This window comes from Massilia putida (assembly GCF_001941825.1).
Classification (GTDB): Bacteria; Pseudomonadota; Gammaproteobacteria; order Burkholderiales; family Burkholderiaceae_D; genus Telluria; species Telluria putida.
In genome coordinates, this window is sequence record NZ_CP019038.1 from 57,672 (window position 1) to 173,014 (window position 115,343).

The window sequence follows — 115,343 nt, forward strand, 5'->3', positions numbered from 1 at the left end:
GCTGGTCAGCGCCGGCACGTTGAAGGCGACGCGCGACAACGCACTTTTGCAGATCGGTTTTTTCGGCGGATTGCGGCGCAGCGAGCTGGTCGCCATCGAGGTCGGACATATTGGCTGGACACCCGAGGGCATCGAAATCATGCTGCCGCGCTCGAAGACTGACCAACTGGGCGAAGGGATCATCAAGGCGATCCCGTACAGCGACGGCCCTTGCTGCCCGGCGGCGGCGTTGCGCGCCTGGCTCGACGCCGCCGACATCATGGCCGGACCGGTGTTTCGGTCTATCAGCAAGTGGGGGACGGTGGCCAGCGCCGCTCTGGGCGTGGGCAGCGTGAATACGATCCTGGAGGATTGCGCGACACTGGTCAAACTCGACTACGTGCTAGACCTGTCTAGTCACAGTCTGCGGCGTGGCATGGCCACCAGCGCGCACCGCGCCGGCGCCGACTTCCGCGACATCAAGAAGCAAGGAGGCTGGCGCCACGACGGCACGGTCCATGGCTACATTGAGGAGGCCAGCCGGTTCGAGGATAACGCGGCCGGCAGTCTGTTGCGTAAGCGGGTCAAACCGGCCTGATTTGTCTCAGCGCCCGCTTGCCCGTTGTTGAAAAGCAGCACCGGCCGGCCCCCGGCTGTGCCGGGGCGAGCGACGGCATGGCGCGAAGCACGTCCCCGGCGGGCATGCTCAGTAAAGGCGTCTACAGGAAGGGGATGGCATCAAATTCATTGCGCCAGGACATAATGCGCCAAGGCCATCGCTTCGCCCTCGCTCAGTTGGGAGAAAGCTGGCATCGGTACAGGCCCCCATTTGCCAGCGCCGCCCGCTCGAATATTCCTCGCCACCAGTGATACCGCGTCTGCCTTGCCCTTGTACTTTGCCACCACTTCCTTGAATGCCGGCCCGACGACCTTTTTGTCGATCGAATGACATCCCATGCAAGCATTTGCGGCAAGCAACGCTTTCGTATCGATTGCTGCGGTGGCGCCGGCCTTCGGTGCAACTGCAGCTGGCTTTATCGCCGCGTTCGCAATCGGCACTGCGTTACTGCGTTCGGCACCGTAGGTCTTGACCAGGTAATCGACCATGTCCGGGATATCCGCGTCTGAGAATTGCGCACCGAACGGTTTCTTCATCTTTCTCACGGTGGCATCCCAGTAGCCGCGCGGCGATGTCGTGGGCTGCGACTGGATGTAATGGACCGAGTGACATGTCATGCAGTTGCGCTGGGCCAGCGCATATCCCGGCAACTCGCTGGGTTTGAAGACAGCAGTTTCAGGCGGAAGCTGAATGTCGAGGGCGAAAGCTGGGGCCGCAGCCATCAGACTGATGGTGAACAGAGAGCAAATCAGTGGATGTTTCAATGTGGTTCCCCTTATACCGCGACGACGCGCGTCGATTCGACCACATTGCGCATGTAGCCGGCAGGGTTCCACAGGGCGCTCGCGGGTTGGCCTTGACCGATCCGGTTGCCCGCCCGAACCAGCAGTTCGTGGTTTCCTTTTTGTTTCGGCGTGAACGCCGCGCTCCACTCTCGAAAAGAGTAGCGCCCCAGGTCCTTGCCCAGTTGTGCGGCTTGCCAGTTCTTGCCACCGTCGGATGAAAACGCCACCTCATTCACGCCGTAGCCGCCGTCGAACGCAATCCCGCGCACCACCGTCTGGCGCCCGACCTTGACGTGCATGCCGTCGGTCAGGCTGGTCACGAACGAGCGCACGTTGAGGCGATTGATCGGGACGGTCTTGGTCGGCGCCTTTCCCGGCTCGGTACAGGCGCACTGATTGTCGGGGATGCGATAGGCCGTGCTCATCCAAAATCCGTCGAATACCTTGTCGGTCACGGTAATGTCGGACAGATGCTTGACCCAATAGGTGCCGTAGTAGCCGGGCACCACCAGGCGCAGTGGGTAGCCATTCAACATCGGCAGATCGGCACCGTTCATTTGCCAGGCCAACATGACTTCGCCGTCGAGCGCATGGTCGATATTGAGCGCCTTCATGAAATCGGGCCCGTCGCCAACGGGCGGCGTGTCAAGGCCGTTGAACGAGACCTGTACCGACCCGGCCTTGACGCCGGCCTTTTCCAGCACCTTGCGTAGCGGCACGCCAGTCCAGCGTGCGTTGCCCATGGCACCATTCGATAGCTGGCCGCCGTTGGCGCGCGGCGACAGGTGGCCGCGGCTGTTACCGGAACACTGGTTCACGGCAACCAGTTCGGTGGCGTCAGCCATTTGCTTGAGGTCGGCGAGCGAGAGCTCCAGCGGCGTATTAACATTGCCGCCGACTTTGAGACGGTATGTTTGCGCATCGATCGCGGTGGGAATGCCGCTCCAGTGATATCGGACGAAAAACGCATCGTTCGGCGTAATCACCGATTCGTTGAACACACTGAACGGAGTTTCCAGCTGCGGCGGACGGGCGGTCAGCAGGATCAGCGGCCGCTTTTGAGGATACACGACCAGTTCGCGCTCGCCGTTTTCAAACGGCAGCGTGACGTGGCCTGCCTCCGCCGCGAGCGCGCTCAATACCGGACTGCCGAACACGCCGGCGGCACCGAGCGTGCCGGCCTGCCTCATAAAGGAACGGCGCCGCAACGCCTCCGCCGTCAATATCAACGAGTTCTTCGCCATACTGGTCTCCGTTATTATTGTGAAATCGGTTAGCTCGATACTGCCACAGTATTGTCGTGATTTGCTTACTGCACGCTACTCAATACGGCTTTTTGTGGATCGACGGCCACGTCCCCTTCCATCACCAGGATGCGACTCGCCGTCGCGGCCTTGTCGTTGAGGCCGTTGCTCACGGCGCGCATCGGTCCGATCGCAGTGCCGTTCGCCATCCCCATCGGATTCGTCTTGAAACTGGCCACCGGCGCGGCCTGGCCGGTGACGTACACGCTGTACGCGGTCTGCGGCTTGAGTTTGAACAGCGACACTTCCAGCGCGTCCACCACGCCCAGGTTACGGGCCACAACGAATCCCTTGGCCTCGCCGGCAGCGGGTTTAAGCGCAATGTTGATTGGCTCGCTGTTGGCGCGCGGGACCAGGTTGGTCATGCCGTCGCCGTGCGGCACGGCGTTCGAAACGTACACCAGTGCCTGCGGCGCCTGGCCGACCGGTGCGCGCGCAATCACCTTGTTGGTGGCGCTGTCGATGACATCGACCGCGTCGCCGTTTTCAAGTCCCACATACAGACGTGTGCCGTCGTCGGAGGTCCAGATGCCGTGGGGCAACGCGCCGGTAGGGATCGTCGCAACCAGCGTCGGCGTGGCGTCGGTGGTGTACACCTTGACGACATTCTCACCGCCGATCGTTACGTAAGCACGGGTGCCAGCCGCAGTCTTCGCGAACGCCAAGTGGTTGGTAATGAAGCCGGTATCGATGACGCCCTTTACTTCCAGGCTGGCAGTATCGATGCGCGTCACTTTGCCGGCATCCTTGTGCGTCATCCACATTTCCTTGAAATCAGGGGTGAACTGAAGGAACGGCGAGAACGGGCTGACGACCTTAATGTGCTTGATGACCTTGTGCGACTTCATGTCGATCACGTCGACCACGGGATTGAAGCTGGAGACGACGAACGCCAGCTTGCCGTTCGGCAGGAACTGCACCATGCCGGGGCCGGCGGTCGTCTCGATCCGCTTTTTCTCCTTGAAGGTGACCGGGTCGATCACCGAGATGTAGTCTTCGCCGCGCACCACCGCCCAGACTTCGCGGCCGTCGGCAGTGAAAAACCCTTCATGGGGCGAGCGACCGATATAGGTGATTCCTTTGACCTTGTTGGTCGCCGTGTCGATGAATGCCACCGAGTTAGAGCCGTTTGAAATGGCAATCAGGGTCTTGTGGTCGGGCGAAAAGCCCAGGCCGTGCACATTGATCTCGCCCTTGTATAGCGGCGACAACACGTCGGGACGCTGGTTGCCCAGTTTGATCTGGCCGAGCAGCAAATTGGTCGCCGGGTTGATCACTGAAACGGTATTGGTATTCTGGTCAGCGGTGTAGACGCGGTCTTGCGCGCCAGGAGCGGCAAACGCGGAGGCGGTGAGCAGGCTGCTGACGGTCAACGAGAAAACGCAGTGACGGAGTTGCATGATTTATTCTTTCTTGGTGATCGAAGTGGGAGCAACTTTTGCCTGAGCCGATTGGTAGCGCTGCAACCAGGCCTGCATAATGTTGATTTCGTTTTGCTGTTCCGTGATGATGCCTTGGGCGACGTTGCGCAATTCAGGATCCTTGGTGGTGAGCAGGAGCGCTTTCGCCATGTCGATGGCGCCCTGGTGGTGCGGAATCATCATCGTCACGAAATCATGTTCCGCAACGCCATTCATTGGCGCGCGCTTCATGCCGTCATCCATGACGGCCATGGCATCGTCCGTCAGCGCGGCAAACGGCTTGGCCGTGCTGGCGATAAATACGGGGGGCTTTGCCGCTGGCGACTGGCCATGATGGTGGGCCATGGCCTGTCCGAGAGCACTAGCGCCAATCAGGGCGGCAACGGCGAACGTGGCCAAGCGTCGAAGGTACAAGGGACGGTTCATTAAGGTCATGACGGTTTCTCCAGTTGGTCGTACACGGCGGTGGCAACGCGCGCCAGTTCGGCCTTGTTAATTCCAGCCGACAGCGCATAGCCGAATTTGCCGTCGATCCAATAAAACACATTCACCGGTCCCTCCTGGGCGAAGCGAAAACCTGTGTCCTTGTTGTGCGCCTGGTCGGTCGACACGTACAAGGTGAGGCGCTGCCCGGTCGCGTCGTGGTACATGAACTGCGCCACCGCGCCTTGGGCGCCAGGGAGCAGGCGACCACCGATCAGCTCGTAGCCGAGTTTGCCCAGCCGGGGTGGCCGAATTGCCGTGCCGAGGCGTTTGGACAGCCATGCCACTAGCTGCTCTTCCTGGTCAGCCCCGATTTCCACCGGCCGCTTGACATCCGGGCTATAGACAACGTGGGCGATTGCGGCCTGATGGGCCAAGCCGGCAACGTACAGCGCCGGCCTGGCCTGCATGGAATCACCTTGGGCGTACTGAATCTCGCCTGCCTGCTGGCCATGCAGCAGCCACCCTGTCGTGCCGCTGAACAGGGCGATGGCAAGACCGGCTACCAGCCGCTGCCATTGCCACTGGCGCGGTCGCGCTGCGCTTAAGCGCTCCGGCACCGCTTCGTCGAGCACGGGATTGAAAAGCGCGCGCAGTTCATCGTTTTGCGCTGTATAGGCGCGCAGTCGCTCCGCCTCTTCCGGGCGCTGCGCCAGATAGGCGTCGACCTCGAGTCGGCGCGCGGCAGGCAGCTTGCCGTCGACGAAGGCGTGCAAGTCGGCTTCCGTGATGGGTAGGGTATTCATTTGACCACCTTCAAGGGTGCGATGTACGCTCTCCCTTCCATATTCGCGCGCATTTTTTCACGCGCGCGCGACAGGCGCGACATGACCGTACCGATGGGAATCTTGAGCGTTTGCGCGACGTCGTCGTAACTCATTTCTTCCAAGGCCACCAGCAGCAGGATTTCACGCTGTTCCTCTGGCAGCGCACGCAAGGCCGTTTCCATGTCGCGCAGTTCGAGTCCGCTTGAAGGACTGCCAGGTGCTAGTGCCATCGATGTCTCCTCGTTGAGCGCTTCCGTCGGCACTGAAGGCCGCCGCGCCTGGTCGATACGCAGGTTGTGCATGATGCTGAACAACCATGCGCGCATATCGCTACCACCCTCCCATGACGCCAGTCTCCCCCATCCGCGCTCGACCGTGTCCTGCACCAGGTCGTCGGCGCCGGCCCGATCGCCGACCAATGCCCGCGCATAGCGGCGCAGACGGGGAATGCAGGCCAGCAGCTGGTCGCGCGAATTGGGCATGGATGTCACTGGAGTATCGGTCGATTAATCAATAAGCTGCTGCGGTCAGTTTCGGATCGATCTGCCAGGTTTCGTTGACCAGCTTGCCATCGCGGTAGGTCAGCACATAGCGCACATTGACCTGTGCCTTGCCTTCGAACTGCACCTTGGCGACGATCGTCGCACCCTTTGGGTTCGCCGATTCCTCCAGAGCAAGCACAGTCACGCGCGCCGGCCCGACAGCCTTGCCGAACTTTTCCCAGGTGGCGCGAATGGCATCGGAACCGGCGTACATGCCGTCAAGCGGCCCGCCGACCCATGTCAGCTGGGCGTTGTCGGCATAGCCACGCATGATGACGGACGTGTCACCGGCGCCAATGGCGCTAAAGTGAATCTGCGCGGCATCGCTCATCGGGCTGGCGACAGCGCTGCCGATCGAAGCAATAGCGAGGATGACGGCGAAGATCGCTTGTTTCATGAAATTCTCCCTGGTTGGGTCAGTCGGACGGAAAAAACCGGTGTTATCGAGGTGAACGGATCTGCGGATGATTTATTCCATCTATTTCAAATTAATTTTCGCAGGCGTTTCGTCGCGCGCTATTTGGGAGAGGCGGATCATCGCTTCCAGCGCCAGAGATGCCTTTGTCTTGTACCGTTCGGGATGGCGCAACATGTAGAACGCGCGCTCCGGCAAGTCGATGTTTGCTTTCGCCAGCAAACCTGCCCGCAGATGCGAGGCTACTACCAGTTCCGACATGGCGGTGGCGAACTTGCCGGCCATCACAGCGGAGCGGACCGCTTCGTTGGACGGCAATGTGAGTGCGATATCGAGTGCATCGAAGTCGACATGCATCGCCTGAAGTGCGCACTCGAGCGCCGAGCGCGTGCCGGACCCCTTTTCGCGCAAGATCCACTGTGCCTCAAGAAGATCCGCGTGCAGCAGCCTCCTCCCTGAAGCCCATGGATGGTGCGCTGCGACTACAGCGACGATCTGGTCGGATGCGATGGCATCGACCGATAGTGTCGGCTCGTCGATGGCGCCCTCGACAAAGCCAAGGTCGGCGCCCCCCTGAAGCACTGCTTGGGCGACATTATGGGTGTTATCGATGGTCACGCTCAGTGCGATCGCCGGATGCGCTTGGCGAAATTGCACGAGGTACTCGGGTAGCCAATAGCTGGCGATAGTCTGACTCGCATGAATGGTCAGCGTGCCACGTTTCATTCCACCCAGCTCGGCCAATGTCAGTTCGGCGGCGCGCGCGCTGGCGATCGTGCGGCGTGCTTCTATCAGGAAAATACGGCCCGCTTCGCTGATCTCGATGCCGCGGCCGACGCGATTGAATAGGGCAGTACCATAGCGTTCTTCCAGCACCTTGATCGAAGCACTTACCGCTGAAGGGGTGAGCGCCAACACTGCGGCGGCCTGGGTCAAATGCTGTCGCTCGGCGACTTCAACAAAAATCCGCAATTGTTCTAGTGTCATCTGATTGTTCAATTCTATTGAACGATATATTCGATATTGTAAGATGGACATAACAATCTGTCGACTTGATAATCGTTCTATTGAGTTCGAGAATCAGGAGCGGCAAATGGTCAAGCAACCACTAAAACTCGTTCGCAACGCGCTGCCAGGCTTGGCACTTTGCGCTGTGGTTACTGCGATAGCTTACGCAATGGAAAACATCGAAAGCGCTTTATTTGGCCACGCATGGCTCGAAAGCCTGGTGCTGGCCATTCTTCTAGGCACCGCCGTGCGGACGGTGCATCGGCTCGATACTCGCTTCGAAGACGGCATCCAAGTCGGTGCGAAATTATTGCTGGAAATCGCGGTCGTGCTGCTGGGCGCTTCGGTCAGCGCCGGTGCGCTGCTCGAAAACGGCATCGGTCTGATGAGCGGCATCGCGGCAGTGGTCGCCATCGCGATTGCGCTCAGCTTTGCCCTTGGCCGTGCTTTTGGTCTGCCGCGCAAGATGGCCATCTTGATTGCCTGCGGCAATTCGATTTGCGGTAACTCTGCCATTGCCGCGGTGGCCCCGGTTATCGATGCGGATGGAAAGGACGTCGCTGCGGCGATCGCCTTCACTGCCGTGCTTGGCGTTGTCGTGGTGCTGGTGCTGCCGCTAATGGTGTCACTGTTGTCGTTTTCACCAACGCAGTTCGGTGTCTTTGCCGGGCTGACCGTCTACGCGGTGCCCCAGGTGCTGGCCGCGACCTCATCGATATCGCTTAGCAGCGTCCACATCGGCACCCTGGTGAAACTGGTGCGGGTGCTGATGCTGGGCCCAGTCGTGCTGGTACTGTCGCTGATTGGTCGGCGCGAAGGTGGTCGTCGTCCTGCGCTGTCGCATATGGTCCCGTGGTTCATCGTCGGCTTTTTGCTACTGCTGACCTTGCGCTCGTTCGGCGCCATTCCAGAGGCGGCAATTGCGCCGATGCACGTGACGGCGAATTTCCTCACCATTATGTCGATGGCCGCACTCGGACTCGGCGTCGATGCGCGCTCAGTCATGCGGGCCGGTTGCCGGGTCGCCGCAGTTGTCGTGTTGTCGCTGCTGGCGTTGGCAGTCATCAGTTTTTTCCTGATAAAAATGCTCGGCATCGTTTGAAGCACTGCCCGATTAGCGGCTACCGTTAGAAATCGAGGATCTGTATTTTTTAATACGAGAAACTTGGTGGTATTGCAGAAAGTTACAGTCTGATACGCTTGGCAAGCAGTCGCGCAATGCGCTTGCCAGAGCGGTCTTGATTCATCGCTTAGGTGATATGTGCGACCGCGGCTTAAACCTGGTGACGGGCGCCATCGTTCTTTGCATGCGGTGTTTCTGGAGCGGGCGACACAGGTTGCGCGCGGTCCTGGCAGCTCCCCGACGCCAGTATGCTGCAGTTTCGTGTCCTCGTTGGCCTGGGAGCACATCTACGGGACCGGATATTACATTTGAAGGAAGAGCAAGAAGGTTGATGAGAAAAATATCGGCCGCTGCGGACTTCAAGAATCGGTAACAGGGCTTAGCGCCCGATTTTTTCCGTTTTCCCTATTCTCCCCATCCAGGCCGAGCTCCAGGAATGGCGTGCCTTTCTCGCGTACGGCGCCGCGAACCTGCAGGCCTGCGCGCTGAATCAGGTTGACCAGTGTTGCGCGGTCGGGCGGGTTCTTAAGGTATTCGATCACGGTCGGCTCGATGCCGGCATTCCGGATGAGGCCCAGCGTGTTGCGGGAGGTGCCGCAATCGGGGTTGTGATAGATCGTGACGTCCAGTGCCTTGTTCATGTTCGGTCCTTTCTCAGCTCAAGCGCAGGGCAAGCGCGCTCAGGGTCACCAGCAGGATCGGCAGGGTCAGGAGAATACCGATCCGGAAGTAGTAGCCCCAAGAGATCTGGATATTCTTCGCCGAAAGCACGTGCAGCCACAACAGCGTGGCGAGGCTGCCAATCGGCGTGATCTTCGGGCCGAGGTCAGCACCAATCACGTTCGCGTACACCATCGCTTCGCGCACAACACCCTGTGCCGTGGTGGCGTCGATTGCCAGCGCGCCCACGAGTACGGTCGGCATATTATTCATGATCGACGACAGGATGGCAGTGATGAAGCCGGTGCCGAGCGCTGCGCCCCACACGCCATGCTCGGCGCACCGGTTGAGCAGGGCAGTGAGGTAGTCCGTCAACCCGGCATTGCGCAGGCCATAGACCACCAGGTACATCCCCAGCGAGAATACGACCACCTGCCATGGGGCGCCGCGCAGCACCTCGCGGGTCGAGATCCGGTGCCCGCGCGCAGCGACAGCCAGCAGCAGCACTGCGCCAACCGCGGCCACGGCACTGATCGGGATGCCGGCAGCGTCGAGCCAGAAGAAGCCGACCAGCAGCATGCCCAGCACCCACCAGCCGGTGACGAAGGTGGCGCGGTCATGGATGGCCTCCTCGGGGCGTTTCAGTTGTGTCACGTCGTAGTTGGCCGGGATGTCCTTGCGGAAAAACCAGACCAGCGCGGCAAGCGTCGCGGCCACCGACACCAGGTTCACCGGCACCATCACTGCGGCGTAGCGCGCAAAGCCGATATTGAAATAGTCGGCCGAGACGATATTCACGAGGTTCGACACGACCAGCGGCAGGCTGGCAGTGTCGGCGATGAAACCGGCCGCCATTACGAAGGCCAGCGTGGCTTTCGGCGAAAATCGCAAGGCGACCAGCATGGCGATGACGATGGGCGTCAGGATCAGCGCCGCGCCATCGTTGGCGAACAGCGCGGCCACGGCCGCACCCAGCAAGACAAGAAGCACAAACAGGCGCCGGCCGCTGCCGCCGCCCCAACGCGCCACGTGCAACGCAGCCCACTCGAAGAAGCCGGCCTTGTCGAGCAGGAGGCTGATGATGATGACGGCCACGAACGCACCGGTGGCATTCCAGACGATATGCCAGACGGTGGGAATGTCACTGACGTGGATGACGCCCGCGAGCAAGGCCACGGCGGCGCCCGCGGCGGCGCTCCAGCCGATACCGAGGCCGCGAGGCTGCCAGATGACGAAGGTGAGGGTTATCAGGAAGATGAGAAATGCGATCAGCACGGAAGTCTTTCAGGGAGCTACGGGCACATGGACAAGCCGGGCAATGGCCCGGCTGACGTAACGGAAGGTGGCGTTCAGGCGCCGATATGGCCGATGCGGTCGAGTTCGGTCTTGAACTTCGCGCGGTCGGATTTCAACTTCTCGAGCGGCAGGGCGAGGAAGGCTTCGATACGTGCGCGGAGGATGGCGTAGGCCTTTTCGAAGGCGGCGTCGATTTCCTCTTCGGTACCGACGACGTGGCTTGGGTCTTCGACACCCCAATGCGTACGAAGCACCGGACCGAGGTAGGCCGGGCAGGTTTCACCGGCAGCGCTGGCACACACCGTTACCACGAGGTCAGGGGTGACGGGCAAATTGTCCCAGGACTTGCTGTAGTAGCCCTCGGTGGAAATGCCTTTGCTGGCGAGCAGGGCGAGCGCCTTGTCGTTCAACTTGCCGGTCGGTTGGCTGCCTGCGCTGATGGCGTGCCAGCCAGTTGGAGCCAGATGATTGAAGACGGCTTCACTGATGAGCGAGCGGCACGAATTGCCGGTGCAAAGAAAAAGTACGTTCACGGTAGACCTTAGGTTGAGAGGAAATAAGCGCAGAAATTAGCTTGTTTGGCTGGAAGCGATGGGCTCACATCCCGAGCCATTCGTTGGCGAACAAGGATTGCCGCCACAGCAGTTCTCGGTCAGGAAGCCCAGCAGCTGATTCATCGTGTCGAAGTTCGCTGCGTAAATGATGAAACGGCCTTCCTGGCGCGGAATCACCAGGTTGGCGTGGGTAAGTTCTTTCAGATGAAAGGACAGCGATGAGGGAGGCGTGCCGAGTGCCTCGGCAATCTTGGTTGCGGAAAGTCCTGCAGGGCCAGCCTGCACGAGCAAGCGAAAGGTTGCCAGCCTTGATTCCTGGGCGAGGGCGGCAAGCGCGGCAAGTGCGGGTTTCGTGTCCATGATCTCGTCCAAATATTCGATAGTTCCAGTATAGTGGAAGTGACGCCTGTGCGGCAAGCCCTCACAGGAGCGGCACGTCCGAACGGCCGATGGCGGCCAGTTCCTTTTGGATAGCCAGGCGCGACAGCGTCGCAAACGGAAGCATGGAAAAGATGTCGAGGCGATTCTTGATCTCGCGGCATGTGCGGGCAAAGACCTGGCGATGCTCCCGGTCGCTGCCCACGAATGCTGCTGGATCTTCGAAGCTCCAATGCGCCGTGATCGGGTGCCCTGGCCAGCGGGGACACGCCTCGCCAGCGGCCTTGTCGCATACCGTGATCACGAAGTCCATGTGCGGAGCATCGGCAACTGCGTACTCATCCCAGCTTTTGCTGCGCAGGCCCTGGACGGGGAAGCCGAGCCGTTCGATCTGTTCGATCGCAAAGGGATGCACCGAGCTGCCTGGATGGCTTCCTGCGCTGTAGGCGCGAAACCGGCCAGCGCTGGTGGCGTTGAGGATGGCCTCGGCAATAATGCTGCGCGAGGAGTTGCCGGTGCAAAGAAATAGTACGTTGAAAATCCTGTTGTCAGTCATGGCGGTCTCGACCTGTTCGGTTGGTTGATACGACACTTCCAAATATATCGAAACATCTTGACCGTTTGATGACAACGACGATATTCTATATTCGTCGATTAACGAATAACCGGTTCAGGCGCGCGTCCGGGTCTATCGCTGCGCCCATGCATTCGTAATTCGACGAAATAGGAAATGCCGAGGTTTGGCTGCGGACCAACAGAACTTTGCCTGACTAGACGAGGAGAGCAAGAATGAATAGCAACAAAAAACTGCCGGTGGCGGTGCTTGGAGCTGGGCCTGTAGGCCTTGCGGCGGCTGCGCACCTGATCGAGCGGGGCCTAACGCCGCTCATTCTCGAAGCTGGCCCCAAGGTAGGCGCCAACCTGGCCACCTACCGCCACGTGCGCCTGTTCTCGCCCTGGCAATACAACGTCGACAAGGCGGCCCGCCGCCTCCTGCAGCAGCACGGTTGGACTTCGCCGCCGGACGACGGGCTGCCGACCGCGGGCGAACTACTCGACGCTTACCTTACTCCGCTCGCAGCGACGCCTGCAATTGCGGCCAACCTGCTGCTCGGGCAGCGGGTCATTGCCATCACGCGCGTCGGTTTCGACAAGGTAAAGACCATGGGCCGCGAGGCCGCACCCTTCCTGATCCGCACCGAAACGGCGGAAGGGACTCGGCAGTACCTGGCCAGTGACGTGATTGACGCTACCGGCACCTGGTCGCATCAGAATCCGTTGGGTGCCGATGGCATCCCTGCGCTTGGCGAAGTGGTACTGGCGGCGCGCATCGACTATGGCATGCCTGATGTCCTTGGAAGCGCGCGTGAACGCTTTGCGGGCCGGCGAGTGCTGGTCGTGGGAGCAGGGCACTCCGCAGCCGGAAGCCTGCTCGCGCTCGCGCAACTAGCCGAGGCATATCCGAAGACCAGCATCGTCTGGGCAACCCGCGGCAGCAACCTGACCCGGGTGTTCGGCGGCGGCGAAGCCGATGGCCTGCAGGCACGCGGCCAGCTCGGAATACGCCTGAAGGCCCTGCGTGACTCTGGTGGACTGGAATTGCGCCAGAACTTCCGGATCGAGCAACTGGAAGAAGTCGACGGCCGGATCCGCGTGACCGGAGAGCCGATCAGCGGCGCCACGCCGGTGATCGACGGGATCGACCGTATTATTTGCGCGGCCGGGGCGCGGCCCGACCTTGCGCTGACGCGCGAACTGCGCGTGCGCCATGACCCGTGGCTCGAGAGCACCGACGCGCTGGCGCCCCTGATCGATCCGAACGAGCACAGCTGCGGCACCGTCCGTCCGCACGGACATAACGAGCTGGCCCACCCTGAAGCCGGCTACTACGCCGTGGGCGCAAAGAGCTATGGCCGCGCACCTAATTTCTTGATGGCGACAGGGTACGAGCAGGTGCGCTCAGTGGTCGCAGCTCTTGTGGGCGATATGGCTGCGGCCGACGACGTGCAGCTCGACCTGCCGAAAACGGGCGTGTGCAATACTCGGCTGGCTTACGACGATGCTGCATCCGAGCCGGTGGTTTCCTGTTGCGGAGTCCCGGCGGCCCAGGCTGCGAGCTGCTGCGTTCCAGCACCGTCTCCGTTCGGCGCTTGCGGCTGCAGTGCGCCGGCCAAGACCAGCTGCTGCGCCTGATTGAATGAACTGCCGTCGGCGCGAGCCGGCGGTGCCAACCTGGAGCCTCGCGTGCAACGGCCATCGAAGACCATTGGCATCCTCGCCGTCACCCAGATCCTGTCCTGGGGATCGCTTTACTATGCCTTCACCATCGTGGCCCCCGATATCGAGCGTGATCTGGCGCTCGCGCCGGAACTGGTGTTCGGCGCCTTTTCATGGGCCTTGCTCGTTGCAGGATTGGCTTCTACGCCAACGGGCATCCTGCTGGACCGCTACGGCGGGCGCTACGTGATGGCGACAGGTTCGTTGCTATGTACTCTTGGGCTGGTTTGGCTCAGCCGCTGCACCAGCGTCGCATCCTATTATTTTGCCTGGACGCTCATTGGCGTTGCGATGGCACTCACGCTGTACGAGGCCGCTTTCGCAACCATCAACCGCAAGCTCGAGATTGGCTCCAGAAAAGCGATTTCGACCTTGACGCTGTTCGGCGGTTTTGCCAGCACGGTGTTCTGGCCATTGACCGCCAAATTGCATACGATGCTAGGCTGGCGCGACACCTACCTTTTGTACGGGCTCATACAGCTTCTGATCTGTGTGCCGCTACATCTCTGGCTAGGCACCGATCCGGCCGGCAGCAAGTTGAGGGATCCAGCCGGTGCGCCCCGGAGCCACACCCTGGCGGAAGCTTTGCGGCACCAGGCGTTCTGGATGCTGGCACTGGCATTCTCGGCCAATGCATTCATTTTCTCGGCGATGTCGGTCCACCTGATCCCGTTGCTCGGGCACTTGGGCGCATCCGCGACGCTGGCGGTCATGCTGGCCACGTTGATCGGCCCAATGCAGGTTGCGGGGCGTATTGGAGAGATGACGCTCGGGCGGAATACGCCGCCGCAAACGGTCGGCAAGCTGACGTTCTCGATGCTCCCGGCAGCCTTGCTCGTCCTTGTACTATTTGGTTCGCAGGCTTGGGCGGCGGCTTCTTTCTGCGTGCTTTACGGGTTGAGTAACGGCATCTTGACTATCGTGCGTGGTTCGGTCCCTCAGGCGCTGTTCGGCCGCGAAAACTATGGCGCAATCTCCGGTGCGATGGCAGGCCCGTCGCTCCTTTCGAAGGCGGCCGGGCCGCTGGCAGCGGCAGCAATCCTGCGATACGACAGAGGTCCTTTGGTATTGCTGTTCGTGCTGCTCGCCATGTCTGTCGCTTCGCTTGCCTTCTACCTTCGAGCGGTCGCCGCTGAACCATCGCGGCAGTACGTCAAAGCTTTTGACAAGAGTGTCTCCTGAGGCCTATTCTGCGTTCGCCAAACAACGAACAAACCTATGTCCAAATCCTGCTGTCCTCCAACTACGCCTCGCATGCGTGATACGGAAATCGATGCCGATGACCTGGCACGCATGTGCAAGGCACTCGCGCATCCTGCACGTATCCAGCTGCTCCGTCACCTGATCGATTATGGCGAGTGCTACTTCGGGAAGCTAACGGATGTCTTGCCGCTGGCGCCGTCGACGATTTCGCAGCATGTCTCGATCCTGAAGGAAGCAGGACTGATCGAGGGGTCGTCGGATGTGCAGCGGGTCTGCTACTGCGTCAACCAGGAGCGGCTGCGAGAGTTGAAGCAGGCGATTGGAGCGCTTTAGCGTTCGTGCAATCCGACGCCGGCTTCTTTCGCCAAAACGATCCCGCCAATGACGAGGTGCAGCTCACGTTTTCGCAGCTCGTCCCGCAGAGTCTAGTTTCCTGTCCCTAGCTTGCGCTGTATGTTCTGCGCCGTTCTCATGACAGCAGCAATCCGCGATTTTGCCTCTGGCTTGCGGCCGGCATCGACTTCGAGACAAGTTAGGTTGGCCTCGAATGGCGTTCAGACACTGTCCCTTATGGAGAGCCGGAATCCGATCCACGGTCTTTGATAATCTCCTATTATCAAAGACCGTATTCTTTGTACCGAAGATGCGCTATCCCCCATCCCAACAGATTTGCCTAAGCGTAGCAAGTAGCGTCAAGCGACCTTGAGTGGACACCGTCCCGGACCGTCGGCGGCGCCCAACGTCGAGGAGTTCAAGGAGGTGTGAACCGGGGGAAGGCTGTCGATCACCTCGGCAAACATTGACGACTTTACCCCTCAAGGACGACGTCAGTTCCAAGTGTCTGCTGAAAGGATCCTGCCTCCGACCGCGATTGTGTCGAGGTAGACCTTATGGCTTCCGGGCGATGATCATCTGGGAGCGACTCGTTGCTAACCGTAATCCACTGCCATTTTTAGATTTCCTGAGTCTCAGAAGCATGGGGAGGGACGGAATAAAAACGCCGGGCTTCGCCTTATTCGTTGTATGATTTATCTCGTACTACTATCAGTTTTTGCCCCCAATTTTGTTAGCGCCTCAAGTTCTGTTTTCCCTTTCGAAATCCGGTGTTCAACCAATGCGAGTTCTTGCTTCTTTGCCTTCAGCATCTGATCGATCGTTACCAAATCGTCATGTCCGGAAAGTCTTTGATATCTTTTCTTTAGGATGGTGACGTAGTCTCTTATACTATCCACGTTCCGATGTCCCGCACGTTCTGCGACTTTTCTTATAATAAGTTCCCAATCAATATCTTTAAACGTTCCGCCGTTTGAAATCAAAAGAGCTGTCGCAGCGTCTATTTCGGAGTGGAGGAGATTGGTGAGGTAGTGAGCGCGAATCCGATGCCCATGTCCCTCGACTTTAGCTTTTCCGAAAAATGCAGTAAATAGGTTGCTCATGGTTGTCAACGTCAAGGCTGCACCGGTCTTTGCCGAAATAAAAATTTCTTTTGGCTCCTTATAGGTCGAGATTTTTCTCCTGAATCGCTCGACGATATCTGCTCGTGGGCCCTCTATCCACTCCCGAGTTCGTTCCAGTAAGCTTGGTAGCACGCCTATATGTCTTGGCCTACCACCCTTGGTCTTAACGATACGCAATTCGCAGATATACCCGTCTCGGCGTAGATCATCAATTACAGACCACTCTGGAATTTGATCGACAGTCAAATTCTGCGCCTCGATCCGACGAACGCCCGTTTGGCCATACCAATCGATAAGCAGATGGTTGCGGTCCGTCAGGCTTGGGTTCTTCGGATTATCGGCTGCAATATACAATTTTGTCAGGTCTTCATTGGTGGGAGTAGGCTGAACACTATTGGCGTCATTCGCCCTCGGACGCACACCTGAAACCACCCCAAATCGTGAAGGACGAAATTTGCCAGGACGAGCACGCTTACTGGATAGCAGCGGCTCGAAATTTTGCCCATCGTTATGTCCGGGTATGCGTACGATGTCTTTTACATACCCGTTTACTTCAAGCCAACAGTACATGTCGAAAATTGCGTCGCATCGAGCTGTGGCCACATAAATTTTATTATCGCGATTTCTCTGTTGGTTCAACCATGTAAGAAGTTGCTTATCTGTTACCTCAGCGTAGTTCGCTCCTTCTCCTTCCAAGTAGTTCCAGAAAAGCTGAATATATTGGGCGTAGGTCTTGACTGAGCTGGTCTCAAGTTGTTCGTGTATAACGAGGTTACGTAAGTAGTCACACACCGGCGCCACGAAATGAAACAGAGAGTCCACGAGCAGGGGTATGCCAGGATAGGGTCTGTCAGCATAGACAAACCGATCGCTAGTGTATTCGAGATGACATTCCATAGTTAATGTCGATCGCTATCGTCGTGTGAACGTCGAACGGACCGGAGTGGTGTCACCTTTTGGTCGTAGTCCTTCATCCTATTAAGTTGAAGCAGAAGACGAGCTATTTCCTTATCCTTCTCCTGTAGCTCAGCTCTCGCGGCAGTATAATCATCCACATAGGATTGAATCCTCCTTTCTGCCGTTTTGAGTTGTTCACGCAAATTGCTGATCTCGCTTTCTTTTTTAGATTTACTTTGCCTTTTCTTTGCCAATCGTTCGAGAAGATGTTCCATTTTCTCGTGAAGTGCAGTGTATTCCACATCTGTTTCGTAGAGGGCGTTTCTGGAAAACCTTTCGATGCCAAGTGTCTCGTCTATCCATGCGACAAACGTCGCGGGGCGCATATTCTTTGGAATCGACTCAATAGCATTGGTCTCCAGTAGTTCCTCTAATTTCTTAAGCTTGAAAACATACTTCTTGATTGCGTCGTTCCGCCGCTTCAACGCAATAGCTGGTTTATTTGCTCGCGGTGTACCGGCATCGTTCATATTAGTCATCAGGGTCTCCCTGTGGTAAAGGGCATTGCGTTTCCGCCAAGGCAGCAATAAGCTTCTGATGAATCGCCCGGCTGGCTTCGCGGAGGATTGCCGGAGAGTCTTCAGATTCGGCAGTCTCTTGATGAAACTTGATGGCGTTAATCAAGGAGCTCTGCGCAGATGGCGTTACCATGCTAAACGCGCAGCCGGTGCAGGTAATTTCGCTGGCTTGACCGTGATCCGGTTCCGAGGAACTCGTGCAGTTACAGGGACGCTTCTTGTGTGCCTTTCGAAGCACACAGTATCCCCAAGGGAATCCTGTCAATGAGACGCCCGTACGCTCGACTAGTCGCTCAAGTTTCTGCTTGTACTTGCGAGGCGAAACAACATCTGTATGTTTTGCCATCTGAGCATGAAGTCGTTGCGCAACTTGTTTTAATCGCGTGCCTTCCGAACCGCCGATATAAGTCAATCCTAGGGCCGCGCTGGCAAGAATGTTTGCGGTGTGCTCCTTGTCGACTTGAGCGATGATTTGCCCGATTTCGTTCTCCGAGGCGTAGCGACGGGTCATTTCACTGGTGAAGTGTCTCAGATGATACTGCAATGCGCCCCAATCGCCCTTATCGTAAATCCAGATATAAAGAATCGCGAAGAATCGCCGGAACTGATGCGGCTTGAACGTCCATGGTGTGCCATCTTCCAGTCGAGGAACGTCTACGAAATATCCAAATTTGCGCAAATTTTCGGCTAGGCGAAAAACCGGAAAATTCATCTCGCTTATTCCGTAGGTTCTATCAGATCCTGGGACATTGTACTGGAAGACATAGGGTTCATCAGTGAGCCGCCTGGCTCGCTCGCTCAATTTTTCAAGAACGTTTACCGCGGCCACCACTACCTCTGGAACTGGAATGCGTGATTCGGTCTTCAAAGTCTTATGGATGAAGCATTCAAGCCAAGGTTGACCAGAGTCATCAATATGAACACAACCTGCTTTGAGACCTATAATCTCCGAGGCGCGCCTGGCACTAAAGGCAGCGATAACCACGGCGCAGGCAGTCATTAAAAATAGAATGGCAGAGTGGAGACTCATCCCATCACGCAGCGATTCGGCACGGGATTGTTCGTTCGAGGATTCTCCGGTGTCGCTAATCCGAGTCGGTACTATAGGAAACGGACTGGCGGGACCCGTCGGCCAAGTTCGAAACGAGTCTAGATGCTCAGCATATTTAACGGCGGCGCGACCCGGGTCCGCCTCATATACGATCTCAGCGTGGCTGTATAACGCTAGCAGGGTCGGAGCATAGTCGAGAACCCACCGTACAGAGCGCTCAATAAGACATGTTGCTTGCGCGACTGGAATAGTTCCGGTACGACCGACTTCCCGGCCGAGTTTCTGTGCTTCGGCTCGCGCAGATGTCGAAAAGAACGGAGCGCTAGTTAATGCATCTTCCAGATACCGTCGGTGATCGTAAAGGTATTGGAACGACATGAGAAATCGACGGAGGTGTTCTTCGGATACGGGCTTGTCGTCATAATCGTCCTTCGATTGCGCTAGCGCCGCCTCTGTTTGATCCGGTTGCTTTATTTCACTTAAGGTATTGGCCTTACCCTGACGTGGTACTCTCCGATTGTCCGTTTTAGTTGCTCCGGCTTGGTCAATGTATTGGTTGCTGGAAGTGTCCCGATCGATGATGACTGAATCGACGCTGTTATTCGCGTTTCCCTGCCCTAAAAATTCGGGTTCCGGGTTATTATTCACTTCTTTGCTCTGCGATTTCTTTGTTCTTGCTTTTATGAAGCCTGGCTGGTATAGCATGCACAGTGCTTCGGTTTCGTCTAAAAGCGTTATCAGGACACCAGACCGGCCGTTTGCTGCAAATGTGCCGAGCCCTGCATCGCTGAGAATAGCCATCCTGTCGAGAACTGCAGAGTTGATACTTTGGTTTGCTTTTTTTCGTACGGGGAAAACACGCATTGCTTTCCACCGACGCGTTTCAAGATCGTCATCAGCATGAAAGTTTGCTTCTGCAATTAGATTCTCAAGGTGTCGTTCCAAAATCGATTCAGTATTTAAGACGTTGTGGACACCATAGACCGCAGCACAGGCGTATTCCTCGCGGTCAGCCTTAGTGAGATCGGAGAAACGCTTTATGCCGCGGCTTATCATCCAACACGCGAGTGTGGTCAGGTTGCTTACGATTGTTGCTTGAACATCTGCACTTTCGACTTCGGCGAGGGGGCCAGTGCGGACGCCGTACGCGATGCGTTTAACCGATTCGTAGAGATTGGGGTAGTCAGAAAGAACTCCTCCATTAGGTATCTTCACGTTGAATGTCAGCACCCTGGGAGGCTTATTGCCAATATTCCGAACTGTCCAATCATGGGCGCTGTAAGGGCCAATCAACATCCATTCTGGTGAATAGCCCTTATCGCTGTGGAGAATAGGCGGTATAGTGCTGTCAACCGCTCTTGATTGAACCAACTGTGCATGCACCATGGCTAGAATAACTTGAATGGTCTATAAGTAGGACGACGAGCGTTTGCCTTTTCTGTCGCCTGTAAAAATGCAGACGCAGTGTCGCCTAGTGCGAACTTAGCAAGCGCTACTTCTGCCAATGCAAGCCACGGAAGCCACCGTGTCTCCCAGGCTTCTGGATGCGCTTTCGTAGCCTCGGCTTCCTGGGACTTCAGATATTCCTCGAAAAGGATCAAATCGGTTATGTTATCTACAGTCCCAACAAGGTAGCGCATTTCGCAGTTTGGGCACGCGTCGAGTCTCGTGCAACTCTCTCCTCTACGTGTGCCAGGTTGGACACCCGCCTTTGGATTCAAACATGCTATCCCGAGGCCTGATCTCGCAGCGTCTGAAAATAGCGCTTCCGCCTCCTCTGGGGAAATACCAAGTTTCTCCGCGGCACCTTCGATCGAAGCAATAATTACAGATTGAAATAGTCGGGTGAATTCGCGTACTTTCTGAACATAAACGAGCTTCGTATGCGTTCGATGCGTGTAGTTATTACCTGTTGTTGAAGATAACACGTGGTCCGCAATCGCCTGAGCGGACTCTGTACTTACTGCTGGATCTTCATGCTGCACCTTTAGCAAATACGATGGTCTTATGAACGATGGGCGTATAGGAAGATCTCTTAGCTCAGCATGATCTTGTAGGAATTCTTTAAAATCGTCCCGAGCCCGAAATTCTGTAATCCCAATAATATCGTTCTGGCGTGTGTCAAGGAATAGTAGCTCTGCTACTTCCCCATTCGCAATCTTGCGGTTGCGGGAAGACATGATTTCGTAATGCTGAATAGCCTGTACGGCCGAGAGCTCGTGGCCAGGCTGAGGTTGAATCGGAAGACAGTCATTAATGCGCTTATATCCGGCCCGCGCTTTCAATCCGAAAGACACGATCATGTGGTTGGGATCTTCCGATTTTCGAAGACACGCAAGCGGCATCTCACGCACCACCTCACAGTTCGCTCCCGTATCTATGAGAATGATGGTCCACAACGCGACCGTTGCTCGCTTATGAGGATGAAGATATGCATGTAGGGCTTCGTTGCCACCCCACTGTCGTTTAATATGATGGTATCGGCCACTGATACCATTGGCATTGCCGCCTAGTGCTCCGATTAAGAGATTCAGAGCGTTGCCTAAATGGCAATCCGTCTTGCCTGATATGAGCCTCGTCCTATTGCGACTGCGCTCTGAAACTGATCGCTCCGGTCGGTCCAGCAAATCTACCATTTCTTCTGGCGAATGTGACGCATTCGCCAGTGCATGCTGTCCCTTATTCCAATGTTCGAACCAATGAAGAAAGTCTTTCTCTGCGCAACGACGAATCGCCTCCAGGCGGTTTGCGTTAAGCCGCGCAATCTCCACAACCAAGGCGTCTAAAGTTAACGCTCGTACTTTGGCGGGAGGTAAATTTGCGCAAAGAGCATTGATGAATTCACGCGCTTCTTCCTTATCGCTCTCGTCGAAATATTGGCTGATCTTATGTGTTGCGGCATGTAGTTCTATGGCGCTTTCGTCTAACAGTGCAGTTTTCGCGGAGCTGAGTTGCGCGAGCGAGGGTCGATTCTTCGTTTTTAATGTCGACTTTGCGCCTTTTATTCCCTTTAGTTTCACGGCAGGCACCAGTAGGCTATCGGCAAGTGCAGCCCATAGCCGATTCATTGCCTGTATCTTCATGTGCTTTGTGATGTCTAGTACGTGCTTCGCCGGGCTAGAATTAATAAGGTGGTCCCGCCACTCATAAAGCATCTTTTCCCACCGCGTGGAATCTAGACTTGCGTATTCATGTGTTGCAAGAGTTGAGAAAAATTCCGCTTCGAAGCCGCTCTGTTTATGTTGCTCAAGGAAGAGCAGAAGCGAGGTGAAGACGTGGTGGTAGTCTTTCGCTTGCGTTTCTGAGCCGGCCCCATAAAACCTATAGAGTATAGGTATTGCCCTTAGTAAAAATATCGAGCTAGAGGTTGGAATGTCCTGTAGTCATACGGCATTTTCCTTTTGTGTTTTTCAATCAAAAAAGCGAAAGGAGATAAGGGCACCGCCTCCGCTCCTTCATCGGGATCGGCTTTCCGGGTGACGTTTGCGGTTCCTGAGGCAGCTCGCTTTCGTCCCTTGGGAGAAACTATTTCGAATTTCTTCGGGAGTAAGCCTGCAACTGCCATATGCGCCATCAGATTGTTCGTACATAGACGATGTCGATCCTTCGTCTTCGGCGAGAGTAAGTCTCCTGTCCGATCCGAAACTTGATCCGCAAGAATTAGATTCCCTAGTCGCTCCACAAATTGCCGCCAGTCTTCTTCACTGAGCGCTTGAGCCGACACATAGCCTTCTTCGACAAAAAAAGCATAGAGGCTTCGGATAAAATGATCAAAGCGACTAGCATAATTGGCGAGCCAAGTTCTTTCTTCTACGCCTGCCGTTTGTCGCAAATTCTTTACAAGAGTACAAGCGGATTCCAAAAAATCCCTTCCGATTATGTCTGCGATATCGGTGTAGTCGTACGTGACCGCATTTCCCCCCTTCCAAGGGGTAGTCTGCAAAACATGGTACGGCCCATCTTTCGACAGAACCTTTGGATCAAAACGCATGGGGATCAAGCCCGCCTTAGCATATCGTGTTAGCGTTCCAAGGTAGCGACTCTTGAGCTGTTTTTTTCTTACGTCGGATTTTTTTTGGTCGCTTTCGATACGGCTAATTAACCGAGTGGTGAATTCGTTCCAGTCGGCTATCTCCATAGCGTTGGCAGTGGCAATGTTCTTTTTATTCAGAACAGACTCTATGGTGGTGAAGACTAACTGCAGATGTGAAACATACGCCTCTACGCAATACTCGGTCGTGTAGCCCTTTGACTGCGCCATGGCGAACTCGTGCTTGGCCAGGGCGCAAATCTTCTCAACGAAGTTGGGCCCGAGTCGGTTCGCAAACGAAGAATATTCATGCGAAACAGGTTTGTCTCGTACCTTCGTCTGCACGACTAAGTAAGGGTGGGTCAGGTCAGGGTCTGCAGGTTTCATTCCAGTGTCGCCGCTAACGAATCAGTAATATTGCCCAGCGAGAACAATCGGCCTGAGTCAACGCATTATAGCGAGCCCATTCAAACTTTACTTGTGCGTCGACGTTTCGCTAAGTTCCTGCGAAGTCGAATTCAGATGCGAATCACTTAGCGATCGGAGCAGGAATGTGCGGATGCGGGTCGTAATTTATAACTTCGAAATCCTCGAACTTGTAATCGAAAATTGAGGCTGGCTTGCGCTTGATTACTAGTTTTGGCAATGGTCGTGGCTCGCGGGTAAGTTGTAGGCGTGCCTGCTCTAAGTGATTGGAATAGAGATGCAAATCTCCGATCGAATGGATAATTTCTCCCACTTCAAGGTCGCACTGTTGTGCAATCATATGAGTAAGGAATGATACGCTCGTACAGTTGAACGGGATGCCCAAGTACAAATCACCTGAGCGTTGCGTTAGATGCGTCGAAAGGCGCCCGTTAGCAACGTAGAACTGATACATGATGTGGCAGGGCGGCAAAGCCATTTTGCCTTCAAGCGCATTGAGTTCAGGTGCTTTTGACTCGTCAGGCAAATATGCGACATTCCAAGCATTGATAATATGACGCCGACTGTCAGGGCGCTTTTTTATGCCATCGATCAAGGCTGCAATCTGGTCGTAGGTTTCTCCGTTCGGGCCTTTCCAAAACCGCCATTGTGCACCGTAGACTGGACCGAGTTCGCCTTCCGGAGTTGCCCACTCATTCCAGATTGAAACGCCATTATCGTTTAGGTACTTGATGTTTGTATCGCCCCGTAGGAACCACAGGAGTTCGTGCAGGATGGACTTAATATGAAGTTTCTTGGTCGTGAGCAACGGAAAGCCGTCGCTCAGATCGTGTCGATACATGCGACCGAAGACCGACAGGGTGCCGGTGCCCGTTCGATCGCCTTTATGGACCCCGTTGTCAAGTACGTCACGCAGCAGGCTAAGGTATTGCTTGTCCATCGTATGTGGTCTTTCATGGCTTGTTGAGATGCCTGCCTCGCTATGCCGGCGGGGCGCCCAGATTCATCCGGATTATCCGAACTCGAACGTTGTATAGCGTAACACAAATTCTGACGCTAGTATAGGTACTGTACCTATAGATGGAGGGTGCGTAAGTACTTGATTATAAATGGTTTTATCTATGGGTACAGTCGGGGCATGTGGCAAAGGAACGGGACGCCGAGGAAGATGTCGGCGCTGCGCTGGTACAGCTGGCACGAGAGCTTGCCGTCCGCGACGTAGAACTGGAACAGCGCATGGCACGGCGGCAGCTTCATCTTCGGGATGTCGGCGACGTTCCACGCCGAGACGATCATGCGGCGTGAGTCCGGGTTGTTCTTGATCTGGTCCATGACTTGCGTGATCTGGTCGATGTGCTCGCCGGATGGCGTCGGCCAGCTGCGCCACTGGTAACCGTAGATCGGACCGAGGTCACCGTTCGCGTCGGCCCACTCGTCCCAGATCGAGACGCCGTTGTCCTTGAGGTATGCGATGTTCGTGGAGCCGGCCAGGAACCAGATCAGTTCATGGATGATCGACTTCAGGTGCAGCTTCTTCGTGGTCACCAGCGGGAAGCCCTGCTGCAGGTCGAAGCGCATCTGGTGGCCGAACACGGAGCGGGTGCCGGTGCCGGTGCGGTCGGTTTTGACCGTGCCATGGTCCAGCACATGGCGCATCAGGTCGAGATATGGACGCATCGGTGTGGCTCGCATTGAAAGGTTGAAAACCCGCGCATTTTAACCGATGCCGCGCTCCACCGCCGCCGCCAGCAGCGCGACGGCTTCGCGCACGCGGCCGTCCGGCGTGTCCAGCAGATTGTCGCCGACGTAGATCTCGAAGAACGAGGTCTCCGGCAGCATGCCGTGGTTGACGCGGTTGAATGGCCAGATGCCGTGGTCGCGCGCCAGTTCGCGGCGGATTTCCAGTGCGCGCTCGCGGCCGACGGGCAGGTGGAGGTGCAGCATGTTCGCCTGCGGTTCGGCCGGGTTCACGCGCAGCACCGGGTGGTCGCGCAGGACGTCGAACAGGAACCGCGTGCGCTCGAAACAGGCGGGCATGGCGGCAAGGCGCTGTTCGAACTGCATTGCGGCCGCGACCACGTAAGGCGAGCGGTGGATCACGTTGCCGCCCTGGCGCTTGAACCATTCGGCGGCCTGCGCGACGAATTCGTGGCTGCCGGCCAGCATCGCGCCACCGAGGCCGCCGATGCCCTTGTACAGGGAGGTGTAGACGGTGTCGAAGCCGGCCGCGATCTCGGCCACGGAGCGGCCATAACCGGCCGCCGCTTCCCACAGGCGCGCGCCGTCCATGTGCAGGTGGATGCCGTCCGCGCGGCAGTGCGCCTTGATGGTCCGCAGGTCGTCCCAGGAAGGCAGCTGGCCGCCGATCTCGCGCATGGGAATCTCCAGCGCGACGGCGGACAGGCGGTCGGGGACGTTCACGATGTCGGCGGCCGACCACGGACGATACGGGTCGCCGACGCGCAGCGCGTCGAAATGCCCCAGCAGCTGGTAGTTCGAACGTTCGTGGACGAAGATGTGCGCGGTCGGATGCAGTGCGACCGGGGCGCGGCCGCGGGCGTCGGCCGCGAGGCGCAGCGCGGTCACCTGTGCGAGCGTACCGCTGATGCAGAACACGGCCGCTTCGAAACCGAGCAGTTCGGCCACGCGCCGCTCGAAACCCTGGATCAGGGCGCCGTCGCCGTATGTGTCGTGGGCGATGCCGTTGGCGTCGCACCACGCGGACATCGCGGCGAACATTTCCGCCGGCGTGCGGGCGCGGTGGCCGGGGAGGACGGTGGTGCAGCGGGCGAGCAGTTCGGTGTCGGTCAAGGGTAGCTCCAGTGCGGGGTCGAGCTACTCTACACCGAAGCAGGCGGAGGAGGAAGGGTGCCCAGCAAGCCGTCGTTCGCGCGCAGGCGGGAACCCGTTCCGAGTGTCCTGTTCGGCTCAGTATGGATCCCCGCCTGCGCGGGGATGACGGATCAATATTGCGCAAGCGCCGGCCGTGCGTCGGCCAGCTGTTGGTCCAGCTTGAACAATCGGACGGAACGCGCCAGCTGGTCGGCCTGTTCCTGCATGGCCTGGGCGGCGGCGCTGGCTTCCTCGACGAGGGCGGCGTTCTGCTGGGTGACCTGGTCCATCTCGCCGATCGAGCGGTTGATATGCTCGATGCCGGCGCTCTGCGCCGCGTTCGCGGTGCTGATGCGGGCCATGATCGCGGTGACCTTTTCGGCGCTGGCCAGCACGTCGTTCATCGTCACGCCCGCGTCCTGCACGATGCGGCTGCCGGCATCCACTTCGGCCGTCGACGCGACGATCAGGCCCTTGATCTCCTTCGCGGCGGCCGCGCTGCGCTGTGCAAGGTTGCGCACCTCGGTCGCGACGACGGCGAAGCCGCGGCCTTGTTCGCCCGCACGGGCCGCCTCGACGGCCGCGTTCAGCGCGAGGATGTTGGTCTGGAAGGCGATGCCGTCGATGACGCCGATGATGTCGCCGATCTTGCCGGACGACGCCTTGATCGTGTCCATCGTCGCGATCACTTCGCGCACCATGCGGCCGCCTTCCTGCGCGACCAGCGACGTGTTCAAGGCCAGCTGGTTCGCTTCTTGCGCGTCGCCCGCGTTGCGGCGCACGGTCTCGGTCAGGTCCTGCATCGAATTCACGGTCGACGCGAGGTTGGCGGCCTGCTGTTCGGTGCGCGAGCACAGGTCCAGGTTGCCGCTCGAGATCTCGCCGGACGCGCCCGCGATCTGCTCGGCGCCGTTCCGCACCTGGCCCACCACGTTCGAGAGGCTGCTGCTGATATTGTTCATGGCCTCGGCCAGCAGGCCGATCTCGTCGTTGCGGTCGACGGGCATGCGCACGGTCAGGTCGCCCTCGGCGATGCGGACGGCGGCGTCGCGCGCCCGCACGAGCGGCCGGGTGACGGTGCGCTTCATGACGGTGTGCAGGATGGCGGCGAAGATCGCCAGCGCGACGAGGCCGATGACGATGTAGCGGTTGCGCAGGCTGGCCGCTTCCTTGGTGATCTCGTCTTCGTACGTGCCGCCGGCGATCAGCCAGTTCCAGTCCTTGAACAGCGTATAGGCGGCGACCTTCATGCGCGGCGCCTTCTCGCCGGCTTCGGCGTTCTGCCACGGATACGTCATCAGGCCGTGCTGCGTCTCGAGCATCTCCTTGATGAATTCGCGGCCGCCGGCGTCGCGGCTGCCCAGGATGTTCTTGCCTTCCTTGACCGGGTGGACGATCAGGTCGCCGTAGGTCTTGCCCTGGTTCGCGTCCAGCACGAAGTAATAGCCCGTCTCGCCGACCTTCATCTTCTTGATGCGCTCGCGCAGGGCGCCGATATTGCCCTCGACGTCGAGGCCGATGTAGAGGATGCCGATCACCTTGCCGGATGCGTCGCGGATCGGTTCGTAGTCGGTGATGAACTGCTTGCCGAACAGCTTGACGATGCCGATATAAGGCTTGCCGTCGCGGACGGCGGCATACGCGGGGCTGGCGTGGTCGAGGATCGTGCCCACGGCGCGGTCGCCGTTTTCCTTCTTGACCGAGGTGCTGACGCGGACGAAGTCGTCGCCACTGGCGGCGAAGATCGTCGCATTGCCGCCCGTCTGGCGCGTGAAGCGGTCGGGCGGCGTGAAGTCGAGGTTCAGGGGCTTGCCGGCGATTTTCAACGTCGGCACCTGCTTGTCGCCGACGGCGACCATGGCGCTCGTGTCGAGCGTGAATTCGCCCTCGAACTGGGTGGCGAAGATGCGGCCGAAGCTCATGGCCTGGCTCTTCATCACCTTGTCGAACATCTCGACCGCGTTGACGACGCTCTGCAATTCCGACTCGACGTTGGAGATGGCGCGCGCATGCAGCATCGACGACGTGGTCCAGGTGATGGTGAACACGAGACCGGCGAGAATGGCGCTGACGAGAGCGAACGTGAATGCCGTGATCTTGGACCCGACGGTCCAGTTGGCGACGCGGAACGATTGTGTGTTCATGGCGGATCCGTGGAGGCTGGCGTTGCTCCATGGTACGCCAGCTATCCTCATGGCAACAAAAGCATGTCCCTTTTCGACGCGTTCATGCAACAAATGCTTGCCGTTCGGGCACGATTTGTGACTGAACCGCCGCCGGCTTATCTGGCCGCCAACTCAATGCTCGACGTGCACGTTATGGAACTGTAAAGCCGCCAGGTTGGCGTAGATGCCACCCAGGGCCACGAGCGACGCGTGCGTGCCCGTCTCCACGATGCGCCCGTCCTCCATCACGATGATGCGGTCGGCCCGCTGCACGGTGGCCAGGCGGTGCGCGATGATCAGCGTCGTACGGCCCTCCATCGCCGCTTCCAGTGCGCGTTGCACCAGGCGCTCCGATTCCGCGTCCAGCGCGCTGGTCGCCTCGTCCAGCAGGAGCAGCGGCGGATTCTTGAGCAGGGCGCGCGCGATCGCGATGCGCTGGCGCTGTCCGCCCGACAGGCGCACGCCGCGCTCGCCCAGGTACGATTGATAGCCTTGCGGCAGGCGCTCGATGAATTCGTGGGCGGCGGCCAGCTTCGCCGCCGCGATCACTTCCTCATCGGTCGCGTCGGCCCGGCCGTAGCGGATGTTTTCCAGCGCGTTGGCCGAGAAGATCACGGTGTCCTGCGGGACGATGCCGATCGCGCCGCGCAGCACGTGCAGGTCGAGGTCGCGGATGTCGATGCCGTCGAGCCGGATCGCGCCCGACTGCGGGTCGTAGAAGCGCAGCAGCAGCTGGAACAGGGTCGTCTTGCCGGCGCCGGACGGGCCGACGACGGCCACGGTCTCGCCGGGCTTGACGTCCAGGCTCACGTGGTCCAGCGCAGCGGTCTCCGGGCGCGACGGATACGAGAACTGCAGCTGCGCCAGGGAGAGCGCGGCGCCGCCGGCCGTGCGCGCGGGCAGCGGCGTCGGGTGGGACGGACTGCGGATGCTTGACCTGACGGCCAGCAATTCCAGCAGGCGTTCGGCGGCGCCGGCCGCGCGCTGGGCCTCGCCCATCACTTCCGACAGCGCGCCGATCGCGCCGGAGACGATGGACGCGTACAGGATGAACTGACCGAGGTCGCCGCCGGTCATGCTGCCTTCCAGCACGGCGTGCGCGCCCAGCCACAGCACGAACACGATCGCGCCGAACACGAGCGCGATCGCGAGCATCGTGAGGATGGCGCGGGCGCGGATGCGCCGCATCGCGGTCGTGAACGCGCCCTCGACAGATGTGCCGAAGCGCTGCGCCTCGATCCGTTCGTACGTGAACGCCTGCACCGTCGGCATGGCGTTGAGGATCTCGCCGGCCAGGGCCGACGCGTCGGCGATGCGGTCCTGCGAATCGCGCGACAGCTTGCGTACGCGCCGACCGAACAGCACGATCGGCACGACGACCAGCACCAGCAGGCCGAGGATGATGGACGTGAGCTTCGCGCTCGTCACGAACAGCATCACGAGGCCGCCCGCGAACAGCAGCGTGTTGCGCAGCGCGAGCGAGATGCTGGTGCCGACGACGGTCTGGATCAGGGTCGTGTCCGTCGTCAGGCGCGACAGCACTTCGCCGGTGCGCGTCGTCTCGAAGAACTCCGGACTCTGTTCCACGACGTGGCGGTAGACGGCGCTGCGGATGTCCGCCGTCACACGCTCGCCCAGCCACGACACCGTGTAATAGCGCGCGGCCGTCGCGACCGCGAGCACCGCGGCCACGCCGAACAGCGCGAGGAAGGTGTTATTGACGCTCGCGGCGCTGGCCATGCCGCCTTTGGCGCCGAAGCCGTGGTCGATCATCTGCTTGAAGGCGTACGGGATCGCGAGCGTGGCGCCGGCCGCGACGAGCAGGGCGATGCCGGCGAACAGGAACTGGCGGCGGTACGGGCGCAGGAAGGGCAGCAGGCCTTTCAAGGCGACGAGGGTGCCCTTGCGCGTTGCGGGGGCGGGTGCGGTAGCGTATGTGTCGGTGGTGGAACCGTTGCTCATGTCGTTCTTCGTTATTCGTGGTGGTGCGGATGCTTGCGTGTTCATAGCTTCATGGCGGATACATAGCCCGTCAGTTCGAGATAGCCGCGCCCGGCGGGCCGGCCGTCGCGCTGCACGGTGACGGCGCCTTCCCAGTACACGGCCCCGGTCGACCGGCGCGAATCGAGTTCCTGGTCCGGCTGCAAAGGCTCGATGCGCCATGCGGTCGCGCCCGTCGTCAACAGCGTCGCGACCGGGTAGGCGGCGTTCGTGCGGGGCGAGGTCCAGGTCCGTTGCGGCGCGAAGCGCACCTGGTCCGGGCCGTACTGCGTCACACGGCCGGCGCCGTCGCGCCAGGTCGCGTGGGCCCACAGTGTACTCCCATCCCTGGCGCGGATCCGGAAGGCCATCAGGGCGCCGCCGTCATCCAGGTTGATGCCGGTCCAGTCCCAGCCGGCGGCGTTCACGTCCAGCACCTGGCTGGACCATTCGTGGTCGAGCCACGCGGTGCCCGTCACGGCCTGCTTGCGGCCCCCACGTACGATCTCGCCGTCCACCTGGAGGTGCGGCTCGCTGTAGTAATAACTGGCGTGGCCGGCCTGCGGGCCCTTTTGCGAATAACCGGACTCGCCCTGCAGCAGCATGGGTTGCGTGGGCGCGAGACGCAAGGTGAACGACAGCTCGCCGGCGCGCACGACGACCCGGTAGCGGCCGTCGGGGTCGCGGCGCATGCTCCAGTCGTCCAGCTTGACGTCCGTCGTGCCGGTATACGCATAGGCGAGGCCGAAGCCGGCGCGTGCGCTTCTCTGGTCGTGCACGAGGTGTCCCAGGGCCGGGTCGGACAGCGCGGCGTGGCCGATGATCAGCTGCTTGGGCGCGAACGCGCTCGGGTTGGCGGGATCCGTCTCCGTGCGGCTGCGGAAGAACGTGACCTGGAAGCCGAGTGGCTTGCCGTCCGGCGTGTTCAGCCAGCCGGTCGCGTACCACCATTCCGTACGGTAGTCCGGATGGGCGCCATAGTCGGCCGGGAACGTCAAGGCGCGGCTGGGGGCGACCGTCGCGAAGACGGGCGGCGCGGCATGGACGCACGCGGCGGCGAGCCACAGGAGCAGCATGCGAACGAACGACATCACCAGTCCTCCCGCACGGCGCGCACCGGCCCGCCGGACAGCGCGTAGCGGCCCGACACGAGCGCCGTCGCGACGGATGCCGCCACCAGCACGGCCGCGACGCCGCCCAGCAAAGGCCACGGCAGGTGCAGCTGCATCGTCCAGTGGAACGATTGCGGGTTGACGACGTAGACGAGAATCAGGCTGATGACGAGGCCCAGCACGAACCCGGTCAGGACGCCCAGCGCCGTGAGCGCGCCGCCTTCGACCGCGAGGATGCCCAGCACCTGCCCGCGCGTGACGCCGACGTGGCGCAGCATGCCGAATTCCTTCGCGCGCGCCAGGGTCTGCGCGGAGAACGTGGCCGCCACGTCGGAGAGGCCGATGGCGATCGCGATCGCTTCCAGCAGATAGGTCACGGCGAAGCTGCGGTCGAAGATTCTCAGGCTCATGGCGCGGATGTCGCCGGGGCGCGCCATCTGCAGCGCGGCGCCGAACGGCAGCCGCCGCAACGCGCCCTCGATGTGCGCGACGTCCGCGCCGGGTGCGGCCCACAGCGCCGCGTCCGTGACCGTCGTGTCGCCCGTCAGTGCGCGGTAGTCGGCCAGGCGCACGACGGCGGAACCGGTCTGGTTGGCGTAGTCGCGCCACACGCCGGCGATGAAGAACGGTTGCGGGCGGCCGCCCAGCGGCAGGGTCAATGTCTGGCCGACTTTCAATCGGTACAGGTCCGTCATCGCTTCCGAGATCCACACGGGGCGGCGGCCGGCAGGCACCGGCGCCGCGTCGCCGACGAGGGCAAGCAGGCGGCCCGGATCGCCGGCGTCGATGTCGCGCGCGACGAGCACGATGTTCGGGCGCGCCGGATCGAGAGACAAGGGCCGCGTGCGCAGGAAAGCGCTGCGCGCGACACCCGGCACGGCGGCCATCGCGGCCTGTTCCTGCGGCCCGAAGCCGCCCGTGTTGCCGCCGGCGCTGCTGCGCACGTACAGGTCGGCGGGCAGGATGTGCAGTATCCAGTCGTCGACGGAGACGCGGAAGCTGGCGACCATGATGCCCATCGCGACCATCAGGCTGAAGCTCGCCAGCACGCCGCCCAGCGCGATCGATGCCTGGCCGGGCGCGTTCGCGAGGCGCGCCAGTGTCAGCGCCAGCACGGGAGAATGGTTTTCGCGCCGCAGCAACAGGTGGTCCAGCAGGCGGAACGCGGAGGCGGCGAGCCGCGGCATCAGGCCGATGCCGCCCACCAGCAGCAGCGCGACGGCGAAATAGCCGAACAGCGGCAGCCCGAACACGGGCGGCGCGAACGCGCACGCGGCGGCCAGCAGCAGGCAGACAAGCGCGGGCCAGATACGGTTCAGGCGCTCCAGTGCCGTCTCGTCGTTGCCCGATTTGAGCGCGATGGCGGGCCGGGCGCGCGCCGCTTCCAGGGCCGGTGCCGCGCAGCCGAGCAGCGCGACGCCGAGGCCCAGGCCGAAGTAGACGATGGCGGCGCCGGGCGCGAATTGCACGTGCGGCTTCACGCCGGGGAAGTAGCCGGCGCCGAGGTCGCCGCCGAACAGCGCCAACGCGGCCGCCGCGAGGCCGTAGCCTGCGGCGATGCCGAGCAGGGCGCCGAGCACGCCGAGCGTCCCACCTTCCAGCAGCACTTGCCGCAGCAGGGCGCGCCGCGGGAGGCCGAGCACGCGCAGCAGCGCGAACTGGCCGCGCCGGCGCAGCACCGACAGCGCCTGCGTGGAAAACACGAGGAAGGCGCCGGTGAACAGCGCGACGAGCGCCAGCACCGTGAGGTTCACGCGGTAGGCGCGGCTCAGGTTATTGCTGCGGCTTTCCTGGTTGGCGTCGCCGGGCCGGCCGACCGTGAAGCGGCCGGGATAGTCGCGGTCCAGCTCCGCCGCCAGCGCGCGTTCGAACGTGGCGCGGTCGACGCCGTCGCGCAGCTTCAGGTCGACGCGCGACAGTTTGCCCGTGAGCTGAAACCGCCACTGCAGCGCGCCGATGTCCATCACGCCGAGCCGCTGCCCGCTGCGCGCACGCAAGATCGGACCCGCCACGCGCAAGTGGAGGTCGCGCGTGCCGGCGCGTACGGCGACGACGTCGCCGCGCGCCTTGCCGAGCCAGGCCTGCGCCGCCGGGGAGAGAAACACGGCATCGTCGGCGAGGACGTCGTACGGGTGGGACGCATCCGGCACGCCCATCAGGTCGGGCGCGATGTAGCCGGCGCGGAAGGCGTCGAGGCCGACGATCTTCAGCGAACCCTGTCCGTCCGCGCGGGCCGCGTCCACTTCCAGCACGGGCGACGCGATGGCGACGCCCGCATGCGTGGCCAGGCGCGGATAGATGCCTTCGTCGAACAGGGCTTCGCGTCCCGCCACCTGGATGTCGGCCTGGCCGGACAGGCTTTGCACGGCCGCGTTGAATTCGTTGAAGGCGGCCGCGTTGATCAGGTGGATGGCGAAACCCATCGCGACGCCGACGGCGATGGCGACGACGGCCAGCACGGCGCGCATCGGGTGCGCGCGCCATTCGCCGAACAGCAGCCAGCGCGACAGCTGGCTCACGCCGGACATTCCACCGCCAGCGCTTCCCGCGCCCGCGTCGACCTGCGCTGCGCCGCGATGCGGGCGCGGCCCGCCAGCCGCGCGGCGTCTTCGTCGGCCCAGCGCTTGCGCAGGTGCAGGCGTTCGCACTGCTTGCGGCGCGCGGCGGCGGCGCGGGCCGTGCGCGCGTCGGCCTTGTCGACGCGCTGCTGTTCCTTCTCGCGTGCGATGCGCAGCTTTTCCAGTTCGACGAGCGTGCGCGCGTCGCGCGTGGCGACCGTCTCCGCGCCTTCGGGCCGTATGCCGGCCGGTGGCGGCAGCTCGACCGATCGGCCGGCGGCGCAAGGCCGGTCCGCGTAAACCGTCTTGCCGTCCTGCGTGCACTTGTAGACGGGTTGGGCGAGGGCGCCGGACACCATGCAGGCCGCCAGCAGGGGAAATAAGCGCGTCATCGAGAGCTCCCGGTCAAAGGATTTTACCGGGGTTCATGATGCCGAGCGGGTCCAGGGCGGCCTTGATGGCACGCATGAGGTTCAGTTCGATCGGTGATTTGTAGCGCGGCAGCTCGTCCCGCTTCAGCGCGCCGACGCCGTGCTCCGCCGAGATCGAGCCGCCGTGCGCCATCACGCTGTCGTGCACGATGCGGTTGATGGGCCCTTGCTGCGCGAGGAAGTCGTCGTGATGGATGCCGTCCGGCGGCGCGATGTTGTAGTGCAGGTTGCCGTCGCCCAGGTGGCCGAAGCAGACGACCTGCACGCCCGGATAATCCGCTTCCAGCTGGGCGTCCGTCGTCTCGATGAAGTCGGCGATGCGCGAGATGGGCACGGAGATGTCGTGCTTGATGTTCTTGCCGGCCGCCGCCTGGGCGAGCGGGATGTGCTCGCGGATGGCCCACAGCGCGCGCGACTGGGCGATCGACGTCGCGACGACGGCGTCCCGCGCGAGGCCGTCTTCCAGCGCCCGTTCGATGGCGCGCTCCAGCAGCGCGACGCCGTGCTCCTCCGATTCGTGGCTGGACAATTCCAGCAACGCGTATTGCGGATAGCGTTCCGGGAACGGCTTCGGCAGGTCGGGAAAGTGGCTGGCGACGAGGCGCAGGCTGACGTCGCTCATCAATTCATAGCCCGTCAGCGTCGGGCCGCACTCCGCTTCGACGAGCTTCAGGAGCGCCAGCGCATCGCGCGGACTGGCCAGCGCGACAAGGGCCGTGATCGCCGCCTTCGGTTGCGGAAACAGCTTCAGTACGGCCGCCGTGATGATGCCCAGCGTGCCTTCCGCGCCGATGTACAGGTCGCGCAGGTCGTAGCCCGTGTTGTCCTTGCGCAGGCCGCGCAGCGCGTCCCACACTTCGCCTTGCGCCGTGACCACTTCCAGGCCGAGGCACAACTCCCGTGTGTTCCCGTAGCGCAGGACGCCCGTGCCGCCCGCATTGGTCGACAGGTTGCCGCCGATCGTGCAGCTGCCTTCGGCCGCGAGCGACAGCGGGAACAGCATGCCGTGTTCGCTCGCCGCCTGCTGGATGTCCTGCAGGATGCAGCCGGCGTCCACCGTCATCGTGCGGTTGAACGTGTCGACGGACCGGATGCGGTTCAGGCGCCGCAGCGACAGCACGACGGCGTCGCCCGTCGCATCCGGCACGCTGCCCAGCACCAGGCCCGTGCGGCCGCCCTGCGGGACGATCGGCACGCGCAGATCTAAGCACAGGCGCACGACGGCGGCCACTTCCGCCGTGCCCGCGGGACGGACGACGGCGCGGGCCCGTCCGGTGAAGCGGCCGCGCCAGTCGGTCAGGTACGGGGCGGTGTCTTGGTCGTCGACGAGGACATTGGACGCGCCGACGATGGCGCTGCAGCGCGCAAGAAAACCATCAGTCATGCGGCACTTTGACCTTGTCGAGCAATTCCTTGGCGAGCTTCTGCGCCTGCTTCTTGTACGGCCGCAGGTACAGCAGCGCGAACAGGAAGTACGAGACCACGAGCAGGGCCTCGCCGAGGGCCATCATGCGCGAGATGTCCGTGCGGTCGCTCCAGGCGCGCACGATGCCTTCGACCAGGTAGATCAGGATCACCATCGACGACCATTGCAGCGTGTACAGGTCGCGTTTGAGGACGCCGCGCAGCGGCAGCAGCAGCGGCAGGGCCTTGAGCGCCAGCAGCGAGCCGCCCGGATGGAGCGGCGCGACGACGATCTCCCAGGCCAGCAGCCAGGCGAACAGCAGGACCAGGCTGGTCACCGCGCCCGTATGAAACACCCTTAGCACTTGCATTACTTAATCCGTCCCCTGCAGTTTGCGGCTTGCTTGTGCGAGGCGCCGGCCGAGCGCGATCGCAAGCCGCTTCTCGTCTTCGGTCACCGGGCGGTTGCCGTCCACGCCCGACCAGTGGGTCGCGCCGTAGGGACTGCCGCCGCTGGCGGTGGTCATCAGTTCCGGCTCGGTGTAGGGCAGGCCCATCACCATCATGCCGTGGTGCAGCAGCGGGATCATCATCGACAGCAGCGTCGATTCCTGGCCGCCGTGCAGGCTGCCCGTCGACGTGAACACCGCGGCGGGCTTGCCGGCCAGGGTGCCGGACAGCCATTGCGCGGAGGTGCCGTCGAGGAAATATTTCATGGGTGCCGCCATATTGCCGAACCGCGTGGGCGAGCCCAGGGCCAGCCCGGCGCATTCGGCCAGATCCTCGAGCTCGACGTAGGGCGCGCCGGCACGCGGGATGTCGGGTTCGGTCGCTTCGGCCACCGTCGATACCGCGGGGACAGTCCGCAGCCGGGCTTCCATGCCCGGCACGCTGTCGATGCCCTGGCCGATCAGTTCGGCCAGCCGGCGGGTTTTGCCATGACGCGAGTAGTACAACACGAGGATAATCTGATTGGTTGGGTTCATCGTTGGTATTATAGGGCGCTTTACAAGATGACACGCTCGCCATCGGCGCTTTTTCGATGCTTTCCAAGACCGTCACCAATCTTTCCCGCAGCACGACCGAGATGATCAATACGGGCGTCGACCGGGTGCGCGGGCTGACGTGGGACGAGGCGCGCGACCTCGTGCGCTTCGCGCGTCGCCGCCTGACCGAGGAAAAACTCCCCCAGGTGGCGGGCAGCCTCACGTTCACGACGACCCTGGCCATCGTGCCTTTGCTGACCATCGTGCTGGCCATCTTCACGACGTTCCCGATGTTCGGCAAGCTGCGCACGGCGCTCGACAATTATTTTGTCCAGATGCTGATGCCCAAGGCGATCGCGAACACGATCACGTCGAACCTGACGCAGTTCGCCAGCAAGGCGACGGGATTGTCGGCCGTGGGCGGTATCGCGCTCGTGTTCACGTCCGTCGCGTTGATCAGCACGATCGAGCGGGCCTTCAACCAGATCTGGAAAGTCCGCCGGCCGCGGCCCCTCGTGCAGCGGGTGCTCGTGTACTGGGCGCTCGTCACCCTGGGGCCGCTCGCGTTCGGTATCTCGCTCACCCTCACGTCGCAGCTGTTTTCCGCCACCAATGGCCTGATGAGCCTCGTGCCGTTCCTCGGTGCCGTGTTTTACACGGTGGTGTCGGTCGCGCTGACGACGGCCGCGTACGTCCTGCTGTACATGACGGTGCCGAACCGCGACGTCGACTGGCGCGACGCCGTCTGGGGCGGCCTCGTCGCCGCCATCGCGTTCGAGGTGGCGAAACGCGTGTTCGCGATCTTCATCCGCCAGTTCCCGACCTACGCCATCATCTACGGCGCGCTGGCGGCGTTGCCGCTGTTCCTCGTCTGGATGTACCTGTCGTGGATGATCACGCTCGTGGGCGCGCTGCTGACGGCCGCGCTGCCGATCGTCAAGTACGAGCGCTGGTGGTACGAACCGGTGCCGGGCGGCGCGTTCGTCGACGCGATGGCCGTCCTGAAGGTGCTGCAGGGCGGTGCGCGGTTGACGGGGACGGCGATGGTGTCGAACGCCCAGATCCGCGCCTGCACGCGCATCGGCTACGACGAGATGACGTCGCTGCTGGAACAGATGGTGGCGGCCGGCTGGGTCGGCCGGGTGCAGGCCGAGACCCAGGTGCCGCTGCGCTGGAGTATGGGAAAAAGCGGAGGAGCACGCGCCGGCACCCAGTGCTGGGTGCTGCTCGTCGATCCGCGCCTCATCCGCCTGGCGGACGTCTACCGGCTGTTCGTGTTCGGCGGCGTCAAGAGCGAGGCCGGGCCGGCGGGCGATGCGGCGACGTCGCCGCTGGCGTTGGACACGGCCGCGCTGGCGCGCCAGGTCGAAGCCGCCGTCGAACGGGGCCTGGACGAGACGCTGGCCGAGCATTTCGAGCGCACGGGCCCGGCTTCCGTTACCAGCTGAGCTTGCCCGTCAGCATCTGCCAGTACATCACCCAGTCGGCGCGGAACGAATACCAGGGGTGGTCGAACGTGGCCGGCCGGTTCTTCTCGAAAAAGAAGTGGCCGATCCACGCGCCGCCGTAGCCCGTCACGACCGCGACGAGCAACCACCACGGATTCAGGCTGTCGATGTATTGCGCGATGCCCGCGATGGCCGACGACGTCCCGAGGAAGTGGGCGCGCCGGCACAGCTGGTTCTCGTGCTGGGCCAGGTAATAGGGATAGAACTGCGCGAAGCTGTCGTAGCGGACGGCGGCCATGCCTGTTCTCCTGATCGTTGCCCCACTGCCCAGTGTAGATCAATTCAGGCCGCGCACGAAGTCCGCCAGCGTGTTTGTCACGGCTTCCGGCTGTTCCGTCATCAGGGAATGCCCGCAATCGAGGGCGACCACGCGCGCGTGCGGGATCGCGGCCACGAGCGCCTGCGCGGAGCGGGGCGGCGTCATGACGTCGCGCCGGCCCTGCACGAACAAGGTCGGACACGCGACGGCCCGCGCCGCCGCGTCGCCGTTGGCGTACGTATTGCACGCGACGAAGTCCGTATGAAACAGCTGCGCGGGGTTCAGTTGCGACAGGCGCTGCATCAGCCGGCGCGAGGCGCCCGGCACCCAGAAGCCTTGCGGGCTGCCTGCCGCCGCCGGTGCGATGCTCGCGTGCGACCACAGGTTCACCATGTCGATGGCGGTGGCTTCGTCCGTGCGCGCGGTTTCCAGCAGGGCGTCCGACACCTTCATCGGCCACGTGCTGCCGGCGAGGGCAAGCGCGCGCACGCGGGCCGGAGCCTGGAATGCGGCCTCCAGCGCGATCAGCGATCCCATGCTGTGGCCGGCCAGCACGGCGTGGGTTATGCCGGCCGCGTCCAGCAGGGCGAGCAGCCAGGTTGCCATCGCTTCCACCGTCGCCAGCGCGGGACCGGCGCTGCGGCCGTGGCCGGGCAGGTCGACGGCCAGCACGGGGTGGCCCTGCCGCGCCAGGGCGCGGGCCTGGGCCGTCCAGACGGAATGGTCGTTCTGGGCGCCGTGGACGAATACGATGGCGGGGCGGTCCGGCACGGGGGCGGTGCCGGCGGTATAGGCGTAGGCGGTGTCGCCGTTCACGTCGATCAGCATGTCAGGCTCCTTTTTGCGCCAGTTTGAGGGCGCGGGCGATGTCGTCGAGCAGGTCATCCGCGTCTTCCAGGCCGATCGCGAGGCGGACCGTGCCCGCGGCGGCCGATGCGGCATGCGAGCGGGCGCCGCCGCTGGCGCCCTCCCGGCCGACCAGTTTCAATCCGTCGAGGAAGCGCGCGGCGGCGGCGGGACCGCCCAGCAGCGCGAACGGGACGATGGCGCCGCAGCCGCGCGGCAGCAGGCGGCGGGCAATGGCGTGGTCCGGGTGGCTGTCCAGGTCCGGATACGCGACACTCGCGACGGCCGGGTGGGCCGCGAGGGCTTCGGCGACCCGGCGCGCGCCCGCGACGTGGCGCTCCATGCGCACGCCCAGCGTCTCGAGGCCGTTCAACATGACGGCCGCATCGTATGCGCCGGGCGTGGCGCCGAAATCGCGCAGGCCCGCATGGCGCGCGCGCAGGGCGAAGGCGCCCACCGTCGACTCCTCCGCGAACACGCGGCCGTCGCAGCCCGGGTCCGGCTCGCACAGTCCGGCGAAACGGCCCGTGCGCGCATGGGCCGCGTGCCAGTCGAACGTACCGCCGTCGACGAGCAGGCCCCCCGTGGCGCCGGCTTTGCCGGACAGGAAGGCCGCGTCATGGATGACGAGGTCGGCGCCGTGGTCGAACGGCATCAGGAGCCACGGCGTCGCGAGCGACGCGTCGACCAGCAGCGGCAGGTCGTGCTCGTGCGCGATGGCGGCCACCTGCGGGATGTCGAGCACGTCCAGGTCGGCGTGGCCGAGGGCGGCGCCGGCCAGCAGCCGCGTTTCGGGCCGGATGGCACTGCGCCAGGCGTGCGGGTCGCGCGGGTCGACGAAGGTCGTGGCCACGCCGAAGCGCGCGAGGCCGTGCGCCAGCAGCGCCGCGTGTTCCCCGCGCAGGTTGTGCGCGGCGACGACGTGGTCGCCGGCGCCCGCAAGCGTGGCCAGCGCGAGGTGCAGCGCGGCCTGGCTGCTCGCCGTGGCGAGGCCGGCCACGCCCCCTTCGAGGGCGGCGATGCGTTCTTCCAACGTGGCGACGGCCGTGGGCGCCGCTTGCGGGCTTGTGGCCGTGTGCAGCGCGAGGGTGGTGAAACCGGGATACCTGGGTCCGCTCATGGCGTGCTATTCCTGAATGACGAAGACGGCGCATGCTAGCATTCGATAGCGCTAACCGTTACATTTAATCATCAAGATGGTGCGTCTTGCACGGTTGCAGGGCATAAAGCTGGATTTTTCGAGGAGCTTAGGCTAGAGTCAATTTATGAGTTATACAACGCAGCAAGCATCTCCAATCAAGGGGGTCCAAATGAAGGTATCGGAAATCCTGCAGGTCAAGGGCGACATCCTGTACACGGTCTCGCCCGACACCGACCTGGCCAACGCCGCCGCCACCATGGCCGAGCGCGACATCGGTTCGCTCGTCGTGATGGAATACGGCGACCTGGTCGGCATGCTGACCTTCCGCGAGGTCATCAAGGCCTTGCATGCGCATGGCGGCTCGCTCGAGCACGCGGGCACCGTGCGCAAGCACATGGACGACAGCCCGATCACCGTCACACCGGACACCGAAGTCAACGAAGTGCGCCGCATCATGCTGGAAAAGCACGCGCGCTACCTGCCCGTCATGAACGCGCGCACGCTGCTGGGCGTGATCTCGTTCTACGACGTCGCGAAGGCCGTGCTGGAAGCGCAGAGCTTCGAGAACCGCATGCTCAAGGCCTATATCCGCGACTGGCCGGCGGAGCAGATGGCCGAGGACTGATCGCGGATCACGCGGCGCGTGTCAGCGCGTCGCTCCCGAGCCACTCGATGAGTGCCTCGGGCGCCAGCGGCCGCGCGAACAGGTAGCCCTGCGCCAGCGGGCACCCGAGGGTCTGCAGGATCTGCGCCTGGCGCTCGTCTTCGACGCCCTCGGCGATGATCGACAGGCCCAGGTTGCGCCCCAGCTCGATGATCATCTCGGCGATGCTGCTGCCGCGCGCCGCGTCCGTGATTTCCGTCACGAACGCGCGGTCGATCTTCAGGCGGTCCACGCGCAGCCGCTGCAGGTAGGACAGCGACGAGAAACCCGTGCCGAAATCGTCGATGGCGATGGACACGCCCGTGCGCTTGATCTCGGCCAGGCGTTCGATCAGCAGGTCGGGCTCCTCCATCGCCATCGATTCCGTGATTTCCAGTTCGACGCGCTCCGGCGGCGCGCCCGTGTCGGACAGCGCCTGGCGCAGCATGTCGATGAAATGCGGATGGCGGAACTGCACCTGCGAAACATTGATCGACATCGTGAAGTCGAGGTGGCCGGCCGCGCGCACGCGCATGAGTTCCGCGCAGGCTTCGCGCAGCACCCACGCACCGATGTCGATGATCAGGCCCGAGTATTCCGCGATGGGGATGAAGCGGTCGGGCGGCACGAAGCGGCCGTCCTCCGTGCGCCAGCGCAGCAGGGCTTCGGCGCCGAACGCGCGCCGCGCGGCCAGTTCGACCTGGGGCTGGTAGGCGAGGAACAGTTCGCCGCGCGCGAAGCCGCCGCGCAGGTCGTGCATGAGGCGCACGCGTTCGCGGATCTCCACGCCCATGCCGCGCGAAAAATAGAAATGGCCGCCGCGCCGCAGGCTCTTGGCGCGCTTGAGGGCGATGTCGGCATCCTTGAGCGCGTCGGCCGCGTTGGCGTCGTGTTCGCGCAGGCGCACGAGGCCCAGCGTGGCCGACACCTGCACGTCCTGGCCTTCGATCGAGAACGGTGCCGCGAACAGGCCCTGGATGGCGGCCGGTTCGATCAGGTCGGCCTGGCCCAGCAGGCAGAAGGTGTCGCCGCCGATGCGGGCCAGTGCCAGGCGGCCGTCCAGTTGGAGGCGCAGGCGTTGCGCCACCGCGCCGAGCAGCGCGTCGCCGAACTGGTGGCCGAGGGCGTCGTTCGTTTCGGCGAACTGGTCGATGTCGACGAGGCACAAGGTGGCATCGGCGCCGGTCTGCAGGCTGTCGTCGACGAGTTCGATCAGGCGCGTGCGGTTCGGCAGGCCCGTCAACGCGTCGTAGAACGCGGCGCGGTGCAGGTCGGTCATCAGCGCGACGTTGTCCAGGCCGACGGCGATGCTGCTCGTGAAGACGTCGATGAGGCCGCGGCGCAGTTCGTCCAGCGGGCGCGCAAGGCGCACCCAGGCGGCGAAGTCGCAATGCGCCTTGCCGCTGAAGTAGAGGGCGAGGTGGTCGTCGCGGTACAGGTTGCGGCGCTCGGCCAGTGCTGCCGCGATGGCCGCTGCCGGTCCGTGCGCGCCCGCCGCGAGCATGCCGTCGCGCGCGAAGTCCGCGGCGGGGCCGCAGCTGGCCAGCACCTGCCAGCCGCTGGCGGCGGTGCCCGGCGGGCAGCCGCACAACAGGCCGTCGGCCGGCTGGCCGGCGAGGGCGGCCACTTCACGCAGGATGCCCAGGGTCATCTCGGCGACCGAATGCAGCGCCATCAGCTCGGTGTTCGCCCGCACGACTTCGGCCAGGCCCGTGCGGCTGTCTTCCAGCGCGTGGATCTGCTGGTAGGCGCGGATCGCCGCCGCCACGCTCGTGTAGAGCTTTGTGCGGGTGAGTTCGGACTTGGTGCGGTAATCGTTGATGTCGTAGCCGCGGATGGCATCCATCTCGGGCGCATAGCCGGGCTGGCCCGTGCGCAGGATGATGCGCACGTCGTGGCGGCCCAGCGTGTCGCGCACGTGGCGCACGAGGTGCAGGCCGGCGTCGGCCTGTTCCATCACCACGTCGAGCAGGATCACGGCGATGTCGTGCTCGCGCTCCAGCACCGCCATGCCCTGGGCGGCGGAATAGGCATGCAGGAATGTCAGCGGCCGGCCATGCATCTCGAGACTGCCCAGCGCGAACGTCGTCGTCGAGTGGACGTCGGCATCGTCGTCGACGATCAGCACGCGCCACGCGCCGCCGCCATGGGGGGCGACTACCGGCGTCTCGTCTGCGAACACCAGGTCGTCGTCCTGCGCGTCGCCCGAGGGCGTGTGCGGTGCGGGCATCTGCTACGTCTCCAGGTTGGGCTCGGTGATTGCAAGCTAGTATATATGGGATGGTATCAATTCAGGCAAGAAAATTCCGCACGGAAACATTTTTGTTGATCTGAATAGCATTCCCCCGCCCGCATGTCCGTGCTGGTAAAATCTTTCATTCCATTCGCACAACCCAACGAGAATCCATGTCCGGCAACACATTTGGCAAGCTGTTTTCCGTAACCACTTTCGGCGAGTCGCACGGTCCCGCGATCGGCTGCGTGATCGATGGCTGTCCGCCGGGGCTGGCGCTGTCCGAGGCCGACATCCAGCCGGAGCTGGACCGGCGCAAGCCGGGCACGTCGCGTCACGTGACGCAGCGCCAGGAAGCCGACCAGGTCAAGATCCTGTCCGGCGTCTACGAGGGCGTCACGACGGGCACCCCGATCGCGCTGCTGATCGAAAACACGGACCAGCGCAGCAAGGACTACGGCAATATCGTCGAGATGTTCCGCCCGGGTCACGCGGACTACACTTACTGGCACAAATACGGCGTGCGCGATCCGCGCGGCGGCGGCCGCTCGTCCGCGCGCCTGACCGCGCCCGTCGTCGGCGCCGGCGCCATCGCCAAGAAATGGCTGCGCGAAAAATACGGCACCGAATTCATGGGCTGCATGAGCCAGCTCGGCGACATCGCCGTGCCGTTCCAGGATTTCAAGCACGTGCACGACAATCCATTCTTCGCTGCGACGTCGGACGCCGATCTGATCGCGCGCATGGAGGCGGCGATGGATGACCTGCGCCGCGCCGGCGACTCGATCGGCGCCCGCATCGACGTGGTGGCGAAGAATGTGCCTGTCGGCCTCGGCCAGCCGATCTACGACAAGCTCGACGCGGATATCGCGTATGCCATGATGGGCATCAATGCCGTCAAGGGCGTGGAGATCGGCGCCGGTTTCGACTCGGTGGCGCAGAAGGGTTCCGAGCACGGCGACGAGCTGACCCCCGAGGGCTTCGTCGGCAATAACGCCGGCGGTGTGCTGGGCGGTATTTCGACGGGCCAGGACATCATGGTGTCCATCGCCATCAAGCCGACGTCGTCGATCCGCACGCCGCGCCGCTCGATCGACAAGCAGGGCAATCCGGTGACCGTCGAGACCTTCGGCCGCCACGATCCGTGCGTGGGCATCCGCGCGACGCCGATCGCGGAAGCGATGCTGGCGCTGGTGCTGATCGACCACGCGCTGATGAACCGCGCGCAGTGCGGCGACGTGCACGTGGATACGCCGCGGCTGCGTTAACGCCGTCGTCCCCGCGAAAGCGGGGAGCCGTACCGCGTGTTCGAAGGCGGGTATTTATAGAGCTGAAGTGTGGCAGGCATACGGAATCCCGGCGCTCGGCATGGCGGGAATAATGCCGGGGGCATTATTCCCGCTTGCGCGGGCATGACGTCAGGCCCGGCTTGCCGCCGCTTCCACCGGCTGGCGCCGCTCGACGCTCTTCACCACGAGGCCGCGCAACTCGTTCAGCAACGAGAATTCCGTCTGGCTCAGGTAGACGGACGGGAAGCGGTCGTCCCAGTCGCCGTAGATGAAGCCGACCGGCTCGCCGTGCGTGCATAACGGGATGATCACGAAGCAGCGCGCTTCCTGCAGCGTGTCTTTCCACCACGTCGGCAGTTTGCTCGAGAATTTCGGGTCGCGTGCGTTCTCGATGAAGATCACGCGGTCGCTGCCGAGGGCGGCGAAGAACACGTTCGGTTCGTAGCTGTCGTCGAAGGCGAGCTTGGGGACGAGCGTCTTGGCGTTGTCGCCCAGGCCGATCTTGGCCGTGTAGCGGCCGTCGCGGCGGTTGCGCAGGAAGCCGAAGGCGCGTGTGAACGACAGGCCATGGTAGGCGGTCTCGATCGCCATCGACACCATCTGGCCAGGCGTTGCCTGGGCAGCGGCGTCGCGCATGTCGGCCACGCCGTTCAGGAGGATCTTGTTGCCGGCCTCGCGCATGCGCGTGACGGCGGCGGCGCGGGCGCGCTTCTCCGGCGGATTCGCGAGCGGCGCGATCGACAGGTCGGCGGCCGCTTCGACCTTGGCTTTTTCGATGGCGCCGACGATGTTGTCCGGCTCGATGCCGATCAGCGGCGCAAAGCCGGCCGCCAGCAGTTTGACCTGCTCGGCGCCCGCTTCGTCGCCATGCCACAGGCTCTCGGCGCACTGGCTCGACATGGTGCCGAGGGCGGCGAGCCAGTCGTCGTGGTTGAAGTCGGCGGCGCGCTCGCCCGGCTCGACGCGGCGCATGCCGGCGATCAGGTTGTGGGGCAGGCCCCAGTGCTCGGCGGTCGCGCGGCCGATCTGTTCGAGCGAGAGACCCAGCTGGGCGATGGACGCCGCGTCGATGTCCCCGGCACCCGCGGCCTGCTGCATCATCATCCAGTGTTCGGGCAGGTAGAACGTGACCATCATCCGGCCCAACGAGTGCAGGATCGAGCACACGACGGCTTCTTCGGGATCGCGCGTGGCCGCTTCGCTCGCGACCTGATGCGCCACCATCCCTGCCAGCACGGCCTTTTCCATCTCGATGTGGGCCTGCAGCGAATCGGGCGTGGACTTGGAGAGTTCCTCGATGAGTTTCAGGCCCAGCGCCAGGTGGCCGATGGCTTCCGTGCCCAGCACGAGGATCGCTTTCGAGACAGTGTTGACACGCTGGCCGAAGGCCGAGTACATGCCGCTGTTCGCGAGGCGCAGCACTTTCTGGGTGAGCACGGGATCGGACAGCACCGTCTGGGTCATGGAAAAGTCGCGCTCGTCCTCGCCGCGCATGGACGCGAGGATGGCGTTGATGGCCTTCGTGAAGCCCGGCATGTCGCCGCGCCGGCGGATCCGCTCCCACAGCAGGGAAAGGGTCGCGTCGGCTTTCGGCGATCGTTCGATGGTAGCAGTCTGGTTCATGTGAGGCCCGCCCGTAATTCGCCCGGCAGCAGTTCCGTGTACAGGTTTTCCTTGAGCGCGGCCATGGCCACGTGGGCTGGCATCGGCTTGCCGGTGAGGTAGCCTTGTACGTAGTCGCATCCGCGCGACTCGACGTAGGTCAGTTGTTCTTCGGTCTCGACGCCTTCGGCCACGACCGACAGATCGAGGTGTTGGGCCAGCGAGAGTACGGCGTTGCAGATCGCCGCGTCCTTGGTCGAGGCGGGCAAGTCCTTGATGAAGGCGCGGTCGATCTTGAGCACCGAGATCGGGAAACGCTTCAGGTAGGCCAGGCTCGAATAGCCCGTGCCGAAGTCGTCGATCGCGATGCGCGCATTGCGTTCGGCCATCTTGGTGAGGATGGCCTCCGCATGGACCGGGTCGATCATCAGCGTGCCCTCGGTGATCTCGAGGACCAGCTTGTCGCCCGGCGTGCCCGAAAAGGCGAGGGCGTCGTCCAGCACGCCCAGGAAGCGGTCGTTGCGGAACTGGCGCGGGCTGATGTTGACCGAGATGTACAGGTCGCGCTTGGCCACGTCTTCGAACTGGCGCAGCTGCACCAGGGCCGCCTTGAGCGCCCAGGCGCCCAGCAGGTTGATGAGGCCATTGGTCTCGGCGATCGGGATGAAGCGCACGGGCGGCACCATGCCGAGGGTCGGGTGCTTCCAGCGCATCAGCGTCTCGAAGCCTTCGATTTGGCGCGTGCGGCTGGAGACGATCGGCTGGTAGTACAGCAGGAATTCGCCTTCGCGCACGGCCTGGAACATCGCGGCTTCGAGCGAGATGTCGTGCTGCGGCGGTCCGCTTTCGCGCACGCTGTAGACGACCGTGCGGCCCTTGCCCGTTTCCTTGGCGCGGCCCATGGCGGCATCGGCAAGGGCGATCAGCCGGATCTCGTCCTCGGCGTGGTCGGGGTAGATCGACACGCCGACGGACGCGCCCAGGTACACCGTATGCCCGTCGACTTCGAACGCCGATTGCAGCGCCGCGAGCAGGCGGCCGCTGACCAGCTTGATCTGGTCCGGCGTGAAGGTGCCCGGCAGGACCGCGACGAATTCGTCGCCGCCGACGCGGGCCAGCGTATCGCTGTCGCGCAGCGTCTTGCGCAGGCGGCCCGCGGCTTGGCGCAGCACGGCGTCGCCGACCGGGTGGCCGAGGCCGTCGTTGACTTTCTTGAAGCCGTCCAGGCCGATCGTGGCGATGCAGAAGCCCTGGCCGGAACGGCGCGCGTTGGCGATCACCATGCGGATGCGGTCGGACAGCAGCAGCCGGTTCGGGAGTTCCGTCAGGGCGTCGTGCGTCGCCATATGGCGCAGACGCTGCTCGGTGGCACGCTGGGCCGACATGTCGCGGCCGACGGCCAGCAATTCATGCCCGCCGGGGAGAACCGCAATGCGCAGTTCGTACCAATTTTCCTTGCCGGCGCAGCGCATCCGCACTTCAACGAGCACCGGGTCGCTGGCCGTGCCGGCATCGACGAGGGCATTGCGCAGGGCCGCTTGGTCGGCGTCGACGGCGAGGGACGTCAATAGGGTGCCGGCGAGGGGTTGCGTGCCGAACGCACGCTGGGCGCGCTGGCTCGCGTGACGGATCAGGCCGGAAGGATCGAGGCGGAACGCGACGTCGCCCACCGCTTCCATGTAGCCGTCCGGGCTCGCCGGGGCCGCATGGCGCGGATCGTTCGGTACGGCGGGTGAACTGGCGCGCATTGTCGAAATTTCTGCTTTCTAATCTTGGCAGCAAGGCCGGGGTAATGCTGGAGTGTACCAAATCAACAAGCAATGTATCACCGAAAGATGCCAGCGAGCACTAAAAAGCACAATGCCCCGCGTCTTTCTGTCTTTGCTTGATGCGTCGCAGTTCCTGGATCGGATGGGTCGCGCTTGCCCGGCACAAGGCTTTACGCTAGCCTTGTTGCTTAACCGATAACCCGGAGCTGCAATGCCAGGGAATATTGTCGCCGATATAGTGCAAATAGGAAACTTTTACTCCAAAAATATGATGCTCAACTGCAACAGCTGAGCGTGCGGACCACGCCGGAGGAGGCGCCATGAACCGTTTCGATACCCACGAGGTTTTCAACCAGGCGCCGCCGTTCGGCGACGTCAACCTGTTCCACTGCGATGCCGCGCTGCGGGAAGGCGTGACCCGCGAGGGCGCCGAGTGGGCGGACGCCGGCCTGGAGCGGCTGGGCGCGGAACTGGGCCGCGCCGGCGTGCTCGACCTGGGCCGTCTGGCCAACGAGTTCCCGCCGCGCCTCGTGAATTTCGACCGGGGCGGCCACCGCGTGGACGAGGTCGAGTTCCATCCGGCGTGGCATGAATTGATGCGTCTCCTGATCGAGAACGGCGCGCATTCCCTGCCATGGGAAGCGCCCCGGCCCGGCGCCCAGGTCGCGCGCGCGGCCGCCTACCTCATGTTCGGCCAGGTCGAGAACGGTTCGCAATGCCCGGTGACGATGACGTACGCGGCGGTGCCGGCGCTGCGCCAGCACGCGGGCATCGCGGCGCGCTGGCTGCCGACGATTCTGTCGCGCGCTTACGATCCCCGTTCGCTGCCCATCGAGCAAAAGCGGGGCGCCCTGATCGGCATGGGCATGACGGAAAAGCAGGGCGGCACGGACGTGCGCGCCAACACGACACGGGCCACGCGCATGAGCCCGGCCGTTGCCGAAAGCCGTTTCGGCGCGGATTGGAAAGAGGCATGGAGCCTCGTCGGCCACAAGTGGTTCTTTTCGGCCCCGCAATCGGACGCCCACCTCGTCCTGGCTCAGGCCGACGAGGGCGGCAGCGCCGGCGAAGCGTCGCCCGGACTCTCCTGCTTCTTCGTGCCCCGCTACCTGCCGGACGGGACCCGCAACGCGATCCGCGTGCAGCGCCTGAAGAACAAACTGGGGAACAAGTCGAACGCCTCGTCCGAAGTTGAGTTCTGCGATGCGGTCGGCTGGATGATCGGGAAGGAGGGGCGGGGCATCCCGACGATCCTCGAGATGGGCAGCCACACCCGGCTCGATTGCGTGACGGGTTCGGCCGGCATCATGCGCGCCGCCCTGTGCCATGCGCTGCATCACGCGCGCGCGCGCAGCGCGTTCGGCCGCCGGCTGGCCGAGCAGCCCCTGATGCAAAACGTATTGGCCGACCTGGCGCTGGAATCGGAAGCGGCCACCGCGTTCGCGTTGCGGCTCGCACGCTGCTTCGACGTCGGTGCGGACGGCGCCGTCGACCCGCGCGAGGCGCTGCTGGGCCGCCTCCTGACGCCGGCCGGCAAGTACTGGCTGTGCAAGCGCGGACCCGCGTTCGGCGCCGAGGCGATGGAAGTCATGGGCGGCAACGGATATGTGGAGGACGGCCCGCTGGCGCGCCTGTACCGCGAATTTCCCGTCAACTCGATCTGGGAAGGGTCCGGCAACGTGATGTGCCTGGACGTGTTGCGCGCGTTCGCCAAAGGACCGGAAACGCGCGACGCCCTGGCCGCGGAGCTGGCGCTGGGAGCCGGCCGCGATGCCCGTTTCGACGCGTGTTGCGCACGTCTGCTGGATGACCTGGGCACCCTGGCGGCCGACGAATTCGGCGCGCGCCGCCTCGCCGAACGACTCGTCGTGGCCGTGCAGGCCGGCCTGTTGCTGCGCCATGCGCCGCCTTTCGTGGCCGAGGCCTTCGTGGCGTCGCGCATCGCGGTGGACGTCGGCGGCGCGTTCGGCCGGCTGCCGGACGGCGTCGATTGCGCGGCGATCCTGGACCGGGCCCTCGTTGAATGAAGGTCGCCATAAAACTTCGACAAAGGACGGGACAAACGGGCGCGCGGCTGGGATAATGTTTGCCATTTACCAAAACACCACGCCGTTGCCACAAGCGACGGCTTTCGTATCGATTCCCGCTCATGAAACAAGACCCGCGCTTCCCGAACCTGTTCATCCTGAACCATCCCCTGATCCAGCATAAGCTGTCCCACATGCGCGACCGCGGCACGTCCACGCGCACGTTCCGCGAACTGCTGCGCGAAATCACGCTGTTGATGGGTTACGAGATCACGCGCGACCTGCCGCTGACGACGCGCACCATCGACACGCCGCTGATGACCATCGACGCCCCCGTCATCGCCGGCAAGAAACTGGCCATCGTGCCGATCCTGCGTGCCGGCGTCGGCATGAGCGACGGCCTGCTGGAACTGGTGCCGTCGGCGCGCGTGGGCCACATCGGCGTGTTCCGCGACCCGGACACGCATCTGCCCGTCGAATACCTCGTGCGCCTGCCGGACACGACCGACCGCACGTTCATCCTGTGCGATCCGATGGTGGCGACGGGCAACTCGGCCGTGTACGCTGTCGACGTGCTGAAAAAGCGCGGCGTGCCGGACGACCAGATCCTGTTCCTGGCCCTCGTCGCGGCGCCGGAAGGCGTCGAGGTGTTCCACCAGGCCCATCCGGACGTGAAACTGTACGTCGCGTCGCTCGACGACAACTTGAATGACCACGCCTACATCGTGCCGGGACTGGGCGATGCGGGCGACCGCATCTTCGGCACCAAATGAGCAACAGCGCGGATGCCGAGTTCTTCGCGCGTCTCGGCGAACTGAACGATAAATTCGCGGCGAGCCTGCCGCAGACGCTCGGCCGCCTGTCGGCCGCGCGCAACGAGTTCGACACGCAGCATCCGCCGCTGGCGCTGATCGAGCAAATGCATGCCGTTCTGCATACGTTGGCGGGCTCGTCCGCCACATTCGGTTTCCGCATCCTCGGTCAACAGGCGCGCATGCTGGAACAGCGCCTGCGCGTGCTGATGACGTTCGACGGCGTCGCGCCGCAGGAATGGGAAGCGTGGCTGGCCGAGCTGGACGTGTTCGTGGCCTGGGGCACCATCGACCCGAAAGCCGCTTATCCCAACGACGACTCAGCCGTTTAACCTTACAGCAAAGCACCTGTCAGGAAATCGTTTGATTTAGGACAAACTTTATCTGCTTCCATGCCCTATATTTTGCGTAGTGCCGACGCATACGGGATCGGTAAAGGTTGGCGATAGGAATTGTTACGGATCCCGGTTTTATTTTGCGAAAACCGTGTACATGCGGGTTTATTCGGTATAATTAGGGATCGTTGGATTCGCGGTAGCAGTGCAGTTAGTCTGTCATTTGTTTCTTGCTTCTTCAAACGATCGTAAACGGACTTCGGTCCACTTCAACTGAAATAGGAAATTGTAATGGCAACTGGCATCGTAAAATGGTTCAATGACTCCAAAGGCTTCGGGTTCATCACCCCGGACGAAGGCGGCGAAGACCTGTTCGCGCACTTCTCGGCGATCCAAACTCAAGGCTTCAAGTCGCTGCAAGAGAACCAGCGCGTTTCTTTCGACGTGACCTCTGGTCCGAAAGGCAAACAAGCATCGAACATCCAGCCGCTGTAATTCGCTGAATGTCTGATAAAAAATCCTCGGAATCTCCGGGGATTTTTTTTGCCAAGCCGCAAGGCGTTGCGGCCTGGCTGTTATCAGCCCGTCATATTCCGGCGCCAGTACTCCGGCTGAGAATAGGCGTGGCGCAGGAAATCGACGAATACGCGGATGCGCAGCGGCAAGTGGCGGCGTTGCGCGAATACGGCATAGATATCGCTGCCGGGCGCCGCGTACTGCTCCAATACCGGCACCAGCAGGCCCGCCTCGATTTCCGAACTCACTTCCCACATCGACCGCCACGCCAGGCCGCGTCCGGCCATCGCCCAGTCGTGCAGCACGGCGCCGTCGTTGCATACCATATTGCCGCCCACTTTCACTGTGACGATCTTGCCGTGGTCGCGGAAGGTCCAGCCCCGCTGGCTGCCCTGGCTGCTGATCGCCAGGCAGTTGTGCTTGCCGAGGTCGTCGAGGGTTTGCGGCGTGCCATAACGTTTCAGATAGCCCGGCGTGGCGACGACCACCCGGTGATTGTCGGCCAGTTTCACGCCGACCAGATTCGAGTCCGTCAGGCTGGCGATGCGGATCGCGATATCGACGCCTTCGCCGATGACGTCGACCACGCGGTCGGAGAGGTTCAGGTTGACGCTCACCTCGCGGTGCTCGGCGAGGAAGGAGGGCACCAGCGGCGCCACGTGCTGGCGGCCGAAGCCGGCCGGCGCGGAGACGACGAGGTGTCCCGTCGCGCGCGCACTCCGTTCGGACACGGCCGCTTCCGCCTCTTCCAGCTCGGCCAGGATCCGCTGGCAATCATCGAGGAACGCCGCCCCTTCGTCCGTCAACGCCAGCTTGCGCGTGGTACGCTGTAACAGCTTGACGCCCAGGCGCGCTTCGAGCGCGTCCAAGCGGCGGCCGATCATGGCCGGCGCGATGCCTTCGGCACGTGCCGCGGCCGACAGGCTGCCGCGGGCGATCACTTCGACGAAGGTCGATATCTGACGAAAATGGTCCAAAGAATCCTCGATGCTTGCTTTGATCTGTGACAAAAACGCACAAATGAATATATTTTTTGTCTCGTTTAGGCGAGTAATAGTGAATATACTTGAAGCAATATCAAACGCCAAGCCGGCTTGTGCCAGGACGTGCGGCACAAACCGAATTTCATACCAGAACAGGAGAACGCAATGACCATCGCCACCCCAGCCGGAATGGAAATCCGGGCCGAGATCAAACCCGGCTACGAACAGATCCTGACGCCGGAAGCACTCGCGCTGGTCGCGAAACTGAGCCGCGAATTCGAACCGCGCCGTCAGCAACTGCTGGCCGCCCGCGTGGAGCGCGCCAAGCGCCTGGACGCCGGCGAGCGCCCGGACTTCCTGGCCGAGACGGCCCACATCCGCAACGGCGACTGGAAGATCGCGCCGATTCCGAAGGCGCTCGAATGCCGCCGCGTGGAAATCACGGGCCCGGTCGAGCGCAAGATGGTCATCAACGCGCTGAACTCCGGTGCGGACAGCTATATGACCGACTTCGAGGATTCGAATACGCCGAACTGGGACAACCAGATCACCGGCCAGATCAATATGCGCGACGCCGTGCGTAAAACGATCTCGCTGGAACAGAACGGCAAGCAATACAAGCTGAACGACAAGGTCGCGACCCTGGTCGTCCGTCCGCGCGGCTGGCACCTGGACGAGAAGCACGTTCTCGTCGACGGCAAGCGCATCTCGGGCGGCATCTTCGACTTCGCCTTGTTCATGGTCCACAACGCCAAGGAACAGCTGGCCCGTGGCGCCGGCCCGTATTTCTATCTGCCGAAGATGGAATCGCACCTGGAAGCGCGCCTGTGGAACGACATCTTCGTCATGACGCAGAACGAACTGGGCCTGCCGCAGGGCACCATCAAGGCGACCGTGCTGATCGAGACGATCGTCGCCGCCTTCGAGATGGACGAGATCCTGTACGAACTGCGCGAGCACAGCGCGGGCCTGAACGCCGGCCGTTGGGACTACATCTTCTCCTGCATCAAGAAGTTCAAGCTGGACAAGGACTTCTGCCTGGCCGACCGTCCGAAGGTCACGATGACGGCGCCGTTCATGCGCGCCTATGCGCTGCTGCTGCTGAAGACCTGTCACAAGCGGAATGCCCCGGCGATCGGCGGCATGTCGGCTCTGATTCCGATCAAGAACGATCCGGAAAAGAACGAAATCGCGATGGGCGGCGTGCGCAGCGACAAGGCGCGCGACGCGACCGACGGCTACGACGGCGGCTGGGTCGCGCACCCGGGCCTCGTCGACCTGGCGATGACGGAATTCAAGAAGGTGCTGGGCGACCGTCCGAACCAGATCGACAAGCAGCGTCCGGACGTCGAAGTGACGGCCAAGGACCTGCTGGACTTCCGTCCGGAGACCCCGATCACGGAGGCGGGCCTGCGCTACAACATCAACGTCGGTATCCACTACCTGGGTGCCTGGCTGGCCGGCAACGGCTGCGTGCCGATCCACAACCTGATGGAAGACGCCGCCACCGCCGAGATCAGCCGTTCGCAGGTGTGGCAGTGGATCCGTTCGCCGAAGGGTGTGCTGGAAGATGGCCGCAAGGTTACGGCCGAGATGGTGCGTGCGATGATTCCGGAAGAGCTGGCCAACGCGAAAGCGGCCGCCCCGAACGGCGACAGCCCGACCTATGACCGCGCCGCCCAGATCTTCGAGCAGATGTCGACCTCGGAAGACTTCGCCGAGTTCCTGACGCTGCCGCTGTACGAAGAAATCTAAGTTGGACCTCGACGCAGCCGCCATCGACCGGCGGTTGCGTCGTTACCACTGCCGTTGCGCCGCCGGCTATCCGCCGGGAAGCGCGCAACCCGTCTTCATCGATCCCGTTGCCCTGCAACCGCCAGGGCAAGGCATCGATCCGGGCCTCGCCTCTTCCCGCCTCACGTTCAGAACACGTTCTTCCATTCGCGCAGCGCCGCGAACACGGCCACCGGGTCCGCACCGGACGGCAGGCGGCCGGCCGCCGCCAGGCTCTCGATGATCGTCGGCTCGCGCGTACGCAGGAAGGGGTTCGTCGCTTTTTCGATGGCGATCGTCGATGGAATCGTCGGCAGGTGCGTGCCGCGCAGTTGGCTGTCGTTGGCGATGCGCATATGCAGCGCCCGGTTGCCCGGCTCCAGTGCTTCGGCAAAGCGCAGGTTCGCTAGCGTATATTCGTGGGCGCAATAGACCAGCGTATCGTCGGGAAGGGCGGCCAGTTTCGCGAGCGATGCCGCCATCTGTGCGGGCGTGCCTTCGAACAGGCGGCCGCAGCCGCCGCCGAACAGCGTGTCGCCGCAGAACAGCCAGTGGCCGCCGTCGTCTTCGCGCACGTACGCGATGTGGCCGTTCGTGTGACCGGGCACGTCCAGCACGGCGAGTTCGAGGGCCAGCCCCGGCACCCGGACGCGGTCGCCTTCGCCCAGCGGATGGTTGACCGTGACGATGCCGTCGTTGCGCGGTCCATACACGGGCACGTTGCTGTGTTCCAGCAGGGGCATCACGCCGCCAATGTGGTCAGCATGGTGATGGGTGAGTAGAATGGCGGTCAGGGTGAGACCATTCGCCTGCAGGGCCGCGAGGATCGGTTCGGCGTCCCCCGGGTCGACCACTGCCGCATGGACGCCGTCATGGATGAGCCACAGGTAATTATCCTTGAACGCGGGCACGGTCAGTACGGTCGGTTCAGTGGGCGCAGGAGTCATTGGGGTTTGAATAAAGGTTGGGCATGGACAGCGCGGCATCCGAAAAATCCATTATAGCGCTCGACCGCTGGCTGCAATCGCCGGCGGGCGCGTACGTGCGCGCCTGGGAGCAGGCATGCCTGGACGAGTTGACGGTCGATATCTTCGGCTTCAACGCGATCCAGATCGGCGTGCCCCAGATCGACGCGCTGGCCGCGAACCGCATGCCTAATAAATGGCAGGCGGCCACGCGCACCTCCACGGCCGACGAGCTGGCCTTCGCGGCGAAGAGCAAGCAGATCGCGGTGGCGCTCGACTTCGCCGAGCTGCCGTTCGCGTCGCAAAGCCTGGACCTCGTCGTGCTGCCGCACGTGCTCGAGTTCGCGGCCGAGCCGCACCAGGTGCTGCGCGAGGTGGAGCGCGTGCTGATCCCCGAAGGCCAGGTGATCATCTGCGGCTTCAACCCGGCGAGCCTGTGGGGCGTGCGCCAGGGCATGGGACGCATCACGAGCAGCGACTACCTGCCGGCCGCGGGCGAGTTCATCTCTATGCCCCGTTTGAAAGACTGGTTAAAATTGTTGAATCTCGGCGTCACGCGCAGCCATTTCGGCTGTTACGCGCCGCCGTTCCGGACCGCGCAGTGGCTCAACCGCTTCGCCTTCGTCGAAGGCGCGGGGCGCCGCTGGTGGCCTTATCTCGGCGCCGTGTACATGGTGCACGCGATCAAGCGGGTGAAGGGCATGCACATCATCGGCCCGGCCTGGAACAAGAAGACGGCCAAGGCGCCGCAGGCGGTGCCGGCGACGAACCGCAACGAACATCACAAGTAATACGCACAAAGGAAGAAAACGCAGCATGACCAAAGTTGAGATTTTTACCGACGGTGCCTGCAAGGGAAATCCGGGCACCGGCGGCTGGGGCGCGCTGCTCGTGGCCGATGGCGGCCACGAAAAGGAAATCTTCGGCGGCGAGCCGAACACGACCAACAACCGGATGGAACTCCGCGCCGTGATCGAGGCACTGACCACGCTCAACCGCCCATGCCAGGTCGTGCTGCACACGGACAGCCAATATGTGCAGAAGGGGATTTCGGAATGGATCCACGGCTGGAAGGCGCGCGGCTGGAAGACGTCGACCAAGGAACCCGTCAAGAACGACGACCTGTGGAAAGCGCTGGACGCCGCCCAGCAGCAGCACGCCGTCGAATGGCGCTGGGTGCGCGGCCATAACGGCCACCCGGGCAACGAACGCGCCGACGCGCTGGCGAATCTGGGTGCGGCTTCGGTAAAGCGCTGATTTTGCTATACTAATTGGTTTTCCCTAACGCTTTTTGAGTCTTCACGCGCATGCGCCAAATCGTGATCTTCTATATAGGAAGCAGGAGTGTAAACGGTCAGTGAGTGACCCCATTCTCTTCTGTGATGCAGCTCTTCTAAAACCTCTTGTTGGTCAAATGTCGAGTAAAGTGTAAACCTAGAGCCGTTTTGCCCCCTCTCTGTTTACACTTCATGATGCCGTCCTGTTTGCAGTGGGTACTCAGCAATAACCGGTGAACGTTCGTCCTGATGCACGACCCAGTCTCTTCCTACACTTGCAAACGGTAACCCACGCGATCCAGCCCGTCTCGCTTGGGATGCCGTAATGCACGACAAGGCTTCTTCTCGCACGTCGTTCTAATACGATGCTTCTGCTTTTCTGTCTCTGCTTCGCAGCCTGATCTGAAATGAGGATCGCTTCAGGATCTGGGTGGGCTAGGAAGAAGTAAATTTTTGCAGCTAAAATAGTGGCAAATATTCATCGCACAAATATTATGAAAAGCGGTCGAGCATGCGACAGTTGTGCCGCTCACGTCCAGTTTGGCGTTGAAGGATCTTGTAACTCCTGCGAACAGGTCAGATGCAGGTAACGGGGACATGCTTTAGGGCCTAGATCGGTCGCGAATAGCGAAGTCGTTAATTCCTGTCACGAGTACGGTAACAAATTCAGAGGCATTCCGACTGCTTCACAAACGGTTGACGTCAGCGTCGAGGACGAAAGCATAGCTATGAATCAAGACTGGATCCTTCAACAAAGAGAAACTCGACGAGCGTTCTCAAACTCAACTTGGGTGCCCTTGAGGGAAAGCAGCACGGATGAGCAGGGTAATGTTCGTGCTGTGGGTTATGTCAGCGAAGTATTCGCATGCGGATCTGTTGCCTTTCCGCCGGAGCATCGCGGCTTTGCGGAAGGACTTAGCTGGAGTGAAATCGGGATTGGACGCAGTGCGCAACCATATGCCTACGAGGACGGCTATTATTCATCTATCGAGCAGTATCAATATCACGATAAAGAACCAATAGGAGTCAATCTAGTCTTTGAACACCCCCAGCCTGTTGTAGGCGGAAAGCTGTGGATTTTAAATCCTGATCTAGTTGTCGCGCTGCATCTAATAAAGGAGGGGGGCGAGTGGGTCAGGCCAGAAGAAAACTTCGCGGTAGTGGCACGCGAAGTTGTTGACGAAAAAGGGAATTATCGTCGCATTGAAATTAAGCGAGAGTTCCTGATGGATTACTTGGCCGCAAGGAATCTGTCGCTCCGACTGTCCTATTACCGTCAACGAGTAGAGAATGTGGCTACTTTGGAAAACAGTCCGTACTCGAATCTGGTAGACCTACAGGAACAGCGGGACGGGGGGCGATTTGAGCTTCGAGTTCGCACTTTGGATACTATTTTTGGGGGGAGTTGGGCTTCGTTTCGCATGTGGCGAACGGACGTCGATGAAGATGATGACGCGCCGGTAATGGGGCCAGAGAACAATGATAACGTCGAGACCGAGAGCTCCGAAGGATATCGTGGTGGTTACAAAGGCGTGCGCGTAGAAGGGGAGTTTTGGCGAGACGAATGGATCGAGCACCAAGGGCTGAGTGTGCGTGTGCGAGGAGATGCCGACAAGAATCTTCCTCAATTCATTGTGGAGACCGATGGGGCACGAATTGCATCTGTAGATTTAGATAATGAAGATATTGGCCGATGGCTTTGGTTCCGCCCAAGCATAGTCAACGAGCTTCTTAAGTATCGTGGTTTTTCATTAGATTGGTATACCGCAGAAACCGGCGCTATACACTCAACATCCGGTTACGTAACTCCTTTCGGTGTCAACGGTTCTGACCTTGTAACCGTCTATGCTTATGATATCGCGCGTCTAGACGGCTGGGAACAGCACATTTGGGCTGCACATAATGTTGTCCCCGATGGAAAAGTCTCTAGCGAATTATTAGCTGCACAGGTAAGAGCTGAACCAGCCGGCACTTATGCTGTTGAGTTTTTGCTCTTCCAAACTATGCGCCAATTAGAGCAAGGCTTCCGTGATAGATTCGGCGTATCGTTATATACCCATGACATTGACGATGCAGCAGTTATGCAGCATATGTCTCGTTTTGCAAGTACAGATCAGGCCTCATTGTTGAGACTGGCGAAAGAACTCGTGCGCGTGTTTTCGGATCGACTTAATGTCACTGTACTTCGTAAGCTTGCGGCTCATGCGGAAAAGGAAAAGCTAGGCTCGAACAAACTTCTACAGGATATTTTGGCACAGAAGGTGGGTGCTGATAGAGCACGCCAAGTGCTTAGTGTCATTGCTGGTGCATACGATATGCGAGTAGGTGACGCACATCCGACAGGTTCTAAAATCCGTGATGCTATAAAACTCGCAGGAGTTGATGAAAGCTTGTCGTATCTGCAGCAGGGCGAGCAACTAATTTCGAATTTTGGAGAGGCAGTCTGGTGGATCGGAAGATTGCTTTTCGGGCCGCCTGAAGGCGATGGGTCAAAAACCATTGGCTGACTATGATTTTTTCGTAGTGAGCCGACGCGTGTCCACCCTACCGAGGTTACACTTGGGATCAGTTCGATTTTGTGACGTACCGGCGGTGCCAGGCTTGGCGCCTGAAGTGAAAGACGTCGCGCGAAGCCGATAGACGGTCGTACGTGAGATTGTCCTCTTTTTTGATTTATTGATCGCCTTCTGTCGACGGCTATTGCTTGTGTTCTCCCAAAAAATATGAAAAATCGAAGAAAAATAGGCGAAGTCAAACGAGAGATTCTCGATGGATGTGAATACGGGTTACTCAGAGCGGAACGAGTCTCCTCCATTAGATATATTGCTAGGTATCCCGATTTGTTCATGTACAACGGAGGTGCCATAGCTCATTATACCGATTTGGCTGGCTTTATTGGAATCTTGTCCAATAAAGGCTTTTGGCTATCGGATGCTCGATATCTGAATGATGAAGAAGAGTTGCACAACGGGCTGAACCTTGCACAAAGTTTGCTGCAAAGGCTTATCGCGAAAAATAGATGCACATTCTTTACGGATGTGCTCGATGGGGTGGCTAGAAAACTGTCAATCGATCCGCTCCGCGATACATACGTGTGTTCGTTTTCAACAAACTCCGACATGCTAGAGCAGTGGCGAGCATATGCTAGAAATGGGACAGGCATTTCTATTGAGTTCGATCTTGCAAGAACGACTCATTACCCACACTTCGGTTTGCCTCCACAATACTTTACTATGAAGGTGGTCTACGACGACGAGGTAAAGATCTGGATTTTGCTTTCTGTTATATCGACGTATCGACAGGGTTTCTTGTTTGACTTGGCGCGGCATCCGAATGAATGCAAAGATTATATCGATGACTATATTCGAAGCTTGGCATTTCGCCTATCGTCGCTATTTGTGAACTTCAAACACTCGTCGTTTCGCTCGGAGCAGGAGGTGCGGCTTGTTGATGCGTCTCGAAAATTTGATTTTTACAATGGGAAGCGCTATAGAGCATCCAATGGCATCATTGTGCCTTACGTTTGCACATATGACACGAAACTAAAAAACGATAATGGTGAACCTATGGAGCTCGATAATCTGCCAGTTCGTAAAGTCATGGTGGGACCTGCGGCTCATCAAAAGGCAATGATAAGTAGTATAAAAAATTTTCTCGAAGATTTTGGATACGGTGGCGCTATCCCGGTAGCGAAGTCATGTATTCCTTACAGGGGTTGATCCGCATTAGTGGGAAGGGCCCTGTAGAAGGACTTGCCGGCCTATCTGCGGCGCCCCCAAACAATGCGTTACTCATCCACCACAGAAGGTGACAATCACGGCAGAATTACCACACCGTATGGGTTAATCGCGCTGGCCGGGTTTTCGGGCGAGTTTGGCGTAATCATGCTGCTGTACCTAAAGCATGCTTGGGAACCCCAGTTCGCTGCCGGCGAATCCGGCGAGGTCGACCTGTCAATGCGATCTGCGAGGGTGCCGTCCTGCGTGTGCGGCCGAAGGCGATGACGATGGCCGTGATCATCGCCGGTCTTCTGCCAGCCATTGCGGTTTCCGGGACGGGGTCGGAGATCATGCAGAGATCGCGGCGCCGATGGTGCATCGGATGATCACGGCGCTGCTGCTTTCAATGTTCGTGGTGCCGGTGGTACCTCTTGTTGCGGCGTTGGCGGTTGAGGACGCAGCCGCCTACCACCAATACGATTTCGAAATCGGCCTGAAGTGGGACACTACCAGGTGAGCAGTGCTATCGTTTGGTGTACGTGCGATCGGCGATGCCATCAAGACCAGTAGAACATCACTACTCAAAACGCTCATCGCTGATTCGATCGCGCGCGGTTTCGAATTCTCGCTCTCTGGCCACTTCTTGCGCGCACTGGGCCTTGGCCGCCATTGCGAGCGGGCCAAGGGGTGGGATCAAAGGCGCGATGCTGTCCAATAGCCGAGCGTTTGCCTCCATGAGTGCGGCGCGCGACCCGCTCCAACTCATGGGCCGGAACCGTGCAATGAATGTTGCGAGCACTGCCTCGGGATTAGGAGCACCCATAAGTAGTGCCACAGCTTGTTCGGACCATGCGTGCGCTACATTTGCTTCCGCGGGCCGATCAAACGTTATGATCGCAGCCGCAAGTGGGTAGCGAACCTCAGCGTCTAAGTTGCACCAAGCGATGAGTGTAGCGGGGGGAATCGAATCCATCGGGTTAGCTCGATGGTCTCCCGAATCGTCAAATACCCGCACACCAACCCGACGGTCTTCTTCGTCACCCGAGAATAGAGCATTTAATACTGGAACAGGTTGTACTTGTAATAGGGCTGTAAGCAGTTCCTGATTCTCGAACGAGTGAGCCTCGTAGTTCGCTATGGCCTGCCGTAGTTGAATGGCAACTTCAGCTGCAATCGGGCCTGCGGCGCTTGCAGTCAGGCACGCCTTCGCAACCTCCGCAAGATGGTATGTTTTGCTCGAATCGATGGTCCGGAAGTCGATACGACGTAACAGCTCTTGCCCTGCCAAAACAAGCTCTGGCTCATGGTCCCGCTTGTCGGAACGGTCCGAGTAGAAACGCATGTCTAGGATTTCCAGCGCAACATCAAACCCGTCGGGCTGGCCGGCAATCAACAAGAGCAGCTTTTTGAAGGGACCGGGGGGCATATGATCCGTGACGCGGCCGAACGTAAGGTATCGGAACGCCAGGATCGGGACTTGGGCGTGCAGTGCGCGCTCAAGTCTGGCTACGCCGCGCGCATCGATCTCTACGGCTGTTTGTAATAACGGCGAAAGCTGGAGCAAGCTTGGGGTTTCGAGCGCGGCATCAAGTAGGTCTTGTGCGAGGGGTCTGTCTCGCTCCCAGACAGCTGCCAGAAAGCCCCTGAGAACTTGAACATCATGGTGCTCCGACGGTACTTGCCCAAGACCGTCGGCGAGTTTTTCCCAAGTGGCGAGAGCCTGGGGTAACGCTGTCGCCAACCCCTGACCAAACGCCCATGTTCGGGCCCCACTGAACCGCCCCGGGTTTTGTAGAGGCTCCATTGTTTGAGAAAATGGAGCTATGAAGAAGCAACCCAAGTATTCCCCAGAAGTCATCGAGCGCGCCGTGCGCATGGTCAGCGAGGCCGCCAGCGAGTACAACTCGCAGTGGGCAGCCATCGAATCGATCGCAGCCAAGATCGGCTGCACACCTGAAACCCTACGTCGCTGGGTACGCCAGCAGGAGCGCGATACCGGCCAGCGTCCAGGGCCGACCACCGCCGAGGAGGAGCGCATCAAGGCGCTGGAGCGTGAAGTGCGCGAGCTGCGCAAGGCAAACGAGATCCTGCGTCTGGCGAGTGCGTTTTTCGCCCAGGCGGAGCTCGACCGCCGCTTCAAATCGTGAGGGCATTCATCGACCAGTACCGCCATGCTTACGGTGTCGAGCCGATCTGCCGGGTGATGCAGGTCGCGCCGTCGGGCTACTGGCGACACGCGGCGCAGCAGCGCAATCCGGCACTGCGCTGTTCACGAGTCCAGCGCGACGACGTGCTGAGCGTCGAGATCGAACGGGTCTGGCAGGCGAACCTGCAGGTCTACGGGGCCGACAAAGTGTGGCGCCAACTGCGGCGTGAGGGAACCGATGTGGCCCGCTGTACGGTGGAGCGCTTGATGCGCAAGGCCGGCCTGCGAGGCGTCATGCGCGGCAAGGTCGTGCGCACCACGGTAGCGGATGCGAAGGCGCCATGCCCGCTCGACCGGGTCAACCGCCAATTCAAGGCGCAGCGGCCGAACCAGCTGTGGGTCAGCGATTTCACTTATGTCTCGACCTGGCAGGGCTTCGTCTACGTAGCTTTCGTCATCGACGTCTTTGCCCGGCGCATCGTCGGCTGGCGTGTCAGCAGCTCGATGCGGACAGACTTCGTCCTCGACGCCTTGGAGCAGGCCTTGTACGCGCGTCAGCCGGAACGAAACGCGTTGGTACACCATAGCGACCGCGGCTCGCAATACGTGTCGATTCGGTACAGCGAGCGTCTGGCAGAAGCCGGCATTGAGCCGTCTGTGGGCAGCAAGGGCGACAGCTACGACAACGCTTTGGCCGAGACCATCAACGGACTCTACAAGGCTGAGTTGATCCACCGCCGCGCTCCTTGGAAGACGCGTGAGGCCGTCGAACTGGCCACGCTGGAATGGGTGTCCTGGTTTAACCACCACCGCCTGCTTGAGCCACTCGGCTATATACCGCCGGCCGAAGCTGAGGCAAACTATTACAAGCAACTGAGCAGTCAAGCCATCCCGGCCTGACTCACACTAACCGGCCTCCACGAAAGCCGGGGCGGTTCACTATGGAGGTAGTGAAATGGACAACAAACCGCACTTAGCATCTGAACCAATTTGCGAAGAGCAGTATGCGCAAGTTCCGGCGGACTTCCCGCGCCCAGTACACCTCAGTGCAGTTTCAGGCGCGCAGCCAAAGCTCTTGATGACGGAGTACAAAGGACGCTTTTACAGTCCAGGCTGCACACCGCCGGAAATTTTCGCCAAATGGGATATGTGCGAGGACCTTGCTAGACAGATGTCAGCGAAATCTCTTGAGTCGAAAGCCGGGAAGCGCTCTCACATGTCCGAGCTTGAGATTCTCGACCAGTACCTTGCCCGACTGATTGCCACGCGGTGGACTTCCGAAGACGAGGCGCGGTGGGTAATCCGTCGTGTAGCCGCGATGCTCGATTGGCCCGTACCACCTACGGCGGAAGGGCATGGCGGGCCTGATTCTTCGCTTAGCGCTAAAGCTTAATCGTGTTGCCCCCCGGGAGCGTACATGCACTTCAAGAACAACGGGAGCGTGAATGTGCCGCGGCCTACTTTGTATCCATGAACACGACGATACAAAATACTGCGACTCGCCATTGGCGTTTTTCTGTGGCGTCGCACCATTTTTATCCCGCTCAGTGCCATTTCAGAGGTTCTTGGGCCACCTGTTCACGCCTATAAAGCCTGCGACCAGTGTAAGCGCTGCCGTGCGGTCACCTGCCAGTCTTGTGCTTGGCTTCGGTTTCGGCCTGGCACACGTCGTCTGACGACTGCAAGCAGGTGCTGGTTGTGCTGCTCGACTCATGCTTGAGCTTATGGCGCGCATGACGCAGCTCGATAGAAAGTAGTTCAGCAGAATCTAGTGTCTTGCAGGAAATTATTCGACTTTATTTAGCCTTCAATAAAACCTAATAAAGACCGCACTTCCCCTAGAGCATAGGCCGTAAACGCGATCGAACTTGCCAATCCTAGCGTGACTGTAGAAAAAGGCACATGAGCAATAAAGCCTCTCACCAGGGCTAGGGGCGGCTGTTCGATCACCAGCCAATCCTATGCTTGACTTCAATTCCGGCGTGGCGGGCATCGTCTAACGAAAGTAAGCGGCCTGTCGCCGACCGTACACTGAACAGCCAAGTGCCGCCGAAAGTAGATAATGATGGGATAGACGCCCCACCCATAACGGCATCGATGTGCCAAAGTGGAAGTATCGAGCAGCCACTTGAACCAAGGGGGCAGCATCATGTAGATCACGACAGTTGGTATCGACCTGTCAAAGAACTACGTGGTGCGGTGGTGCACGATGGAGCCGCCGCGTGCGGTTAGAGACACCGACGGGGCATACGGCAAATCTCTCAGTCGTGCACAGAACGTATAAATCCGGGACTTTATCCTTTTTCCTTTTTCGGGAGGGGCGCCATAAGCCTTTCACGTGAAAGGCCAGCAGCAGAGGCGTTGTGAATAAAGCGATTCGCGATTTCCGCCAGCTTCTGCATCTCTGCTTTCAGCAGGTCATTCTCCTCCTGCAGCTTAGCGATCCGTTCGATTGCGTCGAGCATGCTTTGTGGGCGAGCGACTTTTTTCAACGTCGCTACTGCAGTCCGCAACTGCTGGCGCTTTGATTCGTAGGCGGACATGAGCACCGGCTTCTTGTGGAGGGCCTGCCGGGTTGGTTCATAACCCAATATGCTCTTTGCGCCCAAACAAATTGTCTCCCATTTGAAGGGCTGGCCCTTTGGCCATTCCCGGATCATCTCTGCGATTAACTTAACGTCGCTTGGCGTGATTGCCTTAGGCATTCCGTTCCCCCCTTAGTTCATCTAGACATGCAAGCAGATCACTACCATACTCGAGGACCAGTTCTTTTCGTGGCACGATTTTGATATTGGCGTGCTCAGCCTTCTCGTTAATCAGCGTCTGTTCGTGGTTAAAGTCAGTGCCGGCGAGCTCGATCGGACTGCCGTCTTCGATCGTTGGATCGTTTAGGATGGCCAGTAGTTGGTTCAAGCGGAGAATTTGCGGCCTCGCCACCCTTAGCCAACGGCTCGCTGACCTCTCTCCACGTACAATGGCTTCCTGGGCGGCTTTGTACGTTTTCACCAAATTTTCCCGGTCTAAAGCAACAATCTGGGCTGCGACCTTATCGCCTTTGCACATCAGGAGTTCTGAACAGTTTAAGCAGTCGCCAAACTTGTTGCATGCACCAGCTCGCCAACTGCGACGACATAGACCGTACCGGCTACGGTGAATGGGTCCTTGTCCGTAGATTTCTGCCTCTTCGCTGGTGACCGGATCCTTCGCGCTTTGGTCACTACTCATGCCCATCAACTTGGAGGCAGTTGTAGCAGCTTCACCTTGATCGTTTTCGAGGTAGGTAAGCGTTTGACGATAAGACGAACGGCTACTCCAGGCTGTAATCGTCTCTATCGAGACTCCACTTTGTTTTGCCAATCTGTTCAGCATATGACGGATGCCGTGAGACTTAAGCTTGATTGACTCGAAACCGTGACGATCAAAGAAACACATCACAAGTCGATTCCTGTGACTCTGTCCTAAAGGAGCACCTAACCGCTTAGCGTAATAGTCTCGATGGAATGGTGCCAGGAGAACCGGACTAGCGCTCCAGTCGCTCGAGAATTGATAGCGACGAGTGCACAGTAAAGACTCCGACATTTTTGGTGGCAGCACGGCCGTGCCCTCAATGGACTCTTGATATGGAAAGTACGGATTTGACTGCTGATGATCCTTAAGTACAATTGCCCACAGAGAATTCAATGTGAAGCCAGTAAGTTTTCGTGCCCCCGTCCATTTCTTAATGTAGTCTTCGACAGACTTTCGACTTGCGAAACCTAGCGCGCGAGCTACTTCTTCGCGCGTCAGGATTTGGTCGTCTGGGACACGCGGACAGTCCGCGTGGCGGTAGAAGGTTGTGGGATTGGTCTCGAAATAGCGAGCGAGACGTCGTCCTTCTTCGGTGATTTGCTTCAGCCGTTTGATGGCTTCTAGCGCGCTTTCGGCCATCACTTTGGGGATTGGCTTCCTCACATATTCTTTAATTTTCGGGACCCAGTATCTCAGGTAATACTGAACATCGCCGTCTTTGTCCTGGTCGCTACTCAAGCACTCAGTTCTAAACCTGATCACTTCGCCGACACGGCTCGGAGCGCTTAACAGAACGGCGGTGAGACTAGTAATGAGATGATCTTGGTCGCTTAGTGGCTCAATGTATCCGCGGCTAAAAACGTCGCCGATTGCTAGTAAGGCATCCTGATCCGCAACTTTGTTATCTTTTATGATCTTCGGGGCTTGCGATCCGTTTGTTCTGTCCCAGCTTAACTTCCCAACGTAGGGATGCGTCCAGTATTGAGCGGTGTTCGTGACGATACCGTACGCCGCCAGATTCCTCAAAATCCGCAAGAGCTCAGCTGCAAGGAATGGAGCTGCTTTCAAGCGACCGAGAACTGCAATCGCCTCGTCGAAATGTCTCAGTTTGACTTTGGTAATATCTGGCACCTCCATGTTTTTTCGAAGAACAAATTCCAAGGCGCGAAATGCAGTCATTTCGCGGGCGATGTTTTTGTGTGGCGCTTCGTGATGGCGATAGCGTATATAAGCCTTTGCCACCTCCACAAATCGTGGATGCATTAGTTGATCAACTCGCGGTTCGATGGTGTGATGTAGCGAGCAACTTTCCTCGTTCACAAATCTAACCGAACGGTAAGTTGTCTTCCACTCGGACGCTTCCCAAACAAACCCTTCAATTGCGGACCAAGTCGTCAAAATATCCCTGGAGAGGGTAATAAAGGCTTCCAGATTGCGCTGGGCAGAAAGCTCTTTGCGTGGCGTAAACTGAATGATATCGACCATATTAATTTTCGAGTTCTTGCTTTCGAGCGTTGCAGCGCTCGATGCAAGCACGTACAGCCCTGATATCTGCTGACAGGTCAATTGGAGTGAGCAACTTCCGGTTTCCGCCAATCCTGATCATCGCTCTTTCTTCGTCTTGCCTCTTCAACAGAGCTTGCAGAACCTCGTCATGGGGTGCATAAACTAACGGCTCGAAATGCTTACACCGGTAGCATGGCACAGGCACAGATGTCGTTGCGCAAAAGGAGTATTTGCCGCAGTTTCCTACGGTCTCTAAACGCCCTTCGTTAGCAAACTCCAGTCTGCTTTCAGGAACGTCGGCCCGCGATGCTTGTGACTCGTCATCGATCAGGTTCCCTGTGAATGCCAGCGCCAGGGGAACTAGGGCAGAACCCATTGACTCGTTAATTTTCCTCGCTTCTTCCGCGGGATCGTTGTAGTAAGCATCAAGGGAGCAGTCTTTTGTGTGTCCCAACCAGAACGAAAGCACATGTTTCGGTACTCCTAGACGAGCAAGCTGTCGAGCACGGGTATGGCGCAAACGAGTAGCGGTCACCGAGATAGGATTGCCTGTACGATGACTAATCGGAGGCGTTATCGATAGTCGCGAATTGCCTCGCCCCGCCTGATGACTACTCCAATCGAGAATATGATAGGTAGCGGAGCGACTCAGATGAAATAAGCGATGATCCAAATGATCTTTCCAGTCCAAACCATAGTGAACGGTGAGGACACTCACAGCTTTTTCAATCTGGTAGGCAGCAGAAAACAGTGGCAACCTAACAGTGTCGGCCTCAGATAGCTTGATTTCAAGACGATTTTCAAAAAGCTCCTTAATTTCGTTCTTCTGAAGCTCGAACAGGTTCCACAAATGATCGGCGACTGGATGCACTTCGACCTTGCTGTCGCGGAAATGGTGCTCGGCATTTATATCCTTTGCTCCCGGAAACAGTATCCTTCGTCCGCTATCCACCGTCCCGTCAACCCCGTCTTCCACAAAATCAGAGATCTTAAGTCCTGCGATTTGGATGGGCCGGCGAGCGTATTGCATCGATAGCAGTCTTAAAAGAGTAGACTGCGTGCTGAGGTTGCCCTCATCGTAATTCATCCAAATGCATCTCAACAACGCCTCGTATTCATCCTCAGTGAGCCAGCTCTTTTCGGGGTCGTCTGACAGTACATTTCGATTATGGACGAGCGGTCGCCTAGTCTTTGCTATGATTTGCAGCGCTTCTGGTTTTATGGCTTTTCTGAAACGTTCGATCCAATAAAGGAAAAATAATTCAGATATTGCTCTCACCTTAGCGAAGGTGTCATTGGTCAGTGCCTTACGTACCCACGTCTCATCAAACTCTTTAGTAGGATAGGTTGCGAGCATATGACGAAGAGATTCTATCCACTGCACAAACGTATTATTTGATATCTGCTTCTGTTCGTTTGCGAATTGCAATATATGTTTTCGCAGTGACTGGGCAATTTCGTTATCTAAACATTTGAACGCGGAACAGTTGGTCCTGCGCATTCCGACAAAATCAAACCATATCCCGTCCCAGCGGAAATCACCGTTTCGTGAGTAAGGACGGGCTGTTTGCTCTAGATTAGAGGAAAGGTCGCTGTCAATTGACGGAGCGGCCAAGGCGGTGCTTCTCATCGCGTCTTTCTAGTATTTAAAATCTTCGTTGCGGTCGGCGAGTCCAATTCACATGAATTTCTCACGAGGTTTCAACTTGGGGAGGGAGGTCTCTTTTCGTATCGCTTGCTACTATCAGACCTAACTCCAAAGATTCTTCCTGAGTATGACGCATATTGTAGAGCAACGCCATTTCAGAGTTCTCAGTCCAGCCCATTAAAATCGAGCGAAGCTCCCGTTCTTTGTGCGGATCCAGTCCCTTTTTATCGGCTTCGGATGAAAACCGGTAATTCCAATCGTGCCTGAGGAGGTGGGGGTGAACGTGACGTATGGCTGGGAAAGCCTTTTTCAAGCTTTGAAGGGCTTGATCAAAGGTGGCGATCTGGATCGGGGCCCCTTGTTCGCGACCGGCACGGTGCGTCACAAAGATAAAATCGTCATCGGAAAAACCGACGCCAGGAACCTCGGCGCGATGGCTAACTATATACTCTAGTAGTTGCTCCTCTAATTCGTCGGTGATCGGCACAATCCGGCCTCTCGTTTTCGCTACCGGCTGATGCACCCGCGTATCGTATTCGTCGTGGTGATTTCTCTCTATCACCAATTGTGCCGTTTCGCCTCCTGTCGCGTGCGCAAATTGCCCTAGCTTAAGACTCAACAGTTCGCCCCGCCGCATGCCGGTTTCGTAGAGTACTCGAAGCATGACTACGTTTCGTATCCTAGGTCCGGTATCTGCAGGGCGATAAAGCTTATCCAGAGGGTTTTCCCATAAATGAAATAAATGTGTTCTTGCTTCTTCAGACAATCGCTTGCCTAAGATTCTCTGCATTTTTGCCGAATTCGAGCCGGCTTTTTTGCTATCTGTCCTTTGAGCTTCCTGTCCTGGTGAATAATTGCTTCCCTAACTGCGGTATCATACGAGTCAGTAATGACCTCGTCAGCAAGCCATTGGATGTAGTGCGCCACATAATTGATATAGGTGTTCGCTTTGGCCGTACTGATTGTTTCACCAGGCTTTCCTCGGCGTGCAGATCGCATCCACGTTGCTAACTCATGAATTTCATGGGGAAGTAGGAACTCTCTTTTTGAAAGCGAACCGTTAGGCTAACTCCTTTCTGGACTTCCCACTCGCAGAGCCGTTTGATAGCTGCCAGATAAACTTTTTGGGTTTCATGTTCGGTCTCGAGGCGCTTGGATCGGGCGATATACGCGGTGGGGTAAAAAAGTGGAAAACCACCTTCGTCATCGTAGATTTGTGAGAAGCGCTCGCCATCCGATGCGATGAAGGATTTGATCTGAAAGGCCATTGTTGTACGCTGTTTACACTGTGCATTACTTGTTCGGTAGAGTAAGCGCTGTTTACACTGTGAGCAAGTGTTGTTTAGAAAAATTTGCTTTTTTTAGTGTGGTATCATCACTTTCCCGCTACGTAGCCGCTTCCGCACAATAAAATGAGTTTACAAACACGCACTAACCGTATGGTAGTCCTCGATACCGAAACCACAGGCCTGAATCCGCGCACCGGCGACCGCATCATCGAAGTCGGTTGCGTCGAAATCTTCAACCGCAAGCTGACCGGCAATAATTTTCACCGCTACATCAATCCCGAGCGCGACTCGGACGAAGCGGCACTGGCGGTCCACGGCCTGACGACCGAGTTCCTCAGCGATAAACCGAAGTTCCACGAGATCGCCCACGAGCTGCGCGAATTCGTGCAGGGCGCCGAGATCATCATCCACAACGCGCCGTTCGACCTCGCATTCCTGAACCATGAATTCGAACGCATTGGTTTGCCGCCATTCGTCGAACATTGCTCCAACGTGATCGACACCCTCGTGCACGCGAAGGAATTGCACCCCGGCAAGCGCAACTCCCTGGATGCGTTGTGCGACCGCTACGGCATCTCGAACGCGCACCGCAAGCTGCACGGCGCGTTGCTCGACTCGGAGCTGCTGGCCGACGTTTACCTGGCCATGACGCGCGGCCAGAACACGCTGTCGATGGACGTCGAGGTCGAGTCGGGCGGCGGCGGCCTCGTGCTGGAAGCGGGTCCGCTGGGCGATATCCTCGTGCTGCCGGCCAGCGCCGACGAGCTGGCCGAGCACGAGAACGTCCTCGGCGCGCTCGACAAGGGCGTGAAGGGAGAATGTGTTTGGAGAAAATATTCTCTGCAGGGGTGACAAAACGCAAAACGCCCCCTATAATGCTCGTCATTGCAGCGACGCAATCGCAGCAAAGCAGTAAAAAGTAGGGCGGTTAGCTCAGGGGTAGAGCACAGCATTCACACTGCTGGGGTCGCAAGTTCGAAACTTGCACCGCCCACCAGAATTCAGCAAAAAGGCCAGCGCAAAGCTGGCCTTTTTGTTTTGGTTTCACGGAATCGCCGCGATCACCTGGCGGCAGCCCCCGTCCGGTCTCTTAGCACTTTTGCCGGCATCAATGGAAATTTCTGCATTCTGATAGAAATGCTGGCTTTGGCATTAGGTGCTGTCCACGACGACACGTGAATCTTTGCTGTCATGACTTCCTGGGCCGCCGGAGATCGGTGTGCGGTGCCGTCCCGGTTAATTAATATGCAAGATTTCTACAGGAAGGCGCTGCTCGCGCTCATTCTCCTTCTCGTTGCGGATGCGCTGATCGCCTGTTTTTGCATCTATCGAAGCTACCCGTCCTTGCCGCTCTTTGCGCCTGGGAGAGGCGGTGTGCGCTGGCACCTTGCGACCTCCACGGACGCCACCTACGGCGGCACGTCGACGATTCGTGTTCGGGATGCGCGCCAGCGATCGCTCAGCTTTGATTTCAAGCTCACGAGGGCGGTGACCTATCCAGGCGTGTCGGTCGCATTGGTGATGGAGGACGGGGATGGGAAGCCGGCACAGGTGGATTTGTCGAGGTACACCACCGTCACCTTCCTGGCCAAGTGCGCGCCTGCCGATTCGCTGATATTCACGCTGTCCACATTCGACGAGAGTATCTCGAAGGCGGGCGACGGTATGACTTACCCGTCACCCATGACGTTTTTTTCCTGCAATGAGAAGGGCGTGTCCGTCTCGCTGGATCTCACGCGTCTCACCATTCCACAATGGTGGTTCGACGCCGTCAACGTCGACCTGTCGCGACAGTCCTATAAGTTGGACCATGTCGCGTCCTTCGAATTCAGAGCGAGCCAGCGAAGCCGGTTCGACGTTGTATCCCATGTCGAGATCGGTGAGCTCATGCTGCACGGCCGCGATTATCGGTATATCGCCGGACTGGCGGCCATCCTGGCGATTGGCTGGAGCGCATTCGGCATCTGGTTCTTCCGGGCTTATTCCCGCGCACTGACCGCGAGCCTGGGCTCCCGGCTAAGAAAAGACTTGCCCTTCGTGGCATACCGGCAACTGACCCTGGAGCCGTTCAAGGACAAGGAAAAGGCTGCCATCCTGCGGTTCATCGCCTCCAATTACACAAACCCGGAACTCGACCTGGAGGGCGTCGTCGCAGGGACGGCGGCGAACCGCCGTAAGATCAATGAGGTGTTGAAAACGGAACTCGGCATGACGTTCATCAGTTACCTCAATAAATTAAGGCTGACGGAAGCCGCCAGATTGCTCACCGATAAAGCCGGCGCGACCATGGCGGAAATCGCCTATTCGGTCGGCTACGCCAACCCCTCGTACTTCAATAAGCTGTTCAAGGAAGAATACGGCTGCACGCCCAAGGCATTCAGAAGCCTGGCAACCCAACGAGCCGTGCCCTCCGAGTGCGATCCTGCCGCACCGGCGACACAACCGGTCGACGCAATCTGCTAGCCAAGTCGTTTCAACACGCGCCAGACGGGCTGGATATCCCGGCCCTCGCCCTCTGCGAAGTTTCTTCGTCTCATTCCCCCTCGACGAGCCGGTGGCCCGCGATGCACCCCGGATGTCTGCGCGCGCGTTCAGCCGGCACCGCTCAACAAAACGGACAATTTATAGCAATTTCTGTTCGCTGATAGGAATTTTCCCATTGGCGTTAACGCGGACCAAGGCCTAGCCCGTACTGTAGTGCTGAAAAGAGCGACCTCGGCCGAAAGCACTTCAAGTTCCGATCATTCACATATCACGACGAACGGATCTATGTCTCCAGTCCCGGCTGCAGCCTGCTCTACAGCAACCGGCCAGCGCCCCCCGAGAGGAAACGCGCTGCTTTCTTTTCACTGGGCCGGACGACGTCCGGCACGGCGGCCGGGCCAGCGCCGCGGCGCTGGTCGTCCTAGCTGCACATGCAAACCACGATCCATTAGAGGAGGAGATAATCTTGAACAGGAAGCACAACAGTCATGTCGTCGTCCCGGCCCTGCTGGCCGCGCTTCTGGCCGGCTGCGGAGGCAGTGGCACGGACAACGGCGCGACGACCGTCAGCCTCGCCCCGCGTCAGCTCGCCGACATCCGCGTGGTGTCGTCCACGACGGCCGCCACCTGGAACAGCGTGAAGTTCGGCGGCGGCGGTTACGTCACCGGCCTTGTTTTCCATCCCACGTCGCCGCACGTCCTGTACGCGCGCACCGACATTGGCGGCGCATACCGCTGGGACCAGAAGACGTCGTCGTGGACGGCCATTACCGACGGCCTGGGCTTCGGTGCGGCCGAGAGCAGATTCCATGGCGTCGAAAGCCTCGCCGTCGATCCGACCAACGACCAGGTCGTCTACATGGCCACGGGCATGTACACGTTCGAAGGCAACGGCCGCCTGTATATCTCCAGCGACCGTGGTACCACGTGGACGCACGTCGACCTGCCGTTCCCGGTGGGCGGCAACAATGCCGGCCGCGCGATGGGCGAACGCCTGATGGTCGACCCGAATCTGCCGTCGACGCTGTTCTACGGTTCGCGCACGGCCGGCCTGTGGAAGAGCACGGACTCGGGTCAAACGTGGGCCCAGGTCACGTCGCTGTCGACCGCCACGATGAGCCAGGAACAGGTCAATGCCGTGGGCGGCAGCGCCATGGGCGTCGAGCTGGTCGTGTACGACGCCGACATCAGGGGCCCGCACAAGGAAAAGAAGCACCCGAAGGATGCGGGGACCGCAACCCAGACCATCTACGCCGCCATCGCCCCGGACTACGTGGCCGCGGCAGGCCTGGCGTCGAACATGGTCAAGTCCACCGACGGCGGCGCCACGTGGGCCCCGGTTGCGACCCCTGTGTCCGGCTACCACATCCCGCACATGGTGCGCGCCGACGACGGCATGTTCTACGTGGTGTTCACCAAGGGCGCCGGTCCAGGTGCCGGCGGACCGGCCCGGCTCTACAAGTTCGACGGCACCAACTGGACCCTGCTCAAGAGCGAAGAGCCGGCCCAGTGGTTGAACTTCGGCATGGGCGGACTGTCCGTCTCCGGCACCGGCGCGACCACCCGCATCGCATTGGGCGTGTCCAACTCCTGGGGCAACTTCAGCGGCCAGCAGATCGTTCAGTTGTCCGACGACGACGGCCAGACCTGGCGCGAAATCGAAGCGATGACGCCAGGCGAAGTCGCTCCAGGCTGGGTCGACGACGTCGAGATCGATCCGTCCAACCCCGACCACATCATGCACATCCACGGCGGCGGCATCGTCGAGACCTGGAACGCCTCCGCCGCCACGCCGACCTGGAACAGCACGCTCAACGGCATCGAGGAAACCGCCGCCATCGCCATCGCCACGCCGCCGGCCGGAGCGCCCTACAAGTTCATCAACAGCTCCGGCGACGTCGGCGCCTGGGTGGATACCGACCTGGCAACGAAGCCGACACTGGGTCCCGGCCTGGGTTGGAGCAGCGGCAACGCCGCCGACATGGCGTGGTCCGATCCGCTCTACATCGCCAGCGTCGGCGTCGTCAACTCGAGCGGCGCCGCCTATGGTGACTGGTCGGGCGACGGCGGCAAGAGCTGGACGTCGTTCGCCAGCCTGCCGCAAGGCGCGCAAAACACGAGCGGCGAATCGAATATCGTGGTCAGCGCGCGCAACAAGGCGGTCTGGGCACCGGCCAACTCGGTGTCGTCCTATACCACCGATAACGGCGCGACATGGATCCGGACCAATCTGCCCGCGCTTTCCAGCGTCGGCATCAATCGCGGCTACCGCCTGGCCGCGGACCGCAGGAACCCGAACAAGGTCTACGCATACGATTCGGGCGGCGCATGGTGGAACCAGTGGTCGGATACGGCGCACTTCTGGTACTCGACGGACGGCGGCCACACGTTTACGGAGAGCACCGCGTTCAAGGGCACCAGCCCGATGGTGACCGCCTTCGGCAATACGTCCGTCGCGGTGAACCCGAACGTGGAAGGCGATATCTGGCTGGCCGACGGCAACGCGATGTACCACTCGACGGATTCGGGCGCGACCTGGACGAAGCTCACCAACTTCACCTCGTTCTGGGGCACCCACGGTACGTGGTCCTGGCCTGAAATGCAGGGCGCCACCTTGGTAGCGCTGGGCAAGGCGGCTCCCGGCGCCTCGTACCCGGCCGCGGTCTACGTGGTGGGCGTGATGAACGGGCAGTGGGGCGTGTACCGCTCCGATGACGGCGGCGCCACCTGGACGCGCTTCAACGACGATGCGCACCAGTTCGGCGGTATCGGCGTGATGGCGGCAGACCAGAACATCTACGGACGGATCTACGTCTCCGGCACCGGACGCGGCTTGTTGTACAGCAACTGATCGGCATGAAGAGCACGGCGGGCCAGCCCCCCGAAGACGGCCCCCGTGCTCCGCCGAACACCCCGGCGAAGATCCACTGCGTTTGCGGATCCGGGTTGTCTATGCAAGCCGAGTTGCGCGCCGATTTACTTTAGGTTTAAAGTATCTCCCGGTAAGCACCGACTGACCTTTTCTCCGGGGGCGCTTCATGACGAGCTGGTCCGCTGCAGAGTCAAGTTCCTCGGCCCACGTCGACACATTCGCGCGGGATCACCTCCCGCCCGCCGACTTGTGGCCGGACCTCGTGTTCGACCTGCCGGAGCTCCGCTATCCGGCGCGCCTGAATTGCGTGGCCGAACTGCTCGACCGCCACGTCGACGCCGGGCGCGGCGCGCGCACCGCCGTCCTCGGCGAGAAGGTGACGTGGACGTATGCCCAGCTGCGCGACCAGGTCGACCGCATCGCCCACGTGCTGTGCGCCGACATGGGTCTCGTGCCGGGCAACCGCGTGCTGCTGCGCGGCGCGAACTGCCCGATGATGGCGGCCGCGATCCTCGCCGTGTTCAAGGCCGGCCTCGTCGCCGTGCCGACCATGCCGCTGCTGCGGGCGCGTGAACTGTCCGTCATCCTCGACAAGGCGCGGGTCAACGCGGTGCTGTGCGCCCGGTCGCTGGCGGACGAACTCGAACAGGCCGATGTCCATCCGCCCGTCTACTATTTCCAGGGCGGCGGACAACCGGACGGGCTGGAAACGCGCATGGCGCGCCACGCTGCGCCTTTCGAAGCGGTCGACACCGCGGCCGACGACGTCTGCCTCATCAGCTTCACGTCCGGCACGACCGGCGTCCCCAAGGGCACGATGCACTTCCACCGCGACATCCTGGCGATCTGCGACTGCTTCCCGCGCCACACGCTCGGCGCGCGCGCGGACGACGTCTTCATCGGCACGCCGCCGCTGGCCTTCACGTTCGGCCTGGGCGGACTGCTGCTGTTCCCCATGCGCGTGGGCGCGGCCGGCGTGCTGCTCGAAAAGCTCACGCCGGAGGGCTTGTTGGCGGCGATCGAGCGCTTCAAGGCCACCGTCTGCTTCACGGCGCCGACGTTCTATCGCCAGATGACGCCCCTCGTCCCGCATTACGATCTGCGCTCGCTGCAGAAATGCGTGTCCGCCGGCGAAGCGCTGCCGCTCGCGACGCGCGAAGGCTGGCAGGCGGCCACCGGCATCGCCATGATCGACGGGATCGGCGCCACCGAGATCCTGCACATCTTCATTTCCGCCAGCGGCGCGGACATCCGTCCCGGCGCGACCGGCAAGCCGGTCCCCGGCTACCGCGCTTGCGTGCTCGACGACGACGGCCATCCCGTGGGCCCCGGCGTGATCGGGCGCCTTGCCGTCAAAGGCCCGACGGGATGCCGCTACCTCGCCGACGAGCGCCAGCGCGACTATGTGCTGGACGGCTGGAACCTGACGGGCGACAGCTACGAGACGGACGCGGACGGCTATTTCTACTACCGCTCCCGCACGGACGACATGATCATCTCGGCCGGTTACAACATCGCCGGCGCCGAGGTGGAAGAGGCGCTGCTGCGGCATCCGGCGGTGGCGGAGTGCGGCGTCGTCGGGCGGGCGGACGAGGAGCGCAGCCAGATCGTGGAAGCGCACGTCGTGCTCAAGCCCGGCCACGAACCGACGCCCGGGATGGCCCATGCGCTGCAGGATTTCGTCAAGGCGCAGATCGCCCCGTACAAATACCCGCGCGCCGTGCGCTTCACCGACAAGCTGCCGCGCACGGAGACGGGCAAGCTGCAGCGCTTCAAACTGCGACAATCATGAACATCGTCTGCATCGGCGGCGGACCCGCCGGCCTGTACGCCGCCCTGCTGATGAAGAAGCGGGACCCAGGGCACCGCATCGTCGTCGTCGAACGCAACCGGCCGTACGACACGTTCGGCTGGGGCGTCGTGTTCTCGGACCAGACGCTGGGCAACCTCGTCGCGGCCGACGAGCCGACGGCGCGCAGCATCCTGCAGGCGTTCAACCACTGGGACGACATCGACGTCTTCTTCAAGGGCGAGCGGATCACGTCGGGCGGCCACGGCTTCTGCGGCATCGGCCGCAAGCGGCTGCTGAACATCCTGCAGCGGCGCTGCGAGGAACTCGGCGTAACGCTCGTGTTCGAGACGGACGTGCAGGACGACCAGGCCGTCGCCCGGCGCTACGGCGCCGATCTCGTGATCGCCGCCGATGGCCTGAACAGCCGCATCCGGACCCGTTACGCGCACACGTTCCAGCCGTCGATCGAGACGCGCCGCTGCCGCTTCGTGTGGCTGGGCACGAAGAAAAAATTCGATGCCTTCACGTTCATCTTCAAGGAGACCGCGTTCGGCTGGTTCCAGGCCCACGTCTACCAGTTCGACGGCGACACCTCGACGTTCATCGTCGAGACGCTTGACGATGTCTGGCGCCGCGCCGGCCTGGCGGACATGCCGCAGGAAGCGGGCATCGCGTTCTGCGAGCGCCTGTTCGCGGACCACCTGGACGGACATCCGCTGCTGTCGAACGCCGCCCACCTGAGGGGCGCCGCCATCTGGATCGCGTTCCCGCGCATCGTCTGCGGGCGGTGGGTCCATTGGAATGGCGACGTGCCCGTGGTGCTGATGGGCGACGCTGCGCATACGGCCCACTTCTCGATCGGTTCCGGCACCAAGCTGGCGCTGGAAGATGCGATCGAGCTGGCCCGCGCTATCGGCACACACGACGGCGATCTGCGCGCCGCGCTCGACGCCTACCAGGCCAGCCGTTCGGTGGAAGTGCTCAAGATCCAGTCGGCGGCCCGCAATTCGATGGAATGGTTCGAGAACGTGGAGCGCTACACGGCGCTCGACGCCGAGCAGTTCGCGTACTCGATGCTCACGCGCAGCCAGCGCATCTCGCACGAGAATCTGCGCCTGCGCGACCCGGGCTATGTCGCGCACTTCGAGGACTGGTTCGCGCGGCGCGCGTGTGCGCTGGCGGGCGTGGATCTGCCCGCGAACACGCACGTACCGCCGATGTTCACGCCGCTGCGCGTGCGCGACGTGTTCCTCAAGAACCGCATCGTCGTCTCGCCGATGGCGCAGTATTCGGCCGTCGACGGCGTGCCGGGCGACTATCACCTTGTCCACCTCGGCGCGCGGGCGCAGGGCGGGGCGGCGCTCGTGATGGCGGAGATGACCTGCGTCTCGGCCGACGCGCGCATCACGCCGGCCTGTCCGGGCATGTATGCGCCGGCGCACACGGCCGCGTGGAAGCGCATCGTCGACTTCGTGCACGGCCACACAGATGCGCGCATCGGCCTCCAGCTCGGCCACGCCGGCCCGAAAGGCTCGACGCGCCCCATGTGGGACGGCATCGACCAGCCGCTCCCGGACCACAACTGGCCACTGATCGCCGCCTCGGAACAGCAGTACCTGCCGGGCATCTCGCAAGTCGCGCGGGCCGCGACCGACGACGATCTCGCGCGCATCGAAGCCGACTTCGTGCGCGCGGCGCTGGCGGCCGACGCCGCCGGCTTCGACTGGCTCGAACTGCACTGCGCGCACGGCTACCTGCTGTCGTCGTTCATCTCGCCGCTGACCAACCGCCGCACGGACGATTACGGCGGCAGCCTGGAAAACCGCTGCCGCTATCCGCTGCGTGTGTTCCGCGCGATGCGCGCGGTCTGGCCGGCGGGAAAACCGGTGAGCGTGCGCATCTCGGCCCACGACTGGGTCGACGGCGGCATCACGCCCGCAGACGCGGTGCACATCGCGCGGCTGTTCAAGGAGGCCGGAGCGGACATGATCGATTGCTCGTCCGGCCAGGTGAGCAAGGCGGAACAGCCGCAGTTCGGGCGCATGTACCAGACACCGTTCGCGGACCGCATCCGCAACGAGGCCGGCATCCCGACGATCGCCGTGGGCGCCATCTTCGAGGCGGATCACGCCAACAGCATCATCGCGGCGGGCCGCGCGGACCTGTGCGCGGTGGGCCGGCCGCATCTGGCGAATCCCGCCTGGACGCTGGCGGAAGCCGCAAGGATCGGCTACACGGCCGTCGCGTGGCCGAAGCAGTACCTCGCCGGCAAGGCCCAGCTGGAGCGCAACCTGGAACGCGAGCGCCAGCTGGCGGCGGCAAACACGGGCCTCACGCCGCAGCAGATCGCGGCGCGGCTGCTGGAGGGTTGATGGACACATTGAGCGGAAAGCATGCCGTGGTGACGGGCGCCAGCCGGGGCATCGGCCTGGCCATCGCACGCGCATTGCGCGACCACGGCGCGCGCGTGACCCTGATGGCACGCGATGCGGCCGCACTGGCAGCGGCGGCGGCCGACCTGGGCGGCGGCACGGCATGGCAGACGGCGGACGTCACCGATGCCGCGAGCGTGGACGACGCGTTCGCGCGTGCCGGCGCGGTGGACATCCTCGTCAACAATGCGGGCCAGGCCGCATCGGCACCGTTCAGCCGCACCGACGCCGCGCTGTGGCAGCGCATGCTGGACGCGAACCTGAGCGGCGCCTACCACTGCATCCAGGCGGCCCTGCCGGGCATGCTCGACGCGGGCTGGGGACGCATCGTCAACGTCGCGTCCACGGCCGGGCTCACGGGCTACCGCTATGTGGCGGCGTATTGCGCGGCCAAGCACGGCCTCGTCGGGCTCACGCGCGCGCTGGCGCTGGAGGTGGCCGTGAAAGGCGTCACCGTGAATGCCGTGTGTCCGGGATTTACCGAGACGGATATCGTCCTGGATGCCGTCGCCACCATCGTGCGCAAGACGGGCCGCTCGGAGGAGCAGGCACGCACGGAACTGGCCGCCGCCAATCCACAGGGACGGCTCGTGCGGCCGGACGAGGTGGCGCACGCCGTGGCGTGGCTGTGCATGCCGGCTGCTTCGGCCATGAACGGCCAGGCGGTCGCCGTCGCGGGCGGGGAGGTGATGTGAAGCCCGACCTGACGGCGCGCCTGACGGGCGAGCATCACCAGGCGCTCAAGCTGTGGCTGCGCATGCTGGCCTGCACGACGCGCGTCGAGAACACGATCCGCGGCCGCCTGCGCGCCGCCTTCGGCATCACGTTGCCGCGCTTCGACCTGATGGCCCAGCTGGAGCGCCATCCGGAGGGCTTACGGATGGGCGAGCTGTCGCAGCGGATGATGGTCACGGGCGGCAACGTCACGGGCATCGCGGACCAGCTCGAGCGCGAACGGCTGGTCGTGCGCGTGCCCGATCCGCAGGACGGGCGCGCATTCATGGTCAAGCTCACGCCCCTCGGCCGCACGACCTTCGCCGAGATGGCGGCCGTGCACGAAGGCTGGGTGGCGGACCTGTTCCGCGACATTCCCGCCGCCGACAAGGCGCACATGATCGCGCTGCTCGACACGATGAAACGGCACTTGAACGACAACGACGACCAGGACTAGGACTAGGAGCACACCATGCGTTACCTGCAGGGCGAACCGCATGCGCTGCCGCGCAGCCGCACCACGCTGTCCGACTACCGCGCGGAGCACTTCCTCTACGAGGCGCGCGACGGCGTCGCCACTATCACGTTGAACCGCCCGGAGCGCAAGAACCCGCTGACGTTCGACGCCTACGCCGAGCTGCGCGACCTGTTCCGCGCGCTGGCCTACGCCGACGACGTGAAGGCCGTCGTCCTCGCGGGCGCGGGCGGCAATTTCTGCTCCGGCGGCGACGTCCATGAGATCATCGGGCCGCTCACGCGGCTGGACATGCCCGGCCTGCTGGCTTTTACGCGCATGACGGGCGACCTGGTGAAGGCGATGCTGGCCTGTCCGCAGCCCATCGTGGCGGCCGTCGACGGCGTGTGCGCGGGGGCGGGTGCGATCCTGGCGATGGCGTCCGACCTGCGGCTGGGCAGCACGCGGGCGCGGACGGCGTTCCTGTTCGCGAAGGTCGGCCTGGCCGGCTGCGACATGGGGGCGTGCGCCATCCTGCCGCGCCTGATCGGCCAGGGGCGGGCCGCCGAGCTGCTGTACACGGGTCGCGCGATGTCGGCCGAGGAGGGCGAACGCTGGGGCTTCTTCAACCGCCTGTGCGCCCCCGACGAGGTCCTGGGCGAGGCCTTGCTGCTGGCACGCAGCCTGGCGGAGGGCCCGACCTTCGCGCACGGCATGACGAAAAAAATGCTGCAACAGGCGTGGAGCATGGGTATCCATGAAGCCCTCGAGGCCGAAGCCCAGGCGCAGGCGATCTGCATGGCGACGAACGACTTCCACCGCGCCTATCACGCCTTCGCGGCGAAGACGACGCCCGGTTTCGAAGGAGACTGACATGGCGGACAAGCGTTATCTCGCGTGGCCGTTCTTCGAAGCCCGGCACGCCGAGCTGGAAGCGACGCTCGATGCGTGGGCCAGGGAACACGTGCGCGGCGGGCACGGCGCCGATGTCGACGGCGCGTGCCGGCACCTCGTCCGCCTGCTGGGGCAGGGTGGCTGGCTGCAGCATGCGATCGGTGCGGAAGGCGCGGCTATCGACACCCGCACCATCTGCCTGATCCGCGAGACGCTGGCGCGCCACGACGGCCTCGCCGATTTCGCCTTCGCCATGCAGGGCCTCGGCGCCGGCGCGATCAGCCTGTTCGGAACGACGACGCAACGCGAGCGCTACCTGCCGCGCGTGGCGCGCGGGGAGGCCATCGCGGCGTTCGCGCTGTCGGAGCCGGACGCCGGGTCGGACGTCGCCGCCATGCGCTGCGCCGCGCGCGCGGACGGCGAGGCGTACGTCCTCGATGGCGAGAAGACGTGGATCTCGAACGGCGGCATCGCGGATTTCTACGTCGTCTTCGCGCGCACGGGCGAGGCGCCGGGCGCGCGCGGCATCAGCGCGTTCGTCGTCGATGCCGACACGCCGGGCTTCGCCGTCGCCGAGCGCATCGACGTGATCGCCCCGCACCCGCTGGCGCGCATCCGCTTCGACGCATGCCGGGTGCCGGCCGCGCAGCGCATCGGCGCGGCCGGGCAGGGCTTCAAGGTGGCGATGGCGACGCTCGACGTGTTCCGCACCTCGGTCGCGGCGGCGGCGCTCGGCTTTGCGCGCCGTGCCTTCGACGAGGCGCTGGCGCATGCGACGCGCCGGCAGATGTTCGGCCAGACGCTGGCCGACTTCCAGCTGACGCAGGCGAGGCTCGCGCAGATGGCCACCGCCATCGACGCCAGCGCACTGCTGACGTACCGCGCGGCGTGGCAGCGCGACCAGGGCGGCAGCGTGACGAAGGAAGCGGCGATGGCCAAGATGACGGCGACGGAATCCGCGCAGCAGGTGATCGACGCGGCGGTGCAGATGTTCGGCGGGCTGGGCGTCACCAGCGGCCATCCGGCCGAGCGGCTGTATCGCGAGATCCGCGCCCTGCGCATCTACGAGGGCGCCACCGAAGTGCAGCAACTGATCATCGCGCGCGAACTGCTGCGCGCGGCGAAGGAAGGAACGTGATGGAGATCCTGCAGCCACCGGGCTGGCCGCGCCCGCGCGGATACGCGAACGGTATCGCGGCGCGCGGCCGTTTCGTGTTCGTGAGCGGCATGATCGGCTGGGATGCGGAAGGGCGCTTCCCAAGCGACGACTTCGCGGCCCAGGCGCGCCAGGCCTTGTCCAACGCGGTCGCCGTGCTGCGCGAGGCCGGGGCGCGCCCCGAACACATCGTGCGCATGACCTGGTACGTGGTCGACAAGCGCGAGTACCTGGCCGCGTCCGGCGCGCTGGGCGCGGCCTACCGCGAGATCATCGGCGCGCACTATCCGGCGATGACGGCCGTCGCGGTGAGCGCCCTCATCGAAGACCGCGCGCGGGTCGAGATCGAAGTGACGGCGGTCGTGCCGGAGGAATGACCGGGCGCCGGCCGGGCCGCCCGTCCCGCGATCAGCTGGATGCGATCAGCGCCGCGATGTCCGTCGCGCCGAGGGCGCCGCGATAGATGCGGAACTCGTCGATCTTCCCGTTGAAGTAGGGGTCGCCCGAGTACTGCGAGCGGCCGATCCAGTTCTGGCTCGTCCCGCCCAGCTGCCACGGCGGCAGGAACTCCGCGCTGTTGGTGCCGACCGCCGTGCCGTTCACGTACAAGGTGGCGTTCTGTCCCGACAGCGTGACGGCCACGTGCACCCATTGCGCCGTCGGCAGGGCGGCCGTTCCGGTGACGGCCTGCTCGCCATGGCCGCCGTCGACCGTGATGGCGAAGCGCACGACGCCGCTGCCGGAGCGCGGCGTCAGGAACATGTAGCGGCCCGTGCCCGATCCGAAATCGAAGATCCGTTCCCAGTTGCGCGACGCGTTCCAATACACCCAGCAGGCCACCGTGAAGTCCGTCAGGTCCGTCACCAGGTTGGCCGGCAGGCTCACATAATCGGTGCTGCCGTTCAGCGCGAGGGCGCTGCCCGACTTGCCCGCACCCCACGCGGCGCTGCCCGTCAGCGTACCGGCGTGGCCCTGGCCGCTGGCGTCGGACACCACCGTGCCCGTGCCCTCGTCGCAGGCGAGGTAGGTGTGCAAGACCTTGCCCACCTTGGCCGTGGCCCGGTTCGAATCGGCCGTCTCGCCGGCCGGCGTGATGGCGGAGACGACGTAGTACCACGTGCCCGCGCCCGGATTGTCGGTGTACGTCAGCAGATCGCTGATGCCGCTCGCGATGACGGTCCATGGGCCGCTGGTGGACGTCGCGCGCTTGACGTTGTAGCTGGTGGCGTAGGCGCTGCCCCACCACGACAGCTCCACCTGCCCGGCCGGCGTGCGCGCCTTGAGGCCGCTGGGCGAAACGCCGGCGGCGATCGGATCGCGCGTGCAGGTGAGGGTGCCGTAGCCCAGCTGGTCGTAGCCGCCGCTCGTCGAGCCGTAGTTGCCGCCGCCGCCTTCCGGCTGGATCTGCAGCGCGAACATCTTCGAATACGGCGCCGCGAGGCCCTTGCGGTTCACGTAATGGTTGTACACCAGTGCCCAGCATGGGCGGACATTGCCCTGGCTACTGGTCGAGAAGACCGTCTGGTTGACGTTGTCGACGTTGTTGTACGGAACGTAGGGCACCGTGTAATACGTCGTGCCGGATTGGATCAGGTTGGCCTTGGCCACGTATTCCGCGCCCATCAGGAAGCGGTTGTTGTCGTAGCCGTACAGGTCCACGCCCTGGTTCCAGGCCATCTCGCACATCGCGCCCATCAGTGCGATGCCGAGCGTGTTGTGGCCCTGGTCGCGGCCCGATTCCTGCCATTGGCCCAGGAAGCCCGGGTGGATGTAGTACACGGCCTGCGCCACCGCGCGGTTGCCGGCGCCCGACTGGAAGTAGGTGACGGCTTCGTCGAACAGGGACTGGTCGTCGCACAGGACGCCGATGGCGAGGATGGACGCCATATTGCACAGGTCCCAGTTGGCCCAGTAATGCGTGACGTCGGTGTTGTTGTGGCGGATGAGGAAGTCGTGGTTGATGGGATAGAACACGTTCTTCATCATGTTCTGAAAGCTCGTGAAATCCGCCGTGGCCCAGCCGCTGTACGTGCGCATGATCTCGCCGGCGTTGGCGAACTCGTAGCCGTAGATGCCGGCGGCCAGGTCGGCGTCCGTCGTGCCCGAGATGCCGGTGAGCGTGGAGGACCACGCATTCATGATCTGGACGGCCTTGTCGGCGTAGGCCGTGTCGCCCGAAATCTTCCAGCGCAGGGCGCAGGCGTAGGCGGCGGCGACGTCGTTGAACAGGGTGCTGTAGTTCTCCGGATGGACGCCGTCGTAGCCGCGGTACACGATGGTCTGCGGATGCGGCGTGTACGTCAGGCTCGCATGCGAATTATTGATCAAGAGGTTCCAGCTGCCGGACCACGGGGACGTCGTGTATTTCGCCTTCATGCGGTCGAAATCGGCCTGCGTGTGCAGCAGGCCCGGGTGGACGAAGGCGGCGGTCGCGGCGGCGGTCGCGCTCATCGTGCCGGTGGAAAGCAGGCGGGTGGCGGGGCTGTCGCCGCCGCCCGCGCCGCAGCCGGCGAGCGCGAGGGCGCCCAGGCTCAGCAGGAAGCTGCGGCGTCCCAGTTCGGCACGCGACACGTCGTCTGGAGCTTCCGCGGAGCTCAAGGCGGGGCGGGCGGCGGTGTCGTTACGGTCGTTCGGTTCCATTCGTTTCATTGGCGTCTCCATGCCGTGCAGGCGTGAGTTGGACTGCGATCGAAGGGTGCTGCCGTACTGCCGCGGCGATGCTAGCACGGATCATCTATCTTTTGTTATCGTTAACGAAAGCGTGCGCCGAAGCGCTCTGCCATGTGCAAAACATATCCATTTCGATAAAAAACATATGGCTCGCGGTCGTCGCGCCACGCTATGATTAGCAATGAGCATCAGCCCGACCTGTCCGGATGCGGGCGAAGGCTGTGACTTCCGCATTTGCTGCGATATAACGATAACGATTGCTGTTATCGATACCAACAAGGCTGGGCGTTTCCCGATCCAGCTACGACTACACAAGAGCCCGGCGGCGGCGCAATCCGCACGCAAGGGCGGAGGAGACGATGTTCTTGTCCACGTTACGCACGTTCGTGCGCCGATGTGCCGCGCCGCTGGCCATCCTTGGCGCCTGCTTGTCCGCATCCGGTGCACATGCCGCCGAAAACCGGTTGCAGGTGCACCCGTTCCCGAACCCCATCCGCTATTCGCATCACAACGACGACTACACGGTGCGCGTGCGCGTTCCCGGCGGCGCCTGGCAAGACCTGTACGAATACAACGTCAAGGTGGACCTCGACAAGCCCCAGGACGCCTCGATGGTCTACTTCAATTTCGACGGCACCGTCGAGGTGGCGGTCCAGAAGAACAACGGCATGTTTTCCAAGGTGACCGTACGGCCGGACGCGAAGGGCGTCAAGCCCGCGGTCCGCGACGGCATCGTCTATCTCACCTTGCGCCGTCCGGAGAACCTCAGCGTCGAATTCGACGACGACCACCTGCACAACCTGCACGTGTTCACCCATGCGATCCGGGCCGACATGCCGGCCGTGCCCGCGAACCTGTCTTCCTATGACGTGGGCACCGGCACCACGCCCGACCTGACGCGGCCCGTCGTGTTCTTCGGGCCCGGCATCCACAGCGGCGACTTCCGCCTGCGCTCGCACACCAAGGTCTATATCCACGGCGCCGCCATGCTGAAAAGCCCGCTCGTCATCGATGGCGTCGAGGACGTCAAGGTGATCAGCGACGGCCTGTTCGACGGCGCCGACGTGGCGACCATCCGGAATTCGCGCAACATCGAGATCGACGGCCCGATCGCCATCAACCAGCCGCACGGCACGATGCGCTGCATCTTGTCGCAGGACCTCGTGGAAAAGAGCATCCGCACGATCGGCGCCGGCCAGTGGTCGGACGGCCTCGGACACTTCGCCTGCGAACGCGTGGCGATCGCGGACAGTTTTGTCCGCACGTCGGACGACTGCCTCACGTTCTACAACCACCGCTGGGACATCTGGGGCAACACGCGCGACGTCGTGGTGAAGGACACGACCCTGTGGGCCGACATCGCGCATGCCGTGCTGATCGGCATCCACGGCAACACGCCGACCCCGGCCCATCCGCAAAGCGAGGTGCTGGAACGGCTGCGCTTTTCCAATATCGACATCCTCGACCACGACGAGGACGAGCCGGAGTACGAGGGAGCGCTCGGCATCATGGCCGGCGACGACAACCTGGTGCGTGACGTCGTGTTCGAGGACATCCGCGTCGACCGCATCGAAGAGGGCAAGCTCTTCAACCTCAAGATCGCGTACACGGCCAAGTACAACACGAGCCCGGGCCTCGGCATCGAGAACGTCACCCTCCGCAACATCCATTACACGGGCAAGGGATCGCCGAGTGCGTCGGCCATCACGGGCCGCGATGCCGCGCGCAAGGTCAGGAACGTCACGATCGAGAACGTGACGGTGGGCGGCAAGCGCCTGACGGGACCGGAGGCGGGACTGCTCGAGGTGAACGAATTCGTCGACGGCCTGCGCTTCCGCTAAAGGACCCGACCGACATGCACGTACAACGAGACAAGGGCAGGCGGTTCATGCGGACGTGCGCTGGTTCCGCTCGACGGGCGCCGACGGCGCCGGCATCCGCGTGGGCGCCGACACGCCGTTCGCGTTCAACGCGCCGGCATTCCCGTGCGAAGACCTCCTGTATCTGCGGTCGCGCGGCACGTGGAAGAGTTCCGAGATCGCGCCGCACGGCGACGGCACGGTGCTCGTCGACATGGCGCAGGCGGGCGTGGGCGGCGACACCGGCTGGAGCCTGGCCGGCCGCACGTGAAGTACCGCATCCCGCTCGCACCCGCCAGCTATCGCTTCGTGCTCGCCCCCGTGCGTGCGGAGCGGGTGGCGGAGAAGTGATCGATACCCAGCGGCATGCGCACCCCGGCGTCGCGTAAACACCACGTGGAACATGTTATTTCATGAAGGCATTAATACAAGGAAGGATGGCACCCATAACTCAAGGCTGCGTTGTTATCGATACCTAAAACGCCGGACATCGAAGCCGGCACACCCATGCCAGATGGACTACAGAGGAGAAGCACATGAAGCAGAATCGCAACATCGGACCCAGGATGTCGGTCGTCGCCTTGGCGCTGGCGCAAGCCTTCGCGGTCACCGCGTACGCGCAGCAGGCTGACAGCAACACCGTCGTCGTGACGGGTATCCGCGCCAGCGCGCAGTCGGCCGCCACCATCAAGCGCGACGCCATGGAAGTCGTGGATTCGATCACGGCCGACGACATCGGCAAGCTGCCCGACCCGAACGTCACCGAAACGATGACCCGCATCCCCGGCGTACAGGGCTACCGCTACGGCGGCCAGGGCGCATCGCCCGTGGGGCAGGGCTCCGGCGTGACGATCCGCGGCTTGTCCAACCTGACCGCGTCCACGGTCAACGGCCGCTCGTACTTCACGGCCGGCAGCCGCGAGTTCAACCTGGAAGGCGCCATCCCCAGCATGATCGCCGGCATCGACGTGTACAAGAATCCGTCGGCCGAGCACGTCGAGGGCGCCATCGGCGGCCTGGTGAATCTCCGCACCCGCAACCCGAGCGACTTCAAGGGCTTCACGGGCGCGCTGAACATCGGGGCGAAATACGATGACCTGGACAAGAAGTCGACGCCGGACGTCTTCGGCATGCTGGCCAACCGCTCGAACCTGTCCGGCGGCGGCCGCATCGGCGTGCTGGCGGCGGCGACCTTCTCGTCGGGCATCGGCCGTTCGGACAACAACCCGGCCAACGGCGGCGCCAACTACAAGCGCGCGATACGCGCCGACAGCGCCGAATACGCGGCGATGGCCAATGCCAACGCGTCGAACAGCCCCTTGCAGCCGATGTCGCAATATATCGGCCGCACCGATGTCTCGTACCTGGCCAACGTGGCCACGCTGCCGGCGTCGGCGACCGTCGGCCCCAATACGCCCAATCTGGCGGGCCTCACGCCCGACCAGATCAGGAACATCATAGCGGCGCCCACGGTTTCCAACAACGTGTTCGAGGAAACGATCAAGTTCCAGCGCCGCGGCTTCAACCTCGCGGCCGACTGGCGCGTCGACAACACGCTGCGCTTCTACGTCGACGGCAACTACACGTACTACTTGTACCACCAAAATTATCGCGGCCTGAACTCGGTGGATGGCGGCAACGTGCAGAACCTGCAGACGACGCCGTTCAACCTGACGGAGGGCCTGGCGAACCGCAACAAGAACGGCGGCAGCGACGACGTCCTGACGACCCGGCGCCTGCTCGGCGGCTCCTTCCTGAATTCGCGCACGACCACCCTGGGCGGCGACGAGCACCGTCCGTACACGACGTGGATCGCGGCCGGTGGCGTCGAATGGAACCCGACGCCGGCCCTGTACTTCAAGGCCGACCTGTCCTACCTGAAGGCGAACCAGTCGCAGGACAACCGCTCGGTGCAACTGTATTCGAAGCCTGGCCTGTTCTGGACGACCAATCGCCTGCTCGACGGCGCCCCGCACCAGACCACCTTCACGGGCCCGAGCCTGAGCGACCCGTCCAACTACTTGGTGCAGAACTATAACAACGGCACGAACCAGACCTTTCACGACACCGGCAGCGCGCTGGCGCTGGACGGGCGCTTCGTGCCTGACGAGGGCTGGTTCTTCAGCAGCATCAAGTTCGGCACGCGCTTCACGAAGAAGACCGATCGCTACAAGGACTATCGTTTCGGGGTCAACCTGACCACGGACGGCAAGGGCCTGGACACGGCCACGGGCGCCAACGGCATCTCGGCCGCGACCGGCCACTACACGGAATCGGCGCCGGACAACTTCATGTACGGCCGCGCGGGCTATTCCGGCGGTTACGTGGTGTACGCGCCGGACAACCTGCTGGGCAATCAGGTGCGCACCGCGTTCCCGAACCTGGGCATCCTGCCGGACAACGCACTGGCCGAGAACATCAACAACCGCCACAGCATCGACGAAAAGACCCAGGCCGGGTACCTGATGGGCGAGTTCTCGCTGCTGGACGACCGTCTCAAGGGCAGCGCCGGCGTGCGCCTCGTGCATACCCAAGGTACGTCGAGTTTCCGTGCGATCGATACCAGCAGCGGCACCCCCACCCCGCGCGACGTGACGCAGAGCATGTCGTACACCAATGCGCTGCCGTCGCTCAACGCAACCTATGAGTTGAGCAAGGACTTCCTGGCCCGCTTCGGCTACGGCCGCGGCATGACGCGTCCGGACCTGGGCGACCTGAACCCGGTCGTCAGCGTGAACCCCAACGACGGCACCGGCGGCGCGGGCAACGCGCAGCTGCATGCGCTGACGGCCCACAGCTACGACATCTCGCTGGAACGCTATTTCAGCAAGACCAACTACGTGGCCGCCGCGCTGTTCGACAAGGAGATCAACGGCTTCATCAACACCCTGGCCCAGTGCGCGACCGTGCCGACGGCGCCCCTCTACAAGGGCGTGGTCCCGAACGGCTGCCCGAACGGCCAGTGGATGATCGGGCGCAAGTTGAACGCCGAGAAGGGTTATGCCCGCGGCGTCGAGTTGTCGGGCCAGTACTTCTTCGGCAGCGAGGCCGGCTGGCTGAAGAACTTCGGTGTGTCGGGTTCCTACACCTACGTCAAGACGGCAAACCCGGTCAACATGGGTACGGCCGCGGCGCCGAACGTCGTCCAGACCCAGCAGCCGATGCAGTCGAAGAACAGCTACAGCCTGAGCGGCCTGTACGAGGACAACAAGCTGTCCGCGCGCGTGGTCTATACGTGGCGTTCGCCGGCGATCTTCAATTCCTTGCAGGTCAATCCGATCGACGGCCGCTACATTGTCGCCTACGGCATCCTGGACGCGTCCGTCAACTACCAGCTCACCGACCAGCTGACCCTGTCGATCAACGGTTCGAACCTGACCAACAAGACGCTCAACCGCAACGTGGGCGAGCCGGGCGCGTACGAGACCAGCCTGGAACGCCAGCACTACGAGAACGGCCGCTTCTACGGGGTCGGCCTGCGCTACAAGTTCGGCAATATCTGATCGCGTTGCGATCAATGCGGGACGCTGTCCCGCTTTGAACCCACCGCCGGCAAGCACCGGCGGTGGCTTTTTCATGGTGGCTGTGTTCGGGCTGATCCGGTACATGGCCGCCTGGCTGAGTTGGACCGCAGCGGGCCTCGTTGCCTGCGCCACGATAGTCTCATGCGGGAAACTCTCGTAACGATTCTGCTTTCAGAGAAGAGGCGCATCACTATAATGCAAGGACATCGTGGCAATCACCCTTGTGTGCCCCGACGTGTCGCCTTACGACCATAGATTGATGGGGGGCTATATGCAGCGAGCTGACCTCACGCCGCAAAGGCATACGGTAAGGGAGGGCCTGGAAGAAAATTCCCTGGGCTTTGGCGAGTCGGTCGTGATGGAGGGTGTAAATAATATTGTGTAAACGGTCATTTGGCAGGACACTGCCGCCATTAGGAGAAACGATGACCGTTGTAAAGCGTAACAAGCGGGCCAAGCCCGATCCGGAACTGCTCAAACTTGCCGACGGCCTGCTGGCAAACTACCAGAAGCCCGAGGACCTGATCGGCGAAAATGGGCTGCTCAAGCAGCTCACCAAGATGCTGGTCGAGCGCGCGCTGGAAGTCGAGATGACCGACCACCTGGGCCACGACAAAAGCGGCGAGGTGACCAACAGCACTGCCAACACCCGCAACGGCCATAGCATCAAGACGCTCAAGGGCGATTTCGGCGCGCTGCCGCTTGACGTTCCTCGCGACCGCCAGGGCACGTTCGAGCCGCAGATCGTCGTCAAGCATCAGACACGCTGGACCGGCTTCGACGACAAAATCATCTCGCTCTACGCGCGTGGCCTGAGCGTGCGGGAGATCCAAAGCCATCTGGAAGAGATGTACGGCACCGAGGTGTCACCGACCCTCATTTCCAACGTCACGGACGCTGTCAGCGAGGATGTGAAGCTCTGGCAGGCCCGCCCGCTCGACGCCGTGTACCCGATCCTCTATCTCGACTGCATTCACGTCAAGGTGCGCGACAACGGCGCGGTGCGTACCAAGGCGGTCTACCTGGCCATCGGCGTCAACATGGATGGCCACAAGGAGGTGCTGGGCCTGTGGATCTCCCAAACTGAAGGCGCGAAGTTCTGGCTGCAGGTCGTGACCGAGCTAAAAAATCGTGGCGTGCAGGACATATTCATCGCCTGCGTCGACGGCCTGAAAGGCTTCCCGGACGCCATCGAGGCGGTCTACCCGCAGACCTCGGTTCAGCTGTGCATCGTTCACATGGTGCGCAACAGCCTGAATTTCGTGCCCTGGAAAGCGCAGAAGGAAGTCGCCGCCGATCTGAAGTTGATTTACAGTGCAGCCACTACCGACGAGGCTGAACTCAGGCTTGCCGAATTCGAAGATAAATGGGATAAACAGTATAAACCGATAAGTCAGTCCTGGCGCCGTAACTGGGCGCGCGTCATACCGTTCTTCGACTACCCGCCGGAAATCCGAAAGGTGATATACACCACGAACGCTATTGAATCGATTAACATGAGCCTGCGAAAAGTGACCAAGGCCCGCAGTTCCTTTCCGACCGATGAAGCTGTCAGCAAGCTGTTTTATCTTGCCCTGAACAACATCAGCAAGAAGTGGACGATGCCGATACGGGACTGGAAAGCTGCGTTAAACCGCTTCGCCATCCAGTTTGAAGACCGGGTGCCGCAGACTTAAACGAAGAATCGTTTACACAGAATCTGGTACACCCCCTCGTGATGGGCGTGGCGGGTACGGCGCCGGCATACAGTATCGAGATCACCACGTCGACGATCATCGCAACAGCAGGAGTCTTCTCGCCTGCGAGCATTCTGACGTGCGGACTGATCATGTTCGGCATTACGTTCGCATTCATCAACCTCAACAAAGCGATCGCCAGTGCGGGAACCTCCTATGCTTGGGTGAGCCTCGTCTTTGGAAAAACCTTGGGATTCTTCGCGGGATGGGCGCTGCTCGTTCTTTGCTGCGTCTTCATGGTATCCGCGATGATCCCGGTCGCAAACGCCACGCTCCTCATCTTCAAGCCGGAGCTCATGAATAATGTGCACTTCGTGACCATTATTGCGGCGCTATGGCTCACCGTGATCAGTGCGGTCATCGTCAGGGGCATCAAGCTCACCAGCTACGTGCAGGTGTTCATGACGATCATCGAAGGGATTATTCTTCTCGCGATCATCGTGATGAGTTTCATCGTCTTCCCGCGCGCACCGGAGCATGCCTTTTCGTGGAGTTGGTTCTCTCCGTTCAATTTCTCTCCGCGGCTCTTTGCCAATGGCGCTTTAGTGGCAATATTTTTCTACTACGGATGGGACGTCACGATGAACTTGAGTGAAGAAACGAAGGATCCGAACCGCACTCCCGGTCGAGCGGCGTTCTGGGCGATGATCTTTCTTATGGCTTTTTTTGTCATCTTCATTGTCATCACGCTACTTGGACTCTCTGATGCAGAGATCCGACATTACAACACGAATGTTATCTTTGCGATCGCGGAGAAACTTTTCGGAGCAACGTGGGGGTATATCGCGATCATCGCAGTGCTGCTCAGTACGGTGGGGACGGTGGAGACGCAGATGCTCCAATTTACGCGCACACTTTTCGCCAAGGCACGTGACGCAGCGATTCATCCGCGGTATTCCAAGCTCCACCCGAAGTGGCGAACCCCTTACATCGCCATCTTCTTTATTTGGATCGCGGGGCTGATGCTTCTTATTGCTTCGTCATTTCTCCCGACGATCAACGTTATCCTGCGAGACTCGATCACCGCGATTGGTTTTCAGATCTGCTTCTACCTCGGGCTTACCGGACTTGCCTGCGCATGGTACTACCGCACCATGATCGCAAGCGGGACGTGGTCATCGCTTACCCACGTAATCTGGCCCGCGTTGAGCGGACTCTTCCTCTTTTTCATTGCACTCTACAGCATTCCGACATTTGACCTGACCACTAACATCGTCGGGATCGGCGGCATTGCGATCGGAGTCGTACCGCTACTCCTCAATCGCAAGGACATTTGGCGGGCCCAAGCGTGATGGCGCGAACGCGGCGATCAAGGATTTCTATGCCGTTGGGGACGTTCAGAATTATGGGCTTGGGACAGCTTTTTGGTATCGAGCTTGACGTTCAGCGATCGGCGACGGGAGACCTTCAACCGAAAGGCCAACTGATAATTAGCGCGAACACCGCCTTCATGGTCAGAGAATGTCAGTACGGTCCGACGTCCGGCGCCGTCAGGTTGAAATAGTCCGCTTCCAGAAACGACGGCTGCGCGCGCGCCCGCGAACCGACGCTGAACAGGCCCACCTGCGCGCCCACCCACGTGCCGCGCGTGACGGGGAACGCGTCGCCCGCGGGCTTGAACGTGCGGCCGTCCAGGCTGTACGAAAAGCCGACGAACGCGCCTTCGTTCATCGACATGCGCAGGTAAAGCGCGTCCGGCGCATCGGCCAGGACGACGGTCGACTCCTCGCGGCAGCGCGGTCCGAACGGGCCGCACACGGTGCGCACGAGTTCCGTTTTGGCACCGCTGCGGCGCAGGCCGACCCACGTGTACTGCATCGCGTTGACGATCAGGCCCGCGCGGTCGCCGTCGACCGCGCCTTCCAGCCGCACATGCGTGTCGACGATGAAGCGCGACGCGGGGGCCTTCTGCGTGAGGATGGCGCCGGCCGCGCGCACGAAGCCGTCCGCCTCCGGGACGACCTGTGTGGCCAGGCGCAGGTGACCCGGGTTGTCGGTCAATGAATACCAGCCGGGTGCCGGATTCGCGCCCCACTGCCATTGAGGGCCGAGGTCGGCACCGTCGAAGGCGTCGCTCGTCGCCGGCGCAGCCGGGCCGTAGCCCTGGACCGGTTTCGTGTACGTGATCACGGGTTCGCCCGTGCCCTGCGTGCGTCCGGGTGCGCCGATGACCGGCCAGCCGTCTTCCCAGCGCATCGGCTGCAGGTGCACGACGCGGCCGTACGCGCCCTTGTCCTGGAAGTGTACGAACCAGTTCTTGCCGTCCGGGGCATCGACCCACGCGCCCTGGTGCGGGCCGTTGACGGGCGTGTCGCCCTGGTCCAGCACACGGCGCACTTCGTACGGGCCGTCGATCGAGCGCGAGCGGAACACGGCCTGCCAGCCCATCTCCACGCCGCCCGCGGGTGCGAACACGTAGTAATAGCCGTTCGCCTTGTAGAATTTCGGACCCTCGACCGTGTGATAGCCGGGGTAGCGCGAGCCGTCGATGACGATCTTGCCCCCGTCGTCCAGCATGCGCGTCGCCTCGCGGTCCATGTGGCGCAGGGTCAGCACGTTGTTGATGCCTGCGCGGCTCTTCGCCCACGCGTGCAGCAGGTAGGCGTTGCCGTCGTCGTCCCATAGCGGCGCGGGATCGATGATGCCGCGTCCGGGCAGCAGCAGCCGCGGCGTACTCCAGGGCCCGGAAAAGCGTGCGGCGGTCGTCACATACACCCCGTGATCGGGATCGGGATAAAAGATCCAGAAGCGGCCGTCGTGCCAGCGCAGGCACGGCGCCCACACGCCCTTGCCGTATTGCGGACGGTCGAACTCGGCTGCAGGAAGAAGGCGGGGCAGCCCGTGGCCGACGAGCGTCCAGTTCACGAGGTCGGGGGATTCCAGCAGCGGCAGGCCGGGTGCGTTGTTGAAGCTGGATGCCGTCATGTAGAACTTGTCGCCGACCCGGATCGCGTCCGGATCGGAATAGTCGGCATGCAGCACCGGATTGCGGTAACGGCCGTCGCCGAGGTCGGCGATCCAGGGCGGGGCCGCGGTGTCGTCGGCGGCGGGCGCGGGCTGCGCGACGGTGCGGCATCCCGCGGCGGCGGTCAGGGCGAGCAGCATAGCGGCCGCGATCCGCGTGCGCGCGGCCGGGTGTCGAAGGTGCGTGGCGGGCACGTGGGGTCTCCAACTTGGGGTTGTTATCGATCTCATGGTAGCATTGTCGAATAGACGCAATCAAGGCAATTCCTGCCGCACAGCGCGGGCTCGGAAAGGCCGCGTTCGCCATGACTGATTGTCAGAAGTGGCGTATCCTCTGGCCCGGCGGTATCATGTGATGGAGAACGCATTGTTTGAAATCGATAACAAAACCGGGCCGGCAGACTACAGGACAATAATTCAATGAGTAGTGAATCCAAGCAGGGCGACCGCTCGACGGGCGGTGCGACGGTATGGGACGTGGCTCAAAAGGCCGGCGTCTCCGCGATGACCGTCTCGCGTGTCATCAACGGCAACGCCAGCGTCAGCGACAAGACGCGGGAAAAGGTGAACCGCGCGATCCAGGAATTGAACTACCAGGTCAACGTGGCGGCGCGCGCGGCGCGCATCGGCACCTTGCGCGTGGGCCTCTTGTACAGCAACCCCAGCGCGGCGTTCCTCAGCGCGTTCCTGGTCGGCGCCCTCGGCGAGTGCAGCCAGACGGGCGCCCACCTGATCCTCGAGAACTGCGACAACCTGCGCAGCCAGCGCAAGGCGATCGACCGGCTGATCGCGGACGGCGCCGACGGCATCCTCGTGCCGCCGCCGCTGTGCGACAACAAGGCCGCCCTGAAACAGTTGGGGGAACTGGGCATCCCGTCCGTGGCGGTGGCCACCGCGAAGCCGTCGCCGCAGATGTCGGCCGTGCGCATCGACGACTACGAAGGCGCGCTGACGATGACGAAGCACCTGCTCGCGCTCGGCCACACGGACATCGGCTTCATCAAGGGCGACCCGGAACACACGCCGGCCCAGCTGCGCTACCAGGCGTTCATCGAGGCCATGCGCGAAGCCGGTCACCACGTGCCCGCCGAGCGCGTGGCGCAGGGCATGTTCACTTACCGGTCCGGGCTGCTGGCGGCGCGCGAGCTCCTGGCCCAGCCGACGCGGCCGACCGCGATCTTCGCCAGCAACGACGACATGGCGGCGGCCGTCATCGCCGTCGCGCACGGGATGCATCTGCAGGTGCCGGACGATATCGCCGTCTGCGGCTTCGACGACACGCCCGTCGCGACGACCGTCTGGCCGGAGCTGACCACCATTCACCAACCGATCACCGAGATGGCGCGCAACGCCGTGGCGCTGCTGGTGGAACACATCCGCTCGCGCCGTGCCGGCCAGTCGTACATGCCGCAGCATCGCCTGATGCCGTACACGCTCGTCGAGCGCGAGTCGACGCAGCCGGTCGAGTGATCATTACCAGTATGGGCGCCACGTGCGCGTGAGCCGGACGAGCGCCTCCAGGTAAAAGTAATCGCCCCAGATACAGGCCTCGTCCACGCCGACGCCGTTCGGCTTGTGATACACGCCGTGCTTCAACAGGCCGGCGCCGGGCCTGCCGCTCGTGTCGGCGTAGTCCGCGGCCAGCGTGGCCGCCATACCGGCGGCCACGCGTTCGTAGCGGGCGCGCAGCGGGTCGGCCAGCGGCAGGTGCCGCGCCAGTTCCAGCAGCCCGCACGCGGCGATCGCGGCGCCCGAGCTGTCGCGCGGCTCCGGGCCGGACGTGAAGACGAGGTCCCAATAGCAGATGCCGTCCTGCGGCAAGCGGTTCAGGAAGTAGTTCGCCAGGACCTTCGCCAGGTCGACGAGGCGTCCGTCGCCATTGTGGCGGTAGACGAGCGGGAAGCCCGCGATGCCCCAGGCCTGGCCCCGCGCCCAGCAGGAATCGTCCGCATGGCCCTGGTGCGTCTTGCCGTGCAGCGGTGCGCCGCTGGCCGGGTCGAAGAAGAAGGTGTGGAACGTCGAGCCGTCGGCGCGGACGATGTGGCGGGCCGCCGCGTCGATGTGGCGGTCGGCGGCGGTGCGGAACGCGGGGTCGCCCGAGTGGTCGCTGGCCCAGTACAGCAGCGGCAGGTTCAGGTTGCAGTCGATGATCATGCGCCCGCGCTGGGCCGGGTCGGAGAGTTCGCCCCACGCCTGGATGATGCCGGCACCCGGCAGGTAGCGTTCCAGCAGCAGCCGCGCCGCGCTGAGGGCGGCCTGCGCCGCCAGCGGGTCGCCCGTCAGCTGCCAGCCGGCCACGCACGACAGGCTGTACAGGAAGCCGAGGTCGTGGTGGTCGACGTTGATGCGCTGCCGCTGGCGCGCGTGGAAGCCCGCCACGTGCCGCAGGGCCGCGTCGCGGTAGCGCGCCGCGCCGGTCAGTTCGTAGGCGAGCCACAGCATGCCGGTCCAGAAGCCGTTCGTCCATTCCGTATTGTCCATCGCGGCGTATACGCCCTGTTTCGACGACGGCGTCGGGAACGCATCGCCGAAATGGGCGAGGTTGCGGTCGACGGATGCCAGCGCGCGCGCGATCGCCCGGTCGATGACGGCCTTGTCGACATCGGTGTTCCAGTGGGCCGGCAGCGCGCCGGTGTTCAGCGGCTCCGGCGGGGCCGGGTTCAGGGGTTGGGACACGCGGATTCTCCTTGATGTTTCAGGGTGTCGGCGGCGACGGCGCGGCGGCCCGTCTCCGGCGGCGTCGGCAGCAGGAAGAAGGCCGACAGGACAAGGAAGACGAGGCCCAGGCCCGCGATCGACATGTACGTGACGGGGAAGCCGAGCAGGTCGTAGCCGTGGCCGGCAAGGCGCGACAGCGCGGCCACGCCCAGCGAGTGGCCGAAGCTCACGCCGACCATGTACACGGTCGACGCGAAGCGGTTGTCGAAGTGGCACGCGATGTAGCGGAAGATGGAGACGGCGAGGATCGGCAGTTCCACCGAATGCAGCAGCTTCATCGCCGAGATCGAGACGGGGCCGGCGGCGAGCCCGGAACCGGCGATCCGCACGAGCATGATGGTCCCGGCCAGCATCAGTCCATGCTTGGCGCCGATGCGGCGCACCAGCAGCGGCGCGAGGAACAGCCCGGCCGCCTCGAGGAAGATCTGCACCGAATTCAGGTAGCCGAACATCGCGACGCCGGTCTGCGCGTCCGGGAACAGCGACGCGAAATACCGTGGGAACTGCTGGTCGAACACCTGGTAGAGGTTCGTCACGCCCAGGATGAACACCATGAAGCGCCAGAATCCCGGCATGCGCAGCAGCGCGAGCGCCTCGCCGAGCCGGACGCCTTCCTTGGCGCGGACGTCGGCGCCGGTGGGGCCTGCGCGCCACGCGGCCAGCAGCATCACCATCAGCAGGCCCGCGATGGACGCGAGGGCGAAGTTGATGCCCGGGTCGACGTTGTAGATCCGGCCGCTGAACGCGGCGGCGCTGGCGAAGCCGAGCGACCCCCACAGTCTCACGCGGCTGTATTCGAAGCCGTCGCGCCGGCCGATGCGGTCGACGTAGGACTCGATGGCATAGCTGCCCGCGATGAACGTGATGCCCAGGTACAGCCCGCCCACGGCCGCGCCCAGCAGGACGTTCGTCTTCAGCAGCGGGGCATAGACCAGCGGGAAGAACAGGCCGGACAGCGCGACGAGCGCTGCCACCGTCCACAAGATGTTGCGGCGCGTCCCCACGCGGTCGGACACGAAACCGTACAGGGGCTGCGAGCACATCGCGGCGATGGAATTGGCCGCGAAGACGGTGCCCGTCTCGGTGCCGGACAGTCGCAAGGTCGAGTGCAGCCACACGGCGAGCAGCGAGATGCTCATCGCCTGCGCAAAAAAGTAAATGAAGATGAAGCCGCACAGGAAGCGGAAGTGCGTTTGTCGCGTTGCCATGTTTGTCTCCTTGCGATCGTCGTCGCTATCGTTATTGCGCCGGCCACGGCCATCGTCGCCAGATACTGTTTGCCGGGCGCCGGGAAGTCAAGGGCGGTCTCGACCCGCCTCCAGCGCGCGCAGTACGTCGTAGCAGGCGCCCATCGTGTGATAGTCGGTCTTTCCGGCCGGGCTTTTTTCGTCGGAGCGCTTGCGGTTGTCCTGGCTGAGGATGCGGTACCAGGCGCCGTGCTCGTGGTCGACGGAGTGCTGCCAGCTGTACGCCCGGATGCGGTCGTACCAGTCCCAGTAGGCTGGATTCCCGGTGCGCACGGCGAGCAGCGCGGCGGCCGCCAAGCTTTCGGCCTGCACCCAGAAATACTTGTCCGCGGTAGGTGTCCGGCGTCGACCCATCCGCACTGGCCTGGTCGGCGTACAAGCCATGGTCGGGCAACCAGAAACGCGCCTCCATCGGCCCCAAGGTCTCGGCGAGGTACTCGCGCGCTTCGGGCACGCCGGCCTGCAGCGCGTGCGCATACGCCAGCACGACGAAGGCGAGGCCGTAGCAATGGTTGCCGCCGTCCAGGACGTCCTTGCGTGTTCCATTCCACGCGAGCTGCCACGCGTAGCCGCCCGTGTGCGCGTCGCGGTGGACGTCGCGCAGGAAGGCGACGCCGTGGCGCACGGCCTCGAGGTATTCCGGATCGCCGCACCGCCGGTACGCCATCTCATAGTCGAAGACGAAGCGCGTGCCGCTGACGAGGTGGCGCGTCGTGCGGTCGTACACCGTGCCGTCGTCGCGGAAGACGTGATAGAAGCCGCCGCCCCGGTCGATGCAGCGCGGATGATAGAACCGCATCGTGGCGGCGATGTGGCCCTGCGGGAAAGCGGAGGAGCGGAAGTCGGGTGCCATGGCGTGGTGTTCAGTCGGGATTGGTGGAAGCCGCCTGGGGCCAGGCAGCAATGCGGTAGCGGGTCTCCCACGGCGCGTCCGGCGCGATCGCGATGCCCAGCCGGTCCGCCAGCGGGTGGCCGGCGGGTGCCGTGGCGACGCGGCCCAGGTCGAACAGGCTGTTGACCGGCTCGGCGCCCAGCGCCAGGTGGTTGCTCATCCAGGGAAAGTGGATGCGCCCGCCGTTGCTCACCCAGAGCAGGAGGTCGGGCAACTGCGCCGTGTCCCACCATAGGCCGACGCACGCGTCGTAGTCGAGGTAGTGCAGGGTGAGCGGCGCGGCTGCGCCGGCGCAGCCGATGGCGCGCACCTGCAACAGTTCCTCGGCCGGGACGGCGAGCGGCAGGTACGCCAGGTCGACGGCGCCGTCCACGCCGGCCAGCTTGGCCAGCGACGCCGACCGCGTGTCGGCCAGCAGGCGCGAGATGGCGCCCGTGGGCTGCGCCGGATAGCTGAAAATGCCGTCGTGGGACCCGAGGATCACCCGCACCCGGCCCGCCGCCGGCGGCAGGCGGAACGTCGGGTGCAGGCCCGCGGGCAGCAAGGCGGGGCGGCGCGCCCAGATGCGCAGCACGACGTCGACGGCCGGGGCGTGTGCATCGGCCGCGATCTCGCGCTCCATGTATTCGATCGGAGAACCCGGCGGGTAATCGATGGCGAGCTTGATGCGCCGGTCGTCTGCGGACACGCAACGCCAGTGATGGTTCGCCGCGTAGCCGTGGGTCCATCCATCGCCGGGCGCATGCGTGCGCCACGCGGCGGGCAGGCCTTGGGGTGGCTCCGTGCAGCCGAACGGCACGCAGGGCCACTCGCCGCGCAGGCGGCGCATGAGGCCCGGCAGGCTGCCGGCCCGCGTCATGCCGGCCCACGGCGCGACGTGCATGATGTCCAGCTCGCGCTCGTCGCCGAGGGACAGGCGCAGGGGCCCGAGCATCGCGCCCAGCGACTGCACTTCCGCGCTCCCGTGGTCCCACATGAGGCGCCAGCTACCGGTCACGCGTGCCTCCGCTCCGCCCGCGCGAGGCCGGCGTCGCCCGTGACCGCATGTTGCAGCGCCGCGGCGGCCAGCGCGAATCCGGCGGTGTCGGCCGGTGCCATGCCGGTTTGCAGCCCGTGCAGCACCCCGGCCGCGAAAGCGTCGCCCGTGCCGACGCGGTCGACGACGCCCGACAGCCGGTAGCTGCCGCCGGTAACGGCGTTCGTGCGCGTGTGCAGGACGGCGGTCAACTCGTGTTCGCCGGCGCCGTGCCGGATCGTCCGCGTCCAGGCGAGGAGCGCCAGATTCGGGAATGCGGCGAATGCGGTGCGTGCCACGTCGGTTTCGCGTGCCGGATCGGCGAGTTCGGGGCGTCCCAGGACGAGGGCGATGTCGCGCGGGCCGGCGAACAGGACGTCCGCCTGGCGCATGGCGTCCAGCAGCGGCGGCGCGCCGTCCCGGCCCCGTTCCGCCCACTGCGGCGCGTGGTACGTGCCGTCGAACGCGACGCGCACGCCGCGCGCGCGGTGCACATCGCGGCCAGCACGGCCTGCGCGGGTCCGTCGCCGACGGCCGGCGCGATGCCGGATGCGTGCAGCCACGCGGCGCCGTCCAGCAGCGCGGGCCAGTCGTACAGGTCGGGGTCTGCCAGCGCGTAGGCCGAGCCGGCGCGGTCGTAGATGATGTCGGCCGGGCGCGCGGCGGCGCCGGATTCGAGGAAATACAGGCCCATGCGGCCCGGCTGCAGCCGGATGCCGGACGTGTCGACGCCGTGGTCGGACAGGCTCTCGAACGCGGCCCGGCCGAGCGCATTGTCCGGCAGGACGCTGACCATCGCGGCGCGGTGGCCGAGCAGCGCGAGCGCGACGGCGACGTTCGCTTCCGCGCCGCCCGTGCCGGCGTCGACGGTGGCCGCGCCTGGCGGCTGGCCCGGCGGCGCGGCGAGCCGCAGCAGGATCTCGCCGAAGCAGACGATGCGCTCCGCCATGTCGGGTGCGGCGCTCATCGGGCGAGCCAGCCGCCGTCGACGGGCAGCACGATACCGTGGACGTAGTCGCTGGCGCGGCTGGCCAGGAACACGGCGGCGCCGGCCAGGTCCCGCGGCTCACCCCAGCGGCCGGCCGGGATGCGGGCGAGGATCGCCGGCGCGCGGACCGGGTCCGCGCGCAGGTTCGCCGTGTTGTTCGTGTCGAAGTAGCCAGGCGCGATGGCATTCACGTTGATGCCTTGCTGCGCCCATTCGTTGGCCAGCGCCCGCGTGAGCCCCGCGACCGCGCTCTTGCTCGCCGCGTAGGCCGGCACGCGGATGCCGCCCTGGAACGACAGCAGCGATGCGAGGTTGACGATCTTGCCGCCGCCGTGCGCCGCCATGTGGCGCGCCGCGGCCTGCGATAGGAAGAACACGGATTTCAGGTTGGTGTCGACCACGGCATCCCAGTCCGCCTCCTCGACGTCGAGACTGTCGGCGCGCAAGATGATGCCGGCATTGTTGACGACGATGTCGAGCCGGCCGTTCAGCCCGATCGCGGCGTCGACGACGTCGCGCACTGGACCCGTGGTCGACAGGTCCGCCCGCACGTCCAGGAAGCGGCGGCCGAGGGCCGTCACGCGCGCGCCCGTCTCAGCCGCGGCGCTGCGGCCCGCCGTCACGATGTCGGCACCGGCCTCGGCCAGCGCGACCGCGATGCCCTGGCCGAGGCCCGTGTTGGCGCCGGTCACGAGCGCCGTGCGCCCGGCGAGGTTGAACAGGTCATGCATGGGAATCCTTATTTGAGCTGGCAGATGTCCAGGACGTTCATGTCCGTGTAGTCGAGGTTCTCGCCGCCCATCGCCCAGATGAAGGCATAGTTCGCGGTGCCGGACCCCATGTGGATCGACCACGGCGGCGACACGACGGCCTGTTCGTTGGCGACGACGATGTGGCGCGCGGCATCCGGTTCGCCCATGAAGTGGAACACGCGCTGGTCGTCCCGCAGGTCGAAATAAAAGTAGACCTCGGAGCGGCGCTCGTGCACGTGCGGCGGCATCGTATTCCAGACGCTGCCCGTCTTGAGGATCGTGAGACCCAGCAGCAGCTGCGCCGACTTGCACACGCCCGGGATCACGTACTGGTAGATCGTCCGTTCGTTCGACGACGCGGGGCTGCCGCGCTCCAGCGGGATCGCCTGCGCATGCGTGATCTTGGCGAGCTCGCAGCGCACGTGGGCCGGCGTCGACGCGAGGTAGAAACGGGCCGGGTTGACGGCGTCCGGCGATTCGAACACGACGTCGCCGCTCCCCATCGGGACATACAGTCCGTCGCGCGGCGCGAGCTCGAACGCGTGGCCGTCGACGGTGACGCGGCCCGTGCCGGCGGCCACGTTGATGATGCCCAGCTCGCGGCGCGCGAGGAACGGCTGGCCCGCGGCGGACGGCGGTTGGGTAGGGGCGGGCAGGGCAAGTGGCGCGTCGAGGGGCGCGGCGCCGCCGATGACGAAGCGCTCGTCGTGACAATAGTTCAGGGTGACGGCCCCGGGGGCGAACATGCGGTCGATCAGATAGCGCTGGCGCAGCTCCTCGTTGCTGGTGCCGGCCATCATGTCGGGGTGCGTGGCGTAATACGTTTTTTCGAACACCGGGGTCTCCTCATTGCTTGGGGCAGTTATCGATAACAATCATATCAGGCTATTTCGGAAAGTCAAACCTCCGGGCGCGTGGTGACTGGGCTCCCCGGCAAAAAAAACCTGCCCCGTCTGACGAGGCAGGTCGAATACGGGCTTGGAACGTACCCGCAGGGAGATCGCCGTGACGGCATCGACGTCACGGCGAACGTTAACGATAACAAATGACGTCGAATTGCTCAAGATGTTTGGCATCGGCCGGTTCCGGATGCTCGAGATGCCCCATGCATAAGCGCATGGGTCGCAATGACAGCAGTCAGAGGTAATGATAACAACCCTGCTCCAGACTTCCTGTTGCCGTGCTAAGCTCGGGATGAGATCGATAACATGACAGTGGAGGCAAAGGCGGTGTCGTCGACGGCATCACATCGATTTGGTGAGCAAACGATAAGGACAACCATGCATAACCATTCACATCCGAGGTCGAACGCGTTGCGCCGCAACGCGGGCGCATACATCGTGGCGATGGCATAGACGGGGGCGCTGGCGTTGCCAAGCGGTAGCGCCCACGCGGTGCCGTTCGTCGCCACGCCGATGGCGCAGTATCACCACGTGGACATCGGCACGTCCGCGCTGGGCACCGGCACCGCTTACCTGGGGCTCGATTTCCTCGGCGTCGGCGGCGCCACGCCCGCCAGCGCGACCGTCGGCAACCTGGCCGGCGCGCTGCTGGGGAGCGCCGCGGCGACTGAGTCCGTGACGGTCGGCCCGGCGGGCGCTCTGACGTTCACGAGCGCTGCCGGCGGCGGCGACTGGTACGAGGCGATCCAGCTGGGCGGCCGCTTCGGCTTCGACGTCGGGTTCCTGTCCGGCGCGCGCCGACGGCAGCACGTTCAGCTGGTCGCTGTTCGACGACACGCACTATCAGCGTGGACGGCAACCTGGGCACCATCGACCTGCATCCCGACGCGCCGGCGGACAGTCGCCTGACCGTCTCCGTCGCCAACGCGTTCAGCGCGGTGATCGCTGTGCCCGAGCCGTCCACGCTGCTGCCGATGGCGGTGGCCGGCGACGGCCTGATGGCGGCACGGCGCGGCCGGCCACGGGCCTGAGGCGGCGGCTCCGCTAGTGGCCGCGCGCCTTGGCGCTGCTGCCCGCGGGCGCCGGCGGACTGCCGAGCACCTTGCGCAAGGCGTCCGCCTGGGCGTTGGTCTCGGTGCTGTCGATCGCCTGCAGCGCCGTCATCGGCTTGCCGTAATACGCCTCCGTCAGGCGCTGGTTGTAGCGGACGTCGTTGACGCCGACCGTGGCCGCATTGCCGAACAGGCCTTTGTTGCCGGACCACACGACGACGTCGCCCGCCGTCGACCCCTGGGCCATGCGGGCGAAGTTGACGACGGTGAGGCCGGCGTCCGCGCTGAGGGAGAAATTGTTGCGGTTGCGGAAGCTGTCCAGGGCCTTCTGGTTCAGCAGCACGAAGGCCAGCGGCCCGCCTTCCGCGCCGGCCTGCAAGCCGATGCTGAGGCCGCCGATGTCGAAGAACGCGGGATTGCCCCAGGTGCCGTCCGCGCGCCGGGCCATCAGCACTCCGGCGCCGCCGGCGCCGCCGACGCCCAGCGCGGCGCGGCCGTAGGTGGGCACGATGAAGACGCCGCGCGCCCGGCCCAGCAACGCGGGCATGCCGGTCTCGTTGCTCATCGTGTGCACGACGCCGACGGCGTCGCTGATGTGCTTGACGGCCGTCTGCTGGCGCCGTGTCGCGGTATCGCTGTCCGTCGTGCGGCCGGTCTGGCCGGCTGCCGCCGTGGCGGCCGCGGTCGCCGGCAGCGCCCAGGCGAGCATGAGCAGGGTGGCGATGCCGGCCAGGGTATGGCGCAGGGCGGACCGGTGTCGGCCGGTGGGCGGCGTCGGGCGTGTTGCGCGTTGCGTCATGGCGATCTCCTCGGTGCGGCCGGATGGCAGTCCGGCGATCCAGTGGAGCTTAGGGGCGCACCCGGATATGCATTTGAGATGAATCAGACGTGCGCACGTCGTATCATCGGGCCATGGGCTATCAATTTCTGGCCGCCACGGTACTGTTGCTGCATCTCGGCTTCAGCGCATTCGTCGTCGCGGGCGCGGTCCTCGTCGTGCGGCGGCGCCGGCTGTTGCCGCTGCATCTCGCTGCCGTCGCGTGGGGCATCGCGGTCGAGGTCACGGGCGCCGCCTGTCCGTTGACGGCGCTCGAGAACCGCCTGCGCCTGCTGGCCGGGACGGCGGGCTACGCGGGCGGCTTCGTCGACCATTATCTGGTGGCGCTGATCTATCCCGCCGGGCTCACGCGCGGCATGCAGGCGCTGCTGGCCGCCAGCGTGCTGGCGGTGAACGCCGTGCTGTATGCGCACATCCTGCGTGGGACATGGTTGCACCGGAATTGACGCAGGTCTGCCCGCCGCGCGGAACCGCCGACCCGTCGCGCCATCCAACCGCACGACGGCCGCCATGTCGGCCTGGGAGACCCTTATGGAAAGCATTTTTTTGCGTTCATGGTGGGTGCCGGCGTTGCGCGGGCTGCTCGGCATCCTGTTCGCCGTGCTGGCCATTGCCTGGCCGGGGCTGACCCTGCTGTCGCTGGTCGCGCTGTTCGCCGCGTATGCGATACTGGGCGGCGTCGCCTCGCTCGCCGGGGCTCTGCGCCACCGGAATGGCGGGGAGACGCGCTGGGATGCCGTCATCCTCGGCCTGGTCAGCATCGGCGCCGGCCTCGTGGCGGCCTACCACCCGGCCGCGACGGCGCTCGTGCTCGTGTTGATCATGGGCGCGAACGCGCTCGTGGTCGGCGTGCTCGACATGCTTGCCGCGATCCGGCTGCGGCGATCGGTCGCGGGAGAATGGATGCTGGCCCTGGCCGGCATCGCGTCGCTCGTGTTCGGCGCGCTCGTGTTCGCCCGGCCGGGCGCCGGGGCGCTGGCGCTCGTGTGGTTCGTGAGCCTGTACGCCTTCGCCACCGGTGTGCTGTTGCTGGCGCTCGGCCTGCGCATGCGCGCGCTGGCGCGGGCCGGCGGCGCGGCGCACGACAGGCGGGTGTTGCCCGACCGGCGCATGGCGCCCGCGCGCTAGCGGTCCGGACCTGGTAGCATGCGTCCGTATCGTTCCACGACGGGAGACGCCATGCCGACAACCATGAAGACGCCGGGCCCCGACCATCCGATCACCATCGCCCCGGCCGGCGGCCGCGTCACCGTCCGCGCCGGCGGCGCCGTGATCGCCAGCAGCGACCGCGCGCTGGCGTTGCGCGAAGCGGCTTATCCGCCCGTGCTGTACTTCCCCCGCGAGGACGTCGCCATGGACCGCCTGCAGCGGACCGACCGGCACACGTATTGTCCCTACAAGGGCGAGTGCGCCTATTTCTCCGTCACGGCGGCCGGCCCGCAGGGGGAGAATGCGGCGTGGAGCTACGAGTCGCCGTATCCGGCCGTGGCGGGAATCCGCGGGTACCTGGCCATCTATCCCGACCGCGTCGATGCGATCGAGACGCGCTGAACACGGTGCTCGCGCCCGATGAGCGGCAAACCGTTCGACGAGTTCGCGCTGACGGGCCGCGCGCGGTCGCACGTGCGCCAGTACGTCCAGCCGCGTTTCGCGTCCCGGCCGGAAGTCGCCGCCGCGTTCCTCGCGATGCGGGCGGCGGCCGCGCACGACGGCATCGACATGCTGCCGATCGCGTCGTGGCGCCCGTTCGAGGCGCAGGCGCGCAACTGGAACCGCAAGTTCTCGGGACAGGCCACGCTGTACGATTGCCAAGGCCGGCCGACCGATCACCGGGCGCTGGCGCCGCCCGACATCGTCCGCGCGATCCTCAACTGGACCGGCCTGCCGGGCGCGACGCGGCGTCACTGGGGGACGGACATCGACGTCTTCGACCGCGCAGCGCAGCCGCCCGGCTACCGGACCCGGTTGTTGCCGGACGAGGCCCGGCCGGACGGCGTGTATGCGCACCTGCACGCGTGGCTCGATGTGCATGCCGCCCGCTTCGGTTTCTTCCGGCCCTATCGCACGCGCCGTCGTGGCATGTGTCCGGAACCGTGGCACCTCAGTTATGCGCCGTCGGCCGCGGCGGCGCTGGCCGCGCTGGACATCGACATGGTGGCGCGCGCGGTCCGCGCGTCCGACCTGCTCGGGCGCGACCTCGTGCTGGACATGCTGCCGGCGATCTTCCGCGACCACGTTCTCGATGTGGACGGGCCTTAGACGTCCGCGCGGCCGAGGCGATGCACGCCGCCTGCGTCGGCCCGGCCCGCGTGCGTGGCCGGCGGGGTCAGGTGCAGGGTGGTGCGGGCCAGCGCGTCCATGCGTACGCCGAGGGGGCGGCGCGTCGGGCCCGGTTCCAGGCGCGTGGCGAATATCCACAGCACGGGGTAGTCGAGCGTCGCCGGGACGGCCACGTTGAGGAGCATGGCGAGCTGCCAGTCGGCACTCTGCAGGTCGTCGATGCAGATGAGCAGCGGCCGGCGGCCGCCATTGTGCCGGACGCGGTGCTGGATCAGCGCGCACAGGGCGGCCGTCTGCAGCAGTTGGGTCGCGGGCAGGGGCCATTCCGGCGCGGCGTCGATGAGGCTGACGCAGGCGTCGATGTGGACCGCGGGCAGGGCCAGCGCGGCGCAGCACTCGCGCACGCGGTCGGCCAGCCGGGCGTCGTCCGCGGCGCGGTCCAGGCCCAGCAGGGCGAGCATCAGGTGCGCGGCCGTGTGGGCCACCGGGGCGGCGGCGCCGCCTTCGAGCACGACGCAGGCGTAGCCGCGGGCGCGGGCGTCGCTGGCGCAGAATGTGACCAGGCGCGACTTGCCGGCGCCGGCCACACCCTGCACGTCGATGATCCGGCCTTGTCCGGCCACGTGCACCGCGTCGATGACGGCCCGGCATTGCAGGCGTTCGACATCCGTCGGGTCCGGCGCCGGCCGTGCCGGCCATGCGCGCTGCGCCTGACGCTGTGGCTCGGCATCGATCAGCGACTCGACGCCGATGCCGTAGAACGCGGCCAGGTGGCGCACGGTGCGGTAGGGGACGGGTTTGCCGGACTCGGCCCGCTTGATGGCGGCCCGCGTGAGACATTGGCGGCGCTCATGGAACTGTTCGGACAGCGCCTCGCGGCCACCGCGGCGCTGGCGCAGGGCTTTCAGGTTGTGCACGTCGAGCATGACGCGGGCGTCAACGGGCAGGATGGGCGAGGAGGCGCAGTTGAATGTCATGGCACGTTCGGTAAAGGGCACCGCCCCGATGGCGGCAGTACACGTAGTGCAAGCGGCGTGCCACCCCGATGCAAGGCGGTTCCGGCAGGCGCGGCTTCGTTTTCAGCCCTCCGGAGTTTCTGCGTGTAAAATTGCCATGTTGTTTTACATGTAAAGCGTGCAATCCTTGACGTACCGCAGATGAGCGATTCCACCGAATACACCCAGACATTGCAGTTGTCCGCCCAAGGCCTCCCGGCGCGGCCACTGCTCGCGCTGACGATCCTGTGGCATCCGGACCCGGCGCGCATCGGCGAACAGTTCGTCGGCGACCCCGGCGTGCTGGAAGTGAACCGTTATGCGCCGCTGTTCTACCGTCCGGGCCAGGCCGGCCTGCCGCTGGGCCACGGCACGATCTCGCGCGATCCCGTGCGGATCGTGCGCGAAGGCGAGGGCGTCACGCTGCACCTGCCCGCCACGCGCATGCCGGTCGAGCTGAACGGCCGGGCGGTGGCCGGCCAGGTGCGGTTCGACGCGGCCGAGGTCGCGCGCGGACAAGTGCTGATGCTGGGCCGCGCCGTCGTGCTGTGCCTGCACTGGATGAATTGCCTCCCGAAGCACAATCCCGTACCCGGCCTCGTCGGCGTGGGGGCGGCCGCGATCGCCCTGCGCGACCAGATCCGCATGGTGGCGCCGACGGACATTCCCGTGCTGCTGCTGGGCGAGACGGGCACCGGCAAGGAAATCGCGGCGCGCGCCATCCACGCGCTCGGCCAGCGGGCGCACACGCGGCTGGTGGCGGTGAACATGGCGGCGTTGAACGAGTCGCTGGCGGCGGCCGAGCTGTTCGGCGCCGCGCGCGGGGCGTACACGGGCGCGCAGGAACGCGGCGGCCTGTTCGCCGAAGCGGACGGCGGCACGCTGTTCCTCGACGAGATCGGCAATGCGCCGCCCAGCGTCCAGCCGATGCTGCTGCGCGTGCTGGAAGGCGGCGACTACCGCCCGCTGGGCGCGAGCCAGGACCGCAAGTCGAGCGCGCGCCTGATCGCCGCGACCGACCAGGACCTGGACGCGGCCGCGTTCAACCAGGCCTTGCTGCGCCGACTGGAAGGATTCGCGCTCCAGCTGCCGCCGCTGCGCGAGCGGCGCGAAGATATCGGCGTGTTGATCTTGCACCTGCTGCAGGCGCATGGCGCCCAGCCGGTATTGCCGGTGGAACTGGTGGTGGAGCTTGCGTGCTACGACTGGCCCGGCAACATCCGCCAGCTGGGCCATACGCTCCGGCGTGCCGCGCTGCTGGTGCAGCATGGCGGCGCGCCGCAGCTCGAGCAGCTGGTGCGGCTGACGCCGGCGCCGTCCGGCAGCGCGGCGAGGTTGATGCCTGCCGTGGAAGCCGCACCCGCGCCCGCGGCGGTTGCGGCTGAGCCGCCGCGCCGCAAGCCGTCCGAGCTGACGGATGCGGACGTGCTCGACGCGATGGCCGGCAACGGGTGGAACATCCAGGCGGCCGCGCGCGCCCTCGGCATCTCGCGGCCGACCATGTACAAGCTGCTCGACGCCCACGGCGAGATCCGCTGGGCGGAGCGCATTCCGCCTGCGGAGATCGAGGGGGCGCTGGCAGCGTGCGACGGCGACGTGGCGCGCTGCGCGGTCGTGCTCAAGACGCCGACGGAGTCGTTGCGGCGGGAAGTGCGGCGGTTGCGGGAGAGTGTCTGATCAGTCGCAAGGACGCGAGCCGACGACCACCTCGGGATCGGACAGATAGTAGAACGCGGTCGAGTCGTCGCCATTGTAGGCGGAGATGGATATCGTGAACCCCCACTTGCCAGAGTACTTCCCGATGGTCACGGTGGAGTTCGCTTTCAGGTTGATGCGGTTGCCTTCAGTAAATGGCGACGAACCGTGACAGTGAGGTTGCATTTGGCCACTGATCAGTACGCACTCGGCGACGTCGCCAGGGCCATTAAACTCGAAAGTGACCTTGTCGCCCGGCAGAACATCGAAGGAACCGCCATCCTCTTGCGGCGTGCCGTCCAGACTCCAGGTGGCGAGCGTCTGGCCCTGCGTGTAGGTAACGGTAAGTTGATAGGTTTGAGACATGGTGCTCCTTTCGGTTGGACTGCGGAATAGTTGGGGACTCGGCGTCAATCTGCGTGATAGTTCGGATCGCGGCGTAGGGCGACGAGATCCGGCTCGGCTTCGACGTACTTGCGCGGATAGCCCAGGTGGAGGGCCCTGGCGATTGCGTCAAGCGCGAGCTTCCGCTTGCCCAGAAGTTCGTAGGAAAGGCCGGCGCGGAATAGCACGTCTGCACTATCGGGAGAGAGGGCAACGGCACGGGCCGCGAGTTCGAGAGCGCGAGGTGTGTCTCCCGCGCGCGCGGAATACAAGCCCATGCGGGATACCAGCAGGACGTCATGCGGTGCACGTTCGAGGCGCGGAGCGAGCAGGCGACGTGCTTTCTCGTAGGCTTGTCGCGCCTCCGGTAACCGACCTGGAATCCAGAGGAGAGTGTCGCCAAGATTGGCCCAGTTGAGGTAGGAGCCCGGGTCGCCGTGGTCAGGTGAGACGGCGTTCTTGAACGCATCGGCAGCGCCGAGATAATCACCACGCAGAAATAGGACATTGCCCAAGTTCACGTATAGGTATGTGTTCGGACGCAACTGTAGACCTTGTTGCAGCACTCGCGCGGCTTCGTCTGCCCGGTTTTCACGTAACAGGGTGGCTGCCAAGTTGGTGTACGCCATCACGGCGTCAGGTTCAAGGGCGATACTGCGCCGGAAAAGCCGCTCGGCTGCAGCGTCATTGCCCTGTTCGTACTCGACGCTACCAAGCTCGTCAAGGAATACATGCTCGCGTGGAAAGCGCTTCGATGCCTCGATCAGCGTAGTGCGCGCTTCCGGATAACGGCGCGCTCGCCTCAGTGTCTCTGCCTTGATGTACCAAGCGAAGTCATTGGCCGGATCAAGGCGCAATGCCCGGTCGCACGCTGCGATGGCGTCGTCGAAGCGACCCTGTCCTTCGCGGACTGCGGCTCGCGCGACGTACGCCAGGGCAAGCTGGTCGTTCAGCCGGAGGGCCTGCTGTGCGCTCGCATCAGCTTTTTGCAGCCATGTCTCGTCGTCACGGTCGCTGCTACCATAACGCGCACTATGAACGAGCGAAATACCGGCGGCCGCTGCAGCATTGTCCGGCGTACGTGCCAAGACATGCTCGAAATGGCTCTGTGCCGTATCCAGTGCGCCAGGACGGTCGAACAACCTGAGCGCGGCAAGTCCTTGCTCCATTTCGACGGCCTCAGAATACGGGGTCAGCGCCTGATGCACCGTTGTCCTCAGAGTCACCAGATGAGGCAAGCCCTGCCATGATGCGATGCCGCCAACCGTGACAGCAAGCAATGCCCCAGCAGCGAGTTTTGCCGCGCGCGGCAGCGGGCGCCGGCGCGCTGCGGAGGTCGGCGGCTTAGTACCTCGCGACACCTCATTGTCCGCCAACTCGGCCAGACGGCGCGCCACCTCGTTCATGCCTTCGATGCGCAGCTCCGGTTGCCGCGCCGTCATCGCGCGAATCAAGGCGATCAGCGGAGTGTCCAGGCTGTCTGGATAGTCCCATCCATCGGACGAAGTTTGGACAAGAGCAGCAGCGAGCGCAAGGCCGTGCAAGGCCGCGAACGGCCGCTTGCCGCAGGCCAGTTCGTACAGGATGACGCCCAGCGCGTACACGTCCGCACGTGGATCGGGTGTGGCGCCCTGCAGTCGTTCGGGCGCCATGTACGCGATCGTGCCTTGGGGATCCGTCTGGCCTGCGGACACTGTCGAGCCCAGCGACACGGTCTCGGTCGCTAACGCATCGTGGCGCAAGGCCAGCCCGAAATCGAGAATGCGCACACGGCCGTCGTCTTCGACCATGAGGTTGGACGGTTTGATGTCGCCGTGTACAAGGCCGGACGCATGCGCGTCCCGCATCGCTTCCGCAATTTGTCCTACCCAGTCGAGTGCAGTCGAGAGTGATACGGAATCGTCTTGAAGGGCTTGTTTGAGGGTGCGCCCATGCACCAGTTCCATGACGATGAACTGGCCATCGCTGTCTTCCTCGACAGCGTAGACTTTGACGAACGCGGCGTGCCGCAGCGATGCCGCGAGCCGCGCTTCGCGCACGAGATCCACGCCGGCCGAACCGCCGTGGCGGATGGTCTTGATCGCAACACTGCGCTGCAGCCGCGTGTCCCAGGCTTCGTAGACTTCGCCGAAGCCGCCTTCGCCGAGGCGTTGGCGATACTCGTATTGTTCGGGGTGACGACGTTCACGACTGACGTCCGGTGCCCCGGTCGTTTCAGGAGGGATAGTAGCCACCATGACCGAAAAATGTGATTTACAGCAACATTATAGCGACAGTGCAACTATATGGAAGCGATTTCGCGGTTGATTCAGCAACTATTTTCGAGGGTGTCGTATCGTGCCGCCGGCACCCGGCAGGAAAGCGTCTGTGCGCCGACGGCAGTGGTGGAGTGGTGTTATACCAAGTGGGTAGACGCGCGGAAATCAGGGAGCGGTGTCTGCCGTATCCACGCTTTCAGGTTCGGCGACGACACTGTCGACGGTATTCACCGACGTCGGGGCTACGATCGGAGGCAGGGTTCCAACCTGCATTTCCGGCAGTGCTGACGCCGTGCCACTCAAACCCATACCAAGCAACGTAGCAACCAGAGCCAGCGCGACACTGGCTTTCTTGTTTTGGACCATTTGCATTCCTTTTATTGGTTCGCACAGCTTTGTGCTGAGACGAGAATTGATCAGTTAGATGCGGAGTCTGAAGCTACGTTGGCCGCAACCTGATCGGCTTCGTCGTCAGCCGTTGCCTGGGCCGGGTCGATTGACTGCGTTTGCGCATCCACAGTCGATGCATCCTGGACCAAGTGGGAGCCAACGACCACTTCCGGCAGCGCGGACGCCGTCCCGCTCACACCCATGCCAAACAGCGCAGCAACCAGCGCCAGTCCTGCACCCACTCCCTTGTTTTGGACCATTTGCATTCCTCTCATTAATTTGAACAATCGTCGTGGCATCCGAATTTACCGAATTGCCACTAAAAAATTGTACAGCAGATAATGAACGCATGCCCAGCAAGACACCGGATAGCTATCAACCCCGCGCCGCCCGCTCCGGCGCCACGAACGCCAGCGCCTCCTCGAACGAGCGCAACACGATGTCCACATGCTCCTCGACCATCGGCTGCGGCACGGTCGACTGGTCGAACGGCAGTTTGACCGTGGCCAGCAGTGCGTCCGGCAAATGGGTCCGCATGTCGGTGACCGCGTTCAGCCAGTCGCCCAGCCGGTCTTCCACGGGGTAGGGCAGGATCACCGTCGAGATCAGCTCGGCCTTTTCCGGTCCCGGACGGTCGGCCGAACCCAGCAGCACGCTGCGCGCGTCGATGCTCGCGTCGCGCAAGGCGGAGACGAGCAGTTCGCTGAGCAGTTCGTCGCGTTCGACCGCGAGGGCGGCGCACAGCACGACCGAGTGGGCCGGCACGTCGAGCGAGCCTTGCCAGCGGCCCTGGCGCGTCTCGCGCATCTGGCGCAAATAGGCGCCCAGATTGGCGTCGAGCAGGGAGACGTCGCGGCGGCGCCGCGTGCGCGCGGGCGTGCGGCCCTCCGGGTTCAGCGTGGCGGCCACGCGGCCCATGGCGGCGCGCATGGTTTCCATCTGGCCCGCGTCGATGCGGCCCGCGCGCATGTCGGCGCCGGCCAGCGCGAGGCCCGGCAGCAGCACCTTGTCGCAATAGCGCGCGAAGCTGGCGCGCCGCAGGTAGGCGTTGGCGTCGCGCACGATGGTGTCGCTGTCGGCGGTCAGCAGGC

General features: G+C 62.8%; 99 protein-coding genes, 1 tRNA gene, 5 pseudogenes and 1 other annotated feature (2 of these 106 cut by a window edge). Of the genes and pseudogenes, 44 read left to right on the forward strand and 61 right to left on the reverse strand.

From position 1 onward, the window contains the following. Positions 1–577: the 3' portion of a tyrosine-type recombinase/integrase gene (locus BVG12_RS02695; protein ID WP_083684450.1), read on the forward strand. 440 nt of this gene lie to the left of the window's left edge; only the last 577 of its 1,017 coding nucleotides appear in the window; its start codon lies off the left edge, out of view; it ends in the stop codon at positions 575–577. 146 nt (positions 578–723) lie between these two features. Here the strand turns inward: BVG12_RS02695 and sorB are convergent, their stop codons facing one another. From sorB to BVG12_RS02735, 8 genes are all read right to left on the reverse strand, one after another. Next, entirely contained in the window at positions 724–1,362 is a 639-nt protein-coding gene (sorB, locus tag BVG12_RS02700) for a SorB family sulfite dehydrogenase c-type cytochrome subunit (protein ID WP_228892616.1), read from the reverse strand. Between the two features lie 11 nt (positions 1,363–1,373). Then, on the reverse strand, positions 1,374–2,573 hold the full coding sequence (sorA, locus tag BVG12_RS02705) for a SorA family sulfite dehydrogenase catalytic subunit (RefSeq protein ID WP_370660048.1): 1,200 nt from the start codon (positions 2,571–2,573) through the stop codon (positions 1,374–1,376). A gap of 119 nt (positions 2,574–2,692) precedes the next feature. Continuing rightward, positions 2,693–4,087: a YncE family protein gene (locus BVG12_RS02710; protein ID WP_075791079.1), complete on the reverse strand. Its 1,395-nt coding sequence runs from the start codon at positions 4,085–4,087 to the stop codon at positions 2,693–2,695. Between the two features lie 3 nt (positions 4,088–4,090). After that, positions 4,091–4,534 carry a DUF305 domain-containing protein gene (locus BVG12_RS02715; RefSeq protein ID WP_051306793.1) on the reverse strand — a complete coding sequence of 148 codons (444 nt, stop codon included), beginning with the start codon at positions 4,532–4,534 and terminating at the stop codon, positions 4,091–4,093. A gap of 5 nt (positions 4,535–4,539) precedes the next feature. Beyond that, positions 4,540–5,337, reverse strand: a complete 798-nt coding sequence (locus tag BVG12_RS02720) for an anti-sigma factor family protein (RefSeq protein ID WP_075791080.1) — start codon at positions 5,335–5,337, stop codon at positions 4,540–4,542. Further along, a complete protein-coding gene (locus BVG12_RS02725; protein WP_075791081.1) occupies positions 5,334–5,840 on the reverse strand; it encodes an RNA polymerase sigma factor in 507 nt (168 codons plus the stop codon). Before BVG12_RS02725 ends, BVG12_RS02720 begins: the two co-directional genes overlap by 4 nt. 28 nt (positions 5,841–5,868) lie before the next feature. Then, on the reverse strand, positions 5,869–6,297 hold the full coding sequence (locus BVG12_RS02730) for a nuclear transport factor 2 family protein (RefSeq protein ID WP_075791082.1): 429 nt from the start codon (positions 6,295–6,297) through the stop codon (positions 5,869–5,871). Positions 6,298–6,378: 81 nt separating this feature from the next. Further along, complete coding sequence (locus BVG12_RS02735) at positions 6,379–7,353, reverse strand: LysR family transcriptional regulator (protein ID WP_228892619.1); 975 nt, start codon at positions 7,351–7,353, stop codon at positions 6,379–6,381. 55 nt (positions 7,354–7,408) lie between these two features. On the opposite strand from BVG12_RS02735, the gene BVG12_RS02740 reads away from it, so the two are divergent. After that, positions 7,409–8,425, forward strand: a complete 1,017-nt coding sequence (locus BVG12_RS02740) for a YeiH family protein (RefSeq protein ID WP_075791083.1) — start codon at positions 7,409–7,411, stop codon at positions 8,423–8,425. Between the two features lie 437 nt (positions 8,426–8,862). Here the strand turns inward: BVG12_RS02740 and BVG12_RS02745 are convergent. The 5 genes and pseudogenes from BVG12_RS02745 to BVG12_RS02765 all read right to left on the reverse strand — a co-directional run. Beyond that, positions 8,863–9,075 (reverse strand): annotated as a pseudogene (locus BVG12_RS02745) (thioredoxin domain-containing protein); the annotation flags it as partial. A 25-nt stretch (positions 9,076–9,100) separates the two neighbouring features. Then, positions 9,101–10,381 (reverse strand): arsenic transporter, encoded by a 1,281-nt coding sequence (locus BVG12_RS02750; protein ID WP_075791084.1) that lies wholly within the window; start codon positions 10,379–10,381, stop codon positions 9,101–9,103. A 74-nt stretch (positions 10,382–10,455) separates the two neighbouring features. Beyond that, complete coding sequence (locus BVG12_RS02755; RefSeq protein ID WP_075791085.1) at positions 10,456–10,935, reverse strand: arsenate reductase ArsC; 480 nt, start codon at positions 10,933–10,935, stop codon at positions 10,456–10,458. A 36-nt stretch (positions 10,936–10,971) separates the two neighbouring features. Beyond that, on the reverse strand, positions 10,972–11,316 hold the full coding sequence (locus BVG12_RS02760; RefSeq protein WP_075796165.1) for an ArsR/SmtB family transcription factor: 345 nt from the start codon (positions 11,314–11,316) through the stop codon (positions 10,972–10,974). Between the two features lie 61 nt (positions 11,317–11,377). Further along, entirely contained in the window at positions 11,378–11,890 is a 513-nt protein-coding gene (locus BVG12_RS02765; RefSeq protein WP_075796166.1) for an arsenate reductase ArsC, read from the reverse strand. A 233-nt stretch (positions 11,891–12,123) separates the two neighbouring features. Here BVG12_RS02765 and BVG12_RS02770 point away from each other — a divergent pair, with 233 nt between their 5' ends. From BVG12_RS02770 to BVG12_RS02780, 3 genes are all read left to right on the forward strand, one after another. Further along, a complete protein-coding gene (locus tag BVG12_RS02770; RefSeq protein ID WP_075791086.1) occupies positions 12,124–13,527 on the forward strand; it encodes an FAD-dependent oxidoreductase in 1,404 nt (467 codons plus the stop codon). Positions 13,528–13,578: 51 nt separating this feature from the next. After that, entirely contained in the window at positions 13,579–14,793 is a 1,215-nt protein-coding gene (locus tag BVG12_RS02775; protein WP_075791087.1) for an MFS transporter, read from the forward strand. 72 nt (positions 14,794–14,865) lie between these two features. Continuing rightward, a complete protein-coding gene (locus BVG12_RS02780) occupies positions 14,866–15,147 on the forward strand; it encodes an ArsR/SmtB family transcription factor (protein ID WP_083684453.1) in 282 nt (93 codons plus the stop codon). Positions 15,148–15,842: 695 nt separating this feature from the next. Here the strand turns inward: BVG12_RS02780 and BVG12_RS33760 are convergent. The 16 genes and pseudogenes from BVG12_RS33760 to wrbA all read right to left on the reverse strand — a co-directional run bounded on the left by BVG12_RS33760 (position 15,843) and on the right by wrbA (position 36,721). Continuing rightward, entirely contained in the window at positions 15,843–16,967 is a 1,125-nt protein-coding gene (locus BVG12_RS33760) for a site-specific integrase (RefSeq protein ID WP_169926782.1), read from the reverse strand. Positions 16,968–17,170: 203 nt separating this feature from the next. Further along, positions 17,171–17,707 (reverse strand): hypothetical protein, encoded by a 537-nt coding sequence (locus BVG12_RS02790; RefSeq protein ID WP_156895508.1) that lies wholly within the window; start codon positions 17,705–17,707, stop codon positions 17,171–17,173. Then, positions 17,700–20,093, reverse strand: coding sequence for a site-specific integrase (locus BVG12_RS33765; protein WP_156895509.1), 2,394 nt, complete (start codon positions 20,091–20,093; stop codon positions 17,700–17,702). The genes BVG12_RS02790 and BVG12_RS33765 overlap by 8 nt, the downstream gene beginning before the upstream one ends. A 92-nt stretch (positions 20,094–20,185) precedes the next feature. After that, positions 20,186–21,880 (reverse strand): hypothetical protein, encoded by a 1,695-nt coding sequence (locus tag BVG12_RS33770; protein WP_156895510.1) that lies wholly within the window; start codon positions 21,878–21,880, stop codon positions 20,186–20,188. 260 nt (positions 21,881–22,140) lie between these two features. After that, entirely contained in the window at positions 22,141–23,214 is a 1,074-nt protein-coding gene (locus tag BVG12_RS33775; RefSeq protein WP_156895511.1) for a hypothetical protein, read from the reverse strand. A 142-nt stretch (positions 23,215–23,356) separates the two neighbouring features. Then, positions 23,357–24,193 (reverse strand): thymidylate synthase, encoded by an 837-nt coding sequence (locus BVG12_RS02795; RefSeq protein ID WP_075791091.1) that lies wholly within the window; start codon positions 24,191–24,193, stop codon positions 23,357–23,359. A 209-nt stretch (positions 24,194–24,402) separates the two neighbouring features. Continuing rightward, positions 24,403–24,930 (reverse strand): annotated as a pseudogene (locus tag BVG12_RS02800) (thymidylate synthase); the annotation flags it as partial. 39 nt (positions 24,931–24,969) lie between these two features. Continuing rightward, positions 24,970–26,064: a threonine aldolase family protein gene (locus BVG12_RS02805; RefSeq protein WP_075791092.1), complete on the reverse strand. Its 1,095-nt coding sequence runs from the start codon at positions 26,062–26,064 to the stop codon at positions 24,970–24,972. A 152-nt stretch (positions 26,065–26,216) separates the two neighbouring features. Continuing rightward, a complete protein-coding gene (locus tag BVG12_RS02810) occupies positions 26,217–28,229 on the reverse strand; it encodes a methyl-accepting chemotaxis protein (protein WP_075791093.1) in 2,013 nt (670 codons plus the stop codon). A gap of 153 nt (positions 28,230–28,382) precedes the next feature. After that, a complete protein-coding gene (locus tag BVG12_RS02815) occupies positions 28,383–30,212 on the reverse strand; it encodes an ABC transporter transmembrane domain-containing protein (protein WP_075791094.1) in 1,830 nt (609 codons plus the stop codon). A 41-nt stretch (positions 30,213–30,253) separates the two neighbouring features. Beyond that, positions 30,254–31,321, reverse strand: a complete 1,068-nt coding sequence (locus tag BVG12_RS02820) for a lipocalin-like domain-containing protein (RefSeq protein WP_075791095.1) — start codon at positions 31,319–31,321, stop codon at positions 30,254–30,256. After that, on the reverse strand, positions 31,321–33,870 hold the full coding sequence (locus BVG12_RS02825; protein WP_075791096.1) for an ABC transporter permease: 2,550 nt from the start codon (positions 33,868–33,870) through the stop codon (positions 31,321–31,323). The genes BVG12_RS02820 and BVG12_RS02825 overlap by 1 nt, the downstream gene beginning before the upstream one ends. Continuing rightward, entirely contained in the window at positions 33,858–34,292 is a 435-nt protein-coding gene (locus BVG12_RS02830; protein ID WP_075791097.1) for a DUF4124 domain-containing protein, read from the reverse strand. The genes BVG12_RS02825 and BVG12_RS02830 overlap by 13 nt, the downstream gene beginning before the upstream one ends. 13 nt (positions 34,293–34,305) lie before the next feature. Beyond that, positions 34,306–35,715: an FAD-binding oxidoreductase gene (locus tag BVG12_RS02835; protein WP_075791098.1), complete on the reverse strand. Its 1,410-nt coding sequence runs from the start codon at positions 35,713–35,715 to the stop codon at positions 34,306–34,308. Beyond that, complete coding sequence (locus BVG12_RS02840) at positions 35,708–36,106, reverse strand: DUF2069 domain-containing protein (RefSeq protein ID WP_075791099.1); 399 nt, start codon at positions 36,104–36,106, stop codon at positions 35,708–35,710. Before BVG12_RS02840 ends, BVG12_RS02835 begins: the two co-directional genes overlap by 8 nt. Positions 36,107–36,109: 3 nt before the next feature. Continuing rightward, positions 36,110–36,721, reverse strand: coding sequence for an NAD(P)H:quinone oxidoreductase (wrbA, locus tag BVG12_RS02845; RefSeq protein WP_075791100.1), 612 nt, complete (start codon positions 36,719–36,721; stop codon positions 36,110–36,112). A 56-nt stretch (positions 36,722–36,777) separates the two neighbouring features. Between wrbA and BVG12_RS02850 the strand changes: the two genes are divergently transcribed. Further along, entirely contained in the window at positions 36,778–38,169 is a 1,392-nt protein-coding gene (locus BVG12_RS02850) for a YihY family inner membrane protein (RefSeq protein WP_229503785.1), read from the forward strand. On the opposite strand, the gene BVG12_RS02855 is transcribed toward BVG12_RS02850, so the two are convergent. From BVG12_RS02855 to BVG12_RS02865, 3 genes are read right to left on the reverse strand one after another with little or no spacing between them, the layout of a single operon-like run. Continuing rightward, a complete protein-coding gene (locus BVG12_RS02855) occupies positions 38,159–38,467 on the reverse strand; it encodes an Mpo1-like protein (protein WP_075791101.1) in 309 nt (102 codons plus the stop codon). The genes BVG12_RS02850 and BVG12_RS02855 overlap by 11 nt on opposite strands. A gap of 39 nt (positions 38,468–38,506) precedes the next feature. Beyond that, the gene (locus BVG12_RS02860) at positions 38,507–39,316 is read right to left on the reverse strand and encodes an alpha/beta fold hydrolase (RefSeq protein WP_075791102.1); all 810 of its coding nucleotides are present in this window, start codon (positions 39,314–39,316) and stop codon (positions 38,507–38,509) included. Between the two features lies 1 nt (position 39,317). After that, complete coding sequence (locus tag BVG12_RS02865; RefSeq protein WP_075791103.1) at positions 39,318–40,454, reverse strand: PLP-dependent transferase; 1,137 nt, start codon at positions 40,452–40,454, stop codon at positions 39,318–39,320. Between the two features lie 190 nt (positions 40,455–40,644). Between BVG12_RS02865 and BVG12_RS02870 the strand changes: the two genes are divergently transcribed. Next, entirely contained in the window at positions 40,645–41,100 is a 456-nt protein-coding gene (locus BVG12_RS02870) for a CBS domain-containing protein (RefSeq protein WP_075791104.1), read from the forward strand. 7 nt (positions 41,101–41,107) lie between these two features. Here the strand turns inward: BVG12_RS02870 and BVG12_RS02875 are convergent, their stop codons facing one another. Next, a complete protein-coding gene (locus BVG12_RS02875; protein WP_075791105.1) occupies positions 41,108–43,348 on the reverse strand; it encodes a GGDEF/EAL domain-containing response regulator in 2,241 nt (746 codons plus the stop codon). A 176-nt stretch (positions 43,349–43,524) separates the two neighbouring features. Here BVG12_RS02875 and aroC point away from each other — a divergent pair, with 176 nt between their 5' ends. Beyond that, entirely contained in the window at positions 43,525–44,619 is a 1,095-nt protein-coding gene (gene aroC, locus BVG12_RS02880; protein ID WP_075791106.1) for a chorismate synthase, read from the forward strand. Positions 44,620–44,769: 150 nt separating this feature from the next. Here aroC and BVG12_RS02885 read toward each other — a convergent pair whose 3' ends face one another. Together BVG12_RS02885 and BVG12_RS02890 are read right to left on the reverse strand one after the other, a co-directional pair. Continuing rightward, positions 44,770–46,263, reverse strand: a complete 1,494-nt coding sequence (locus BVG12_RS02885; RefSeq protein ID WP_075791107.1) for an HDOD domain-containing protein — start codon at positions 46,261–46,263, stop codon at positions 44,770–44,772. Further along, a complete protein-coding gene (locus BVG12_RS02890; RefSeq protein WP_370662824.1) occupies positions 46,260–47,990 on the reverse strand; it encodes a putative bifunctional diguanylate cyclase/phosphodiesterase in 1,731 nt (576 codons plus the stop codon). The genes BVG12_RS02885 and BVG12_RS02890 overlap by 4 nt, the downstream gene beginning before the upstream one ends. Before the next feature lie 341 nt (positions 47,991–48,331). Here BVG12_RS02890 and BVG12_RS02895 point away from each other — a divergent pair, with 341 nt between their 5' ends. From BVG12_RS02895 to BVG12_RS02910, 4 genes are all read left to right on the forward strand, one after another. After that, positions 48,332–50,038 carry an isovaleryl-CoA dehydrogenase gene (locus BVG12_RS02895; protein ID WP_075791108.1) on the forward strand — a complete coding sequence of 569 codons (1,707 nt, stop codon included), beginning with the start codon at positions 48,332–48,334 and terminating at the stop codon, positions 50,036–50,038. 122 nt (positions 50,039–50,160) lie between these two features. Beyond that, on the forward strand, positions 50,161–50,811 hold the full coding sequence (gene upp, locus BVG12_RS02900; RefSeq protein ID WP_075791109.1) for a uracil phosphoribosyltransferase: 651 nt from the start codon (positions 50,161–50,163) through the stop codon (positions 50,809–50,811). After that, positions 50,808–51,182, forward strand: a complete 375-nt coding sequence (locus tag BVG12_RS02905) for an Hpt domain-containing protein (RefSeq protein WP_075791110.1) — start codon at positions 50,808–50,810, stop codon at positions 51,180–51,182. The genes upp and BVG12_RS02905 overlap by 4 nt, the downstream gene beginning before the upstream one ends. Before the next feature lie 294 nt (positions 51,183–51,476). Further along, positions 51,477–51,680 (forward strand): cold-shock protein, encoded by a 204-nt coding sequence (locus BVG12_RS02910; RefSeq protein ID WP_036231758.1) that lies wholly within the window; start codon positions 51,477–51,479, stop codon positions 51,678–51,680. Positions 51,681–51,763: 83 nt separating this feature from the next. Here the strand turns inward: BVG12_RS02910 and BVG12_RS02915 are convergent, their stop codons facing one another. Further along, positions 51,764–52,678, reverse strand: a complete 915-nt coding sequence (locus BVG12_RS02915; protein WP_075791111.1) for a LysR family transcriptional regulator — start codon at positions 52,676–52,678, stop codon at positions 51,764–51,766. Between the two features lie 171 nt (positions 52,679–52,849). Between BVG12_RS02915 and aceB the strand changes: the two genes are divergently transcribed. Further along, positions 52,850–54,439 carry a malate synthase A gene (gene aceB, locus BVG12_RS02920; RefSeq protein ID WP_075791112.1) on the forward strand — a complete coding sequence of 530 codons (1,590 nt, stop codon included), beginning with the start codon at positions 52,850–52,852 and terminating at the stop codon, positions 54,437–54,439. A 167-nt stretch (positions 54,440–54,606) separates the two neighbouring features. Here the strand turns inward: aceB and gloB are convergent, their stop codons facing one another. Beyond that, a complete protein-coding gene (gene gloB, locus BVG12_RS02925; protein ID WP_075791113.1) occupies positions 54,607–55,404 on the reverse strand; it encodes a hydroxyacylglutathione hydrolase in 798 nt (265 codons plus the stop codon). A gap of 23 nt (positions 55,405–55,427) precedes the next feature. Here gloB and BVG12_RS02930 point away from each other — a divergent pair, with 23 nt between their 5' ends. From BVG12_RS02930 to BVG12_RS33780, 5 genes and pseudogenes are all read left to right on the forward strand, one after another. Then, entirely contained in the window at positions 55,428–56,213 is a 786-nt protein-coding gene (locus tag BVG12_RS02930) for a class I SAM-dependent methyltransferase (protein ID WP_075791114.1), read from the forward strand. 25 nt (positions 56,214–56,238) lie between these two features. Further along, positions 56,239–56,679, forward strand: coding sequence for a ribonuclease HI (gene rnhA / locus BVG12_RS02935; RefSeq protein WP_075791115.1), 441 nt, complete (start codon positions 56,239–56,241; stop codon positions 56,677–56,679). Positions 56,680–57,427: 748 nt separating this feature from the next. Beyond that, a complete protein-coding gene (locus tag BVG12_RS02940; RefSeq protein WP_075791116.1) occupies positions 57,428–59,206 on the forward strand; it encodes a hypothetical protein in 1,779 nt (592 codons plus the stop codon). A gap of 339 nt (positions 59,207–59,545) precedes the next feature. Continuing rightward, on the forward strand, positions 59,546–60,418 hold the full coding sequence (locus tag BVG12_RS33350) for a DUF2971 domain-containing protein (RefSeq protein WP_169926783.1): 873 nt from the start codon (positions 59,546–59,548) through the stop codon (positions 60,416–60,418). Between the two features lie 117 nt (positions 60,419–60,535). Then, positions 60,536–60,915, forward strand: a pseudogene (locus BVG12_RS33780) (efflux RND transporter permease subunit); the annotation flags it as partial. A gap of 80 nt (positions 60,916–60,995) precedes the next feature. On the opposite strand, the gene BVG12_RS02950 reads toward BVG12_RS33780, so the two are convergent. Next, positions 60,996–61,982, reverse strand: coding sequence for a hypothetical protein (locus tag BVG12_RS02950; protein ID WP_075791118.1), 987 nt, complete (start codon positions 61,980–61,982; stop codon positions 60,996–60,998). Between the two features lie 259 nt (positions 61,983–62,241). Here BVG12_RS02950 and BVG12_RS02960 point away from each other — a divergent pair. Next, positions 62,242–63,464, forward strand: a protein-coding gene (locus BVG12_RS02960; protein ID WP_156895495.1) for an IS3 family transposase whose coding sequence is annotated in 2 segments (ribosomal slippage) — positions 62,242–62,530 and positions 62,530–63,464 — 1,224 coding nt in all. Because the reading frame shifts where the segments join, the coding sequence is not laid out codon by codon here. Continuing rightward, positions 62,520–62,636, forward strand: a sequence feature (AL1L pseudoknot). (Overlaps the previous gene by 117 nt.) Before the next feature lie 55 nt (positions 63,465–63,519). Beyond that, positions 63,520–63,957: a hypothetical protein gene (locus BVG12_RS33785; RefSeq protein WP_156895512.1), complete on the forward strand. Its 438-nt coding sequence runs from the start codon at positions 63,520–63,522 to the stop codon at positions 63,955–63,957. A gap of 407 nt (positions 63,958–64,364) precedes the next feature. Here the strand turns inward: BVG12_RS33785 and BVG12_RS33790 are convergent, their stop codons facing one another. From BVG12_RS33790 to BVG12_RS34440, 6 genes are all read right to left on the reverse strand, one after another. Continuing rightward, on the reverse strand, positions 64,365–64,514 hold the full coding sequence (locus BVG12_RS33790) for a hypothetical protein (RefSeq protein WP_156895513.1): 150 nt from the start codon (positions 64,512–64,514) through the stop codon (positions 64,365–64,367). Positions 64,515–64,858: 344 nt separating this feature from the next. Then, positions 64,859–65,269 (reverse strand): hypothetical protein, encoded by a 411-nt coding sequence (locus tag BVG12_RS02965; protein ID WP_075791119.1) that lies wholly within the window; start codon positions 65,267–65,269, stop codon positions 64,859–64,861. Then, the gene (locus tag BVG12_RS02970; protein ID WP_075791120.1) at positions 65,262–67,337 is read right to left on the reverse strand and encodes an integrase; all 2,076 of its coding nucleotides are present in this window, start codon (positions 67,335–67,337) and stop codon (positions 65,262–65,264) included. Before BVG12_RS02970 ends, BVG12_RS02965 begins: the two co-directional genes overlap by 8 nt. A 1-nt stretch (position 67,338) precedes the next feature. Continuing rightward, positions 67,339–68,988 (reverse strand): site-specific integrase, encoded by a 1,650-nt coding sequence (locus BVG12_RS33795; RefSeq protein ID WP_156895514.1) that lies wholly within the window; start codon positions 68,986–68,988, stop codon positions 67,339–67,341. Between the two features lie 61 nt (positions 68,989–69,049). Continuing rightward, positions 69,050–69,772, reverse strand: coding sequence for a site-specific integrase (locus BVG12_RS34435; protein ID WP_169926784.1), 723 nt, complete (start codon positions 69,770–69,772; stop codon positions 69,050–69,052). A 241-nt stretch (positions 69,773–70,013) separates the two neighbouring features. Continuing rightward, entirely contained in the window at positions 70,014–70,274 is a 261-nt protein-coding gene (locus tag BVG12_RS34440; protein WP_169926785.1) for a hypothetical protein, read from the reverse strand. 171 nt (positions 70,275–70,445) lie between these two features. Here BVG12_RS34440 and dnaQ point away from each other — a divergent pair, with 171 nt between their 5' ends. From dnaQ to BVG12_RS03035, 11 genes are all read left to right on the forward strand, one after another. Then, positions 70,446–71,147: a DNA polymerase III subunit epsilon gene (gene dnaQ / locus BVG12_RS02985; RefSeq protein ID WP_156895515.1), complete on the forward strand. Its 702-nt coding sequence runs from the start codon at positions 70,446–70,448 to the stop codon at positions 71,145–71,147. A 70-nt stretch (positions 71,148–71,217) separates the two neighbouring features. Then, positions 71,218–71,292 (forward strand) — tRNA-Val (locus BVG12_RS02990). Positions 71,293–71,540: 248 nt separating this feature from the next. Then, complete coding sequence (locus BVG12_RS02995) at positions 71,541–72,758, forward strand: helix-turn-helix domain-containing protein (RefSeq protein ID WP_075791123.1); 1,218 nt, start codon at positions 71,541–71,543, stop codon at positions 72,756–72,758. A 487-nt stretch (positions 72,759–73,245) separates the two neighbouring features. Then, positions 73,246–75,630, forward strand: coding sequence for a sialidase family protein (locus BVG12_RS03000; RefSeq protein WP_075791124.1), 2,385 nt, complete (start codon positions 73,246–73,248; stop codon positions 75,628–75,630). 187 nt (positions 75,631–75,817) lie between these two features. Continuing rightward, positions 75,818–77,443, forward strand: a complete 1,626-nt coding sequence (locus BVG12_RS03005; RefSeq protein ID WP_075791125.1) for an AMP-binding protein — start codon at positions 75,818–75,820, stop codon at positions 77,441–77,443. Next, entirely contained in the window at positions 77,440–79,815 is a 2,376-nt protein-coding gene (locus tag BVG12_RS03010; RefSeq protein WP_075791126.1) for a bifunctional salicylyl-CoA 5-hydroxylase/oxidoreductase, read from the forward strand. Before BVG12_RS03005 ends, BVG12_RS03010 begins: the two co-directional genes overlap by 4 nt. Next, positions 79,815–80,570 carry an SDR family NAD(P)-dependent oxidoreductase gene (locus BVG12_RS03015; protein ID WP_179966250.1) on the forward strand — a complete coding sequence of 252 codons (756 nt, stop codon included), beginning with the start codon at positions 79,815–79,817 and terminating at the stop codon, positions 80,568–80,570. The genes BVG12_RS03010 and BVG12_RS03015 overlap by 1 nt, the downstream gene beginning before the upstream one ends. Further along, positions 80,567–81,046, forward strand: coding sequence for a MarR family winged helix-turn-helix transcriptional regulator (locus BVG12_RS03020; protein WP_075791128.1), 480 nt, complete (start codon positions 80,567–80,569; stop codon positions 81,044–81,046). The genes BVG12_RS03015 and BVG12_RS03020 overlap by 4 nt, the downstream gene beginning before the upstream one ends. 15 nt (positions 81,047–81,061) lie before the next feature. Continuing rightward, on the forward strand, positions 81,062–81,916 hold the full coding sequence (locus BVG12_RS03025; protein ID WP_075791129.1) for an enoyl-CoA hydratase family protein: 855 nt from the start codon (positions 81,062–81,064) through the stop codon (positions 81,914–81,916). Between the two features lies 1 nt (position 81,917). Further along, positions 81,918–83,075 (forward strand): acyl-CoA dehydrogenase family protein, encoded by a 1,158-nt coding sequence (locus BVG12_RS03030; RefSeq protein WP_075791130.1) that lies wholly within the window; start codon positions 81,918–81,920, stop codon positions 83,073–83,075. Then, a complete protein-coding gene (locus tag BVG12_RS03035) occupies positions 83,075–83,470 on the forward strand; it encodes a RidA family protein (RefSeq protein ID WP_075791131.1) in 396 nt (131 codons plus the stop codon). The genes BVG12_RS03030 and BVG12_RS03035 overlap by 1 nt, the downstream gene beginning before the upstream one ends. A 31-nt stretch (positions 83,471–83,501) precedes the next feature. Here the strand turns inward: BVG12_RS03035 and BVG12_RS03040 are convergent, their stop codons facing one another. Further along, a complete protein-coding gene (locus tag BVG12_RS03040; RefSeq protein WP_229503786.1) occupies positions 83,502–85,742 on the reverse strand; it encodes a LamG-like jellyroll fold domain-containing protein in 2,241 nt (746 codons plus the stop codon). 386 nt (positions 85,743–86,128) lie between these two features. Between BVG12_RS03040 and BVG12_RS03045 the strand changes: the two genes are divergently transcribed. The 5 genes from BVG12_RS03045 to BVG12_RS03065 all read left to right on the forward strand — a co-directional run bounded on the left by BVG12_RS03045 (position 86,129) and on the right by BVG12_RS03065 (position 94,174). Next, positions 86,129–87,604: a glycoside hydrolase family protein gene (locus tag BVG12_RS03045; protein WP_156895517.1), complete on the forward strand. Its 1,476-nt coding sequence runs from the start codon at positions 86,129–86,131 to the stop codon at positions 87,602–87,604. 55 nt (positions 87,605–87,659) lie between these two features. Next, positions 87,660–87,893 (forward strand): hypothetical protein, encoded by a 234-nt coding sequence (locus BVG12_RS03050; protein ID WP_075791133.1) that lies wholly within the window; start codon positions 87,660–87,662, stop codon positions 87,891–87,893. Between the two features lie 265 nt (positions 87,894–88,158). Next, a complete protein-coding gene (locus tag BVG12_RS03055; protein WP_075791134.1) occupies positions 88,159–91,125 on the forward strand; it encodes a TonB-dependent receptor in 2,967 nt (988 codons plus the stop codon). A 446-nt stretch (positions 91,126–91,571) separates the two neighbouring features. Then, complete coding sequence (locus BVG12_RS03060) at positions 91,572–92,822, forward strand: IS256 family transposase (RefSeq protein WP_075791135.1); 1,251 nt, start codon at positions 91,572–91,574, stop codon at positions 92,820–92,822. 41 nt (positions 92,823–92,863) lie between these two features. Next, positions 92,864–94,174 (forward strand): APC family permease, encoded by a 1,311-nt coding sequence (locus BVG12_RS03065; protein WP_083684465.1) that lies wholly within the window; start codon positions 92,864–92,866, stop codon positions 94,172–94,174. Between the two features lie 172 nt (positions 94,175–94,346). Here the strand turns inward: BVG12_RS03065 and BVG12_RS03070 are convergent, their stop codons facing one another. Further along, entirely contained in the window at positions 94,347–96,041 is a 1,695-nt protein-coding gene (locus BVG12_RS03070; protein ID WP_229503787.1) for a glycoside hydrolase family 43 protein, read from the reverse strand. Positions 96,042–96,266: 225 nt separating this feature from the next. Here BVG12_RS03070 and BVG12_RS03075 point away from each other — a divergent pair, with 225 nt between their 5' ends. Next, positions 96,267–97,316, forward strand: coding sequence for a LacI family DNA-binding transcriptional regulator (locus BVG12_RS03075; RefSeq protein WP_075791137.1), 1,050 nt, complete (start codon positions 96,267–96,269; stop codon positions 97,314–97,316). A 3-nt stretch (positions 97,317–97,319) separates the two neighbouring features. On the opposite strand, the gene BVG12_RS03080 is transcribed toward BVG12_RS03075, so the two are convergent. From BVG12_RS03080 to kduI, 8 genes and pseudogenes are all read right to left on the reverse strand, one after another. Next, complete coding sequence (locus BVG12_RS03080) at positions 97,320–98,522, reverse strand: glycoside hydrolase family 88 protein (protein ID WP_156895518.1); 1,203 nt, start codon at positions 98,520–98,522, stop codon at positions 97,320–97,322. Beyond that, on the reverse strand, positions 98,507–99,772 hold the full coding sequence (locus BVG12_RS03085; RefSeq protein WP_083684471.1) for an oligosaccharide MFS transporter: 1,266 nt from the start codon (positions 99,770–99,772) through the stop codon (positions 98,507–98,509). Before BVG12_RS03085 ends, BVG12_RS03080 begins: the two co-directional genes overlap by 16 nt. Before the next feature lie 87 nt (positions 99,773–99,859). Next, positions 99,860–100,664 (reverse strand): annotated as a pseudogene (locus BVG12_RS03090) (AGE family epimerase/isomerase). Between the two features lie 10 nt (positions 100,665–100,674). After that, positions 100,675–101,700, reverse strand: coding sequence for a hypothetical protein (locus BVG12_RS03095; RefSeq protein ID WP_156895519.1), 1,026 nt, complete (start codon positions 101,698–101,700; stop codon positions 100,675–100,677). Continuing rightward, positions 101,697–102,281: a PfkB family carbohydrate kinase gene (locus BVG12_RS35965; protein ID WP_267877474.1), complete on the reverse strand. Its 585-nt coding sequence runs from the start codon at positions 102,279–102,281 to the stop codon at positions 101,697–101,699. The genes BVG12_RS03095 and BVG12_RS35965 overlap by 4 nt, the downstream gene beginning before the upstream one ends. Then, a pseudogene (locus BVG12_RS35970) lies at positions 102,212–102,685 on the reverse strand (PfkB family carbohydrate kinase); the annotation flags it as partial. The pseudogene BVG12_RS35970 and the gene BVG12_RS35965, both read right to left, overlap by 70 nt. After that, the gene (kduD, locus tag BVG12_RS03105; RefSeq protein WP_075791139.1) at positions 102,682–103,437 is read right to left on the reverse strand and encodes a 2-dehydro-3-deoxy-D-gluconate 5-dehydrogenase KduD; all 756 of its coding nucleotides are present in this window, start codon (positions 103,435–103,437) and stop codon (positions 102,682–102,684) included. The gene kduD and the pseudogene BVG12_RS35970, both read right to left, overlap by 4 nt. Positions 103,438–103,445: 8 nt before the next feature. Next, positions 103,446–104,294: a 5-dehydro-4-deoxy-D-glucuronate isomerase gene (kduI, locus tag BVG12_RS03110; protein WP_075791140.1), complete on the reverse strand. Its 849-nt coding sequence runs from the start codon at positions 104,292–104,294 to the stop codon at positions 103,446–103,448. Positions 104,295–104,828: 534 nt separating this feature from the next. On the opposite strand from kduI, the gene BVG12_RS34455 reads away from it, so the two are divergent. Both BVG12_RS34455 and BVG12_RS34460 read left to right on the forward strand, forming a co-directional pair. Further along, positions 104,829–105,269 carry an NF038129 family PEP-CTERM protein gene (locus tag BVG12_RS34455; protein WP_169926788.1) on the forward strand — a complete coding sequence of 147 codons (441 nt, stop codon included), beginning with the start codon at positions 104,829–104,831 and terminating at the stop codon, positions 105,267–105,269. 29 nt (positions 105,270–105,298) lie between these two features. Beyond that, positions 105,299–105,391, forward strand: a complete 93-nt coding sequence (locus BVG12_RS34460) for a PEP-CTERM sorting domain-containing protein (protein ID WP_169926789.1) — start codon at positions 105,299–105,301, stop codon at positions 105,389–105,391. A 13-nt stretch (positions 105,392–105,404) separates the two neighbouring features. On the opposite strand, the gene BVG12_RS03125 is transcribed toward BVG12_RS34460, so the two are convergent. Next, positions 105,405–106,211: a lipid-binding SYLF domain-containing protein gene (locus tag BVG12_RS03125; RefSeq protein WP_075791143.1), complete on the reverse strand. Its 807-nt coding sequence runs from the start codon at positions 106,209–106,211 to the stop codon at positions 105,405–105,407. A gap of 113 nt (positions 106,212–106,324) precedes the next feature. Here BVG12_RS03125 and BVG12_RS03130 point away from each other — a divergent pair, with 113 nt between their 5' ends. The 4 genes from BVG12_RS03130 to BVG12_RS03145 all read left to right on the forward strand — a co-directional run bounded on the left by BVG12_RS03130 (position 106,325) and on the right by BVG12_RS03145 (position 108,509). Further along, positions 106,325–106,696, forward strand: a complete 372-nt coding sequence (locus BVG12_RS03130) for a DUF2784 domain-containing protein (RefSeq protein WP_075791144.1) — start codon at positions 106,325–106,327, stop codon at positions 106,694–106,696. Positions 106,697–106,781: 85 nt separating this feature from the next. After that, positions 106,782–107,378 carry an HdeD family acid-resistance protein gene (locus BVG12_RS03135; protein ID WP_075791145.1) on the forward strand — a complete coding sequence of 199 codons (597 nt, stop codon included), beginning with the start codon at positions 106,782–106,784 and terminating at the stop codon, positions 107,376–107,378. A 51-nt stretch (positions 107,379–107,429) separates the two neighbouring features. Further along, positions 107,430–107,801 (forward strand): DUF427 domain-containing protein, encoded by a 372-nt coding sequence (locus tag BVG12_RS03140; RefSeq protein ID WP_075791146.1) that lies wholly within the window; start codon positions 107,430–107,432, stop codon positions 107,799–107,801. Between the two features lie 18 nt (positions 107,802–107,819). After that, entirely contained in the window at positions 107,820–108,509 is a 690-nt protein-coding gene (locus BVG12_RS03145) for a M15 family metallopeptidase (RefSeq protein WP_075791147.1), read from the forward strand. Here BVG12_RS03145 and BVG12_RS03150 read toward each other — a convergent pair. After that, a complete protein-coding gene (locus tag BVG12_RS03150; protein WP_075791148.1) occupies positions 108,506–109,507 on the reverse strand; it encodes an ATP-binding protein in 1,002 nt (333 codons plus the stop codon). The two genes, BVG12_RS03145 and BVG12_RS03150, sit on opposite strands and share 4 nt — an antisense overlap. Positions 109,508–109,687: 180 nt before the next feature. Here BVG12_RS03150 and BVG12_RS03155 point away from each other — a divergent pair, with 180 nt between their 5' ends. Next, the gene (locus BVG12_RS03155; protein ID WP_075791149.1) at positions 109,688–111,202 is read left to right on the forward strand and encodes a sigma 54-interacting transcriptional regulator; all 1,515 of its coding nucleotides are present in this window, start codon (positions 109,688–109,690) and stop codon (positions 111,200–111,202) included. Here BVG12_RS03155 and BVG12_RS03160 read toward each other — a convergent pair whose 3' ends face one another. The 5 genes from BVG12_RS03160 to BVG12_RS03180 form a co-directional block, all read right to left on the reverse strand. Continuing rightward, positions 111,203–111,586 carry a hypothetical protein gene (locus BVG12_RS03160; RefSeq protein WP_075791150.1) on the reverse strand — a complete coding sequence of 128 codons (384 nt, stop codon included), beginning with the start codon at positions 111,584–111,586 and terminating at the stop codon, positions 111,203–111,205. It abuts the gene before it with no gap. Between the two features lie 44 nt (positions 111,587–111,630). Beyond that, the gene (locus BVG12_RS03165) at positions 111,631–113,841 is read right to left on the reverse strand and encodes a serine/threonine-protein kinase (protein WP_075791151.1); all 2,211 of its coding nucleotides are present in this window, start codon (positions 113,839–113,841) and stop codon (positions 111,631–111,633) included. A gap of 186 nt (positions 113,842–114,027) precedes the next feature. Next, a complete protein-coding gene (locus tag BVG12_RS03170) occupies positions 114,028–114,228 on the reverse strand; it encodes a hypothetical protein (protein WP_075791152.1) in 201 nt (66 codons plus the stop codon). 50 nt (positions 114,229–114,278) lie between these two features. Beyond that, complete coding sequence (locus BVG12_RS03175) at positions 114,279–114,518, reverse strand: hypothetical protein (protein ID WP_075791153.1); 240 nt, start codon at positions 114,516–114,518, stop codon at positions 114,279–114,281. A gap of 109 nt (positions 114,519–114,627) precedes the next feature. Beyond that, positions 114,628–115,343, reverse strand: the final stretch of a protein-coding gene (locus BVG12_RS03180) for an AI-2E family transporter (RefSeq protein ID WP_075791154.1). Its footprint extends 1,153 nt past the window's final position; the window shows 716 of its 1,869 coding nt (coding positions 1,154–1,869); its start codon lies beyond the right edge, outside the window — the gene reads right to left on this strand; the stop codon is at positions 114,628–114,630.

What these genes read in the sequence shown, in the direction of transcription:
- sorA (WP_370660048.1), bottom strand. Translation starts at nt 2,573, where the DNA reads ATGAGGCAGGCCGGCACGCTCGGTGCCGCCGGCGTGTTCGGCAGTCCG.
- BVG12_RS02710 (WP_075791079.1), bottom strand. Translation starts at nt 4,087, where the DNA reads ATGCAACTCCGTCACTGCGTTTTCTCGTTGACCGTCAGCAGCCTGCTC.
- BVG12_RS02715 (WP_051306793.1), bottom strand. Translation starts at nt 4,534, where the DNA reads ATGAACCGTCCCTTGTACCTTCGACGCTTGGCCACGTTCGCCGTTGCC.
- BVG12_RS02720 (WP_075791080.1), bottom strand. Translation starts at nt 5,337, where the DNA reads ATGAATACCCTACCCATCACGGAAGCCGACTTGCACGCCTTCGTCGAC.
- BVG12_RS02725 (WP_075791081.1), bottom strand. Translation starts at nt 5,840, where the DNA reads ATGCCCAATTCGCGCGACCAGCTGCTGGCCTGCATTCCCCGTCTGCGC.
- BVG12_RS02730 (WP_075791082.1), bottom strand. Translation starts at nt 6,297, where the DNA reads ATGAAACAAGCGATCTTCGCCGTCATCCTCGCTATTGCTTCGATCGGC.
- BVG12_RS02735 (WP_228892619.1), bottom strand. Translation starts at nt 7,353, where the DNA reads ATGTCCATCTTACAATATCGAATATATCGTTCAATAGAATTGAACAAT.
- BVG12_RS02740 (WP_075791083.1), top strand. Translation starts at nt 7,409, where the DNA reads ATGGTCAAGCAACCACTAAAACTCGTTCGCAACGCGCTGCCAGGCTTG.
- BVG12_RS02760 (WP_075796165.1), bottom strand. Translation starts at nt 11,316, where the DNA reads ATGGACACGAAACCCGCACTTGCCGCGCTTGCCGCCCTCGCCCAGGAA.
- BVG12_RS02765 (WP_075796166.1), bottom strand. Translation starts at nt 11,890, where the DNA reads ATGACTGACAACAGGATTTTCAACGTACTATTTCTTTGCACCGGCAAC.
- BVG12_RS02770 (WP_075791086.1), top strand. Translation starts at nt 12,124, where the DNA reads ATGAATAGCAACAAAAAACTGCCGGTGGCGGTGCTTGGAGCTGGGCCT.
- BVG12_RS02780 (WP_083684453.1), top strand. Translation starts at nt 14,866, where the DNA reads ATGCGTGATACGGAAATCGATGCCGATGACCTGGCACGCATGTGCAAG.
- BVG12_RS02790 (WP_156895508.1), bottom strand. Translation starts at nt 17,707, where the DNA reads ATGACTAATATGAACGATGCCGGTACACCGCGAGCAAATAAACCAGCT.
- BVG12_RS33765 (WP_156895509.1), bottom strand. Translation starts at nt 20,093, where the DNA reads ATGTTGATTGGCCCTTACAGCGCCCATGATTGGACAGTTCGGAATATT.
- BVG12_RS33770 (WP_156895510.1), bottom strand. Translation starts at nt 21,880, where the DNA reads ATGAAGATACAGGCAATGAATCGGCTATGGGCTGCACTTGCCGATAGC.
- BVG12_RS33775 (WP_156895511.1), bottom strand. Translation starts at nt 23,214, where the DNA reads ATGAAACCTGCAGACCCTGACCTGACCCACCCTTACTTAGTCGTGCAG.
- BVG12_RS02795 (WP_075791091.1), bottom strand. Translation starts at nt 24,193, where the DNA reads ATGGACAAGCAATACCTTAGCCTGCTGCGTGACGTACTTGACAACGGG.
- BVG12_RS02810 (WP_075791093.1), bottom strand. Translation starts at nt 28,229, where the DNA reads ATGAACACACAATCGTTCCGCGTCGCCAACTGGACCGTCGGGTCCAAG.
- BVG12_RS02815 (WP_075791094.1), bottom strand. Translation starts at nt 30,212, where the DNA reads ATGAGCAACGGTTCCACCACCGACACATACGCTACCGCACCCGCCCCC.
- BVG12_RS02820 (WP_075791095.1), bottom strand. Translation starts at nt 31,321, where the DNA reads ATGTCGTTCGTTCGCATGCTGCTCCTGTGGCTCGCCGCCGCGTGCGTC.
- BVG12_RS02825 (WP_075791096.1), bottom strand. Translation starts at nt 33,870, where the DNA reads ATGTCCGGCGTGAGCCAGCTGTCGCGCTGGCTGCTGTTCGGCGAATGG.
- BVG12_RS02830 (WP_075791097.1), bottom strand. Translation starts at nt 34,292, where the DNA reads ATGACGCGCTTATTTCCCCTGCTGGCGGCCTGCATGGTGTCCGGCGCC.
- BVG12_RS02835 (WP_075791098.1), bottom strand. Translation starts at nt 35,715, where the DNA reads ATGACTGATGGTTTTCTTGCGCGCTGCAGCGCCATCGTCGGCGCGTCC.
- BVG12_RS02840 (WP_075791099.1), bottom strand. Translation starts at nt 36,106, where the DNA reads ATGCAAGTGCTAAGGGTGTTTCATACGGGCGCGGTGACCAGCCTGGTC.
- wrbA (WP_075791100.1), bottom strand. Translation starts at nt 36,721, where the DNA reads ATGAACCCAACCAATCAGATTATCCTCGTGTTGTACTACTCGCGTCAT.
- BVG12_RS02850 (WP_229503785.1), top strand. Translation starts at nt 36,778, where the DNA reads ATGCTTTCCAAGACCGTCACCAATCTTTCCCGCAGCACGACCGAGATG.
- BVG12_RS02855 (WP_075791101.1), bottom strand. Translation starts at nt 38,467, where the DNA reads ATGGCCGCCGTCCGCTACGACAGCTTCGCGCAGTTCTATCCCTATTAC.
- BVG12_RS02860 (WP_075791102.1), bottom strand. Translation starts at nt 39,316, where the DNA reads ATGCTGATCGACGTGAACGGCGACACCGCCTACGCCTATACCGCCGGC.
- BVG12_RS02865 (WP_075791103.1), bottom strand. Translation starts at nt 40,454, where the DNA reads ATGAGCGGACCCAGGTATCCCGGTTTCACCACCCTCGCGCTGCACACG.
- BVG12_RS02870 (WP_075791104.1), top strand. Translation starts at nt 40,645, where the DNA reads ATGAAGGTATCGGAAATCCTGCAGGTCAAGGGCGACATCCTGTACACG.
- BVG12_RS02875 (WP_075791105.1), bottom strand. Translation starts at nt 43,348, where the DNA reads ATGCCCGCACCGCACACGCCCTCGGGCGACGCGCAGGACGACGACCTG.
- aroC (WP_075791106.1), top strand. Translation starts at nt 43,525, where the DNA reads ATGTCCGGCAACACATTTGGCAAGCTGTTTTCCGTAACCACTTTCGGC.
- BVG12_RS02885 (WP_075791107.1), bottom strand. Translation starts at nt 46,263, where the DNA reads ATGAACCAGACTGCTACCATCGAACGATCGCCGAAAGCCGACGCGACC.
- BVG12_RS02890 (WP_370662824.1), bottom strand. Translation starts at nt 47,990, where the DNA reads ATGCGCGCCAGTTCACCCGCCGTACCGAACGATCCGCGCCATGCGGCC.
- BVG12_RS02895 (WP_075791108.1), top strand. Translation starts at nt 48,332, where the DNA reads ATGAACCGTTTCGATACCCACGAGGTTTTCAACCAGGCGCCGCCGTTC.
- upp (WP_075791109.1), top strand. Translation starts at nt 50,161, where the DNA reads ATGAAACAAGACCCGCGCTTCCCGAACCTGTTCATCCTGAACCATCCC.
- BVG12_RS02905 (WP_075791110.1), top strand. Translation starts at nt 50,808, where the DNA reads ATGAGCAACAGCGCGGATGCCGAGTTCTTCGCGCGTCTCGGCGAACTG.
- BVG12_RS02910 (WP_036231758.1), top strand. Translation starts at nt 51,477, where the DNA reads ATGGCAACTGGCATCGTAAAATGGTTCAATGACTCCAAAGGCTTCGGG.
- aceB (WP_075791112.1), top strand. Translation starts at nt 52,850, where the DNA reads ATGACCATCGCCACCCCAGCCGGAATGGAAATCCGGGCCGAGATCAAA.
- gloB (WP_075791113.1), bottom strand. Translation starts at nt 55,404, where the DNA reads ATGACTCCTGCGCCCACTGAACCGACCGTACTGACCGTGCCCGCGTTC.
- BVG12_RS02930 (WP_075791114.1), top strand. Translation starts at nt 55,428, where the DNA reads ATGGACAGCGCGGCATCCGAAAAATCCATTATAGCGCTCGACCGCTGG.
- rnhA (WP_075791115.1), top strand. Translation starts at nt 56,239, where the DNA reads ATGACCAAAGTTGAGATTTTTACCGACGGTGCCTGCAAGGGAAATCCG.
- BVG12_RS02940 (WP_075791116.1), top strand. Translation starts at nt 57,428, where the DNA reads ATGAATCAAGACTGGATCCTTCAACAAAGAGAAACTCGACGAGCGTTC.
- BVG12_RS33350 (WP_169926783.1), top strand. Translation starts at nt 59,546, where the DNA reads ATGTACAACGGAGGTGCCATAGCTCATTATACCGATTTGGCTGGCTTT.
- BVG12_RS33785 (WP_156895512.1), top strand. Translation starts at nt 63,520, where the DNA reads ATGGACAACAAACCGCACTTAGCATCTGAACCAATTTGCGAAGAGCAG.
- BVG12_RS02965 (WP_075791119.1), bottom strand. Translation starts at nt 65,269, where the DNA reads ATGCCTAAGGCAATCACGCCAAGCGACGTTAAGTTAATCGCAGAGATG.
- BVG12_RS02970 (WP_075791120.1), bottom strand. Translation starts at nt 67,337, where the DNA reads ATGGTCGATATCATTCAGTTTACGCCACGCAAAGAGCTTTCTGCCCAG.
- BVG12_RS33795 (WP_156895514.1), bottom strand. Translation starts at nt 68,988, where the DNA reads ATGAGAAGCACCGCCTTGGCCGCTCCGTCAATTGACAGCGACCTTTCC.
- BVG12_RS34440 (WP_169926785.1), bottom strand. Translation starts at nt 70,274, where the DNA reads ATGGCCTTTCAGATCAAATCCTTCATCGCATCGGATGGCGAGCGCTTC.
- dnaQ (WP_156895515.1), top strand. Translation starts at nt 70,446, where the DNA reads ATGGTAGTCCTCGATACCGAAACCACAGGCCTGAATCCGCGCACCGGC.
- BVG12_RS02995 (WP_075791123.1), top strand. Translation starts at nt 71,541, where the DNA reads ATGCAAGATTTCTACAGGAAGGCGCTGCTCGCGCTCATTCTCCTTCTC.
- BVG12_RS03005 (WP_075791125.1), top strand. Translation starts at nt 75,818, where the DNA reads ATGACGAGCTGGTCCGCTGCAGAGTCAAGTTCCTCGGCCCACGTCGAC.
- BVG12_RS03010 (WP_075791126.1), top strand. Translation starts at nt 77,440, where the DNA reads ATGAACATCGTCTGCATCGGCGGCGGACCCGCCGGCCTGTACGCCGCC.
- BVG12_RS03015 (WP_179966250.1), top strand. Translation starts at nt 79,815, where the DNA reads ATGGACACATTGAGCGGAAAGCATGCCGTGGTGACGGGCGCCAGCCGG.
- BVG12_RS03025 (WP_075791129.1), top strand. Translation starts at nt 81,062, where the DNA reads ATGCGTTACCTGCAGGGCGAACCGCATGCGCTGCCGCGCAGCCGCACC.
- BVG12_RS03030 (WP_075791130.1), top strand. Translation starts at nt 81,918, where the DNA reads ATGGCGGACAAGCGTTATCTCGCGTGGCCGTTCTTCGAAGCCCGGCAC.
- BVG12_RS03035 (WP_075791131.1), top strand. Translation starts at nt 83,075, where the DNA reads ATGGAGATCCTGCAGCCACCGGGCTGGCCGCGCCCGCGCGGATACGCG.
- BVG12_RS03040 (WP_229503786.1), bottom strand. Translation starts at nt 85,742, where the DNA reads ATGAAACGAATGGAACCGAACGACCGTAACGACACCGCCGCCCGCCCC.
- BVG12_RS03055 (WP_075791134.1), top strand. Translation starts at nt 88,159, where the DNA reads ATGAAGCAGAATCGCAACATCGGACCCAGGATGTCGGTCGTCGCCTTG.
- BVG12_RS03060 (WP_075791135.1), top strand. Translation starts at nt 91,572, where the DNA reads ATGACCGTTGTAAAGCGTAACAAGCGGGCCAAGCCCGATCCGGAACTG.
- BVG12_RS03065 (WP_083684465.1), top strand. Translation starts at nt 92,864, where the DNA reads ATGGGCGTGGCGGGTACGGCGCCGGCATACAGTATCGAGATCACCACG.
- BVG12_RS03075 (WP_075791137.1), top strand. Translation starts at nt 96,267, where the DNA reads ATGAGTAGTGAATCCAAGCAGGGCGACCGCTCGACGGGCGGTGCGACG.
- BVG12_RS03085 (WP_083684471.1), bottom strand. Translation starts at nt 99,772, where the DNA reads ATGGCAACGCGACAAACGCACTTCCGCTTCCTGTGCGGCTTCATCTTC.
- kduD (WP_075791139.1), bottom strand. Translation starts at nt 103,437, where the DNA reads ATGCATGACCTGTTCAACCTCGCCGGGCGCACGGCGCTCGTGACCGGC.
- BVG12_RS03125 (WP_075791143.1), bottom strand. Translation starts at nt 106,211, where the DNA reads ATGACGCAACGCGCAACACGCCCGACGCCGCCCACCGGCCGACACCGG.
- BVG12_RS03130 (WP_075791144.1), top strand. Translation starts at nt 106,325, where the DNA reads ATGGGCTATCAATTTCTGGCCGCCACGGTACTGTTGCTGCATCTCGGC.
- BVG12_RS03135 (WP_075791145.1), top strand. Translation starts at nt 106,782, where the DNA reads ATGGAAAGCATTTTTTTGCGTTCATGGTGGGTGCCGGCGTTGCGCGGG.
- BVG12_RS03140 (WP_075791146.1), top strand. Translation starts at nt 107,430, where the DNA reads ATGCCGACAACCATGAAGACGCCGGGCCCCGACCATCCGATCACCATC.
- BVG12_RS03145 (WP_075791147.1), top strand. Translation starts at nt 107,820, where the DNA reads ATGAGCGGCAAACCGTTCGACGAGTTCGCGCTGACGGGCCGCGCGCGG.
- BVG12_RS03150 (WP_075791148.1), bottom strand. Translation starts at nt 109,507, where the DNA reads ATGACATTCAACTGCGCCTCCTCGCCCATCCTGCCCGTTGACGCCCGC.
- BVG12_RS03155 (WP_075791149.1), top strand. Translation starts at nt 109,688, where the DNA reads ATGAGCGATTCCACCGAATACACCCAGACATTGCAGTTGTCCGCCCAA.
- BVG12_RS03160 (WP_075791150.1), bottom strand. Translation starts at nt 111,586, where the DNA reads ATGTCTCAAACCTATCAACTTACCGTTACCTACACGCAGGGCCAGACG.
- BVG12_RS03165 (WP_075791151.1), bottom strand. Translation starts at nt 113,841, where the DNA reads ATGGTGGCTACTATCCCTCCTGAAACGACCGGGGCACCGGACGTCAGT.
- BVG12_RS03170 (WP_075791152.1), bottom strand. Translation starts at nt 114,228, where the DNA reads ATGGTCCAAAACAAGAAAGCCAGTGTCGCGCTGGCTCTGGTTGCTACG.
- BVG12_RS03175 (WP_075791153.1), bottom strand. Translation starts at nt 114,518, where the DNA reads ATGCAAATGGTCCAAAACAAGGGAGTGGGTGCAGGACTGGCGCTGGTT.